The sequence below is a fragment of the Bacillus sp. ISL-46 genome, assembly GCF_018613205.1.
In genome coordinates this window covers 57,672-173,014 of sequence record NZ_JAGGQR010000027.1, presented here as the reverse complement: position 1 = coordinate 173,014, position 115,343 = coordinate 57,672, and the positions used below count along the sequence as shown (strand labels likewise).

Below are 115,343 nucleotides of genomic sequence, written 5' to 3'. Positions count from 1 at the left end.
CGTGTACGGGGTCATGCGGTTGAGGGCGATATTGGTGCGGATAAAGCAACTATTCAATTAATGACACCGCTTTTAGGCAAACATTATTACCCGCATGGTGTAGAATATGGTGAAGGCGAAAGCTTCCCAACTTCACTTGTGAATCAATGTAAAAAGATCCTCGATGAAGTAAAAGCAGAAGTAAGTAAGTTTGCATTATAATCGAAAAAAGACGCATGGTTCTCATGCGTCTTTTTATTATTAGGAAGCAATTTGTTTACAGTCCAAGAATCGCTTTTAGCATAGATGTTGTCTCGCCGCCTCGATAAAATACATAAAGCAATAGGTATACGGCAACACCTGTGATCGCCGTAAAAAACCAAATGAAACTAGTTATCGGGCCGAGCTTTCGATGGATAGAAAGTTTGTTTTTGTATCCTGTCAGGATAGAGACAATGCCGAATACAGCTCCAGTCGTCGCAAGTGTAATATGGAATATTAAAAATATTGTATAATAAATTTTAATATTATCTGGCCCTCCAAATGAAGTATTTCCAATAAAGAGGGTTCTAGAAGCATAGATAATAAAAAAGATTACAGCAAAAATAGCAGCCAAAAACATTGTCTTTTTGTGGGCCTCAATATGTCTTTGCTTAATTTGCCACCATCCAATTGCAACAGTTATAGCACTTAAAACAATAAATGAGGTACTAATAGTAGGTAATATCGGTAAGGAATTCATTTAGACGTCCTCTCTTTTCTTTTATTCTATAATAATAGTAGTTCAACGACTTTTCAAATGATACCCAAGTGATTAAGGCTTATCAGTAAAAAAATCTCCCAGGAGTATGGGAGATTATTTAATGAGCAACGGATTTAATGGTTGCTTCATTTCCTGTTCGGAGTCTGATTGATCTTTACGGTACCATTCGAAGAAAACATGACCAAGAATGACACCATATATAATTTCTTGAATAATTTTCATCAAAACTCCACCAAGCTGCTGATCATGTAGTAATGACATCGAACTAAAAAGTTGTGGACCACTCAAATTTAAACTATCGAAGTTCGCTGATCCCACACATAGGCTCATCACTTGTCCCCAAACATGGGGATCAGAATAGGTTGCATACATTGGTGTATCTGCAAAAATGATTAAGGCACAAGCTGGTGTTAACAGAATCCCATCCGCAAAAATATAACCAACCTTCTTAAGTCCATTTAATGTCTGATGTTCAGGCATCATATTAAGCAATGGCCACCACATAAAGATTGCGACAGCAAACAATAAGATTGAATAGCCAGCATGCAGCCAAGCATTTTGCATGATGTGATCAAAAATGATAGGTACATGATAAAAAGAAAAAAAGCCGTTAAATGCAATTAATGCTATAAGTGGCTTTGTGAAAACCTTAAAAAGCGAATCAATAACGGAAACACTGAAAATTTTTCTCCAAAACCAGTCAGGTACGGCCATGATAAATAGTGGTGGTACAATTAACACTAAAGCAGCCATTTGAATCATATGGACCCAAAACATAAGGTGTGCTAATAAATCAACAGGAGATCCTTTAATGGCATAAAGTAGGATCATTGATAATAAAAACAAAGCTCCTTGTGTTTTCGTTAATGGCTCACCATCTGGAAAAAAGCTTCTGTATTTTGTTGTAAGGACAAAATACCCTACAGTTATGACTATCAAGATTAGTAAAAAATACGGGCTCCAAAGTGCTTTAAAACCGAATATATCTAATGTAAGCACCCAAATCACCTCATTATGATTTAAAAGTATTATTGACTATATTATACCCTTGGCCAAAACGATACGCAAAGAAAATGGAAACAACCCTTGAATAGGTCTAAAAAAGAAAATCGGCCATTAGCCGATTTTCTTTTTTGAACATATTACCACCAAATAATAGTTGAAAACGTAAGAATAGTTATTGCTCCAACCATCACACCAGAGTATAAAAAGAGCGATGGTGCTTCATGTCCTTTATGGCTCATATGCATGAAATAATATAGTTGGAAAATAACTTGAACGACAGCTAAAAGGATAATAAATGGAACTGTAAACCACGCACTAAATCCTTTAATTGCAACAGCCGCAAAAGCAATGAGAGTTAAGAAAATCATCAATGCAAAAGAAACCACTTGATATCTCATCTCTTCTGCATTTTTCTTGCGACGATATTCAATGTCAACTCTTGGGTTACCTGAATTTAATTGTTGATTAGCCATCAGTTTATCCCACCATTCCCATTAAATATACTACTGTAAAGATAAATACCCAAACAACATCGATAAAATGCCAGTATAAACTAAATACATAGAATTTTGGAGCGTTGTAAAGGTCTAAGCCTCGTTTGGAATTTCTAAACATTAATGTTAAACACCATAGTAAACCAAATGCAACGTGTCCTCCATGAAAACCAACTAGTGAGTAGAAGGCAGATCCGAAAGCACTGCTTGTAAATGTATGCCCTTCATGGACATAATGGGTAAACTCATAAACCTCCAGCCCTAAGAAAGCTGCACCTAATAGAGCTGTAAGACCAAGCCAAACCATCATTTTTTTGAAGGCAAAGTTCTTCATATGATACATTGCGTACACACTTGTTAATGAACTCGTTAACAGAAGCATAGTCGCGACAAATGTTAACGGTAATTCAAATAAATCCTTTGCTAAATGATGACTTGAATCAGGAACTTTATCCTTCAATGCAAGGTAAGTGGCAAAGAGAGAGGCAAAAAGAACTGTCTCTCCCCCTAAGAAGAACCAAAAACCTAAGAATTTATTTTTGGATTCAAGGGTTGATTTTTCCGGCGCAGCAGGCCATGTTTCATAGGTAAATTTTTCATCAGCGTGCATTATGCCTTAACCCCCTTATCATCCTCATCAATTAAGTCTTCTTTGTGAATATGAAATCCATGATCGTCTTTCACCGAACGTAAGAACATGGAGCCAAAAGTTACTAATAATCCGATGATCATTACTGGTAATGCCCAAGCCTTATCATTTACATGGTACATTGCACCAAATGCCGCAATGAATAATCCTAGAGCCATCATAAACGGTAAAAACGACGAATTGGGCATATGAATATCACCAAGTGGCTCTGCCGGAGTCATTCCTTTTTTACCATCCATTTTTTCTAACCAGTAAGCATCTAAACCACGTACAAGTGGAAGCTGCTTAAAGTTATAAAACGGTGGTGGAGAAGGGATTGCCCATTCAAGTGTTCTTCCGTCTCCCCATGGATCATTACCAACTTTGACATTTTTCACAGAAGTGATAATGATGTTAAATAACATTACGATAACACCTAATCCCATAAACGCAGCACCTATAGAACTAACCATGTTAGCAGTGTCAAATCCTTGACCAGGAAGGTATGTGAAAACGCGTCGCGGCATTCCCCATAAACCTAAGAAATGTTGGATAAAGAATGTTAAATGGAACCCGATAAAGAACAACCAGAAAGTAATTTTTCCAAGTGTTTCATTTAACATGGTACCAAACATTTTTGGCCAATATAGATGTGTACCTGCAAAAACTGCAAATACCACACCACCCACAATTACATAATGGAAGTGTGCAACAACAAAATAAGTATCATGATATTGATAGTCGGCTGCTGCGGAGGCAAGCATTACCCCTGTTACTCCACCAGCAAGAAATGATGGAATAAACGCCATTGCCCAATGCATAGGAGTGGTAAATTTTACACTTCCTCCCCACATTGTTAAAAGCCAGTTAAAAATTTTAATTCCGGTCGGTACACCAATAGCCATTGTAGCAACTGCGAAAATGGCATTAGCTACTGGACCTAAACCTGTAGTAAACATATGGTGAGCCCATACCATGAAGCCTAAGAAACCGATTAATACAGTTGCAAATACCATGGAAGAGTATCCAAATAATCGCTTTCTTGAGAAAATCGGAAAAATCTCTGAGAAAATCCCGAAAGCTGGAAGTATTAAAATATATACTTCTGGATGACCGAAAATCCAGAAAAGGTGTTCCCAAATAATCGTATTACCACCCATAGTGGCATCAAAGAAATTCGCACCAAACAAGCGGTCAAACATCATTAAAACTAAACCAACTGTTAATGGAGGAAATGCAAACAAAATAAGTGCTGAGGTAACAAATGTAGTCCAAGTAAACAAAGGCATTCTCATATATGTCATACCTGGAGCACGCATGTTAATGATGGTAACAAGGAAGTTAATACCACCAATTAATGTTCCTATACCTGATATCTGTAAACCTAAGATATAAAAGTCTACGCCATGGCCTTGGGAATGAAGTGCAAGTGATGCGTAAGATGTCCATCCCGCATCAGGAGCCCCACCTAAGAACCATGATAGGTTTAGGAATATTCCTCCAAAAAAGAATAACCAAAATCCAAGCGCATTAACAAATGGAAACGCTACGTCGCGTGCCCCAATTTGTAATGGCATTACCGCATTCATAAATGCAAATACAAGTGGCATTGCTGCAAGGAAAATCATCGTTGTTCCGTGCATTGTTATAATTTCATTAAATAATCCAGCACTCACAAAATCATTATTCGGCACTGCAAGTTGGATGCGGATAAATACTGCTTCAAGTCCGCCCACTAAGAAGAAAAATCCACCTGCAATGAGATATAGGATGGCAATTTTTTTATGGTCAACAGTAGTTAAAAAATCCCATAAAGTTGCGCCAAATCCCTTTTTTTGAGCATAGGTACTCACAATTTTACCTCCCTTTCAACCAATTCCCCATTTATTCCTGGGCCTTTAACCCCATTAAATAGTCTGCTAAAGCATCGAGCTGTTTTTCAGACATTTCCGGGTATTTTCCTGTCATCATGTTACCTGGTTTGTATGTTTCTGGATTACGAATCCAATTTTTCAACTCTTCTTTATTATGATCCAAAACACCGGCTACACGAGATCGTTCACCAAAGTTTGATAAGTTTGGTGCTAGACGTGCTGTTTCAGGCATTTTGTTTGATGGTGTTACAGCATGACAGCCAATACAGCTTTTATTAAATAGTTCTTGTCCTTGTGCCGCTGAAGCTGTTTGGGCTTTTTGTGGTTCTTTAACATTCTGCATCGATGTTACCCAAGCGTCAAATTTGTCCCGGCTAATAGCTTTTACTTTAAAATCCATTAGAGCATGGGATGGACCACAAAGTTCTGCACATTTTCCATAGAAAAGATTTCCTGCTTCGTTTGCTTTTTTATCGTCAAACTCTAACCAGAATTTATTAATATTCTCAGTATTAGTATCTAACTTTCCACCTACTGCTGGAATCCAGAATGAGTGTTTCACATCAGATGACTTCAAGTTAAAATATACCTTTTCATTTGTAGGAACAACAAGTTCCTGGCTTGTAACAATCTTTTTGCCTGGATATTCAAAGTCCCACCAATATAAGTGTGACCGAACATTAATTACAAGTGCCTTTGTATTTTTCTTATCCATTGGAGATACATCAGCAAGTTTAAAGGTTGCGGCCACAGTCGGAACGGCAAGAATTAATAGTAAAAGAATCGGCACAACAGTCCAAATAATTTCTAATTTGTGACTTCCTTCTACTTGTTTTGGGATTCTGTCATCCCTTCTTCTAAAACGGACCAAGATCAAAACGAAAATGATCGCAACAATAATAATAACCCCAACCATGATTAAAGTACTTAACTTCATTAAATCATATTGCGTTTTCGCAACTTCACCGGCAGGCTTTAACGTGGAAAGGAACGGTTCGCCACATCCGGAGAGTACAAGCGCTAAAATCGCAAATAACGATATTAAACGCCACTTTGCAAGCCTTTTCATAGCTTAATCAAACCCCTCTTTCACTAATAAATTCTTAAAAACATTTGGTGGATCAAAGAAGTATGTAGTAAGACTGTTTCCTTCACTTTCATCCAGAAACAATCATTTGCAAAACTAAATTAATGTAACTATAACCATTGCTACAAAAATAATAGTTAAATATTGCAAAGAGTAAACAAACATTAGTTTTGCCCACTTTATGTCATCTTTGATTCTATATCCATAAATCCCTAATGCAAGCCACCCGATATTTAGTACGATAGCAAGTATTAGAAATGGGATTCCTAATTTGGTAAGAAAAAATGGGATTGGCTGAAGTGCAGCAACCCAAAGGATTATGTGAATTTTTGTAGTTTTAAAACCCTTCACTACAGGTAACATTGGGATCCCAGCTGCTTTATATTCTTTAACCCGTCTCATCGCAAGCGCATAAAAATGCGGAGGCTGCCAAACAAACATTAGCACAAACAATGACCACGCCATGATACCGAGATTAGCATCTACTGCTGCCCATCCGATTAGTGGTGGTACTGCTCCTGATATGCTCCCAATAATAGTGTTGGACACCAATTGCCGCTTTGACCACAATGTGTACAGGAAAACATAGCTAAAAACTCCAAGCAGTCCAATTACTGTTGCAGTCATCGTAGTAAAGAATAAAGACAGTGTTCCCAGTCCAATAAGTAAAATACCTAATACGAGAACTTTTATTGGAACTACTTTCCCTGTTACAGTAGGTCTTTCTTTTGTTCTTTCCATTAAATGGTCAATGTCACGATCAACATAATTATTGATTGCACATGAGCCTGCAATGATCAGTGACGATCCTGCAACTGTAAAAAACACGATATCTAAATTGTTTAGAAAGCTTTGTCCTGAAAAGTGTAGTGCAAGCCATAACCCCGTAAAGGTAGTAATAAGGTTGGAATTTACAATTCCAATTTTGATAAGAGCCATAAAGTCTTTCCATGCAGAGGTTTTTATATTGGCTTGCAAGCTCGCAGCGCCATTATCAATAGCAGCTTCTCCGAAGGCCTTAGAGTTCGACATTTGGTTTCTCCTCCTAAACCTAAATAACAAATATTCATCATTTAAGTAAGTGATAATTGATACTTAATTTATATATGCCCTCATTTGTAAAAAAAAGGAACGTTTTCAGAAAAATTCTATTAATTATTTTCGACATAATAAAAAATCAGCTTTAAAAGATAGTGCTAATTAAAACACTTTCTCTGTATATTAAATCACACTTTTAGTTATTTTTGTGAACTTTTTTTGAATAATTTTAGACTAAATTGTGACAAAGTTCATTTTATCGTTACTATCTTAGATTTTTATGGATTTATAGTTCCATTTATGCAAATTATCCCCTGAACTTATAAAAAATCCTAGTGTCTGCATGAAGAGTTTAAAGTTAATTCCTCTTACACCTAAAAATGAATAATTCTAATTAAACTACCACTAATATATTTCTAACAGACCATTAGCTAAGTTTCTACGGTTTTCACTATAATAATAGTGAAAACTTTTTATTATTCCGCATCTGTTTTTATTGATTTAAGTTATCTTAAAATCTATACTTAATTTCTGTTCTTTTTCGACTTTATTCGTTATGATTAATAGGGAATTTAATAATCGAATTACTTTCCAATCTATTATACTGTCAGGTTTATCCAATGACAAATTATTGAACTTTTTAAGAGGTGAATTTTTTGCGAAGATCTTTGAAATGGTTGGCTGTTGCTACTACCATCGGAATGATATTTATCTTAATTGGCGGAGCACTAGTCACAAAGACTGATTCTGGAATGGGATGCGGGAGATCATGGCCGCTTTGTAACGGTAAATTTCTTCCGTTGGAAATTACTCCAGAATTAGTTATTGAGCTTGCCCACAGACTTGTCTCTGGAGTAGTTGGAATGATGGTTCTAATTCTTTCTGTTTGGTCATGGAAGGCGATAGGACATATTAGAGAAACGAAATTTCTTTCCTTCCTTTCCTTTTTCTTTTTACTTTTACAAGCATTAATCGGGGCTGCTGCAGTAAAATGGGGACAATCTGGTTTTGTACTCGCATTACATTTTGGTATTTCACTTGTATCCTTTTCTGCTGTGTTATTGTTAACACTTCTAATATTTGAAATTGATAAGAGATTTGATGCAGAAAAACTATATATCGATAAGAGAATGGGGTTTCATATTGTCGGTGTTTCCATTTATAGTTATCTTGTCATCTACACTGGCGCACTCGTACGTCACACTAAATCAAGTTTGGTTTGTCGAGACTGGCCGCTATGTTTAAATGACGCTCCTTCCTTGCCTTCCAATATGTACGAATGGGTGCAAATGGGACACAGAGCCGCTGCTGGATTAATCTTTATCTGGATTACTTACATTCTTTATTTGACTGTTCGCCATTACAAAAACCAAAAAGTTCTTTATTGGGGCTGGATTATTTCATTCATCCTTGTTTCATTACAAGTGATTGCAGGAGCTTTGATTATTTTTAGCAGCTTAAATCTGTATATCGCCCTGCTGCACGCCTTCTTTATTACTTGTTTGTTTGGCGTCCTAAGTTATTTCCTTTTGTTATATTCTAGATCTAAAAAAAATAATCTATAAAAAAGCTGCCAGGGATACCCACTCCCTGGCAGCTTTTTTTATTACGCTTTTGTTAATTCAATTAAAAGGTCACCGGTTAATATTGCCTCACCACTTGTGACATAGATATCCTTTATAACGCCTGAAAAAGGTGCTTGAACTGTAGTTTCCATTTTCATCGCTTCGGTAATCATTAAATGATCGCCACGTTCAACCTTTTCCCCTTTTTCAACGACAACTTTGACCACAGTTCCCGGCATCGAGGCAGCAAGGTGATTTTCGTTTTTTGGGTCTGCCTTCAGCCTAGATACCACCGTAGATTTTATGTTCTCATCTTTAATGAAGACTTCACGCGGTTGACCATTTAACTCAAAATAAACGACCCTCGTGCCATCAGCTTGAGGATGACCCATAGAGACAAGTTTAACAATTAATGTTTTTCCCGTTTCTATTTCTACCTCTATTTCTTCACCCAATCGCATTCCATAAAGGAACGTAGGAGTGTCTAGTACTGAAATATTTCCATACTGTTCATCCATTTTAATGTACTCCATAAATACCTTTGGATATAAAGCATACGAAATGATCTCAAAAGACGTTACCTGTCTGCCAAGTTCTTTATACAATTTTTCCTTCAATTTTTCAAAATCAACCGGTTCAAGCAACTCACCTGGACGAACTTCGAGTGGTTTTTTACCTTTTAATATAATTTTTTGAAGTTCCGCTGGAAAACCTCCATATGGCCTGCCAAGAAATCCTTCAAATAATTCAACGACAGAATCAGGGAAATCTAACATATGCCCCTTTAAAAGGACATCTTCCTCACTTAAATCATTTTGAACCATAAATAGAGCCATATCACCTACAACCTTTGATGAAGGCGTCACTTTTACAATATCACCGAACATAATATTAACTCGTGAATACATTTCTTTAACTTCATCCCAACGCTCACCGAGGCTTACTGCTCTTGCCTGTTGTTGGAGATTGCTATATTGCCCACCTGGCATTTCATGTTGATATACTTCAGTGTGAGGGGAAATCATTCCGCTTTCAAAATCCTGATAATACTTACGGACATCCTCCCAATAATACGACAATTTTTCTAGTGCTTGGATATTTACTTTTGGTTTCCGTGGATTCCCTTCAAGTGCATAAAATAACGAATTAGCGCTAGGCTGAGAAGTTAGGGCTGCCATTGTACCCAATGCTGTATCAACAATATCCACTCCACCATCAATTGCACGTGCATAGGTATAGAGACCATTTCCACTTGTGTCATGCGTATGGAGATGTATAGGAATATCAACGGTTTCCTTTAACTCAGAAACCAGTCTGTACGCTGCTTCAGGTTTCAATAAGCCTGCCATATCCTTAATTCCCAGGATGTGGGCGCCTTGTTGTTCCAGCTCTTTGGCCAAGCTTTTATAATAGTGAAGATTGTATTTCGACCTTGTCTCATCTAAAATGTCCCCTGTATAACATATCGAAGCTTCGGCAATTTTACCGCTTTGACGCACCGCATCAATTGCAACTTCCATACCTTTTACCCAGTTTAAGCTATCAAAAATTCGAAAAACATCAATTCCAGCTGAAGCAGATTGGTCAACAAATTCGCGAATCAAATTATCAGGATAATTTTTATATCCCACAGCATTGGCCCCACGTATTAACATTTGGAACAGTACATTTGGAATTTTCCTGCGTAGAGTTACCAATCTGTCCCATGGATCTTCTTTTAAGAACCTGTAGGCAACATCAAAAGTTGCTCCGCCCCACATTTCAAAAGAGAATAAATCAGGTAAAAGTTTTGCAGAGGGCTCAGCTATATGAAGAATATCAGTCGTCCGCATACGGGTTGCTAATAGTGACTGATGAGCATCCCGAAATGTTGTATCCGTTAATAAGACCTGCTTTTGATTCTTCACCCATTCCACAAGTCCATTGGCACCATACTTGTCAAGAATTTGCTTCGTCCCCTCTTGATACGGTAAATCATAGGGTAAATTAGGAATTCTTGGCTTCGGAAATACTGGTCTCTTCTTCTTTTCAATACCTGGAAACCCGTTAACAGTGACCGTGCCGATGTATGACAGCATTTTAGTTCCGCGGTCCTTTCGGAATGGGAAAATGAACAGTTCCGGTGTTGTATCAATGAATGAAGTATCATATTCGCCATTCCTAAACTTCTCATGCTTCACAACATTCTCTAAGAACGGGATATTTGTTTTGATCCCTCTAATCCTGAATTCCTGTAAATTTCGAACCATTTTTGATGCAGCTTGTTCAAAGGTTAACGCCCATGTAGAAAGCTTTACTAATAAAGAGTCATAATACGGTGTAATAACAGCTCCTTGAAAGCCATTTCCGGCATCAAGACGCACCCCAAAGCCGCCCCCTGAGCGATAGGCCATGATTTTACCGGTATCAGGCATAAAATTATTAAGGGGGTCTTCTGTTGTTACCCTTGACTGTATTGCAAATCCATTCATTTGAATTTTTTCTTGAGGTGGTATACCGATAATTGGACCATGTAATTCGTGCCCTTCTGATACCAAAATTTGCGTCTGCACGATGTCGACTCCTGTTATCATCTCTGTTACAGTATGTTCCACTTGTACACGTGGATTTACTTCTATAAAATAAAAGTCATTTCCTGAAACCAGAAACTCTACCGTACCTGCATTTAGGTAATCAACATTTTTCATCAATTTTACGGCCGCCGCACAAATCCTTTCTCGCAACTCATCAGAAATAGAAACACTTGGAGCAACCTCCACTACCTTTTGATGGCGTCTTTGAACAGAACAATCGCGGTCAAAAAGATGAACAATATTCCCATGCCGATCACCAATGATTTGCACTTCGATATGTTTAGGACTTTCAATTAATTTTTCAAGATAAACTTCATCATTCCCAAAAGCGGCTTTCGCTTCCGACTTTGCTCGTTCAAATGATTCACGGATTTCCTCTATGCGTTTAACAATTCTCATCCCGCGCCCGCCTCCGCCAAGAGAGGCCTTTATGATTATGGGTAACTTGTGTACTTCCACAAAGTCTTCAACATCACTGACCTCTGTTACGGGACCAGGACTACCAGGAATCACTGGTATTCCAGCTAGCTCTGCTTGATGCCTTGCTTTTACCTTATCTCCAAACATATCAAGTTGTGTAATGGACGGACCGATAAAAATAATCCCTTCTTCTTCACATCGCTTGGCAAAATGAATATTTTCTGACATAAACCCATAACCTGGATGAATGGCATTTGCACCGCTTTTTTTGGCTATAGCAATGATGCCATCAATGTCTAAATAGGCATCAATTGGTTTTTTTCCTTCCCCAACCAAATAAGCCTCATCCGCCTTATAACGATGATAGGACCCAGAATCCTCTTTCGAATAAATTGCAACTGTTCGAATATTCAGTTCAGTACACGCGCGAAAAACCCTTATCGCTATTTCTCCCCTATTGGCAACCAACACTTTATTTATCTGTCTTGTCATTTAAAGCACCTCATATTCTATGTATTTTTAAAAACGCGAAGAAGCAAATATTGTCCTTCGCGTTTTGATTAAATATAGAAAACCTTGCCATCTTTTGATTGATTCCTATTAGTGACTTGATCCTGTTTATTTTTATATTTTTTTTCATATTTCGAGAACATAGAAACATTTACAAGTATTCCTGTCGCTCCCGCAAGCATCAAGAGTGATGATCCTCCGTAACTAATAAATGGCAGCGGTACACCAGTCAGTGGAATTAGCCCAGAAACTCCTGCTAGATTGATAAAGGACTGAATCCCAATCATACTCGAAATACCAATAGCAAGCAGACTACCAAAGGGGTCCTTACATTGTAAGCCAATATAAATTCCCCTTAATACAATATAAAAAAGGAGAATCATAACGAATCCTACACCCCAAATCCCTAATTCTTCCGCAATTACGGCCATAATGAAATCCGTATGTGATTCCGGCAGATAACCAAGCTTTTGAATACTTTTCCCGAGACCCAACCCATTTACTCCACCAGAACCGATGGCGATATAGGAGTTTGCCAAGTGAAAACCTTCATTATTTACATATTTATCAGTAAAAGGATTATCTAATACAGCAAAACGACTTAGTTGTTCGTCAGAAAAAAACTTCCCCCAGGAAACTAAAATAAGCGGCAGAAGGACAATAAGCGCCAAAATAAGTAATTTACCGATACTTTTAAAATTCATCCCAGAGCATAAAACAATCATACATGCTATGGCTATGATAATAGAAGCTGTACCGAAGTCAGGTTGAAAAATGATAAGTGCACATATGATAAAAAGATATACTAGAGGCGGGAGAACACCTTTGTTAAATTGATTGATATAGGCTTGCTTTTTCGCATAAACGGCTGCTAAATAAATGATGGCTGCAAGCTTGACAAACTCCGATGGTTGAAATAAGAAAGTGCCAATGGAGTACCAGCTTTGCGCATTATTTTTTTCTACCCCAAATACAAATAATCCTAATAGAGATAAAATAGATGATAGCACAATCAATACCAGAACTTTTTTGAACATCATGATCTTATATGGAATAATTGCTGCGATAAGGAAGATCACAGTAAAAATCATCAGCCATACTTTTTGTTTTTGGTAAAAATAATCAGGTGGATAACCATACCTTTGAACTGCGGAAGCCATGCTTGAGCTATAGATCATAACAAGTCCAAATATACACAAAAGGATGGTGGCAATAATTAATGAATAATCATATGATTTCAATATTTTTTTCAGCATTTAAAAAGTCCTCATTTTCAATATTGATTTTTATCACCCTATTATAATAGAAAATAAACAATTTTACTTGAGGAAAAGTTAATTTGTTACAACAATTTAATAAAGAATATTCTGAAATAAGGAAAGTGATGAGCCCGTTTTTGTTTTCTTGAAATAATAAAAAACCCAAACAATTAACATGGATTGTTTGAGTTCTTTGCTACTATTTCCTTAACGATGAATCGTGAAGCGCTGATAATTCTCTTTCTAATGTATCTAGAATTGCCTTACCATCTTTACTATCTATTAAGCCTAACCGAACAGCAAAATCTATTTCTCTTGATAAACCAAACATTTGTGTATCCAATACCTCTTCATAAAGAGGGCATTGAGGCATCGTGAGATTGTCCATTTGCACTTTGATTAGCTTTAATATTTTTTCAGCGTCAGCCTGTAGTAAGGCATATGCTTTATCCTGGTGATTCACGATCATTTCAGACGCCAACATTGATCCCCCCATTTCAGAGCGATAATTCAACTTATCTATAAATTTTACCGTTTACAAAGGAAAATTGCAAGAACTATGAAGTGGATTGCACAAAGGAGTTTGTTTAAAACGGCAGCTATTCAGACAGGGTGTATCTTCTTACGGAACCTGCTTTTACTATTATGACATTTTGCCCAAAAAAAGTTATACTAATTATGCAAGGATTTAGGGGGAATGCAAAATGGAAAATATCATTATCATATCTGGAAAAGTGAAATATTCGATCACGCTTGATCCAGGTGTGTGGATTTTCGACGACCGACGAGTTGATTTAACGACCTTTTTTTCAACAAAATTAGAGAGTACCAATTCATTAGATGAATATACTAAAGCTGTTTCTAAGCATTGGGACCGTGAAATTATGGAGGGTGCAATTTATCCTCCTACATTGAAATCTGAAAAGAAATTCGAGAAGGAAAAGGTGTTAACTGGTACCTTTGGTATTCCATTGAAGCCTTTTTTATTAAATTCGGAGCCTGCTCGTGATGCTCACACTTTTGTAATTCAGAGCACAGAGGGGGACTATGAGTACCCTCTTGAAACAGCCTATGATTTTATATTGGGTTTCTCCGATAAAGGTAAACCACTTACGTTAGATGGTCCCGTTCATGTCTATTTAGGTGATGGTTCAAATCAACAAAGTCCAATTAAAAATATAAAGAGTTTTATCATAAAATAAGACGGGTGCCTTGGGCGCCCGTTTTACTTTTAAGGATTATTTACAGCAAATCTGCTGCCAAAAGTGCCAATCCTGACCTTTCCCCTTTCATTAATTTAACATGTCCGGAAATGACTTGATCCTTGAACTTTTCTACAACATACGTTAAACCGTTGTTATAGGCATCAAGATATGGATGATCTATCTGTTCTGGGTCACCCATTAAAACAATTTTACTGCCTTCTCCGACACGGGTAAGGATGGTCTTTACTTCATGCTTCGTTAAGTTTTGTGCTTCATCAATAATGATAAACTGCTTTGGCAAACTTCTGCCTCGAATATACGTTAATGCCTCTACCTCAATCGAACCCATACCTGCTAAAATCGCATCAAGTTCACCAGGCTTTTTAGTATTGAAAAGATATTCTAGATTATCAAAAATTGGCTGCATCCATGGTCTTAATTTCTCTTGTTTTTCTCCCGGTAAAAACCCTAAATCTTTTCCCACAGGTACAATTGGTCTAGCCACTAATAGTTTTTTATATTCCCTGAAATCTTCCGTTTGCATTAATCCCGCAGCAAGTGCTAGCAGAGTTTTTCCTGTACCAGCTTTCCCCGTTAATGTGACTAAATGAATATCCTTACGAAGTAATAATTCGATTGCCATAGTCTGCTGCACATTCCTTGAGTGAATCCCCCAAACATGGTCTTGATTCAGTGCTAATTTCTTTACCTTCGTACTCGTTTTGTCGACCATCCCAATGGCTGATGCTGAACTGCCAAGGGCGTCCTTCATAACGAGAAATTGATTTGGATAAAATGGGTGGTTTGCCAGTTCAGAGAGATTTAACTCCCCTTTCTCATAAAAGCGTCCTAATAATTCAATTGGTAGCAATACTTCAAAGAAACCAGTGTATATATGATCTATGTCTACAACACGGTCACTTAAAAAATCTTCGGCATCTAAACCAATGGCATCCGCTTTTACCCTGACGAGAGTATCCTTACTTACTAGAATAACCGGCTTCCCATTTTCCTTGGTTTGTTCCTCTAAGTATAAATTCTTTGCCACTGCAAGAATGCGATTATCATTTGTTTTTTCAATAAAAATATCCTGTAATTCATGAAAGCTACGATGATTTAATTCAATTCTAATTGTCCCCCCGCTCTCAAGCGGGATTTTTTCATGAAGCTTTCCTAATGCCCTAAGTCCATCAATCAACCTTGATACATGCCTTGCATTTCTCCCGACTTCATCCATGTACCTTTTCTTTGAGTCCACTTCTTCAAGAACCACTGCAGGAATAACAACTTCATTATCTTCAAAGGAGAAGAGGGAATACGGGTCTTGTAATAAGACATTTGTATCTAACACGTATATTTTGCTCAAAGCAACGCCTCCTGCTTTACTTGTTGTTAGATTTGTTAAATTGCAGAACAACCCTTTTGCTAGATTGGACTTTGGTAAAATATATGTTTATTGGAATAAAGATAGAAGGAGTTCCGCACAATAAATGTTAGTGAGACCATTCAATAATTCGTATGAGAGGCTTAATTTCAAATTTTTTATAAGCAATGCGGAGGTGGGTAATAAATGAAGAAAACCTTAATTATTACTGCGTTATGTCTGATCCTAGCCGGCTGCAGTACAAAAAGGGAACTAACAAACAATGAGAACGCATCATATGTTAAGGTAAAAAACAGCTACATTGAAAGTGTTGACCGAAAAACGGGGCAGGAAATCTCCAAACGTTTAGTTAAGCTGGCGACAAGTATCCCAAATGTTAACGATGCAACTGCAGTGGTATTAGGAAGATATGCGATGGTCGGAATTGATGTAAACGCGAAAATTGATCGTTCCCAAGTTGGATCCATAAAATATTCTGTAGCCGAAAGCTTAAAAAAGGATCCGTACGGAGCAAAAGCAGTTGTTGTTGCTGACGCTGATACAACACAGCGTTTAAAAGAAATACAAACAGATATTAATAAGGGCAGACCAATACAGGGTATTATGGAGGAGCTAGCAGATGTAGCCGGTCGATTAATGCCTGAGATACCAGGAGACTTAATTACTCCAAGCCCTAAAAATGCCACCGAAAAACCTGATAAAAAGCTTCCTGAAAAGGATAAAAAGAAACTAGAAAAGGAACAAGAAGACCAATCTAATCACTATAAATAAAAATGAGAAAAGCTTAGGGATTCCTAAGCTTTTCTCATTGCTTCCATAACTTGATTGTCTAACTTTTGGGCAGCGTTTTTATCATATGTTTTATCATATTGAACTTCAGAGACAATTTTAGATCCATAAAACATAACATCCCTTACTGCTGTTATTGCTACTTGTATCAAAGCCAGCTTTAATGGTACATCTTTAAGTCTCTCTTCTATTATTTGGGCTGTCCCATGAATTGCGTATGTAGATTCATTAGCAATTATATTAATAACGACTTGATTGTTATTAATTAAATTCTCAAGAATTCTGGAACGATTATCCACCGCAAAATAAATGGTACTTTCATCTTTTGCTAATACCCAAGAAATAGAACTAATATTTGGCCCCCCTGATTCATGATCTACGGTTGCCACTGTCACGAACCGTTCCTTTTGCAGTTCATCATATAAAGGCTTGATTAGCTTTGGTTCCACTTGGTTTGCCATTAAAACATCCCCTTTACTTATTCCTTCACCCTGTTAAAAAACAGATATTCTCATATTACTACTATCCCATGCTTTCATCAAATTAAACCAATTGATTACATTCAAACTTTCTGCCATGATATACTAGAGGAAACAGTCGGTTATTAGAAATAGTTAAAGAGGTGTCTTAATGAGAGTTAAATGCGTAATTTGCGATAAAATTGAAGCGATTGAAGATGAATCGTTTGAGGCCAAGCGTCTACGTAATCGTCCCATCCATACATATATGTGTAAACAATGTAAGACAAGAATAACTGAAAAAACAAATGCCAGATTTGAAACAGGCAATTTCCGATTATATCGTGCGAAATCTGAAGAAGATGATTGGTAAAACGAAAAGCGGTAGCGTCCCTAGGCGCTGGAGCTGGACAAGAAAAAACCATCATGCTCATTCCAAAGTGGAATGAACATGATGGTTTTTTTATTCTTCTTCTTCGATTGGGTAATTCTCGTACTTTTCTGGCTCTTGATTGATTTGGTCTAGCATAACCTCAATTAATTCCTGAGGATAACGAGTTTTTTTAGTTTCTTCTCCTTGCTGATAGGAAACATAATACATGACATCATCTTTTGTTACCTCAATGTTTGAGAGGTGAAGATCAGCTATCATTTCTTCAAAAAGGTTTAGTGTATCTCGTGCTGCTGTGTCATCAGGCCTTGCGTCGCATACAACCTTAATAGTAAGCCAATTATATAGTGTATCCTGTACGGATTTCATTTAATTAAACCCCCGTTACTTCGCTTCAGCCTGATGCTTTTTAGTTTGATGTAAGCGTATTTTATAGATGATCAATAACACCGCCGCACCTGCAAGTCCTTCTGCAATTGGTAAGGCATAAGAAAAAATAAGCATTACAAAGCATCCAATTAAAAGGCAAATATAGATCACGATGTTTTTCAAAAGAGGCAGTTTTTTTGCAAAGCCTAACTTATATACAATTGCCGCTAAAATTACAATATATAAATACTGTAACCACACAGCAGTTTTTACATCTGTTAGTTCAATGAAAAATCTAAGACTAGGAGAGAATCCTTCCATCTTCTTGCACTCCTTTTACTTAACTCTGTTCAGCAAATTTTTTCTTTTTAGCTGCTCTTTCACGTTCGTTTTTATCAAGAATTTTTTTACGAAGACGAATCGATTCTGGAGTAACCTCACAATATTCGTCATCATTTAAATATTCTAATGACTCTTCTAATGTCATAATACGCGGTTTTTTAATTACAGATGTTTGATCTTTGTTAGCTGAACGAACATTTGTCGCCTGTTTCATTTTTGTAATATTTACGGTGATATCATTTTCACGAGTGTTTTCGCCAACGATCATCCCCTCGTAAATTTCCGTACCTGGCTCAACGAAAATGGTTCCGCGGTCTTCAATTTGCATGATACCATAAGTCGAAGCTTTTCCTGATTCCATTGACACTAGAACACCTTGGTGTCTTCCGCCGACTTGACCTGGTAACATTGGCTGATAGCTGTCAAAGGTATGATTAATAATTCCATAACCGCGAGTCATTGTTAAGAACTCGGTTGTGTAACCAATTAAACCACGTGCAGGTACATTAAAGATTAAGCGTACTTGACCTGAACCATTGTTAATCATGTCAATCATTTCGCCTTTACGGGCACCAATGGATTCCATTACTGAACCAGTATGTTCTTCTGGGACATCTATTTGAACTCTTTCAACAGGCTCACAGCGTACACCGTCAATAACTTTGACAATAACTTCCGGTTTTGAAACTTGAAGTTCATAACCTTCACGGCGCATGTTTTCAATAAGAATTGATAAATGAAGCTCACCACGTCCAGAAACGATCCAAGCATCAGGTGAATCCGTGTTATCAACACGTAAACTTACGTCAGTTTGCAATTGAGAACGAAGTCTTTCTTCAATCTTTCTTGAAGTTAAATACTTCCCTTCTCTACCGGCAAATGGGCTGTTGTTTACGACGAAAGTCATTTGTAATGTTGGCTCATCGATTCTTAAAATCGGCAGTGCTTCCTGATGTTCAACAGGACAAACTGTCTCACCCACATTTATATCTTCCATTCCTGAAACAGCAATTAAGTCGCCGGCTTTGGCTTCTTCTATTTCTTGGCGTTTTAATCCAAAGAAACCGAAAATCTTGGTGACGCGGAATTGCTTAACTGAACCGTCTAACTTCATCAGTGCTACTTGTTGACCTACGTTCATCGTACCGCGGAAAACACGACCGATTCCAATTCTGCCAACATAATCATTATAATCAAGAAGGGCAACTTGGAATTGCAACGGCTCTTCATGATTATCAACAGGGGCAGGGATATATTCAACAATCGCATCATATAAGGATTGCATATTTTCATCTTGCTTTTCAGGGTTTGTACTAGCTGTACCATTAATCGCCGAAGCATAGATAACTGGGAATTCAAGTTGATCTTCAGTTGCTTCAAGTTCGATAAACAAATCGATCACTTCATCAATTACCTCTGCAGGTCGTGCAAAGTCACGGTCAATTTTATTGACAACAACAATTGGAGTTAACTTCTGCTCTAATGCCTTTTTAAGAACAAAGCGAGTTTGTGGCATACAGCCTTCATAGGCATCAACTACTAACAATACACCATCAACCATTTTCATAATCCGTTCAACTTCTCCGCCAAAATCAGCGTGTCCCGGAGTATCCAATATATTAATTCGTTTATCTTTGTATTGAATAGCTGTGTTTTTCGCCAAAATGGTAATTCCGCGTTCTCTTTCTAAATCATTGGAATCCATTGCACGTTCTTCTACATGTTCATTAGTACGAAATGTACCTGACTGTTTTAACAATTGGTCAACCAATGTTGTTTTACCGTGGTCAACGTGGGCAATAATTGCAATATTACGAATATCATCTCTTAATTTCAAACAATTCCACTCCTACCTATATTTTAAAAATAAAACTATTTATAGTTTCTCATTTATAACTAAAACATTATACCACAAATAAAGTGGAAACCCCTAACCATTTTATTGTAGAATAAAAATATACTTAAAACAGTGGGCCTTTAACTAGCTGTATTTCAATGATAAAGGGGTATAAAATAATGAAAAACGTGAAGTGGCCTTTACTTGTGTATGCCATTCTTGCAGCCGCAAGTATAATGGGGATTGGAATCGCAATAGGCGAAAAAAGCTTAATAGGAGCAATCGGTTGTTTCGTTGCAATTATTGTAATAATGGGAATGGGCTTTAAAACAAAAAGAAAAATGCGCGAGAATGGTGAGTTATAAAAAGAAGCCTCGATTGGCTTCTTTTTTACCATTTTCCCTCTTTTAAGTAATCCTTTAAGATTGATTGGTGTAGGCCTGGTTTAGCTGAAAGCAAAGAATCCTGCGAAAGGAAATTCAGCTTATCTCCCCTTAAATTTGTCACTATACCACCCAGTTCTTCAATTATTACTGCCCCAGCAGCAATATCCCATGGTGATAAACGCATGGAAATATAGGCATCCACTCTTCCTGTTGCAACAAAAACCATTTCGAGCGCAGCAGAACCATAAGACCTTGTTCCTCTCGCTGCTTTAACAAGAGGAATCATTAAATTGTGATCGATCCGATGATTTTCCATCACCCATGTGGCATTGAGTGCGATGATGGATTCCTTAACGGTTGTTTCCTTTAGTACATCTAGAGGCTTTTCATTTAAATAGGCCCCATTTCCTCTTTTAGCATGATACAATTCGTCATGTACGACATCATATATGAGTCCGATCTTTCCAACACCATTTTCATACACGCCAAGGGAAATAGCAAAATTTCTTTGTTGATGGACGAAATTCATCGTCCCATCGATTGGATCAATCATCCAAACAATTCCCTCAAGATTATCAAGTGAATCACCAAATCCCTCTTCGCCCATTATTTTATGATCTGGATACACTTCTCTAATTTTACTAATAAAAAATTGTTCAATTTCTTTATCGATATTTGTTACAAGATCATTAGCGTTCGTTTTTGTTTCAATATTTAATGTTTCATTAAAAGATAACCTGATTTTAACCCCTGCCTCATTTACCCATTCCTTTGCATGAGCATAAATTTGATCCCAGTTCATAATTCTCCTCCAAATATCTTATTTCTTCATAAGTTTTCATGTATGTAGTATGATGCCGGACAAATTAGATGATGTACCTTTAGCTTAATCAAATTGATGTAACACAGCAACTTTTTGGCGTATTATAAGTTCCAATTATAGTAAAGTGCAATAATAAACGAACCCCCCTCTTTTTTGCTGGAGTTCGTTTTAGATAAGTTCAGGATATATTCTATTTCGATTCATTCTTATTTATTTCTCCTTGGATAAAAAAACCGTCTTATTTATCAAAGGGCTTTTAATCGTAATAATTCTTGGCGGATTTTTTCTAATTTTTGTTTGCAATCCTTCATTTTTTTCTCGTTCTTTTCCTCAATCGCTTCGAATAATGTTGCTAATTCATAATCCATTTCCAATCGCAAAACTGCAGTTCTTTCCTTTTCGCCTGCTTTTTTAAGTGAGGTATTCATAAGTTGTTTCACGTTTCTCCTCCCCTTCCTAAATTTAACTATTTTTTCAGATTATTTTTTTACTGTATAATATGAGTCAGGGAGATATGTTGCAACAAATATGTGCTTTAACCTAGAAAGCATCTCACTACTCGTCTGGTAAGTGGTATGCTACAATTAAGTACAATTGTTTTGTTGGAGGTTTAGTTTATGAGCTTTAAGGGATTTACAAATGAGGATTTTGATGTTTTTTTAATAGATGGTTTAGAGGCTAGAATGGCAGCTCTTAAAGAAACAATTCGTCCAAAATTAGAAGATTTGGGAGAATACTTTGCCCCTTCAATATCTGTATTAACAGATGATGAAATGTTTGTTCATGTCGCCAAACATGCAAGGCGCACTATTAATCCACCAAAGGATACTTGGGTCGCATTTTCAAATAGTCCTCGAGGTTATAAAATGCTTCCGCATTTTCAAATTGGCTTGTGGAATACCCATTTATTTATATGGTTTGCCGTTATTTATGAAGCACCCCAAAAAGATAAGATTGCTGCAAGGTTCTCAAAAAAAATCACTAAAATTTTCAAAGATACACCAAAAGATTTTGTTTGGTCTATTGATCATACAAAACCAGAAACAATTGAACACCGTCAACTAACAAAGGATGATCTTCATTCGCTGTTTGATCGGCTGCAAAACGTAAAGAAAGCAGAATTGTTATGCGGCTATACAATCAACAGGGAACAAGTCGTCCAATTAGGTTCAGATGGGCTAATTCAACAAATTGAGGACGTTTTTAATAAAGTAGCCACACTCTATAAAATCTCTCTTAATAAAAAGTAATAAGAAGAAGCTCCCAGACCAAATAGTTCGGGAGCTTCTTCTTATTTCATTTTAATTTTATCCCCAGATGAAGCCTCTTTTGCTTTTTTTATGGTCCGATAGGACGAATAACCACTCATTTCTTCAAATTCGCCACAAATAGTTTTTTCTTCCGCCTTGCTTGGGACAATTTCTTTAAATCGACGATACGCCTTCATTACCGCATCACGTTCAATTCCGTTTTCATACGCCTTCTCAATGGTTTCAAAAAATGCAATTACATCAACAATTTCATCTGTGCTCCAATGATAATCAATGGGATATTGGTATTCCATTCTTTCACCTACTAACTATTTTAACTAAAATGAATCATACATTTAATTTCCCCACTTTGCACGAATTTGTTCAGCATCTTTCATCATTCGATCGAATAACTCATGAACCGAAGGGACATCTTTAATTAATCCCATCACTTGTCCTGCCCATGCAAAGCCTTCATCAGGGACACCATCATAAATGTAGCGTTGGTTAGCCATTCCACTAATGAAATCTTTTAACTGATCATAACCTTCATTGTTTTTTTCTAACTCAAGAATTTTTTCTGTCCAGCTGTTAGCAAGTGCCCTGGCGGGAGTTCCTAGAGTTCTCTTGATGACAACCGTTCCAGATTCATTTCCTTCCACTAAAGTCTTCTTATATATCTCGTTTGCATGAACACATTCCTTAGTCGCAATAAATCTCGTACCCATTTCAATCCCTTCAGCACCTAAGCTAAGGGCTGCCATGAGCCCTCTGCCATCTCCTATTCCACCTGATGCAATAACAGGTATAGAAACGGCATCTACCACTTGAGGAACTAAAACAAGCGTGCCGACATCATCTCGTCCTAGGTGGCCTCCCCCTTCTTGACCGACGACCATTACTGCATCTGCACCGAGTTCTTCTGCTTTGACAGCCTGTCTTCTTGCCGCTACAAGGACAAGCGTTTTAATCTCTGTGCCTTTTAATTGTTCAAATATGGGGGCAGGATTCCCTCCTGTCATTGAAACAACCGGTACCTTTTCATCAATAGCCACTTGGAGGAAATCAGCAAATGGCCTCCCATGCTGTCCAATCGCAAAATTAACCCCAAAGGGATTTTTCGTCAATTGCTTCACCTTTCGTATTTCTGCTCTAAGCTGTTCAGGTTCACCTAAAGACATAGCTGTGATTTGACCAAGACCTCCGGCATTAGATACCGCTGCGGCCAATTCAGAATAGGCTAAATAAGCTAGACCCCCTTGAACAATAGGAAATCGTATATTTAATAATTCAGTAACACGTGTTTTCCATTCCAATTTAACCCCTCCAAAAACTTTCTATTTGTTATTTCGCCTCTTTAGGGTAATTTTCCTTTCTAATTGGGAAACTATCGTAAACCTAATAAGTAAAAACATTTATTTCTTTGCATTGAAAGGTATTAGTGCTATAATTCCTTTGTTTTTATGTTTTTGAATGACATAATTAGAGTATTTTTTATAAAGAGGTGTGGTTAAAAATTGTCTCAAAATCAAACACCGCTATTTAGCGGTTTATTAGCACATGCGAAAAAGAACCCAATTCAATTTCATATTCCTGGTCATAAAAAAGGAGCTGGGATTGACCCTGAGTTTCGAAACTTTATCGGTGATAACGCCCTGTCTATTGACCTAATTAATATTGGTCCACTAGATGACCTTCATCAGCCAAAAGGAATCATTAAGCAGGCTCAGGATTTAGCAGCCGAAGCCTTCGGAGCTGATCGAACATTTTTTTCAGTACAAGGGACAAGCGGAGCAATCATTGCCATGATTATGGCTGTTTGTGGTCCAGATGATAAAATTATCGTTCCAAGAAATGTTCATAAGTCAATTATGTCTGCTATTGTCTTTTCTGGTGCCATCCCTGTATTTATCCAGCCTGAGATTGATAAGGAATTAGGAATTTCTCACGGAATAACACCCGATGCAGTAGGAAGGGCTCTAGAGCAACATCCAGACGCCAAAGCTGTTTTAGTAATCAACCCAACATATTTTGGCATCTCCGGAGATTTAAAAAAGATTGTTGAAATTTCTCATTCCTATCATATTCCTGTTCTTGTTGACGAAGCCCATGGTGTTCATATTCATTTCCATGATGACCTTCCACTTTCAGCTATGCAAGCCGGTGCAGATATGGCGGCTACTAGTGTCCACAAACTAGGTGGATCGATGACCCAAAGCTCGATTCTAAATGTGAAAGAAGGACTTGTTTCCGCAAAACATGTTCAGTCAATTCTAAGCATGCTTACTACTACCTCCACTTCGTATTTATTACTTGCATCACTTGATGTCGCTCGGAAGCAATTGGCTACGAAAGGAAGGGATTTGATCGATAAAACCATCAATTTAGCGCAATCCATGCGGAAAAGAATTAATGAGATTGAAAATCTGCATTGTATCGGTGAGGAAATTCTAGGGTCAGAAGCTACCTTTGATTATGATCCAACCAAGCTTATCATTTCAGTTAAAGAACTAGGATTAACTGGATACGATGTTGAAAAATGGTTAAGAGAAAAACACAATATTGAAGTGGAACTTTCTGATCTTTATAACATTCTTTGTATCATCACGCTTGGAGACACAGAAGTGGAAGCCGACTTGTTAATTAATGCCTTAAAAGATTTGGCAGACGAGTGTGAACATCGCACCGAAAGAATTGAACCTGTTGAAGTTCTTCTTCCTGAAATTCCTGTACTTGCCTTAACACCAAGAGATGCGTTTTATTCTGAAACAGAAGTTATTCCTTTTGAAGAATCTGAAGGAAGAATTATTGCAGAATTTATTATGGTATACCCACCCGGTATCCCAATTTTTATTCCTGGTGAGATTATTACTAAGGAAAACCTCCATTACATTCGAAAAAACCTTGAGGCAGGTTTACCTGTACAAGGTCCAGAAGATGATGAAATTAAGTCAATTCTTGTCATTAAAGAGTACAAGGCAATAAAATAAAACAACAAAAATACAGGATTCCGATATCGGAATCCTGTTTTAATTTATGTTTAGTTATTATAAATCTTCCTCTGTATGATGATCCTCGCAACAATTGCCTTTAGAATAAAGCACCGTTACTTTTTCATCTTCAAAATGATCAATAGTAGAGTTACAAGTTTGACATACTAAAGTACCCATTTGTACAACCCCCTTTTCATTATTGAATAATCACAAAACGAAGTATTTATATATCATTAATGTAATAATAATATATCACATTAGAAATATCAAGCCTAAATTGTATGTCACATTTAAAAATTTAGCTCATTTATACTTAGCTGTTGATTCCGCTCCAGGCGCTTCGCTTTCCGCTCCAATCAACATAGCTACAAAATTAAGAATGACCTTTATCACAGCCAAAAAATAATAAAAAAAAAAGACCCTATAGGGCCTTCTCTTGATAAATTATTCGTACTGAGTCTCAAACGGGATAGTTGGTAGTGTTTCGCTGAAAAACTCAGCTAAATCTGCTGCTTGCTGTTGATCAGGGATACGGAATACGGTTTGAAGGTAATCAATATCTTCGATGTCTTTTGGGTCGAGGAGAGTGGAACGGCCAGTCTGCATGCAGACAACTAGAGGTTTGCCGAAAAACATGTTGGTGTAAATTATGCCGAAATCATAACGGGTATGTTCCGTTGTAAATCCAATAAACCTTACCTTCACATTTTCATGTTCATCATAGAGCTTATCAAATAATTCCATGAGGCTCCTCCTTTTTTCTAAGAATGTTTTAGAATATTATTATAATTCATTTTTCCTAAAGAAACAAGGAAACTTCTACTTTTATTTAAAGCTATAGTTGTCATAAGATTTTATTAAATGCTAGAATAGAGAGGCATATATAATGGACTAATAGGGGGGAATGATGATGGCTGTTAATGCATATATTAAGCTAGTGCCTTCATCTACTAAACAAACAGTAACAATTGAAGAAGTTAAAGAATTATTTCATGAGTATAAAAATAACACTACAAAAACTGGTAATCAAATAGGTTGGCAATATGGAGAGTCAGCTTTTCCCTATGTAATTAAAGAAACATCAGAAGCGGACGGAAAATGGTTCTATTTACACTCTAACGATGACCGCTACTATGCCATTTTATTAGGTGTAGACCAGGAAACTATTCGAAATGAAGAAGGACAAGAACTAGAACAAACATACATACAAGTGACATTACCCGAACAATCTACGTATGGAGATAAGGGAAAAGCGAATGAATTTTGTAAATACCTTGCGAAAAAGCTGCAAGGGGAACTCCACCTTTTTAATGAGAGAATCATGTATTATTATCCTCGTAAATAAAAAAAGCTCCTTTTGGGGCTTTTTTTAGTGAATAAATAATTCCATGGTATAGTGAATCGAAGTATATATAACAAGGCTTAAAGTAGTGATAAAAAGCGTTTTACGCACTGATTTTGTGACCTGGTTTCCTATTAAAAATGCTAAATAAAAGAACACAAAAAACATAATGACTTTATAAATTAGCTGGTCATGCTTTGATAACCATTCAATAAATGTATATCCGCTCCAAATGATAAATTGCAGTATCACAACAATATAGACCCTCATATTTATCACCACTCTTAATACATTCACTTCTTCTTAGAATGCTCGTTCTTAAGTATATGTTCTAAAAGCGAGAGATATATTTTGTTTTTAAGTTGACAGGGATTTTTTTCTTTTATCTTTGTATAAATACAATTCGGTAAAAATAGTAAAAGTCCTTTCCGTTAGTTAACGAAAAGGACTATATATTTATGAATTATTTCATAATGTGGATTGGGCTTCCTAAGGCAACTTCCGCCGCTTCCATTGTGATTTCTCCAAGTGTTGGATGAGCATGAATAGTCATGGCAAGATCTTCAGCAGACATTCCAGCTTCAATCGCAAGTCCCAATTCTGCAATCATATCTGATGCATTTGTTCCGGCAATCTGCGCCCCGATGACAAGTCCATCCTCTTTACGAGTAATTAATTTCATGAATCCATCACCACTGTCGAGTGATAATGCACGACCATTAGCTGCAAATGGGAATTTGGCCGCATTTACAACAATTCCTTCTTCTTTTGCTTGGTCTTCTGTATATCCAACTGAAGCTAATTCAGGATCAGAGAAGACAACAGCAGGAATACCTAAGTAATCAATTTCAGACGTGTGACCAGCAATTGCCTCAGCGGCAATTTTAGCTTCATATGAAGCTTTATGTGCCAATTGAGGGCCAGCAACAACATCACCAATAGCATAAATATTGCTAAGATTTGTGCGACATTGTTTATCGATTTCAATTAGTCCACGCTCAGTTAATTTAACACCAACTTGTTCTAAGCCCATTTCATCTGTGTTAGGACGTCGTCCGACCATTACAAAAACGTAATCAGCTTCGATTTTCTTTTCCTCGCCTTTTGTTTCGAACGTTACTACCACACCATTTTCAGTTTCTTCAACGCCCTTGGCAAACGCCTTTGTAAAGAACTCTGCACCTTTTTTCTTCATGCTTCGTTTTACGAGAGCAGCCATTTGCTTATCAAAAACACCAAGACCTAATATTTCTTCTGCACCTTCTAAAATGGTAACCTGACTGCCAAAGTTTGCGTATGCACCGCCAAGCTCAATCCCGATTACTCCGCCGCCAATAACGACGATTTTTTCAGGGATTTCATTTAAGTTAAGTGCCCCAGTAGAATTCAAAACACGTTTTGAATATTTAAAGGCAGGCAACTCAATCGGACGGGATCCAGTAGCAATAATAGCATTTTTAAAGGTATAAGTTTGCGCTGAATTTTCATCCATTACACGCAGCGTATTGGCATCGACAAAATATGCTTCACCACGGACAATGTTTACTTTGTTTCCTTTTAATAATCCCTCAACGCCGCCAGTTAATTTATTTACAATTCCTGATTTAAACTCTTGAACTTTTGTGAAATCCACTTTTACATTTTCAGCAGTAATCCCGAAGGTTTCAGAATGCATCGCTGTTTCATAGCGGTGACCAGCTGAAATTAATGCTTTAGAAGGGATACATCCTACATTTAAACAAACGCCGCCAACATATTCTTTTTCAACAATTGTCACTTTTTGTCCCAACTGCGCTGCACGAATAGCTGCAACATATCCCCCTGGGCCTGCTCCGATGACTATAGTATCTGTTTCAATTGGGAAATCTCCAACGACCATTTTATTACGCCTCCATTAACAATAGTTCTGGATCGTTCAATAAACGTTTAATATGATTTAATGCATTTTGTGCTGTTGCACCGTCAATCATGCGGTGGTCAAAACTTAATGAAAGTGCTAAAACCGGTGCAGCAACAATTTCACCGTTTCTAACGATTGGTTTTTCTGCAATCCGGCCAACGCCCAAAATTGCTACTTCAGGATGGTTAATAACTGGTGTAAACCATTGCCCGCCAGCTGAACCGATGTTTGAAATTGTACAAGATGCGCCCTTCATTTCGTTAGGTGCAAGTTTGCCGTCACGGGCTTTTACAGCTAATTCATTAATTTCATTTGAAATTGAGAATACTGACTTACGGTCTGCATCTTTTACTACTGGAACTAGCAATCCTTTTTCTGTGTCTGCTGCAATTCCAATATTATAATAATGTTTATGAATGATTTCACTAGTAGCATCATCAAGTGAAGTATTTAAAGCTGGGAATTCGCGTAATGCACTTGTTAATGCTTTAACGATGTATGGTAAGAAGGTAAGCTTAATTCCTTTAGCGGCTGCCACTTCTTTAAATTTCTTCCGGTGTGTAACAAGTTTAGTTACATCGATTTCATCCATTAATGTAACGTGAGGAGCAGTGTGTTTGGAATTAACCATTGCTTTAGCAATTGCCTTCCTGATCCCACTCATTTTTTCGCGAGTTTCTGGATATTCACCTTGTGGAATAGCCACGGCTGTTGATTGCGGTGCCTCCACTTTAGCTGTTTCAACTTCTACAGCTACATTTGTCGCAGCTTGTGGTGCAGGTGCTGCTTCACCGCTTACAAAGGCGTCGATATCACCTTTCAAGACCCGGCCATTATTTCCGGTACCAGGTATTAACTTAATATTAATCCCTTTTTCACGCGCATATTTACGAACAGATGGCATAGCAACAATCCGGCGATTTGGATCTACTTCTACTTGCGGTGCCGTAGCAACTGCTGCTGGTTGAGGTGCTGCATCTTGTTTAACCTCAGGTGCTGGAGTTGTTACTGCTGCTTTTTCTTCTTGTTTCGGTTCATCAGCATGTTCATCGCCTTTAAATTGAAGGTTCTCGTACCCTGGGGCATCAAAGGTGACTAAAACCTGTCCAACAGTTGCGACAGTTCCTTCTCCTACTAATACTTCAAGAACTGTCCCTTCAACTGGGGACGGAATTTCTACCACTGCTTTATCATTTTGAATCTCGCAAAGTACATCATCTTCTTGAATTTTGTCGCCTGGCTTTACAAACCATTTAACAATTTCGCCTTCATGAATACCTTCACCGATGTCAGGCATTTTAAATTGAAATGACACTAGGATTCATCCTCCTAAATTACATGTATTTTTGAGCATCGAAATTATAGTAATTAGAGCGGTCAATTACGTAATTAATTAAAAATTTAAAACTTTTTTAGCTGTTTCCATTACATCTTTATAATTAGGCAGCCATGCAGCTTCCGCTTGCGGGAATGCAAAAATGGTATCAGGTGCAGCCACGCGCAATACAGGGGCTTCTAAGCTTAAAATTGCCCGGTCGTTAATTTCAGCAACAACGTTTGCAGCAATTCCTGCTTGTTTTTGAGCTTCTTGAACAACGATCGCACGACCTGTTTTTTCAACAGAAGCAATAATCGTTTCAATATCGATAGGACTTACTGTTCTTAAGTCAATAACTTCAGCAGAATGACCTTCTTTTTCTAGTTCCTCTGCGGCTTTTAATGACTCGTGAACCATTGCTCCATAAGTAACGATTGTTATATCTGTTCCTTCACGTTTTACTTCGGCTTTTCCTAGTGGAATTGTATATTCCCCTTCTGGAACTTCTTGACGGAACGAACGGTATAACTTCATATGCTCAAGGAAGATAACTGGGTCATTATCACGGATTGATGAAATGAGAAGTCCTTTAGCATCATATGGAGTTGATGGAATAACAACCTTTAGGCCCGGCTGTTGTGCCATCAGTCCTTCTAAACTGTCTGCGTGCATATCAGGTGTATGTACGCCGCCTCCAAATGGCGAACGAAATGTTACTGGAGCATTAAATTTGCCTCCGGTACGATAACGAAGACGAGCTGCCTGACCAGAAATTGAATCCATTACCTCATAAACGAAACCAAAGAATTGAATTTCTGGAACAGGACGAAAGCCTTGTAAACTAAGACCAATCGCTAATCCACCGATTCCGGATTCAGCAAGTGGTGTGTCAAAAACACGATCTTCGCCAAATTCATTTTGCAACCCTTCAGTTGCACGGAAAACACCACCGTTTACACCAACGTCTTCACCGAAAACCAATACATTCGGATCATTGCTTAATTCCACACGCAATGCATCTGTAATTGCTTGAATCATCGTCATTTGAGCCATGGCTTACTTCGACTCCTTTTCTTTATATATTTCATATTGCTCTTTTAAGTTTTGCGGCATTTCTTCATACATAATTGACATTAAATCAGTAACCTTTTGTTTAGGCGCTGCATCAGCTTTTTTAATTGCTTCTTTAATGTCTTCTTTCGCTTGTTCAATTACTTCATTTTCTTTTTCTTCTGTCCATAGACCTTTGTTTTCAAGGAATTTACGGAAACGTACTAATGGATCTTTCTTTTCCCATTCATTGTCAAGGTCTGCTGTACGATAACGTGTTGGATCATCACCAGCCATGGTATGAGGGCCATATCTGTAAGTTAATGTTTCAATGAATGTTGGACCTTCACCGTTAATTGCACGCTCACGTGCATCACGAGTAGCAGCATATACTGCTAAAGGATCCATACCGTCAACTTGAATACCAGGAATACCTGCAGCAACAGCTTTTTGAGCCAGAGTTTTGGCAGCCGTTTGCTTGTCAACAGGAGTTGAGATTGCAAAACGGTTATTTTGAGCAATAAAGATGGCTGGAGCTTTATACGCTCCTGCAAAATTCATTCCTTCATAGAAATCCCCTTGAGATGTACCACCGTCACCTGTATACGTAATTGCAACTGCTTTTACCCCACGCTTCTTCATACCGAGTGCTACACCAGCAGTCTGAACATACTGTGCACCGATAATGATTTGCGGGATAGCAATATTAACGCCATCAGGAATTTGTCCACCTTCAAAATGACCTCTGGACCATAAGAAGGCTTGGTATAAAGGTAAGCCATGCCAGATAATTTGTGGAACATCACGATATCCAGGTAAGATAAAATCTTCTTTTTCTAATGCAAACTGTGAAGCTAATTGAGATGCCTCTTGTCCTGCAGTTGGAGCGTAGAATCCTAATCTTCCTTGGCGATTTAAAGAGATAGAGCGCTGGTCAAGAATTCGTGTATAAACCATCCGGCGCATTAATTCCTGAAGCTGTTCATCTGTTAGGTCTGGCATCGCAGCCTCGTTTACGACTTCACCAACTTCATTAAGGATTTGAAGTGTTTGAAATTGTTCTTCTACAACTTCTAGTGTTTTCTTCGCATCAAGCTTGGCGTTCTGTGTTTTAGAAACCATTTAGGTCACCTCTTCCTTTCTATTCAAAACTTAATTTTTTTAAATATTATCCACTAAGTTAGAATACCCAAAAACTTAAGAATAAAAGACAGATGGACAATGTCATCCATTTTTCTTTATCATTTGGATAAACTCTTGATATTACACTCGATTTTGGTAAGCATAGTACATGAAACATACTTTCAAATAGTTTTTCACGTAATCGAAAAGTTAAAACAAAATACCTTTCCCCTTACCATCATCTTATTCTGTACCACTATTTTATGTAACATCATTGATACAATTAATTAACACTTTTTAAGTTTACATCATTAGTTTTTGCACGTCAAATACTAATTTTCAATATTTTTCACCACGTTCATGTTGCTAAATAATATAAACATTTTTTCTTCTGTATTACTTTATTTCTACATCTGTTATATACAATTCCTCATTTAATTAATTGTTATAATATACAAAAAATCGGCCTATTCAGCCGATTATTTTGATGAAATAATATTTAATTACTTGATTTAAGCCCTGCCTGCTTATAAAATGACATTTTTTTTTCATTGTACTGTTCTGTTAACATATTAAATTTTTCATTGGCATTATAAACTCTTTTATACGTTTCATTTAACTTATTTACCTGTGCTTCAAGGTCTTCAAGTGGAAGATTTTTATTTTTAAACATTTCATACAATTCTTTATCATTTTTCAGTGCTTCATTATACTCTAGGTATAACGCTTCATGAGCTTTATATCTTTCCATCATTATCTCATATAGTTCATTAGCTAATTTCGTTAAATCGCGATCTTCTAATTTATCCTTAATATCCCTGGCCTTTATGAATTCTTTCTGGGATTCTTTAATGCTGTTCGTTTCTTTCTCCATCAGCGCTTTTCTATCATCAGCTAATAATATTGCTTCATCTGAAAGTTTTACGATTTGAGCATATTCTTTCATGCCAAATTTGATAATCTGGTCATAAATTTCTTTTTCTTTTTTTTCAAGTGTAACAAGGGGATTCTGTTGTTCCTCAAATTCTTTTTCGGCTGAAACGACTTTTTCTAACACATCATACATTTTTTCGACTGGAGACTTTTCTTTCGAACACCCAGCAAAAATAACAATCAAAACGGATAAACATAAAATCAAACAATACTTTTCTTTTAATGACACATTATAAACCTCCTGCCTATTCCAATTCCTACTATATCGACACCTGGTTTGTTTGACAATACAATATCCCATAAAAAAGGTTGTAAAACAGTTACTTGAATCAAATATTAACTTTTTATCAATTGTCTGATAGACTATTTATTATTAATAATTTTAGTTAAAGCACAGGAGTGAGTGGAATCATGATTACGATGGAAGATATCATTCGAGATGGTCATCCTTCCCTTAGAAAAGTGGCTGCAGAAGTATCCATGCCGCCATCAGAAGAGGATAAACAAATATTATTTAGCTTATTAGAATATGTAATTAATAGCCAAAATCCTGAAAAGTCGGTACAATTTGGTTTACGCCCTGGAATAGGTTTGGCTGCCCCGCAAATAAATGTTCTAAAACGGATGATAGCCGTGCATCTTACTGATGACACAGGTACTCTTTATAGTTATGCATTATTTAATCCCAAAATTATCAGCCATTCTGTTGAGAAGTCCTATTTACAAGCAGGTGAAGGGTGTCTTTCCGTTGATAAGTCCATTCCCGGGTACGTCCCAAGACATGCAAGAATTACTGTAAAGGGAACGAATCTTAACGGTGAAGAAGTGAAACTACGGTTAAAGGGGCTTGCATCTATTTGCTTTCAACACGAAATCGATCATTTAAATGGTGTTATGTTTTATGATTATATCAATCATGAAGACCCATTAAAACCAATCCAAGGAGCCATAGCCATCGAAAGGTAATCAAACAGGAGCTGCATTGATTTTGGGCTACAGATATATAAAGAACCGGCCCTTCCTCGGGTCGGTTCTCAATTTATATTAACTGTAGTTCTTTTAACCCATTCCAGATACCATCTTCGGAAACATCGCTTGTAATAAGATCTGCAAGTTCTTTGGCTTCAGGGACACCATTCCCCATGGCAACGCCTGTTCCAACCGCCTTCAACATTTCTAAATCATTTAAACCATCTCCGAATGCATAAACATCCTTCAACTCAAACCCCAAACGTTTGATCATTTGTTTTATTCCTTCTGCTTTTGAACCACCCTTTGGTAAAACATCGACAGAATATGGATGCCATCTGATAAAATCAAATTGGGGATAGTCAGAGAAATATAAACATTCATCTTTATTTTCACAAAAAAGGAGGCTTTGATACATTTTTCGATTGACATAAAAAGAGTCATCTTCCTCTGGATGAGGGAAATTTAGGCTCCCCATGCTTTTTTCAACAAATGGATGATGCTTAACACTTGCCTTCATTGTTTTTTCGTTCATAAACACTAATGGATGATTGTTTGACTTAGTATGGTTAAATAATTTATTTAGCTCATTTTCATTCAAAGGGTTCTCATATATAACTTCATTCTCAAAAACTACAAATTGACCGTTAAAGCTCACATAGGAGTCAATTCCAAGTACATTCCGCAGGCCTTCAAACATAAACGGAGCTCTGCCAGTGGCAATTGCGACAAATACATCATTCTTCTTAAGTAAATTGATGGCTTTTATCGTGCTTTCGGGTAGGTTTTTTTCATGATCGAGCAATGTGCCGTCTATGTCAAAAAATACAATTTTCTTCATTTAATATGTACTCCTTTTTGTCGAATCCTCTAAACTGTGAAAATATCCCCCCACAGTTCTTTATTCTTTAAAACACTAAACTTTATATTAAAAAAAGTCAATTTATAATTTGTCAATGTAATTCCATGTTTAACCATGATTGAATCAGCAATTTCATCATATAATATAGTAAAAATACTCTTATTTTAAAAAAACTTCAATAATCTGCCATCGCTTACTTTACATTGGACAAGGATTGTATAAAATAAGAGGTAAGGAGATGATCCACTATGTTAAAGAAGCTAAGGAAGAAGCTTTTAAAACAGTGGAAAGAATTACTGCGAAAGAAATCCATTGCCTAAATTTTTTTAGGGCCCTTCAAACTTGCGAAGGGCTCCTTCGTTATTGTAAATTGTAAAAACAACGATTCTTTTTTACATACTTTTCATATAAGTCTAATGGTTTCCAAAGAAAATAAATGAAAAAGATGAAAATGTTTTATATAATAGAAAAAGTTATGATTCAGTTAGGAGCGAAATTGTAATGATATTTAAAGTATATTATCAGGAAAACATCAAAGAAGTACCAGTCAGAGAGAATACAAAAACCCTATTTATTGAAGGAGAATCGGTAAGAGATGTCCGCTCAAAAATAGCCGACCGTGGGTTTAATGTTGAATTTGTTCAAGAAGTTAAGGGAGCTCATTTAAAATATGAACTTCAAAATGAAGACTATAAAGTATTGGAGAAATGATAATTTATGAAATTTGTTAAGAATGATCAAACTGCGGTTTTTGCCCTGGGTGGTTTAGGCGAAATTGGCAAAAACACGTATGCGGTTCAGTTTCAGGATGAAATAATATTAATTGATGCCGGAATCAAATTTCCTGAGGATGAGCTATTAGGTATTGATTACGTAATTCCTGATTATACCTATTTGGTTAAAAATCAAGATAAAATAAAAGGATTATTTGTTACACACGGACATGAAGATCACATTGGCGGTATTCCCTATTTATTACGCGAGATTAATATTCCAATTTATGGTGGGAAACTCGCTCTTGGATTAATTAAAAATAAACTAGAGGAACACGGCTTATTAAGAAATGCTAAGTTGATAGACATTAAAGAAGACGATATCATCAAATTCCGCAAAACATCGGTTACTTTTTTCCGCACCACCCACAGTATTCCTGATTCTTATGGGATTGTAGTTAAAACTCCGCCTGGTCAAATTGTCCATACTGGAGATTTTAAATTTGATTTTACCCCTGTAGGTGAACCTGCCAATCTAACCAAAATGGCTGAAATAGGTAAAGAAGGCGTTTTATGTTTACTATCAGATAGTACAAATAGTGAAATACCTGAATTCACCATGTCAGAACGTCGGGTAGGCGACAGCATCAATGATATTTTCCGTAAAGTGGACGGTCGTATCATTTTTGCTACCTTTGCATCTAATATCCATAGATTGCAGCAAGTGGTAGAAGCAGCAGTAGTATACGGAAGAAAAGTAGCGGTTTTTGGCCGAAGCATGGAAGCAGCTATCAATATCGGACTTGAATTAGGGTATATTAATGCACCTAAAGAGACTTTTATTGAAGCGAATCAAATAAACCGTCTTCCCGCTGATAAAGTTACGATCCTTTGTACCGGAAGTCAGGGCGAAGCAATGGCTGCTCTTTCAAGAATTGCTAATGGCACACACAGACAAATTCAAATCATTCCTGGTGACACTGTGGTATTTTCATCCTCACCTATTCCAGGGAACACAATTAGTGTGAGTCGAACGATTAATATGCTCTATAGAGCTGGCGCGGAAGTTATTCACGGTAAACTAAGTAATATTCATACTTCTGGTCATGGTGGACAGGAAGAACAAAAACTAATGCTGCGTTTAATTCGACCAAAGTTCTTTATGCCAATCCACGGTGAATATCGAATGCAACGAATGCACGCTAAGATCGCGGTTGATTGCGGAGTACAAGAAGAAAATTGTTTTATTATGGACAATGGTGAAGTGTTAGCTCTTTCTGAGGATACTGCTCAGGTTGCTGGAAAGATTCCATCTGGTTCTGTTTATATCGACGGCAGTGGTGTAGGCGATATTGGAAATATTGTCTTACGTGACCGTAGAATTCTTTCTGAGGAAGGATTAGTTGTTGTGGTCGTAAGTATTAATATGAAGGAATTTAAAATTGCTTCAGGACCTGACCTCATTTCTCGAGGATTTGTTTATATGAGAGAATCCGGTGATTTAATTAACGATGCTCAAAATCTAATCACCAAGCACTTAAATAGAGTGATGGAAAGAAAGACAAGCCAATGGTCTGAAATTAAAAATGAAATTACAGATACATTAGCGCCTTTCCTATACGAAAAAACAAAGCGCAGACCAATGATTTTACCAATCATTATGGAAGTGTAAGAATAAGAAAAGCGGAAGCGCCTCGAGCGCTTCCGCTTTATTTATTCTAGTACTTTTTTTTCAAATCGATTGATGTCTTGGTCGGTTCCAATCACGATTAAAACATCGTTTACGTGAAACGTTTCTTTGGCCTGTGGAGAAACAATAATTTCTTCTCCTCTTTTTATGGCGACAATATTCAAACCATATTTCTTGCGAATATCCAAATCCATAATCGTATGACCACTAAGTTTTCCATTTGCAACAATTTCAACGATACTGTGTTCATCTGATAGTTCAAGATAGTCGACCACATTACTCGAAGCCATATTGTTAGCAATCCGTTTTCCCATGTCTCTTTCTGGGTGAACAACACTGTCTGCACCAATTTTCCTCAAAACTTTTTCATGGTAATCGTTTTGAGCCTTAGCTGTAATACGCACTACACCTAATTCCTTAAGAATAAGAGTTGTAAGTATACTTGATTGAATATCATCGCCAATAGCTACAATCACATGATCGAAGTTACGAATCCCAAGGCTTTTCAAAACAGCTTCGTCTGTTGTATCCCCTACAACCGCATGAGAAGCAATCATTGCATATTCATTTACTCGTTCTTCATTTTTATCGATAGCAAGAACTTCCATCCCCTCATCGGTAAGAGTTCGGCAAATACTTCCACCGAATCGACCAAGCCCAATGACTGCGAAACTTTTCTTCATATATAACTCCCCCGGTTAAATCATTATCTTATTATGTTTCATTTTAGCATCATTCGTCAGATTTATATAGAGAGGGCTATCCCTTCTTATTCCTGCCCCTGTCTGGACTTCCTCTTTTTAAGATAGTAAAGGAGAAAAAATACTATAATAAATAAAATGGCTAGAACTGGCAGGTTACCAACGATAAAAACAACCAAGCCTGATAAACCAACTAATAACATATTGATGCTTTTCATGAATTGTTTTTTGGTTTTCTCCCAAGTATTTAATTTATCTTTATTAATTGTAGGTACAACTACGCTTTTTTCGTAAAGGGTTATGTTAACCGTCGAAAGGGAGGTTTGGTTTTCTAAAAACTTCATCTTTCCTTCAATGATCTCAATTTCCTCTTGTACAGATGCTAAATCAGCAGAAATTTTCAATAAATCTTCTGTTTTTACTGCACTTTTCATGAAAGTGAGTAATCGTTCTTCCACCACCTTTTTTGATTTTAATCTGGACTCAAGATCAACATATTCCTCGGTTACATCCTGCCCTGTTATGCTTCTTTGCAAAACCTCTGCTGCTTGGCTCTCAGCGTCATGTAAAAAGGTCTGAAAGTGCTTTTGTGGTATTCTGATTTTAATGCTGCCGCTTACCAGCTCGTTGCCCTCTTTTGATACATTAGACTCTGCTATATAACCTCCATATTTTATTACTTTTTCTTCAAGGATACGGACTGTCTGATCAAATTTCTTTACTCGCAGTTGTAGATCCGCTTGATAAATGACCATTTGGTTTGGAATTTTTATATTTACAGCTGTGGAACTTTTTTCAGCCTTTTCTGTTTCACCCGAGTAAAAGTCTGCTTCCTCCCCACCGCCAGATTCGGCTGAATCCATAGCAACCTCATTACTTTCACTCATTTTTGCACTTTTATCTTCGCTATTGGAACTGCACCCTGTTATCCAAAATAATAAGATAATGAAAAAGATAGGAAACCAACGTTTTAGCTTTATCAACTTCTGACACCCCTTTTTCCTCTAATGGTTAAGTCCTGTATATATAAATACCGACGATTAAAAGGATGCTAGGTTACAGGTAAAGAAAAAAAAATAAAAATGCTGCCCGTTGAATATAACGGACAGCACTTAGATCGTTTTTTATTCTGTTTTTTCCAACTCATCCAACACTCGGTTTACACGCTTCTCGAGCATTTTCATGCCGCTTCCGCCTGCTTGGAAATGGCGGAGCTTACCTTCTTTGTCAAATACATAATAAGCTGGTACATATTGATTTTCAAGGGCTTCTGTCAACTTGTGATCACTGTCGACAAAAATCGGTTGATTGATTCCATGCTCAGATGCCACTCGTTTAATTTCATCTAGGTTAAGGTCGTTTTCAGAACGCGGCATATGAACAGCAACCACATTTAACTTGTCCTTAAAATCATCACGGAATTGATTTACCTGCGGCATCGCTTCCTTACAAAGATGGCAGCTAATCGACCAAAAATGAAGCAATGTTGGTTTTTCTCCGATTAGGTCTGCTCTTGTCACTTCACCGTTTAACCATTCAGTTGCCCCAGTTAGCTCTGGCATTGGTTCACGTAATTTCATCGATAATCCCCCTATTAAAAAGACCTAACACTTTAAAAGGTTAGGTCTATCTGTTTTGTTCAAATTATACGTTCAATGTAGCTTGTCCAGGCTTCCAGTTTGCTGGGCAAAGACCGCCAGTTTGTAATGCTTGAAGAACACGTAAAGTTTCATCCACGTCTCGGCCGATGTTGTTGTGATTTACAACAGAATACTTTAATTCACCCTCTGGATCGATAATGAATAAACCACGAAGTGCGATACCTTCTTCTTCAATTAATACTCCATAATCACGAGCTACCACGTGGTTAGTATCTGCAGCAAGAGGATAGTTTAAATCGCCAAGACCATTTTCTTTACGATCTGTTTTAATCCAAGCAAGATGAGTGTGGATTGTGTCAGTAGAAGCACCAACGATAACTGCATCTAAATCATCAAACTCTTCATAACGATCGGACATCGCTGTTATTTCAGTTGGACAAACAAATGTAAAGTCCATTGGATAAAAGAACAATACTGTCCATTTATCGTTTTTCATGTTTTCTTCCAAACTTACTTTTTTAAATTCTTTGTTTGGCATTACAGCATCCATTTCAAAGCGTGGTGCTTGTTTACCTACCATACGTTCTGGCATTCAAATCCCTCCAAATAATTAATAAATGAGTATTTATAGCAATTCTCATTTGCTATCCTTTTCACAATTCTAATTATAGGCCACATCTTATTTTGAGTCAATATTAAATTATAATTAATTTAATTAAATACTTATTATCAATTATAACCTTATTTCCCCTCCATAAGTTTTCCCTAATTGTGTAAGAATAAACGACGATATGTAACAATTTCCCTTTTAATTCTCTATAATTTTATCATGATTGCTAATCAGAACAAAATAAAACGCCTTCTTATTTAAGATTTAATCGATTCCCTAGATTAGTTATATAGCTTGTCATTACTTTTACAGCTACTTCAATCGCACCCTCTTGTGGATTTAATTTTGAATGGTGTAAACCATAGGACGAATCGACTCCAAGCCAAAACATTAGCCCTGGAATCTCTTTAAGCATGTATCCAAAGTCTTCTCCTGTCATCGCTTCCTTGCACTCGATTACTTCAACATTTGTTTCGTTTTGAAGATATTTCATAAAATCTCTTGTAATAGATTCAGTATTATAGACTTGATGATACATCGAACCATAATCGATGACTGCTTCACATTCAAAACCTGCCTCGATTCCCTTCACAAGCGCCTCAATTCGATGTTTAACCTTTTTCATCGATTCAGCAGAAAGCGTCCGGATCGTTCCCTCAAGCCTTGCATTTTCAGCAATAATATTTTGAACAGTACCGCTAGTGATTTTTCCAATCGTTATAACCGCACTATCTAAGGGGTCGACATTCCTTGAAACAATCGTTTGCAGCTGATTTACCAATGTACATGCTGCGACAACCATATCATTCGTTTCATGGGGTCTAGCGGCATGCCCCCCCTTACCCTTTAGATCAATAAACAGTTCAGAAGTATTAGCAAATAGTAACCCTTCCTTAACCGCGATAGTTCCAACTGGATACTCTGGTGCAATATGTAAGGCAAAAATCAGGTCAGGCTTCCATTCCAGCATCTCATCTGATTTTAACATCGGTTCCGCTCCGCCAGGTCCTTCCTCTGCAGGCTGAAAAACAAACATAAGGTCGTCTGCAATTGGGTTATTCGTAAAATAAGTTAGTACCCCAAGAGCGATGCTCATGTGGAAATCATGCCCACATGCGTGCATCTTGTTATCGTGGGTCGATGAGAAAGGTAATCCTGTTTCTTCGCTAATTGGAAGTCCATCGATGTCTGTTCTATAACCAATCGTTTTTTGGGGATTTAAGCCATGAACCTTTACAAACAACCCTGTCTTCCATATTTTTATCGTGATACGATCTTGTGGTAAAGACTCAAGGTAAGACAATAAATAGGCTTGTGTCTCAAACTCTTGAAATCCTAGTTCTGGAATTTGATGAAGGTCACGGCGGATTTTAATCAATGGATTCATTTATTAACTCTCCTTTTAAAAAAGAAGCGTGGATATGCTCCACGCTTTTCTACTTATACTTAGAGAACTATCTAGCTCCAGCGCCCGGCGGCTAGAGTACTTCGCGCAAAGGAAGCGGGCTTTTAAAGTTGACGAAGTTCTTGCATTATTTCAGTTTTTGACTTCGTTTTTTCATCAATATCTTTAATTTTCCTTGCCGGCATCCCTGCTACAACTGTATAAGGAGCAACATCTTGAGTGACAACTGCACCTGCAGCTACTACTGAACCTGTTCCAACTGTTACCCCTTCAAGAACAACGGCATTCGCTCCAATAAGAACATCATCCTCAATAATAACAGGCTTCGCAGATGGGGGTTCAATAACACCGGCCAAGACAGTTCCCGCCCCAATATGACAATTCTTCCCGACAGTAGCTCTTCCACCTAGAACAACACCCATATCAATCATCGATTTTTCACCAATAACGGCACCGATATTGATAACGGCTCCCATCATAATAACGGCATTATCACCGATTTCCACTTGGTCACGAATAGTAACACCTGGCTCAATTCGGGCATTAATATGCTTATTATCTAACAAAGGGATTGCAGAATTACGACGGTCATTTTCAACCACTTGATCTTCAATTTTTTCTTTATGTGCTTCTAACACTTCATTAATTTCAGACCATTCACCAAAAATGACACCCGTATTTCCATTAATAAAAGTTTTTGTATTGTTTCCAAAATCAATTCCTGCTAATTCACCTTTTAAATAAACCTTTACAGGTGTAGATTTTTTACTATTTTGGATAAAAGAAATAATTTCATTTGCATCCATCATCTTCATTATTTTACCCCCTATGTATTCGTACTAAAAAATACTTTAACAAACAAAAGAAACGAAAACAAGAAAAACTACCCTAATCTCCTGAAGATTCAGCGATATGTTCCTTAATTAATTCTACAAAGGCTGAAACTTGCTTTAATTGAAAGGCCGATTCATAGCCCAGTAGCCATGTATCACGTTTAAGAGGTTCATTATTCTCATTTAAAAGCGGTATTTTGAAAATTTCCTTTTCTGCTTTAGTTAATGTTATGGCTGGCAGGATGGCGTAGCCAATGCCATTGAAAGCCATCTGCTTGCATGTCTCAATTTGATCAACCACAACGGTCCTCTTGGGTGAAGTCTTAAAATTGCGCATCCACCAATCTTGAATTTCTTGGAAATAATTAGAATCACTTTTAAATTGAATGAAGGGGCGGTCCGTATTTAAAACTTGTTCCGGACTGGTAATTTCCCTGTCTACTAAATAAAGAGGATCGTTAAATAGATGAACCTTAATTCCTTTCCAATCGGGTGTACCACGGATAATCCCAATATGAACTTGATCGTCATATAAGCATTTTAAAATTTCGCTGCTCCATCCAGTTACTAATGAAATTTTGGCTTGAGGATATCTATCAATAAATTTCTTTAAAACCTGTGGAAGCCAGTTTTGGCCTACAATCGAAGCAACAGCAATCTTCAAAGTACCTGATACACCTGATTGAAGGGAATGAATGGTTTCACGCACCTTTTCTTGCTTAGTTAGTACTTCATTTGCAAATTGGATGACATGCTCACCTGAGGGGGTTAGAGCTAGACCTTTTTGCGAGCGAATAAATAATTTCGTTCCCCAATCTTTTTCGATTGTTTGCAATCGTTGCGAAAGCGCTGGCTGTGAAACAAACAGCCGTTCCGATGCCTTCCGCATATTCATCTCCTGGGCTAACACGGATAATAATTGAAATTCTGATAATGAGGACAAGATTGTTCCCCTCCTTAAAAAAGCTCTGTGAAGTTACACAGAGCTATCGTTCTTTTTCGGTATAAAAAATATTAACAGTAAACTTATGATTGCCAAGGCGAAGACAACATAATAAACAGAGTGAAGAGAAATGGTTAACCCATTCTGCAAGAAACTCCGGACTGATTCAGAGAGATTTTCTCGCTCAGCAGATTTTAAGAGTAGATTGACATCATCTACTGATAAGGAATGATCATTCTCGCTTAAATATTGACTCAACCTGTTATTAAGGATTCCCCCCAGTAATGCTGCACCAATTGTATTTCCAAGATTTCTCATAAACATATTAGATGCAGTTGCGATGCCTCTCTGTTCCCAACCAACCGTACTTTGAATCGAGACAATAAAGGCAGTGGATGTTAAGCCCATCCCTAATCCAACGAAAAAAGAACCCACTGCTGCCCATAAAGGCCCTGAGGAGGCTGACATAGTCAAGAAGGCAATGCTGCCAATGATTAACGAGACACCACCGATAATAGATGTTTTTCGATAACCCATCGTTATCAACAACCGTCCCGCAAGTGTGGATGCAATTGGCCACCCGATTGACATAGCTGTCAACGTAAAACCCGCAACAATGGGTGTTTGTTCCATAACACCTTGCACAAATGTAGGTAAAAAGCTCGAAATTCCAATTAACATGATTCCCGTAGAAAGCGAGGTAGTGTTGGCTATAAGAATAGAGCGTTCCTTCCAAATTGAAAATGGCATTACTGGCTCTCTAGCACGGGCTTCCTGAAATACAAACCCAAGTAATGTTACAGCGCTGAAAGCAAAAAAGCTTAGCGACTGCCAAGATCCCCATGCAAAGCGGCTCCCACCTTCTACAAGGATAAACATTAACGAAGAAATTGTCATCGTTAACAAAATAGCACCAAGATAATCTATTTCATGTTTTTTCCTTTGGACATTTTCATGTAAGAACAGCCATAGGCCTACTAAGGACAGAATCCCAAGCGGAATGTTTATCCAGAATACATAATGCCAACTTACATATTGGACAAGTAAGCCTCCAACAGCAGGTCCAGCAATCGCCGAAACACCCCATACACTAGCTAGGTATCCCTGAATTTTAGCCCGTTCTTCTGAAGTATAGATATCGCCAATTATTGTTGTCGCAATCGGTGTGACAGCACCTGCTCCAAACCCTTGAATCAAACGAAAAATAATCAACATTTTCATTGATGTGGCGAATCCACAAAGAATGGATCCTAATAAAAAAATTAATATTCCAATCGTAAGAATTGGTTTTCGACCAAATAAGTCAGATAATTTACCATAAATAAGAACGGTTACAGAATTCATTAACAAGTACGCAGAAAATACCCAACTATATAGTGTAAACCCGCCTAAATCAGCGACAATTGCGGGCATTGCGGTTGAAACAATCGTTGCTTCAATCGCCCCCATAAACATCGCTAACATTACGGCGGCTAGAACTAGTGGCTTTTTCGTTTGCCTGCTGTTGGACTTTCCTTTGGATATCTTCTCAGTAGAAGTACTCATATGCACACCTCAAACTTAAAAAAAATCAAGCCCCCTGCTTGGGGGGGCCTAAATACATCATTTTTCACTTTTTTTTATTATTTTATTTAATTGATTTAATAACGTACTTCTTGGCAAGATTCCTTCAAAGTATCCATCTTCAGTTTCAACACAAAGAAATGGTTGGTTAACAAGTAATTCAAGACATTTTTTTAAGGATGCAGTAATTTTAACTCGTGGAATAGAGCCTTTCATAACCTCTTCCACTCGTTTTTTCTCAAGTTGTTCAAATTCAATTCTTTCTAGTCCAAGAATAGAATCCATAATAATCGGGGTGCTAATTAACCCATGAAGCTTGTAATGAGGGTCTAAGACCGGTATAGCCGTATACCCGCTTTTTGTTAAAACTAATAAGGCATGTTCGAGATTATTACCTATTTGGACATGCGCTACCCGTTCGGAAGGGATCATTAATTCTTTTATTGTTAATTTTAAAAATTCACCGTTGGGAAGACTGATCATAGCCGAAAACTCCTCAAAAATTTGTTTTTCCACAGTTACATTCTACCATAGTATTCGGGAGTCTGTGCTAATTTTGGTAATGTATAATTAGAAACCTAAATACAACCTCCGCAGTCGTTGACATAAAGAAAACTCGCCGACTAGCGAGCCGTTAGGCGAAGACAGAGGCGTAGTTGCACTTATGCGAAATAAGAAAAATAAAGGAACCCTAAAGGTTCCTTATTGAATCAAATCAAAAATTTCAATTGTAATCATATCAACATTATCAAATTGATATCTTTTTGGTTTTTCCTTTTCATTATATACTTCTAATTCAAATGTCTCCGTTTTCGGATGAAATGTTACTTGACACTTTCTATCACCGTTTACCTCGAAATAGCGTTGTGCTGGCTCACCACTATTAGCTTGTTCCTGAAGATTTTTTAATCTTGTTAATATACCTTGAAGCTGTGACATATGCTCCGTCTCCTTTCAAACCCAAACAAACATCTACAATTATGTTTCTCATTTGGCATTTTTCTATCCGATTGGATTACTTTCATAATTTTCCAACCGCATAATTAATATGCCAATATTAAAAGAATAAAATAACGTTGTCCATTTGTCCAAGTAAAAATAAAAAAATAAGGAATTTTTTAATACACTTCCCTAAAAAGAAGCTAAAAGATAGCAAATTCAGTGCATTTTAAAGTAATTGGTCATGTTGGAATAAATATTGATAGGATATATCGATAAACAAATAATCTTCCCCATTCATTGGGAATGAAAAAGTACGAATCGTTTCCCCAGTATCAATATCACAATATAAATCAGATAAGATTCCTTTTCGTTCATTTCTCATTTTGATAATATTTTCTAAAAAGTAAGGACGCCAGCTCCAATTTTTTTGAATGTACTCGGATTGAGTGATCCAACCCTCTTTTTCTTTAAAGATATTGGCAGATTTCTGGAAGCCATCCTCATCACAAACATACATTCTAAAGGCAATCTGATCCAATTCTTTTATTAGTACTTGAAAAAGGTTTTGATAAGTTGCATTTCTGTTCTTAATCACAATTTCTTGGACTTTGGCTTGAAAAAATTCTGCAGTTGTATAAACTGCTTCTAATTTCTTTTTTTCATATGAAATAAAGTCATGAAACTTCTCTTTTAAGCGATCCTTTAGGAAATCACGTTGAATGAACTCTGCTGCTGGCGGGTGTAAATAATAACCTTGATAATAACGACCGCCATTTTTCCATGCAAACTGCAGTTGGTAGCTCATCTCAATATTTTCAAACAAGAGTGTGGCACCTATTTTCCGCGCCAAAAGAGACAATGTAAACAAGACATCGTGATAATTTATACCAGTTGACGTCGATTTTAAGGCTTGTAGGTTAATTTTCAGTATATCTGGTTCAAGTTGTCCTATTCGTTCAAAATAGTTACTTTCACTGTCAATTCTTGCTATCGCTATTTTAATCCCATATGTTCGATAATATTGCAATAAGTGATCAAATTGGTCTAAATCCCCAGTATAATTTCGATCTGAAATTTCTAGAACAATTCGATTTAACATCAAGCCCTTTTTTTCAAACGCGAGGAGCTCTTGTAAAAAAGGTTCACCATGGCCATACATTAATAAATCAGCATTCCTATTCAGAAAAATACTTACATCCTCATCAAGCTTTAACGCTTTTTCAAGTGCCATTTTGACTAATAACAAGTCCACTTCAAACTTATATTCATCAGGAATTTGATCATCCTGAAAAAAGGCCCCTAAACTGATGATTTTCCCTTCTGATTCATATCTCCCCAATACCTCATAGGCAATTACACGTTGTTCATCGGCACTAATAATCGGTTGAAAATAGGGAAATACATTTTCAAGATCCGATAGTATTTCCAATGCATCCATCCAAGTACCTCCAAAATTTTTTTCTCATTATACCATACGCAAAACGACGGATTCTCGTTCTTTTCCAAAAGGATACCATTATAGTCGCTTATAAACAATCATATCCTATACCTACGCTGTTCTATAAGGAGGATAAGTTTTGAAAAAACTTTGCTTATTAGCCTCGATCCTTCCCATGTTGGGATGCAGCCACTTTAATGCTGATACACATTCCAGCACAGAAAGCAAACAGCCTCTTTCCACGATATCCGTGAAAGAGAATACTAAATCCACATCATCTGTCGATTTTGAAAATAACCGATATACAATAAAAGAACTTAATCAACAAGTGATTTATGGAAAAAATGAAGCCAATAAGAGTGATTCGGTTAGTACTACTCCCAAAAAGAATTCTGCTATGCTAAATGTGGTATTAATTAAGCAAAACCCTGAACTTAGATACGGCTGTGAAGTCACAAGCCTAGCAATGGTGCTAAATTTTGCAGGCGTTAAAACAAGTAAAATGGATCTATACCGGTCGATCCGGAAGGATGTAGACCCGCTCATTAGATCTCCAAAGGGAGATATAGTTCATTGGGGAAACCCAGCAGATGGTTTTGTTGGGGATATGACAGGCAGAAGAGCAGGGTATGCAGTATTTGACCAACCGATGATTGCCCTAATCAACCAAAAGCTCCCTGGAAGAGCCATTAATTTAACAAACATGCCATTTGACAGGGTCTTAGAGCATGTTTCTGCAGGGTATCCAGTGGTTGTATGGACAACCGGGGATTACCGTCTTCCAGACCGTTGGGAGGGCTGGTATCACGGGAAACAATACATTAAAACCCCGCTTGATCTACATGCTGTCGTTTTAGTTGGTTATGACACGAAATATGTCTATTTAAACGATCCACTTTCTGGAAAAAAACAAGTAAGAGTAGGTAAACAACAATTTATTTCTTCTTGGAAAGCATTAAAAAGCCGTGCCGTAAGCTATAAGTAGGAAAAGCAGCCACATTGTTGGCTGCTTTTTATGCATGTTTTAATTTTTTTTGAATAAGAACATACCAAGGACCTTTTCACTTGCATTATCGAAAGTTTTTAAAGAAAATACAAAGGGACCCTTCTTTTTATAGAAGGTGAATAAAAGATAGGTTGGTTGAAAAAATGGCTAAAAATCAGACGAGGAGAACCTTTCTAAAACGAACATTGGGTTCATTTCTTACCGTTCTCGGATTAAGTTCGGGAGGCTATCTTTATGCCAATCGAATTGAACCCTCATTACTCGATATTCAAGAACTCCAAATCAAACATCCACTAATCCCTAACAGCTTTGATGGAATAAAAATGATTCAATTTAGTGATACACACCTTGGTTTTCAATATAATCTTCATCAATTTAATCAATTAGTTAAAAAAATTAATAGTCTTAAGCCAGACATTATTTTATTTACTGGAGATTTAATGGACGAGCCAAACCAATATACAGAAATTAATAAACTGATGCCTATTTTGAAGAAATTACAGGCTCCGCTTGGAAAATACTGCATTTTTGGTAATCATGATCATGGCGGCTATGGCTCTGATATTTACCGGAATATTATGGAAACAACTGATTTTTCCGTACTTATGAATGATTCAGCACCAATTAAATTAAGTGATGGAAGCATAATCTATCTGCTTGGGATTGATGATGCGATGCTAGGGAATCCTAATTTACCTTTGACTTTAAAAAATGTGCCAAAAAATTCGTTTAAAATATTATTATCCCATGCACCCGACCTTGCAGAAACAGCTTCATTGTATCCAGTCCAATGGCAGCTAAGTGGTCATAGCCATGGAGGACAGATTAAAATCCCATTTTTGGGGGCTCTTGTGACTCCTCCTTTTGGCCAAATATACCCAGAGGGTCTTTATTCAATCGGCGAGCATAATCCCCTCTCACTATATGTAAATAGAGGAATTGGAACAACACGTCTCCCCTTTCGCTTTATGTCAAAACCTGAATTAACTGTCTTTACTCTAAAATCAGAAAAGTAGAAAACGAAAAAACCTTATCAGTTAAGATAAGGTTTTTTTATACAGCCTAGCATTCTATTCCATCGGTGCTTTCACAAAAAGAGCTTTTCTAACTCATCGACCGGTATCGGTTTTGAATAATAAAAGCCTAGAATCTTATGACAGTTGGGATTTGCTAGTAATTCAACTTGCTTTTCATTTTCTACACCTTCTGCAAAGTAATTTATAGAAATTAAAGATTATTTCACGAAAGTTTCTTTTAATTCTTTTTATAGTGTAGGATTAGGTTAACAGTCTAAACTCTCTTTTATTCGTAAGATTAGAAGAATTTTTATCATTTTCTTATCATAGTAGCCAAAAAGATGCACTGAATTATTCCTATTTCTTAAAAAAAGGGGTATAATATAGATGTTTTATATAACTGAAAGGAGAACATATTTTGAATTATGATCAGAAAGGCCCCCTAATAAATTTAAATCTAACCATCGAAAACCTCGCTCAAGCTATCTTTATTGTGAATCGCCATGCAAAAACGGCTACAAATCCCAAATTATTGTACAGATTGAAACAAGAAACGTTAAAAAAATTAATTGAAGAAGGCAAAGCAAAAAAAGTTGGTCTTCATTTTTCTGGAAATCCGCGTAATAGTCAGCAGCAGTCTGATGTCCTTGTTGAATGTGGAAGATACACATTTCATATTCCTCCAACTAAATCAGATTTTCTTGAACTACCTCATTTTGGAAAGTTAGATGAACGGGTGCGAAATCCAAAGGCAACACTCTCACTTAATTCAGCAAAAGCATTACTTCAACTATATACTGGCATCTCAGAACTCGATCAACCCCCAAGTAATCATAAAAAGAGCAAAACTTACCAAAAACCTATTTTTAAAAAATTAGGCGAAAGGTACTCTTAAAAATCAAAAAAGCCATCGTTGGCTTTTTTGATTTGTCTTATTTTTGCTCATGCTTCGTGATGATTTTGTGAACAACCTCACTAATATATAGACGGTCAATAAATGCGGATTTACAATATAGTTATAAGTTAAATAATCTTTAGTTGAATATACTTTTAAAAGAGGTGCTTGACCAATGAAAGGAACAGCGATTCTTTTTCAGGAACAAAATGTTACATTTATTGAAGATGTTGATCATTCTATTTATGAAGAAATTAAAGAGCAATGTGGCTGCGAGCATTGTACTTGTATGCTGGAAAGTAAAATAGTTAATTTTGGTTCTGTGTCACCCGTTTTTTGGCACGAGGACGAAGTTGACTGGGACTATGGTTATTAAAACACTTTAATTTAAATGAAACTCCCTTTCCCCAAAAAGCGGTCTGATAAAAACTCAGATCGTTTTTTATTTCACATAGTGGTAACTTTAGATAAAAATAGTCTATAATCATTATATTCATAACAGATGAAACCCTGTCGGAAGGATGGACAATATTGGAGCATTTAATTAATCAACGAGTAAAAGATATAGAAATCTCGGGAATTAGAAAGTTTTTTAATATGGTTGCGCATGTTGATGACCTGATTTCATTTACAATTGGACAACCTGATTTCCCGACCCCAGAACATGTAAAAAATGCAGCTATTGCAGCAATTGAACAAAACTTTACTTCCTATACCCATAATGCAGGGACGATTGAATTAAGGGAAGCAGCGTGCAATTTTGTAGAAAAAAAATATGGCTTGCATTATAAGCCTGAATCAGAAGTGATTGTTACTGCAGGGGCAAGTGAGGCAATTGATATTGCTTTTCGGTCTATTTTAATAGAGGATTCTGAAGTCATATTACCAGGTCCAATTTATCCTGGCTATGAACCAATTATTCGAATGATGGGGGCAACTCCAGTGCATGTCGATATTCGGCGAAACCAGTTTCGCTTTACTTTAGAAATGATCAAACCATTTATTACTGAGAAAACTCGCTGTATTGTACTCCCGTACCCTTCGAACCCGACTGGAGTCAGTCTCTCAGAGTCAGAGCTAAGAGAAATAGCAGAATATCTTAAGAATAAAGATATCTTTATCCTTGCAGATGAAATATACAGCGAACTTACCTTTGATCAGCCACATCAATCGATTGCTTCCTTTCTAAAAGAACAAACCATCGTAATAAATGGGTTATCCAAATCCCACTCAATGACAGGATGGAGAATTGGCTTTTTATTTGCACCTGAAGGTATCACCAAACATATTTTAAAAGTCCATCAATATAACATTTCTTGTGCCACTTCGATTGCGCAAAAAGCAGCTTTTGCGGCCGTTACAACAGGTATTGATGATGCGCTTGTGATGAAAAAGGAATATTTAAAAAGAAGGGATTATGTTTTCAAGCGATTATCTGCTATGGGACTTGATGCCGTCAAACCGGACGGAGCGTTTTATTTCTTTGTGAAAATTCCTGATACCATCGCATTAAGCAGCTTTGACTTTGCCCTTAAGCTTGTTCAAGAAACAAAAGTGGCCGTCGTTCCAGGCAGTGCTTTTTCTGAATATGGAGAAGGCTATTTCCGGTTATCGTTTGCTTGTTCTATGGAATTATTAGAACTTGGCCTAAATCGGCTGGAACAATATTTACGAAATTGGAAATAAACGAATTTTACCCTCACATTTAATGTGAGGGTATTAATTTTAAAAATTATTGGCCTTTATATTTCCCATTGTTTTTAGGAGCCTTTTCTTTTTTAGCCTTTTCTTTATGTGCTTGATTTGCTGCAGCTGAGCCGAATTCATTGGCAAATTCTTCGTTCGCTACTGCAGAATCAAACCCCTTTTTGTTTTTTTGTTTCGCGTCGTTCTTTTTTGTCCGTTTAGCCATTAACAATTCCTCCTAATTCAAGGTTTCTCTTATAGTTTCAAGAAGATTGGAGGAATTTATTCAACTATTAGTTCCTTCCAATATTTATAAAGCGCATGTGTGCCGCTATTTTCTTCTCCCATTTCGGCTAATTGGTCGTATAAAGATTTAGCTAATGAGAGACCTGGTACTTCCATTCCCATTCGATCAGCTTCATCTATCGCTATTTTCATATCCTTTATAAAATGCTTTATGTAAAAACCAGGTTCAAAATTTCCGGCTAACATTCTTGGTGCAAGATTGCTTAGAGACCAGCTTCCAGCAGCTCCCGTTGTAATACTTTTCAGGACATTTTCTGGATCCAGCCCAGCTTTTTCAGCATATATAATTGCTTCACAAACACCTATCATGTTTGAAGCAATTGCAATTTGATTGCACATTTTTGTATGCTGGCCAGCACCTGGTTTGCCTTGGTGGACCACGTTAGTTCCAAGCAACTCCAATATAGGACGAACCTCTTCAAACGCTTCACTTTCACCACCAGCCATGATGGAGAGCTTAGCTTCCTTTGCACCTACATCTCCACCAGAAACAGGTGCATCAATCGCCTGAATTCCTTTCCTTTTAGCCTGTTCATAAATTTTAATGGCAAGTGACGGAGAAGAGGTTGTCATATCGATAAGATAGCTTCCAGATGTTCCATTTTGAATTAAGCCATTTTCGCCGAAATATATTTCCTCCACATCGGTTGGATAACCGACCATTGTGAAAGTTACTGATGCTTTTTCAGCTACCTCTTTCGGCGTTGCGGCCCAGTATGCGCCATTATCCAATAGGTCTTGTGCCTTTTCCCTTGTCCTTGAATATACAACTGCAGAGTAGCCCGCCTTTAATAAATGTCCTGCCATACTTTTTCCCATTACACCTGTGCCAATAAATCCAATTACCGTATTTTCTGGAGTAAGCAACATAATCTTCCCTCTCTTTGGAATTTTCCTTATATATTTTAGCATTAAAATTTTGATTGATAAAAAATTATGCATAAAAAAACCGGAACGTCCCAGTCGCTCCGGTCTTCGTGCTCCATCTCCAAAGTTATGCACAAATATATTTTGTCCTTTCAACCGAGAACATAATCACTTTTTATAACTCTGAAGAAAAATTTGTTAAATAGGCACGACCGAATACTTCTTGATTATTAAATACTTCAATCGAAACAGCATTATCCTTTTCAATCATGTTTTTAAGGTCAAGAATATGTAAATCTTCTCTTAGGGGCAACGGATCCATAAAAATATATTTCTCACCTTTTCCTTTTACTTCTAAATATTCACCGTTCAACACTTGATCTTCTCCGTATACTATTTCTCGTTTACCGATTGCGGCAGCTAATTTGTCATCGTGAATAGTAACTTTCACTTTATATAATTGTTGCCCTGTTAATATTTCATTGTTAATTCGAAAACGGAATTGAAGTTCATTATTTTTTGTTAACAAGGCGTCGGCATAGCGGTTTACAATTAATTCATTGGAAAAAAGCAAACTACAGCCGCTTAGCAGAGAAGAACTGCATACTATTAAGATCAATACAGTAATGAATCGAATATTTTTCAGCATCTATAACACTCCCTTAATATTTTTACCATAGCCAAAATACATCGGTAATAAACGTAAAGAAAGGTTAATATAGGAAAAAATAATTGGGTTATTATATCGCTTTGATCATCCCTCCATCTACTAAAAATGAACTGCCTGTCATATAGGAATTAGCATCAGATAATAGGAAAGCTGCAACATTTGCAAATTCCTCTGGTGTTCCGTATCTCTTTAATGGAATTCCTTCCTTTACTTGCAATGCGATAGTTTCCCGATCGACTCCAAGTTTATCTGCATTTACTTGATCTAAATGATTGACGCGGTCAGTTGCAATCCGGCCAGGAGCAATGGTATTAATAAGAATATTATATTGAGCCAGTTCTGAAGCAAGAGTTTTTGCTAGTCCAACTATTCCCGTCCGAAAGGTATTCGAGAGTATTAAGCCTGGAATTGGTTCTTTAATCGAAGTAGAGGCGATGTTCAAAATTTTCCCGCCCTGCTCTTTTAAATAGGGCAAAGAAGCCCGGATCATTCGAACATATGATAATAAATTCAATTCAAAGGACTTCTGCCATTCCTCATCTGTTAACTCCTCAAACGCCCCGGCAGGAGGGCCTCCAGCATTATTAACTAGTATATCAATTCTTTGAAACGATTCTGCTGTTACTTTTACCAGCTGATTAATGTCATTTACATTAGTTATATCAGTTTTTTGGTAGGCTACTTTTCCCATACCAAGAGATTCAAGCTGACTTGCTTTTTGTTTCAGCTTTTCCTCTTCTCGGCCAGAAATCATAACATTTGCCCCCTCTCTTACTAATCGTTCAGCTATTGCAAACCCTAAGCCCTGGCTGGAAGCAACCACCAAAGCTGTTTTACCAGTTAAATTCAACTCCATTGTTTACAATTCCTCCTTCATAAATATATTCTTAGTATACAGGATAAATTGAGGAAATACTTGCCAAAAAATCATACAAAAAGAGACAGATTTAATCTGCCTCTGTACCTATAATAAGTTTTTAGAATGTATGTGCAAAATCCCTTGCACGTGCAATCGCATTTTCTTTTATTTCTTCAGCCTTGTCAGGCATTGCATTATGGCCTTCCACAAACAACCCCTCTAGGGATGGAACTCCAAAGAAACTCATCATCACACTGATATATCGGTGTCCCATTTCCATCTGTGCTGCAGGCCCCTCTGTGTAAAATCCACCCCGGGCTTGAATATGCAATGCTTTTTTATCCGTTAAAAGACCTATTGGGCCCTGTTCCGTATATTTAAATGTCTTGCCCGCAACTGATACAGAATCAAGATATGCCTTCATAATTGGCGGAAATGAGAAATTCCATAAAGGCGTGACAAACACATATTTATCCGCACTAACAAACTGCTCACTTAACTCGTTAAGCCGGCCAACCTTTTGCTTTTCTTCCGCTGTTAATTCATCAAAGCTTTGACCAGAACGAAGTTTTCCCCAGCCGCTAAACACATCTGCATCAATGTGAGGTATATGTTCTTTATACAAATCTAGATGAATTACCTCATCGCTGGAATTGATTTGTTTATAGCTATCAATAAATTCCTTACCTACCGCCATACTATAGGACTGTGTTTCATTGTGAGGATGTGCCGTGATATACAAAACACGTACCATTTAAGTTCCACCTTTCTTTTGAATAAAGACAATAATATTATTAGTTAAAATAAGAGAAAATAATCAAAAAGGATTTGCCCGAAGACAAATCCTTTTCATGCATCATTTATTCATTTGTATCAAGAGAGTAAAGGTTGTGACCAATGTTAATTCTCATTTCATCAGTCAACTGGAATGCTTCATTAACCATTGCCTCATTGGTTGCTTGACCTAGTAGTGAACTTCCATCAAAATGTACAGGTTTTTGTTCCATAATTCCATTCACCTCCACCATTTCAAATTTACCATGCCCAATAAAATACTTGCCTATTCCTGTCCATATATCACCCTAAAGTACCAGTTGAAAAATAGGTACTATGTATCACTTATTATTATACTCAGAAATCCATAATAAAAAAGACAATACTGTGGAAAATCAAAAAATAAATGAACGACAGAAAAAGACCGGCTAATCATCAGCCGGTCTTTTTTGAGTATTGTGCTTACTTTGTAGCACCATTTACTGCTTCAATAACCTGAGCAGTTGTTTGCATATTTAAAACTTGTTGAGCAAGCTTCTCCATATCAGATTTTTTCAAATTCCTGATTTGTGAGCGAGCTTTTAAAATTGAAGTTGCACTCATTGAAAATTCATCAAGCCCAAGACCTAAAAGAACTGGAATGGCCGTTTCATCTCCTGCCATTTCCCCACACATACCTGTCCATTTTCCTTCTGCATGTGCTGCATCAATAACCATTTTTACTAATCGTAAAATGGATGGGCTATAGGGCTGATATAGGTATGAAACACGTTGGTTCATGCGGTCTGCAGCCATCGTATATTGAATCAAATCATTAGTTCCAATACTAAAGAAGTCTACTTCTTTTGCAAATTGATCAGCTAAGATAGCAGTTGAAGGAATTTCGACCATTATTCCAAGTTCAATTTCATCGGAAACCTTTTGACCTTCAGCAAGAAGCTTTTGCTTTTCATCTTCAAGAATCGTTTTTGCCGCACGGAATTCATCCAGAGTTGCAATCATCGGGAACATGATTTTTAAATTCCCATAGTTACTTGCCCGTAACAAGGCTCTAAGCTGGGTGCGGAATATATCCTGCTCTTCTAAGCATAATCGAATTGCCCTGAAACCTAAGAATGGATTCATTTCCTTTGGTAAGTCCAAATATGGCAGTTCTTTATCCCCGCCAATATCCAAGGTACGAACTACAACAGGTTTTCCTTTTAATCCTTCTAAAACGGCTTTATAGGACTCAAACTGTTCTTCCTCAGTTGGAAGCTGGTCTCTTCCCATATATAGGAACTCGGTCCTGTAAAGACCAACACCTTCCCCGCCATTTTCAATTACTCCCTTTAAATCCTTGGGAGTACCAATATTGGCGACCAATTCTACATGATGATCATCATTGGTTACCGTTGGTTCGTTAACAAGCTTGGCCCATTCAGCTTTTTGTACTTCATACTCATCATGAACTTTACGGTATTGTTCAACAAGTTCTGGAGTAGGATTTATATGTACTTCACCTTTTAAACCGTCAACAATAACTAGATCCCCATTATTGATTTCCTCAGTAGCCGTTTTTGTTCCAACTACTGCTGGAATTTCCATAGAGCGAGCCATAATTGCTGAATGTGAGGTACGTCCACCAATATTTGTTGTAAATCCTAAGACATATTGTCTGTTTAATTGTGCTGTATCTGAAGGTGTTAAGTCCTCTGCAACAATGATAACTTCCTCAGCAATCATGCTTGGATTAACCAGTTGAACACTTAATAAATGGGCTAATACACGCTTTGTTACATCACGAATATCTGCTGCACGTTCTTTCATATATTCATTATCCATTTGTTCGAACATCATAATGAACATATCTGCCGTTTCCTTTAAAGCAGATTCAGCATTCACTTTATCAGACTGAATTTTTTCTTCAATAGGTGTATTTAATTCAGGATCACTTAGGACAAGTAAATGTGCTTCAAAAATAGCTGCTTTATCCGCACCCAAGTCAACTTTGGCACGGTCACGAATTGCTTCGAGTTCTGCTTTAGATTTTTCCATTGCCTGTCGAAAACGGTCAACCTCTGCAGCAGCATCGTCAATTGTTTTTTGTTCAAAAGATAAATCTGGTTCTACAAGACGGTAAGCTTTCGCAATTGCGATACCGTTTGATGCTGCGATCCCATGTAAAAAAGTCATTATTCAGCCAATCCTTCTTTTTTCAATGTCTCTTCGAGGCTATTTAAAGCATCGTTTGCATCGTTTCCTTCTGCTGAAATCGTAATATCTGCACCTTGGCCAACACCTAGAGACATAACACCCATAATTGATTTTAAATTAACTTTTTTACCTTTATATTCTAAATGAATCTCAGAATCAAATCGGCTAGCCGTTTGTACTAATAAAGTTGCTGGTCTTGCATGTATCCCTGTTTCTGCGATTACCTTAAATTGCTTTTCTGACATGATCATCAAACTCCTTTAATGTATATAAAAATATAAACTTGCTTCATTAAAAATAAACATTTCTCATCATTTAGTCAACTAAATCATTAATTAGCTAAAGAGTTAAATTCAAATCTTTTCGTCTTATTTTTTCCAAAAGGAAAACAAATATGTAATGAATTTACACTCTCATGATAATGTTTTTTGTTTATTCAATTGATAGAATAGCACTTTCCTCTTTATCAAACAACTGCAAAATTAATTTTATATCATTTGTCACAATTCTGTCAAAAACATTCATAAACTATCATATTTCCCCAAAGAAAAACAATAAAATCTGTCACTTTCGACAGCTTTTGATTATTTCAACATTTCTAATGGAGAGTTCCTGGTAATAATAGCGATTAGCTTCTTGGTTCTTTTAGATATTGATACAAAACATCGCCTCCCCTCTGACCAATTCCGCGGAAATGCTTAAAATCTTTTCTTTTTACAAGTACCTGACGAAATTCCATGAAATCATCATTTGTTACAAAATACTCTGAAAGTTCACCAGTCATTAGTCGATCTAAGATTTCAGTGATCATTTCTTCCTTCATTCTGTTGCACCACCTTTACCTGTTTATATTAACGTATATGACTTTTATTAAGCCAGTTTTCGAAACTTACGATAACTTTTGAAAGCGTTTCCGATTCTTTTATGGCCTTTTTTCTCATATAATTAAAATGTTTATAAAGAATTAACATAATTGTCAAATAAAAGCCTTTACGAAATGAATAAAGTAGTGCAAACTGTTATTTAACTGGATTTTATTATAGTTTTTTGAGGTAAAGGAGAGAGACTAAAATGAGAAAAGCAGAAGTAGGAAATATCATAGAATTCCGCGGTGGCCTAAAGGGGATTGTTGAAAAGGTAAATGAAAATTCTGTCATAGTCGACCTAACATTTATGGACAATTATCGTGATTTAGAATTGGATCAACGAACAGTTGTTAATCACAAAAACTATAAGGTTGTAAAAGAAAGCGCTTATTAATTAATAGAATTATAGAAAAGGCAGTCTAACCATGGCTGCCTTTTTTTTTAAACCGTTATTCGCCTTTTCCAGCTTCCTTTGATAACTGCTTTAAACTTTTGACTTTCCCATGAGGATTTTGATCTTGTTTCCTAACTGTCCATTCTCGTTCTTGTTCACTCTTTGATTTGCTCATCCCTTTCACTCCCTTCTTTATTATTTTTTTCTTTTCTTGATGTTCTAACCAATATAAATGGGAAAGGGGTGATGTAATGATTTCCATTTGAAAAACTAATTTGATAAAATAAATTTTATTGTTTCGAAAAGGAGATCGCGATAATGAAAAAATTCTTCCAAGACCCTCGCATACTTATTGGTTTTATTATTGCTCACGTTCTTTTATTTTTTTCATTTCATGATAGAGCGATCTTTTGGTATATATTTTCAGGATCAGTTCTGGTACTCATCGCATACTCAACCTTTCAAGAGGAGGTGGATGATGAAGTATCATTTATTCAATTTATCCTACTAGGATCAATATCAGGTTTCTTATTATATTTTGTTTTTCGGGCTGGTATATGGGGAATGGAGATACTTCAGCTGCCAATTGATACAAGCATTAAAAATCTCTATAATTGGTATGCCCCATCCTTATTTTGGCATTACCTTGCACTTGTTTTAGTTGCGGCACCTGGCGAAGAACTTTTCTGGCGTGGATTTATCCAAAAAAGACTCTCGAAATACTTAAATCCGGTTGTAAGTATTTTGTCTGCATCAATTCTGTACGCTTCCGTCCATATTTATTCGGGCTCATTTTTATTAGTTCTCGCTGCCTTTATTTCTGGTTTTGTGTGGGGATATCTTTATTTTTTAAAAAAGAGTATGCCTTTGGTTATTGTTTCTCATATCATTTTTGACCTTTTGATTTTTATTATTTTGCCTTTTAATTAGAAAAGCAGCGTGTCTGGTGGACACCTGCTTTTCTATTTTCTTATACATGGTGTAAATGGTTTCATCCATAGTAAAATAAAAAAAATCATGCAGATGTAACCAAACAATGGATACAAATAGGATAGCAACGTACCGTAATTCACAAGACTAATCAGGTAGGAAACAATAAAAATAAGCGTAACCGACACAATTGTCGGAATGGGCAAATATTGCTTCAATTGTCGGTCCAGTCCAAAGACATTTCCAATTACAGAAGTAAAAATCTCTCCATAAATAACGAGTACAAAAATCCAATAAAAAAAAGGGGCTAAGTTTTTCATAACAATTGCCATTGGAATATTATACTGTTCCAAATTAGGAAGCATGATTAAAGTGAAATGACCAGCAATCAATATCACTGTTAAAGCAGCACCCCCAAGAATCCCTCCCCATTTGATCGTCCAATCATCCTTTACTTCTGTTGCAATCGGTACTAAAACGGCTTGTGCTAGCCCCAGATTCAATGCCACATATGAAAATGGTGCAATCACACTTTTCCAGCCATCGTCGGAATGAGGAATAAATAATAATTGATTGAGGAAGTTGGGCATTTGAATGGAATAGAACATTAAAATTATGCTGAATGTGATCATTACCGGAACAACAAACGTGTTGACAGCAAAAAGACCTTTTGTTCCAACTAGCATGACTAAAAAGGATAAAAAAATTGTCAGGAAAACACCGACTGCTTTGGGCAGATTTAACTGTTCCTCAAAAATAGCCCCAGCCCCTGAAAGCATCACAGCACTAACACCAAGAAGCATAAATAGCATAAAGACGTTAATGACACGACCAGGCCATTTGCCAAACAAGTACTCATTAAACTCTTGATAAGATTTTGCATCTATAAGTGCAGCCATTCTCATTAATTTTGAACCCAATGAAATAAAGAGATATCCGCTCATCAATATACTTATTAAGCCAAAGAAACCAAACCGCGAAAAAAATTCAACGATTTCTTTTCCCGTGGCGAATCCAGCGCCTACTACAGTGCCTACATAGACCGCCGCAATCTGAAATGCTTGAGTCCAATCCCTTTTCACATCATCTCCTCCTTATCATCAATATATGATGATAAGGACAAACAAAGACGAGCTTTTTTCCTGAAATAGCAAGCATTACCAAAAACAAATTTCTTGAAAGTCAAAAAAGGTCAGAGTATACTATCGTCATAAGGTCAAATATAGTCAAAGTCAAAGTGAAAATATGAATCTTTACAAGGAGGTAATTTGCTTATGCTTTGTCAACAATGTAATGAGAACCATGCAAACATTCAATTAAATATGATTATTAACGGACAACGTAAGGAAATCAAACTCTGTCACGAATGCTATACAAAAGAAAAGCAAACTTTAGGTGCAAGTTTTGGTCCAAAGATGAATTCTTATCCAAGCTTCCCATTTGAAAATCTGTTCATGAATAACGCTTCTCATGATAAGGATGATAGCATTCAACCTACACAACAAACAGGAAGAAAAACCGGAAAAGGTGGCTTTATTGACCAATTTGGACGTAATTTAACCCAAATGGCAAAAGCGGGGTTGATAGATCCTGTCATCGGCCGCGATGAAGAAGTAAAGCGTGTCATTGAAATACTAAACAGACGAAATAAGAATAATCCGGTATTAATTGGTGAACCAGGGGTCGGGAAGACTGCAATTGCTGAAGGTCTTGCCCAGAAAATTGCTGAAGGAGATGTCCCAGGTAAGTTACGGGGTAAAGAGGTATATTTGCTTGACGTCGCTTCCCTTGTTGCCAATACAGGAATCCGTGGCCAATTTGAGGAAAGAATGAAGCAAGTCATTTCCGAATTACAGGAGCGGAAAAATATTATCCTTTTCATCGATGAGATTCATCTGCTAGTAGGTGCTGGCTCTGCTGAAGGCTCTATGGATGCCGGCAACATTTTAAAGCCTGCCCTTGCTCGTGGAGAACTTCAGGTGGTTGGTGCAACCACATTAAAAGAATATCGCCAAATCGAAAAAGATTCTGCTCTGGAACGGCGCTTCCAACCAGTTCATGTACTTGAACCGACTGCAGAAGCTGCGATTGATATATTAAAAGGGATACAAAAGAAGTATGAGGATTATCATGAAGTCGTCTATTCTGATGAAGCAATCCTTGCCTGTGTTCAATTGTCTCAGCGCTATATTCAAGACCGCTTTTTACCTGACAAAGCCATCGATTTGCTTGATGAAGCTGGTTCGAAATTAAACCTAGTTTCGGATTATAAGAGCAATGAACAAATTGAAATACGTCTAAAAGAGATTGCTGCTGAGAAGGAAGAAGCACTTAAAAATGAGCAGTATGAAAAGGCAGCATCCCTTCGCGATGAAGAAACAAACCTTGAAAAGTCTTTACATTTAATATCAAGCTCTGAAAGACCCATCGTTGATGTAGGGCTTATACAAGAAATCATCGAACAAAAAACAGGGATACCTGTTGGAAAGCTGCAACAAGATGAGCAGCTAAAAATGAAGGCATTAGAAGAAAATCTTAACCAAAAGGTTATTGGCCAGGAAAAGGCTGTAAATAAAGTTTCTAAAGCGATTAGACGTAGTCGGGCCGGTTTAAAATCAAAGCATCGCCCAATTGGTTCCTTTTTATTTGTTGGACCAACCGGCGTGGGAAAAACAGAGTTAACCAAAACGCTTGCTGAGGAATTATTTGGTTCTAAGGATTCGATGATCCGTCTAGATATGAGCGAATACATGGAAAAACACAGCGTCTCCAAATTAATCGGCTCACCTCCTGGCTATGTAGGTCATGAAGAGGCCGGACAGCTAACCGAAAAAGTGAGGAGAAATCCATATAGCATTATTTTATTAGATGAAATTGAAAAAGCACATCCAGATGTCCAGCATCTGTTCCTGCAAATTCTTGAAGATGGCCGACTCACAGACAGTCAAGGAAGAATTGTCAGCTTTAAGGATACTGTTATCATTATGACAAGCAATGCTGGTGTGGGCCACAAGACAGTTCATGTTGGATTTGGTACAACAGAGGCGATCGAAGAAGCAAGTATACTTGACTCGTTAGGCGGCTTCTTTAAGCCAGAATTCTTGAATCGTTTCGATAGTATCATTGAATTCAATTCACTCGGTAAAGAGCATATTCTCTATATTGTCGATTTAATGATTAGTGAATTACAAGAAACACTTACTGAGCAAAAGATTGAATTAACCATTACAACAGAAGCAAAAGAAAAACTAGCTATGCTTGGGTACCACCCCGCATTTGGGGCACGCCCGCTCCGCCGCGTAATCCAAGAAGAACTTGAAGATAAAATTGCTGATTTTATCTTAGAGGAACCAGATACTAAAAAATTATCTGCCGTTGTTGAAGAAAATCAGCTCAAAGTAGTTTCTAAAGTAACTTCTCTTAAATAGGTCAAAAGCGAAGCCGTTTCTTGAACGGCTTCGCTTTTTTCATTTAACTATAGATTTTTATCATCCACAGATTTTAACCAATCATCAATTACACCCACAACTGACTCTACACAACCAACTTCAAAAGGAGAGATTAGATTTGCTGCCTCGACTAACTTTGTGAATGACATACTCCCGCCTAGCTTACAAAGCTTCACATAATCTGCCCAAGCTTCATCTTGATTCTCTCTTGAACGCTTCCAGAATTGGAAAGCACAAATTTGGGCGAGCGTATAATCAATATAGTAAAATGGCGAATTATAGATATGCCCTTGGCGCTGCCAGAAGCCGCCATTCTCTAGGTATTCATTTCCGTCATAATCTTTATGCGGCAAATATTTTTTCTCAATTTCACGCCACTGGAGCTTACGCTCTTTTGGAGTAGCTTCTGGGTTTTCATAGACCCAATGTTGAAATTCATCAACCGAAACCCCATATGGCAAGAATAATAGGGCATCACTTAAATGTGAAAACTTGTATTTATCGGTGTCTTCCTTAAAGAACAAGTCCATCCATGGCCATGTGAAAAATTCCATACTCATCGAATGAATTTCACATGCTTCATAGGTTGGCCATGCGTATTCGGGAATCTCAAAATGACGGCTTGAATACACTTGGAAAGCATGACCTGCCTCATGTGTCAGGACATCAATATCCCCGGACGTTCCGTTGAAATTAGAAAAAATGAAAGGTGCTTTATAATTCTCTATAAACGTACAGTAGCCTCCGCCGGCCTTACCCTTCTTGGCAACAAGATCCATCAAATGATTATCTTGCATATAGCGAAAAAATGCCCCCGTATCTTCTGAAAGATCTTCATACATTTTTTGTCCATTTTCTATGATCCATTCCGGAGTACCTTTTGGAGTGGCATTACCAGATTGAAAATTAAAGCTTTCATCATAGTACTTTAATTTATCCAGTCCGATTCTTTCTTGTTGACGTACTTTTAATTTTGTCGCAATCGGAACAATGAAATCCTGTACTTGACTACGGAAATTGGCGACCATCTCAGCATTATAATCTGTTCTCATCATTCTGTAATAACCAAGTTCAACAAAGTTATTAAATCCAAGTGACTCAGCAATTTCTGTCCTTACTTTCACCAGATCATCATAAATTCGATCAAACTCTGCTTCATGTTCAACCATAAAACCAAATTTCGCTTCATTGGCTCGTTTTCTCATTTTTCTGTCAGTCGACTGCGCGAATGGTTCTAATTGTGCTAATGTTCTCTCTTCCCCTTCGAATTCTATCTTTGCCGAAGCCATTAGCTTCGTATATTCCGTTGATAGGCGATTTTCCTTCTGAAGTAAGGGCACAATTTCAGGTTTAAATGTTTTAAGTTGTCCTTCAGCCAGGGCAAATAGCTGCTTTCCCCATTTCTCTTCTAATTCAGGACGGAACTTAGAATTTACAAGCACTTGATAATACTTAGTTACTAACCCTTCAACTTCAGGCTGGATTTCATCCATAAAATCTTGTTCATCCTTATAAAACTCATCATTTGTATCAATAGAATGACGAATATAACAAAGGTTGAACATCGTACCTAGATCATTTCTTAGCTTATTAATCTCATTCATGACCCTGCTTTGCTTTTCAACTGATTCTGCATTTTTTAGGCTCTCAAGTGCCAAATGAAATTTTTCTGTTACCTCATCTAAATCCGGACGTATGTATGTATAGTTCTCAAACCCCATTGAACCATCCCCTTTTTATACTTTGCTAATATTCCAATCTATTTTATTATATACTATCCACTAACATTCCTAACTACAAAAAAAATACGACCCAATGGCCGTATTAGAACTTACCAGCAGGCAACCCTAGTTTTTTCAACAGGTCAATTGCTTCTAGTTTTTCAGTTTCAGTCAGTGATGACATGAGTTTATCAATTTGCTCAGCATGTTCAGGAAAAATATCCTGAATAAACATTTTCCCATCTTCAGTTATTTGTGCATGAGTGACTCGTCGGTCCTTCGGACAGGCAATTCTTCTTAACATCCCTTTTTGTTCAAGTTTGTCGACCACGTAAGTAATGCTTCCGCTTGCAAGTAATATTTTCCCGCCTATTTGCTGCATTGGCTGGTCACCTTTATGGTAAAGGAGCTCCAAAACTGCAAATTCAGTTGGATTTAAACCACTGGCCTGGATCACTTTATTTACATGCTCGTTAATTGCTTTATACGCTCTTGAAAGGACTATAAAAAGCTTTAATGAATTAGCAGTTGAATTATTTTCCATAAAAAACTCATCCTTTTAGGTTTATAAATTAGACTTACTTTGAGGTATCAATATGAATAAAATATCTTGATTTCAAGATTATTATAAAAAAATTTTTAAGAAATGTCAATTCACCCTAAAAAAATCAGGAATATTTCGTATCCAAGTGAAATAGATGCATGATAGGAATTTTTTTATTAAATGGCTTTGTTAAAGGTCATTGTTGATTTAAAGCATACGTTGATTGGAGCGGAAGGCGCGAAGACTCCTGCGGGAGGACGGGGCAGGGGAGACCCCGCAGGTGCTTAGCGCCGGGGAGGCTCCCAGGACCGCCCGCGGAAAGCGAAGCGCTTGGAGCGGAAATCAACGGCCAAGTTTGACAGAGCCTATAAAATAAATAAAAAATAAAATATTTCTTATTTTTATGGTTCGGTAGTAAGATATGGTTATAAAAAAATTTAGTATTTTAATAAAGAAGGGATTATTATGAGTTCACAAGCTGTTTTACCTGCAAAGGCTCCAAAGTCTTCTGAATCAACCATGTATAAAATTCTTTTTATTATTGGATTGTGCCATTTATTGAATGATGCAATTCAAGCTGTGGTGCCAGCCATGTTCCCTATTTTAGAAAAATCAATGGGGCTAAGTTTTACCCAGCTTGGAATCATTGCTTTTTCCCTAAATATGGTCTCATCTGTTTTGCAGCCAATGGTCGGCTACATAACTGACAAGAAACCAATGCCTTTCGCACTGCCGATCGGACTGACTTTCACGTTAGTCGGTATTCTTGGATTAGGGTTCGCTTCAAACTTTGGACTAATTGTCTTGTCAGTCCTTTTCATCGGTCTGGGTTCAGCAGTATTTCACCCGGAAGGTTCCCGGGTTGCGTATATGGCTGCAGGAAATCGACGCGGACTGGCACAGTCGATTTATCAGGTCGGTGGAAACACGGGTCAAGCATTGGCTCCACTGATAACTGCACTAATATTGGTTCCACTGGGGCAGATTGGTGCATCCTGGTTTACGATTGTGGCAGCACTAGCTGTGATTTTATTAATTTATATTGCAAATTGGTATAATCACAGGTTGATAGCTTCCCCAAATATACTAAAGAAAAAGAGATCTAGCTCATCTAACAATGTAGCAATAACTAAAGAGGTAAAAAATACCTTAGCATTGATTTTATTATTAATTTTTGCAAGGACTTGGTATTCTTCTGGAATTACCAACTTTTATACCTTTTATGCGATAAAAGAATATGCCCTTACGATTAAGCAATCACAATTATTCCTGTTCGCTTTTTTAGTTTCCGGTGCCGTCGGTACTTTTTTTGGAGGTCCTCTTTCAGATCGGTTTGGAAAAAAAACAATCATTTCCTTTTCAATGTTAGCAACGATTCCTTTTTCAATTTTAATTCCACAGGTACCACCAACGTTGGCATTTATTTTCTTAATACTTACTGGGTTTATTTTAATGACTAGTTTTTCTGTAACGGTAGTATATGCACAGGAATTAGTCCCGGGTAAAATTGGGACGATGTCTGGATTAACAGTAGGACTTGCGTTTGGAATGGGTGCAATTGGTTCTGTAGGACTCGGTTATATAGCAGACTGGATTGGATTACAGTCGATGATTACATGGCTCGGTGTACTTCCGATTTTAGGCTTAATTGCGTTTCTCCTTCCAACTGACCAAAAGGTTAAAGAATGGAATCAAAAGTAAAATAGGATGGGCCAGAGGCCCATCCTTTATTTTATGTCTTGGATTTTACGGTATAATTCTTCCTTCTCCTCTTCTGTAAGCATTCTTTCAGCCATTGGGAACAAAACATTTTCCTCTTTGGAGAAATGCTCTGTTAAGATAAAGTAGGCATTTTGAATTAGTTCAGCTGTTTTTTTCGTTTCTTCCGTAGATACAAGACCACTTTCTGCTTTTCCAAGAAATTCTCCAATATTTGCTTTTGCCTGATCATGTTCATATTCCATAACAGCTATTGGTCCAGATGTCGTCCCGATATATACACCCATCATAGGAAAAAGAACGCCTTCTTCTCTTTCTGAATGAGGGTCCAATGCTGCTTTAAATTCTTTTACTTTTGTAATTAATGCAGCAAATAGGTTATGAATTTTTGACAGTTTCATGAAAACTCGTTAATTTTTTTAAAAATTTTAACATTTATCACACAAAAAAAGTTTAAATGTTTCATATAATAGAGATAGAACATAAAAGGGAGGGAAAAAAATATGAAAACCCCAAATTATCACGACTTTTATCAAAAGGCATTAATACCCATTGGTGTAAATGACCTAGTTTCCTTACAGGAATCCGCAGCATACTACCCTAACTCACCTTCGACACATTGGCTTATTGCCGTAGAAGGGGTACAACTCCCACAGTCAAAAATATACTATCATTGGAAAGTAAGTATATATCCTGCCGATAGTGAAGGTGATTTCAATTGGAAAAAACCATATTATTGCTCACCGAGTATGGAGTTAATGGATCATGCGAACTCATTTGCATCTTCGCTTGTCACAGCCAGCAAAAACGATAAACTTTCCTCAGCTACCATACTAGAGAAAATAAGCTAACCCCCTAAAAACTTACCTTCTGCTTCACCTTCTTTTTACGTTCACTTGTGAAATAACCCACATATAGTATTATTAAAATATCTACATAAATTAAGGAGCTGTTTGCATAAAACGCAAACAGCTCCTTTTTTATTTCCAATTTACGCTAAACGGAATACAATCCCGTGTCCGCCTTTTGGATATTCCCATTTAATGTTCTGGTATGGGCAGCCGATCCGGCAGCTTCCACATTCATGGCATCCTTCGTAGCCAACCTGCATCCGTGTTCCTTCCCACTTATAAACCTCCGCTGGGCAAAATACTGTACAAATTTTATCGGGACATTTTGTCATGCATACGTCATGATCCATCACGGTCAAATGAGACTTTGTATCACACTTAAAACGGAGCAGATACTGTTTTTCCTCGATATTCTTCGTTGACATTATTTCACCGCCTTCCAAGCACGATAGATATCTTGCAATACTCTAATTGTTCCTCTTTCCGCAGTTACACTCTTCATTATTTGTTTTTGTTTTTCACGCTTAGGAGTCCCATCAACTGTAAAGAATTTGCTCATCGCTTTATTCATCATTGGAACATATTCATTAAAGTATTGTGGGTATTTCTCAAACGTATGTGCAGCATCCTTGTACTTCTCTAAATCCTTCATTATGAAACTACTATTAAGCGCGTCACGGTAGCTATTTAAGCTTGATTCACTGAAGTCCCCACTTTTATGTGCCTGAACTACGGCTTCAGCAGCCATCTTTCCTGATGACATCGCCATGTTCGAACCTTCACGATGAATGGCATTTACTAGCTGTGCTGCATCACCGACGACAATAACTCCATTACCAGCTACTTTCGGTACCGAACGATAACCACCTTCAGGAATAAGATGAGCAAGATACTCAGCAGATTCCCCACCCGCAAGCATTGGCTTGACCATGGGGTGAGTTTTTAAGTAGTCTAGAAGCTCATATGGCTTGATTTTCGCTTTTATCATGCTCGATAGTGTTGTACCAACTCCGATATTCAAGCTCTCTTTATTCGTGTAAACAAAAGCGGTTCCAAGATTACCCTTTGTTGAATCACCAAAGATTTCAATTGTACAACCCTGGTTATCTTCCAAATTAAAACGGTCATTTATTTTTTCTTTTGGTAAATTAACAACTTCCATTACTGTTAAGGCTACTTCATCTGGACGAAATTCTTTATGAAAGCCTAACTGTTTTGAAAGAAGAGAGTTAACACCGTCGGCAAGCACCACGACATCCGCATATACCTCTCCATTCGGACGATCGGTACGAACCCCGACAACCTTGCCATTTTCAACGATACATTCAGTTACTACCGTTTCATTAATAAGTAATGCCCCAGCGTCTACTGCCTTTTTAGCAAACCATTGGTCAAACTGAGCCCGAAGGACTGTAAAGTTATTATATGGTTCCATACCCCATTCAAGACCTTTATAGCCGAATTGAACGACAGATTCCTTATCCATCATCCAAAAGCGCTGTTCAATGACAGGTCTCTCAAGTGGTGCTTCTTTCCAAAATTCAGGAACTAATTCTTCCATTTGTTTGCGGTACAATACTCCGCCCATTACGTTTTTTGCTCCTGGGTATTCTCCACGTTCAATAAGCAAAACGTTTAGTCCATTTTTGGCACACGTGAGGGCACATGCACTTCCTGCTGGACCTGCCCCAACGACAATCACATCAAATTTTTCATGCATAGCTTATTTCACCACCTTTTTCAGTTCTAAGCTGCTTAAATTCCTCGATAAGTTTTGGGAGAATTTCCATAGCATCTCCTACGATTCCATATGTGGCAACATCAAAAATTGGTGCATTTGGATCTTTGTTTATAGCGATAATTAAATCAGAATTTTTCATGCCGACAACGTGCTGAATTGCACCAGAAAGTGCAATAGCAAAATAAATTTTTGGTGTAACTGTTTCACCAGTTTGGCCAATTTGAAGATGGTGTGGCATCCAGCCTGCTTCAACCACATCACGAGTACCTCCAACAGTCGCTCCAATCGTTTCCGCAAATTCATAAAGGAGCTGGAAGTTTTGCACATCTCCCATTCCTTTTACTCCACAGACGATTACATGTGCATCAGCTAGATTGACCTTTTTTGTTACGTCATTCACAATTTGTAACACTTTTGTACGCATGTCTTCTTCTTGCAGTGATATTTTTTCTTCAATAATCTTACCTGTTCTTCCTGATACCGGTTCTTGTGCCTTCATTACCTTTGGTCTGACGGTTGCCATTTGCGGGCGATGTTTTTTACATAGGATTGTCGCCATGATATTACCGCCAAAGGCAGGTCTGCTTGCTTCTAGTAATCTATTATCAACATCCACATCAAGCATTGTAGTATCCGCAGTTAATCCTGTGTTTAAATCTGTTGCTACGGCACTAGCTAAATCTTTACCGTTTGGTGTTGCGCCATAAAGGATAATTTCTGGCTTATATTTTTCAGCGAGGAGCATTACGCCCTTCATATATGATTCAGTACGGTAATTCTTCAATACAGGGTGGTCGACCAAGTATACGATATCTGCACCATAAGAAATAATTTTATTTGCTAAAGGTTTTACTTCATTGCCTAGTAAAAAGCCCGCTAAAGGAACTTGTAATTTATCCGCTAGTTTCCTTCCAGCACCAAGTAATTCTAGAGAAACGCCTTCTACTTTACCATCGTTTTGTTCGATGAATACCCAGACTCCCCGATAATCGTCTAGATTCATGTATATTCCCTCCCATGACAAAAGATAATCGTTATTATTTAGATGATTGGATTGTTAACAGGTCCTTTTTCTCCATCAACAACGCCATTAGCTGGTTAACCTGTTCATCACTAGTACCCTCTAGTCTTTTCCCGCCTTCTGGACGTGGTGGCGTAAACATTTTTCCAACAATGGTTGGTGAACCTTTTAGTCCAAGTTGTGACCGTTCTACATTTTCAAAGTCACTTACTGCCCAAATAATTGGTTCGTACCTTGCCGCTTTAATCATGTTCGGCATTGGCGAATAGTCGATCTCATTAATTTCTTTTTCAACCGTCAATAAACATGGAAGATTGGATTGAATCAATTCATAGCCATTGGTTAATTTCCGTTTAATAAGAACGGTGTTTTCTTTCTGATTGACTTCAGGCACTTCAATTACATTAGTTATTGGCGGGATATCCATTCTTCTTGCAATACCAGGTCCAACTTGTCCTGTATCACCATCAATCGCGTGCTTCCCACAAATAATCATGTCAACTGGGTGTTCCTTATTGATTTTTTCTAAAGCTTTCGAAAGCGCATAACTAGTTGCCAGTGTATCTGCCCCTGCAAAGGCACGGTCAGAAATTAAATATCCTTTATCAGCACCTATTTCCACACTTTTCTTGATAATATCAGTCGCTTGCGGTGGTCCCATTGATAAGACGGAAATGGTACCTCCTGTTTTTTCCCTAATTTTTACGGCCTCCTGAACTGCATGGGCATCGTAAGGGTTCAAGATGGCTGGTGCACTGCGACGGTCGAGTGTGTTGGTTTTAGGATTAATTTTAATAATTTTTGTATCTGGTACTTGTTTGACACATACGACAATATGCATGTAGGACTTTCCCTCCTCCATATGATCTGAGATTATTGAAAGCGTTTGCTTCCTATGGTTTAAAAATGCTTTTATTTACGATATATGAATCGCAACACAAGCATAGTACCAAACAGTGATAGTTTTCTTTTTTTCTTTCTCGATTTAACCTAAAACTAGTGATCATTTAATATTCTTAAAAATCTTATGCAGTAGCTAAGTAGTAGTTTGTAAAAGTTGAAGTTATTACAGTTTGTGGTAAGATATGTAGTTAATCGTGATGTGAATATTAGATAAAGTAGTACTAATATAACTATATGAAATATTAAGATATAAACAATGATAAAAATCACAGCTACTGTCTAATATTGTAGATATTTGATTTGGATTAATTGGACAAGAAAGGAGATGTGTGATGACTGAAGTTATTTTTGGAAGTGTTCTTTCGGCGTTATCTACGGGGGCAGGGGCACTAATTATACTATTTATTCCTCATTCCATTACACATCGTTGGAAGGATGTTTTATTAGCATTTAGTGCAGGAATTATGATGGCAGCTGCTACGATTGGGTTGATCCCTGAGGCATTAAGAACAGGAGGCTTTGGTTCACTTTTTGTAGGAGTTTGTTTAGGAGTATGGGTGCTGACTCTTTTGGAAAAAAATATCCCTCATATTGACTTACAGCATAACAAAAAGGGAATTCAATTTGATGAGAAGGCGTTGTTAATTATATCTGCAATTACCCTTCATAATATTCCTGAGGGATTGTCAGTTGGCGTAAGCTATGCATCCGAACAGGGGGAAACTGGAAATTTAATTGCTTTAGCAATTGGGTTTCAAAATGCGCCGGAAGGCCTACTTGTCGCATTATTTTTAATCAATCAGCGAATTAGTAAACTGAAGGCCTTCATTATTGCAACCTTAACTGGAGCCATTGAAATCATTACTTCCTTTTTAGGGTATTTTTTAACCTCATTTGTTCAAGGGCTAGTCCCCTATGGTCTATCATTTGCTGCTGGTGCCATGTTATTTATTATTTATAAAGAATTAATTCCTGAAAGCCATGGCGACGGAAACGAGCGGGTATCCACCTATGCGTTTATCTTGGGGTTGCTTGTCATGGTGTACATTATTGATATTTTTTCATAAGTAATTATTTTACTAATCGGTTGAACAAAAAAAAATATCACTCTCTTACATAATTATCATTAGACTAAAACCTTCGGCCAAATCATGATCATTTGTTTAAAGGCAAATTTAATTTCTTCATTTGGCCTGGAGATTTGGTCCATTACTTTTTGATACTCATTTATTAATTCATCTAGCTCCTGGCTATATTTTATTGTCATCTCATTGGTAAATCCCTGTGTATTGGCGCTATTTATCATTAATTCCCTTTTAGCCTTTATCTCTTCAATCATTTCATTATGGGTATTACTATACTCGCACACAATTATCCCCCTACCTCTTACTCTATTACTGTAAACAACGAAAAATTAGACTACTTGATGAATTATGACAAGAATTTTTATAAAAGTAAACACAATCGCAAAAGTAGACAAAACATTCTATTTCTTTCGTTTTTCGACAAATTCCTCAAATAAATTCTTGTTTTTACGACAAAATTCATCTAGTTTGCAAGCGCTTTATTCTATTTCACCATACTTATATACATAATAAAAAAACTGGCTTGCAATAATCTGCAGCCAGTTTTAGTATCTGTTATTGATTTACTTCTTCTTTTTCGTAAATAGGTACCCATCCCTCGGTGGTAACAAAAATCCTTACAGCAACCACTTTCCGATCTTCTTCAAGGGTAAAATAGTGCCTTGTATTTTCAGGTACAGAAATCAAGTCTCCTGGATTGAGATGTACTTCAAAGAACTCACCATCTTTACCTTGGATAACAAAGACACCGTGGCCGCTGACTATGAAACGAACTTCATCATCTGTATGATGATGCTCATTTTTAAAGTTTGTCAGTAATACATCCAAATTTGGAGTATTTTCTGATAAAGAAATGACATCTTTCGCTTTGTAGCCACGTCTAGCAGAAATATCTGCGATTTCGCCTTCAAATGCAGCTAGAATTTCTGCCTTTTCTTCATCGCTTAAAAGATACTTTTCTACTAGTTCAGCGGGAAGCTTACTAATATCCCAATTTTCATAAATAACTTCCTGCGACTCCAGAAAGCTTGCAACCTCTTCTTGTTCATGAATTTGCTCTTCTCTGGTTTGAAAAGTAATATATGCCATTCTTCATCATCCTCTCATTTTTAATATTTTTTACACTAGTTTAAACAATTGATATGGTTTATGCTCTAGTAAGCGTAATTGGTAGCGGAATAAAAACTCTGACGCTTCAAGGATTTTTTTAGCCTCAAAGGCATTTCTCCCCCATACCGTTATTCCATGGTTGCGAATCAAGATAGCTCCAGTATCTCCTGAAACATGTTCAGAAAACTTATTGGCAAGTGTCGGGATATGGGCATCATTCCGAATGATTGGTATTGTTAAGACTGCGTCCTCTTCCCACTTATCAAAAGCCTTGATCAACTCTTGGCCTTTAAATGTGACCTCACCATTATCACCATAAACTTCTGAGATCACATTATTATCAATCGTATGCACATGGAGACTGCAGCCAGCATTGGTTCGACGGTAAATTTCGACATGAAGAAGTGTCTCTGCTGAGGGCTTTAAATGTGTTTCTTCAACTGCACGGCCAAATTCATCAACGAGTAAAAAATCTTCATCTGTTCGCTTCCGTTTATCCTTTCCACTTGCTGTTACTAAAAATTGAAGCGGATGATTACTTACTTTAATCGCCAGGTTACCGCTAGTACCCATAAACCAATCACGCTCAGCTAACTCATCCTTTACATCGGCTAATTCGTTCCATCTTTCATTTAGCATGTTAGTTCATCCACCTCAATTCTTTTGTTAATCTCCTCGATACAATCGAAAAAGGAAGTAAATCCTTGATGATTGATTCCCCATTCCACACATTTTTCCTGAAGTAAATCTCTTGCTAACACAAAGTCCGCATGTTTTGCTGCCTCGAGATCGGTTACCGAATCTCCAATAACAATTTTGAAACGGTTTTCCTGAGTGTTTAATTTACGAATAATACTTGGTTTACAACATCCGCAATCATTGTTACATAATGAATCACATTCATTCGGCCATAGAATTTTTATTCTCTCGTCTGTAAAATCCGATTCATTGCAATAAACTCCATCAAATGGACCATATTTCTCCAAGATTGGATAAACAAAGAAGTCAATACCGCCACTAACAATGTAAAATGGAATACCTTTTGCACGCGCAAATTCAACAAACTCTCCAAATCCTGGGCGAATCTTTGCATTTTCAATCGCAAACTCAGTCAGTTCATCCTTTAACCTACTTGGTAATAAGGAGAATAGTTTCCCAACTCCCTCATTGATCGAAATCTCACGTGAGAGGATTTGATCTTTGATCCGTTCCCACCCTTGAGGAGCAAACTTTTCCATCATGCTAATGATGTTATCACTTTCAGTTACCGTTCCGTCAAAATCACAAAAAATCACTGGTTTTGTCATACGGTCACCTCTGCATTACCCCATAGTTTTAGTGCCGTATGGAGCTCAGGATGCTGTTTTGCACCTTCGGCTAATAATTTTCCTTTAAGATTGGTATCAATCGCTTGACGGAACGCAAGGCCCCCTCCGCGTGCACCCTCTGGATGGCCATGGACCCCTCCGCCTGCATTAATGACAGAATCATTACCGAAGTCACGAATTAATAAAGGAACCAAGCCTGGATGAATTCCCGCTGATGGAACTGGGAATGACTTTTTAAAGGCATCTTCTACGGTTAACTCACTTGCAATCGACAGTGCTTTCGTCTTCTCTAACGCCACGGTTCCATATGGGGATGGGAACAACGATAAATCAGCACCAGCATAACGAAGCAACTTTCCAAGCAATAATGAATGGGATAATCCATAAACTGGAGATGATGTAAAAGCACCACTAACTGCAGGATGTGCCATAAGCGGTAAGGCAATTTCATCGTCTTCTCTTAATTCCTGCAGGACGTCTATGCCATAGGAAAACACATTAAACAGTAAGAGGTCCGCTCCAAGCTCTGCAGCCTTCCTTGCTTTTTCCTTCAGCTGCGATGTTCTACCCGTTAGGTTAACTGCATACAAAGTTCGATGTCCTGTTTGGTCAAATACTTCTTGCAATGCCTTTTTTCCTTCGACAATTCTTTTTTCAAATGGTGTCAGCTCATTTTCAAAAAGGATTTCATCATCCTTCACAAAATCTACACCACCAAGGGCTTGTTGCTTTAATTGCTCAACTAAAAATGCGAGATCTTTACCGAGCACTCCTTTAAAGATACTCATTAAAAGCGGTCTATTATAAACGTTTAATTTCTTCCGAAGACCTTCAATTCCAAACCTTGGGCCAGGGAACTGACTCTTTAATCCATCATCAAACTGCAAATCTAGTAATTTTATTTTTCCATCTAATGAAAGCTTACCGAAAACGGTTGTTAAAATAGCAGGCAGGTCATTAGAAAAATTAATCGCTGGATAGGCTATGCGGATTAAAGATTGGTCACCTTTTTCTGCAGGTATCGTTTCAACTGATACCACACTGCCTTTATGCTTGCGTAATTGGCTTTGCTCTAGTTCAGGCAAGTTCGTCCATGAACCTACAGTTAATCCAAGTGCAATCTCTTCAGCCTTTTTGGTTGGTTTTTTTTCATCATGCAGTAAATATGTAGCAATTATTTTAGACATTCAAAAACACGTCCTTTCAAAAAACATAAAAACCTCTTCAACAAAGAAGAGGTTAGCCGCAAACTAACATCTTCTCATCTATCAGCTTGTTGCTGCAAGAATTAGCACCGTGCCTAAAACTGGTTTAAGTCGGTTGCCGGGCTTCATCGGGCTTTTCCCTCCGCCTGCTCTTGATAAGAAAACGATTCGTATTTTATAAAGTTTTTAATGTTGTTTAACTTTAATTTGCATTATCTCAAGAAAAATATAAAATGTCAATCGATTTAACAGAATATTTCCAAACGACTAATTCTTTCAACAGCTTCGGCTAATCGTTGTTCTGATGTTAATAACCCAACACGGACATATCCTTCTCCAAATTCTCCAAAGCCAATTCCCGGTGCAACCATGATATGTGCTTGTTCGAGTAAAATGTTAGCAAATTCCTCAGATGTTTTGCCCTCAGGAACTTTGAGCCACGCGAAAAAGGAACCCTTTGGCGCGGTGACCTTCCATCCCAATGAACGAAGCCCATCAATCAATACATTACGTCTTCGCTCATAAAGATCGTTTAGTTCCCGTACACAATCCTGAGGGCCCATTAAAGCCTCAGCCGCTGCCTCTTGTACAGCTCCAAATAAACTAACATAAAGATGGTCCTGTAAAAGTTCAATGCTTGAAATCACACTCTCATTCCCAACAGCAAAACCAACACGCCAGCCTGCCATATTAAAGGTTTTTGATAAAGTATATATCTCTATCCCAACCTCTTTAGCCCCTTCAACCTGCATAAAACTTATTGGTTTTTCACCATCGAAACCAATAGCACCATAGGCAAAATCATGAACAACACAAATATCATGATCTCTAGCTAGCTTAATAGTCTCATTAAATAATTCATGAGTAGCTGTAGCTCCTGTTGGATTATTAGGATAATTGAGGAACATTAACTTTGCTTTTGATAAAACAGACTTATCCAGTTCGCAATAATCCGGTAGAAAGTTATTTTCCTCTCGTAACGGCATCGTAACCATTTCAGCTTTTGCAAGAGCAACCCCAGACCAATAATCCGGGTAACCGGGGTCAGGTACAAGGATGGTATCCCCCGGATTTAATATGCATTGAGGAATTTCGACAAGTCCTGCTTTACCCCCAAACAAAATCGCCACTTCTTTATCCGGATCAATGGTCACTCCATATTCTCTTAAATAAAAATCAGCGGCAGCCTGTTTTAAATAACGATGTCCCTGAAAAGGAGAATATTTATGATTTAATGGATTCGCTGCTGCATCTTGAAGTTTTTTAACAATATGAGAAGGCGTTGGCTGATCAGGGTTGCCTTGCCCTAAATTAATCACATCAAACCCTTGTGAAATATATTCCCCTACTTTTTTAACAAGTGAAGCAAAAAATTGCTTCGGAAGACTAGTTAATAATTCTGATGGAGGAAATTGCTTCATTGTTCTCACCTGCTTAATTTTTTATAAGAATCATTGTGAAATTCTAGTCACAAATGATATAACTTTTATAACGGCTTGTAAAGAAAAAATTCCGAAATTTCAAACGAGGTGAAGATTCGTGAAATTAAAAATTTCATGTCTGCAAATGGATATCGTCTTCGGTGATCCCAATAAAAACTACCAAACTGCCGAAAGACTCATTGAAAATGCACTGACTGAACAACCCGATATCATTGTCCTTCCGGAACTATGGACAACGGGATATGACTTGACGCGCCTGAATGAAATTGCAGACCCAAAAGCAGTACAAACGATTGAATTTCTCAGAAAAGCAGCACAACAAAATCAGGTTCATTTCGTTGGCGGCTCAGTTGCGAACCGTGAAGAAACAGGAGTAAAAAATACTCTCCTCATCATCAATAAAGATGGCACGCTTGTACACCGGTATAGTAAACTACATCTTTTTAAACTCATGAATGAGCATGTTTTCTTAGAGCCTGGCGCCGAGAAGGGACTTTTTCAACTTGATAATCACCATTTTGCTGGGGCTATCTGTTATGATATCCGGTTTCCAGAGTGGATACGCGCTCACACATCCGAAGGTGCAGAAGCACTGTTTGTTGTGGCCGAATGGCCTGCACCTAGATTGTCCCACTGGAGGGCCCTTTTAATTGCAAGAGCAATTGAAAATCAATGTTATGTAATTGCCTGTAACCGTTCTGGAAATGACCCGAATAACCATTTTGCTGGTCACTCGATGATTATTGACCCGTGGGGTGAGGTTATTGCTGAGGCTGGAATGAAGGAAGAAATCCTATCGGCTGAAATTGAGATGGACATAGTCAAGGAGGTCCGTAAGCAAATTCCTATTTTCACGGATAGAAAACCAGAATTCTATAAATAATAATTTTCAAAAAATATTGACACTTTCTCTTTGTTACTGATATGATTTTTACCAGTTAAATAGATTTTCTCTTATCATGAGCTGGCTGAGGGATTTGGCCCTTTGAAGCCCAGCAACCGACCGGAAACCCATTGAAATGGGGCGCTTTTTGCGCCGGGGATCCCCCTTTAAGGCACGGTGCTAATTCCAACAGAAGGATTATCTTTCTGAGAGATAAGAGGTGCGACAGACAATATTGTCTATCAGCCTCTTTCAGATGAGAAAGAGGCTTTTTTAGTGCCTGCGTGCATAATTAAGCCTCCCAAAAACGAGGAGGAACCATAATGAGTCTACTAAAACAAAAAACATACCAGCCTTTAACAAACGAGAGTGCAGTTGAACTGGCACTTGAGTTGAAAATTTTTGACCAGCATGCAAAACTTTCCTGCAAGGAGATTGGCGATGGGAATCTCAATCTAGTCTTTCATATTGTTGAAGAATTAGATGGAAAAAGTGTTATTATCAAACAAGCTCTCCCTTATGCAAAGGTAGTTGGCGAAAGCTGGCCATTAACTTTGAAAAGAGCAAAGATTGAAGCGGATGCCTTAAAAATTTTCGGACAGATTGCTCCAGATTATGTGCCCCAAGTTTTTTTCACAGATGATGTCCTAGCTGTAACCGTAATGGAGGACCTTTCCCATCTGTCAATCGCAAGAACTGGCTTTATCAAAGGAGAAACCTATCCATTAATTTCAAAGCATCTAGGTGAATATCTTGCAAAAACATTATTTTACACTTCTGATTACGGATTAACCCCTTCCGTAAAAAAGGAATATGTACAACAGTTTATCAATCCCGAGCTTTGCAAAATAACTGAAGATTTAATCTTCACCGATCCTTTTATTGATGCAGAAACCAACGATTTCGAGGAAGGACTGCGTCCTGTCGTCGAAGAGCTTTGGCAGGATGATGAACTAAAGTTTCATGTAAATATTTTGAAGAAATGCTTTTTAACAGAGGCTGAAGTTCTCCTCCATGGTGATCTTCATACCGGAAGTGTTTTTGCCGATAATTATGAAACAAAAGTAATCGATCCCGAATTTTCTTTCTACGGACCAGCTGGATTTGATATCGGCCAAGTAATTGCAAATCTTCTCTTCCAGGTAATAGCAAATGTTGAAGAACGTGATCTATTCCTCAATCATATTGAAACGGTATGGAGTGTATTTGAGGATCAATTTACACTATTATGGAATACGGAGAATAAAGACGATTACGCTAAATCCTCTACCTTTCTAAACTATAATTTAACTAAGTTTTTTGAGGACTCGATCGGCTTTGCCGGCTGCGAATTAATCAGAAGGACAATTGGTCTTGCTCATGTTGCTGATTTAGATGGGATCGAGGATGCTCAAACTAGATTCACTGCAAAACAGAAAACACTAGGTCTTGGGAAAGTCCTAATCAAACAACGAAAAGAAATCAAAAATCTTACTGCTTTCATAGCAACTGTAAAAGAAACACTTTAATATAGAAAAAGCAATCCAACTCGGATTGCTTTTCTAGTCAAGTTAAAATATATTGGCTTTTCAACAGGTCAATTAGCAGGCACAAATATTTAATGAAAAATAGGTAGGTTAGACTCAGACAAAATAAAAAATTGCCGAGAAAAAATACCCTTTCTCGACAATCTGACACTTCCCAAAGGATGTGTTTTTTTGATTTGCTTTTTTTTACAGCATAGGATTTTTATTCTTTGCTTTGAGTCTTTGCCATCTTTTCTCAACTTCTGCTTCAAATTCTTCTAGCATTGGCTTGTTTTCATCTTTAAGTAGGTGTTTTGTTTTCCCCATATATTTTAACCAATCAGAAAGTGGAATTCGTTTGTTCTTCTCTTCTGGATTGTAAGTTATGGTTGTAACACCTTGTTCTACTTCATATAGCGGGAAGAAGCAAGAATCTACAGCAGCTTCGATAATTTTTGCACCAAAACGGTCATCAGATTTCCAGTTTAGTGGGCATGTGATGAGAAGTTTTCCATATACTGTTCCAACATTTTGTGCGTACCATTGTGCTTTTGCACCTTTTTTAACTAAGTCCTGTGGAAAGGCTTCCGAACCGGTAAACACATAAGGAATATTAGTAGCAGCCATAATTTGCGGAGTATCCTTATGGTGGAAGGCTTTTCCTCGCTGTGCTTTTCCAACTCCAGATGTACTTGTCATATGACCCAGTGGTGTTGAATAAGACATTTGTGAGCCTGTATTCATGTAGCCCTCATTATCATATTCAAGCATAATCAGTTTATGTCCGCGAAGAGCAATACCAATCGCTGAACCCATACCAATATCCATACCACCATCACCAGTAATCATAACAAATGTGGCGTCATCCGATACTTCAATTTCGCCGCGACGTTTTAATTCCATGAATGCTTCAACAGTACCTGAAAGCGTTGCGGCACCGTTTTGGAACAAATTGTGCATCATCGTTTGCTTATGGGAGGTGCTAGGATAAGATGTTGTTGTTACATAAGCGCATCCCGTTTGGAATAGAGTAACAATGTCTCCCTCAATCCCTTTAAAGAATAACTCGAGTCCAGCAAAAATTCCGCACCCTGGACATGCCCCGTGACCGGAGGCAATCCGTTTCGGTTTACCAGTTAAAGCACGTAACGGCGGGATTTTCACCTTTAATTTATTGGTTTCTTCATCCATTTTCACATCAATTAACCCTGTTTTAAAAACATCCCCGTGCTGTGGCAAAATAACAGGCTTAAGGATTTTTTCAGGATTACCTGGAATATGACCATAGTAATCAAATGGCTTTTCAGCATAGCCTTTTTCCTTTGCATCAAGTGCCATTTCAAAGAAAGCCTGTGCATCAGTTGCATAGAAATCCTTACCGCCGAGACCAAATACGCGGCTTAACACGATCGTCTTGTTGTCTTTGTCATCTTGAAGTGCAGATTTCACTTCATGTGTAAGGTTAGGACCATTTGCTCCGTAAGAATCCGCACGTTCCCCAACTAATAATGATTTTACATTCTTTAGGGCTTCACGAATTTCCTTTGCAGGGAATGGACGGATAATATTCGGGCTAATTACACCTGCTTTAATTCCTTTTGCACGAAGTTGATCCACTACATCTTTAGCAGATTCTGCCGCAGAGTTTAATAGGAATAATGCTACATCAGCATCTTCCATTTTATATAAATCTAGAACTGGATATTCTCTTCCAGAAAGCTTAGCATATTCCGCAGCCACTTCCTTAAATACCTCACCAGCATTGTACATTGCTTCTGATTGTTGGTAGTGATTGTTAATGAAATCATCACCACTCATATGAGCACCAATCGTTACTGGCTTCCTCAAGTCTCTAACAAAGTTGTAATCGGTTGGACATTCACCTACAAATTGCTGTACAACACTACGGTCCTTAAAGAATTCCACTCGACGCTTTTGGTGGGATGTAAAGAAGCCATCATAAGCAACAATAACTGGTAAGCGAACCTTTGAATGTTCGGCAATTTTAAGCGCCATAATATTCATATCATATACAGCTTGCGGTGTTTTTGCTGTTAAGATTACCCAGCCTGTATTTAATGCATAATAGAGATCCGAGTGATCGCCACGAATATCGAGCGGACCACTGACGGCACGAGTAACTAGATTCATAACCATTGGAAAACGAGTCCCTGATTGGACAGGCATTTGTTCAAGCATATATAAGAATCCATTTGCACTGGTTGCATTGATAACACGTGCACCAGTTGCCGCAGCACCGTAGCAAATACCTGCTGAACCGTGCTCACCATCGGCAGGAATCAGTTTAATATCATGCTCCCCGCGCGTTTTCATTTGATCTAAAAATTGAGCAACCTCTGTTGAAGGTGTAATTGGGAAATATCCCATAATATGATAATTGATTTGTGCTGCCGCCATAGCAGCCATTTCATTTCCAGATTCAAAAGTAGAAATTTGTTCTGCTACACCTTTTGTTGTTAATTTATCTTCTAAAATAGCCATTATTGGATTCCTCCTGCAATATAAGGAAAGTTTTGCTTTACGCGGTTATTATCTGCATACCCAAGCATTTCACGAAGATCACCGAGTGCGTCGGTTGGGCATGCTTCCACGCATTTCAGGCAGCCTTTACAGTATTGGTAATCAATACCTTGAAGGAACATTTGTTTTCTTCCACGCTTATCTTCTCCTTCTTCCCAAACGAAGCAAAAGTCAGGACAAACGTTGTCACATGCAGCACAGTGAATACATTTGTCTTGTTGGAACTCCGGAAGGAATCCTTGGCGTGAACCACTTAAATCTTTTAAAATACTATTTGCTTGAGAAACCATGACACCACCGATTTCCTGAGTCAAGTATCCAAGCTGTGGAAGTGGGCGTGTGAAGGCTTTTCCTTCAGCCCCTTCTGGCACTTCATATGTTTTAAATTGAACCTCATTATAACCGCGGTCAAAAGTGCGGATATTTGGTTCAACAAGATGCGGGTATTTCTTCGTAAACGTTTTCCGAATCACGTCTCTCATGGATTCAGGATCTAGAAAATCACAAATACGATATAATGCTCCTAGCATTGCCGTATTTACTTTAGTTTTTTCCTCTACGGCTATCTGTAGGGCATCAACAATCGCTAGTGTACCATAATCTAATTGTAAATCCGTTTTAACTTCATCAAAATCCCTTGCTGTATTTACTAAGACTATACTATCAGCATTCAAACCGCTAACAACATCAACCGTTCTATATAAGGCTTCATGGAAAACACCAACAATATGTGGTTGTTCAATTGGACTATGATCTCTAATTTCTACATCTGGTTCACAAAAGCGAATGAAACTCTTTACTGGAGACCCTTTTTTCTCAGAGCCGTAGGATGAAAAATTGGATCCTTTCAAGCCAAGACTTAAAACACCAGCCTCCGCTAACATTTTTCCAGCAAGGTTAGCTCCCAGCCCCCCAATTGATTCAAGACGGATTTCAAAAAATCCTAATTCATTTTTTTTCGGTAAAATAGACATAATGTCCCTCCCTAACTTCGTTCAATAAAATAACACGAAATAGACATAAAAATTTAACTTCCCAAAAACTATTGTAAGACAACTATTTTTATTAAGCTGTGATAAAAGTCAAACATAACGATAATTATTTTGAAACACATAAAATTTTTATTGAATAAGGGTTACCATATATGACTTTAAAGAGCTTTCATAATTATATAACAGGTGAATTTATGTTGTATAACAGATTATAAAAAAAATGATCTGCATCCATTTCAGGATACAGACCATTTCATTTGTTTAAAGATCGTTAATAACAATATAGGAAGCTTTTACTGGCCCATGGACACCAACTACTAGATTCAATTCAATATCCGCAGAGTTACTTGGTCCGGTAATAAAATTGATGCATGAAGCAACATGCCCCGTTTTCTTGTGAATCTCCCTCATCTTTTGAGCAGCTTGCGTAATCCGTGGAACTAAAGTGCTTTTCGGTACAAGTGCAATATAGGTTGCTGGTAAAAAGCTAACTGTTCTTCCTTTATTCTCATCGCTAAACAAAACCACCGTGCCGGATTCTGCAAGTGTTATTTCACTTATGGTAATCCCGACATTAGCCTTTTCCGCTTTCGCGATATTTTCTTTCCCTTTGGTGTGATTCCATTCAAATACTTCCATTTTCCGGCTAGGCCATTCTTGCTTAAATAGCGGATCCAGCCCCCACTGAGAAAAGCGCTCATCTTTCCAGGTTACAATTGGGCCGCCACCATAGCCTGAAACCACTTTGTTAAGCGTAGTTGCTAAATCTTTGCTGTCAGTTACATAGAGGTTTGTATGGATTTTCTTACATTGTTCTGTTAATACCTCTAACAAATCGTCCTGAGTAGCATCCTTTAACACCTCATATTGGGGCTGGAATTTCCAAGTCGGCCTTTCAACCGCAGAGGAAATTCGTGGGCGTTCAAGGCGGCCGGCAATTTGATTTAAAAATTTATCCCGATTTTGAATCGTCCCTACCATGATTATTTGCCTCCTTTTTCACGGTTTTTAAACCAATCTCTGAATCGCTCTTTATTTGGTGCCGGAAATTCACGAATATCTGTCCAAGCCTTTAATGGACCTGGCCCTTTTGATATTTTCTCTCCAACCGTAAACGGGTTCATTGCAGCTGGTGCCATTTTCGAACCAAGCTTGTATAAGAGTGGTGATGCTGCCCCTAAACCAAAAGCCTTCATCGCCAGTTTCTCGGAAATAGGTGCTTTTCCTTCTTTTTCGACAATGATTTCACGGTGTTTGTGGAGAAGGTTATGTAACGGTATTTTTACCGGACATACCTCAGTGCAAGCACCACATAGAGTTGATGCGTAAGGCAATTCTTTGAATTCGTCATATCCACCTAATAAAGGAGACAGGACCGCACCTATTGGGCCAGAATAGATCGAGCCGTAGGAGTGTCCGCCCACATGACGATACACTGGGCATACATTAATACAAGCAGCACAACGGATACATTGCAATACCGACTGGAATTCCCCGCCAAGAATGTTGGATCTGCCATTATCGACAATGACAAGGTGGAATTCCTCCGGACCATCCGTATCCAACGCTTCTTTTGGTCCTGTTAACACGGTAATATAACTGGTTAATTTTTGCCCTACGGCGCTTCTCGTTAATAAACTAACAAGAACTTCCATCTCTTCAAAGGTAGGGACAAGTCTTTCCATACCCATGACGGTAATTTGTGTTTTTGGTAACGCGGTAACTAAATCAGCATTTCCTTCATTCGTCACCAAACTAAAAGACCCGGTCTCTGCCACTGCAAAGTTACATCCGGTTATACCAATATCGGCTGATAGGTATTCCTTCCTAAGCATTTCACGTGCATGCCAGGCTAATTCTTCTGGTTTTGAAGTCTTCTTATAACCAAGCTTTTCAGTAAACACGTCACGAATTTGTTCTTTATTTTTATGCAGGGCGGGCACGACAATATGAGATGGCGGATCATGATCATCAACTTGAAGAATGTATTCGCCTAGATCCGTTTCAATTACCTCACAGCCTTCTTGTTCCAGCATTGCATTTAAGCTGATTTCCTCTGTTACCATTGATTTGGATTTAACAATTTTCTTTGCTTCTTTTTTCTTAACTATTTCACGAATATAATCATTAGCTTCTTCCTTGGTCTGAGCAAAAAATACATGCCCACCCCGCTTAGCTACATTTTCACTTAATTGCTCTAAGTAATAATCTAAGTGCTCTAACACATGTTGACGAATTTCTTCCCCATGTGAGCGCCACTCTTCCCAGTTTCCTAATTCTTCTGTTGCAACACGCCTTTTTACGCCCATACCGTCCTGTGCTCCTGCAACGGCACCCCGCATGAAGTCATCATGGATCCCTTTATCAACACGTTCTTTAAATTGATCCGTGCTAATCTTCATTGACATACGACCATTCCTCCACTCAAGTAAATTTATTAAGCAAGTAAATAACTATCCACGGCTATTTAATACCTCAGCAATATGCAGTACTTTGATTGGCTTTCCTACTCGATCTATCCGTCCACCGATATTCATTAAGCATGCTGCATCAGCGCCGATAAGGTATTCAGCACCGGTTTCTTCAACATGGCGAACTTTTTCATCGACCATTTGCTCTGAGATTTGTGCCATTTTAACCGAAAAAGTTCCGCCGAAACCACAGCATTGTTCCTTTCCAGGCAATTCAGTAAACTTAAGGCCTTTTACATTGCTTAATAGAATCATAGGAGCTTTTTTAACTCCTAACAATCTCGTCATGTGACAAGAGGTATGGTATGTTACACTTCCTTCAAAACGGGCACCAACATCTTCAATTTTCATGACATCTACAATAAATTGTGTAAGTTCAAATGACTTTTTCGCCAATTTTTTTGCTTTTGGTTCCCAAACAGGGTCGCCCTTAAATATGTGTGGATATTCGTGGAACATTGTGATGCAGGAACCGGATGGAGATACAATGTACTCGGCATCTATAAAAGTATCAATCATACGCTTCATTGCTTCTTTTGATTCTTTAACATAACCACTGTTATACGATGGCTGTCCACAGCATACTTGGGATTCAGGAAAATCTATTTCACATCCAAGCCTTTCCAGCAATTCTACTGTTGCTTTCCCTACATTACTTTGAAACATATCTACAATACAAGTCGCAAAAAGTGTAACCTTCATGTTTGTCTTCCTCTCCTAAATATCTGATTTTCTTCAAATCATACAGGTGAACTGGTCATCAGATGACTTGAATGAAAAATATATATTAATTAATATCTACCTTACTACAATACAAAAAAACACGCTGTAAAGAAAGTGCATTCAAAAAAAAAATTATTATTTAAAGGCTATTTTGATTTTGGCACTATGTTGATTTCCGCTCCAATCAACATAGTGCCAAAATCAACAATTAACTTTAACAGAGCTATTAAAAAAACATGCGTTCCTAATAAATTGGAGCCACATGTTTTTAATAATACTTTCGCCAAAATACTACCTAGATAAATTGGTGGATTGAAAATATTTTTGTAGTAGAGCCTCAACATTTTCTAAGTGAATAAGCATAAACTTGCTAGCTTTATCTACATCTTGCTCTTTTATTGCTTCATAAATAGCAATATGTTCATTATAAAGACGTTCTACCGTTGTTTGCTTAGAAAAAAGCCATACTCTCCTAGTTTCCTTCATTGTTTCTTCCATTAATCCAGAAACATGATTCATTAAGCTAAGCAGCAGTGGGTTCTGTGCTGCATCTGCCAAAGCAAGATGAAATTGTAAATCAGCTTTTTCACCGAGTTCCTCATCCCCATTTGCATGTTTCATTTCTTCCAATGCTCTCTCCATAGTTATGAGCTGCTGATTGGTTCTCTTTTTAGCAGCTGCAGCTGCTGTACCTATTTCAATTATCTTACGAACCTCTAATAATTGAGCTATATCCTCTTTATTCATTAACATAGCTGTTGATAGTGGAAAGGTTATTTGATCTGTTTCAAACTCATTTACAAATGTACCTTCTCCTTGCTTCATTTCAATGAGGCCCATCGCTCTTAATGAGGTTAATGCTTCGCGAATGGCAGACCTCCCCACTTGAAAATTTTCCGCCAGCTGTTGTACTGAATCAAGTTTTTCACCAGGTTTTACTTGACCCGTTCGAATCATTTCATAAATAGCTTCTGCTACTTCTTCATATATCTTCTTTGGTTTAATCTTTTTATAATTCACCCATCCAGCCCCTAACAACCATTTCGTAATTTGGACGCATCTTTATTATACAGACTTTAAAAAAATCTGCATCTAACTTCTACTCTATCCTAAAAAATATGATTCCTTAATTTGAACAATACACGAAAGCTCATGCTCAGCCTGCAAGGGCCTTTTGATTGTTTGCTTCCTATTCTTTTGGTCTAAAATAAGTTATAATAATATATTGTTTTCATTTATGTAAAGGAGTTTTTTTATGAATGTTATTTGTTCTACCTTGAATGCTAAGTATATACATACTAACTTAGCGATTCGATATTTAAAGGCTTATGCAGCACCAGAATTCAATATACAGATCAAAGAATATACAATAAAGGACCCGGTCTTAAATATCGTAACAGATCTTTATCAACTGAATCCTGAAGTCATTGGATTTAGCTGTTATATATGGAACATCGAGGAAACCATTAAGGTTGTAAATTTGATAAAAAAAGTGGATCCATCGATAATTATTGTTCTAGGAGGCCCGGAAGTAACTTATGATACCCGCGAATGGATGGAGAAGATACCTGAGGTTGACTTTATTGTTATGGGTGAAGGAGAACAAACCTTTAAACAGCTTCTAGCTGAAATCCAAAAAAACCGTAATTATAAATTAGTACCTGGTGTCGCCTTCCGTGATGATCAGCAAGTTGTCATTACTCCCCAAATGAATAAGCTAGACCTTAAGGAATTACCGTCACCCTATCGCTTCCCTGAAGATATCGCTCATTTAGGCAAAAGAGTCACCTATATTGAAACTAGTCGCGGTTGTCCATTTAGCTGCCAATTTTGTTTGTCGTCTATTGAAGTTGGTGTCCGATATTTTGATCGTGAAAAAATTAAAGACGATATACGATATTTAATGACTCATGGTGCAAAAACCATCAAATTTGTGGATCGAACCTTTAATATTAGCAGGAGCTATGCTATGGAAATGTTCCAGTTCTTAATTGATGAACATCTCCCCGGTACCGTTTTTCAGTTTGAAATCACTGCAGATATTATGCGGCCTGAAGTAATTGAATTTCTCAACCAAGAAGCACCTAAAGGACTTTTCCGCTTTGAAATCGGAGTCCAATCAACTAATGACTTTACAAATGAACTTGTGATGCGCAAACAAAATTATTCAAAACTTTGTAGAACCGTCACAATGGTGAAGGAAGGTAAAAAAATTGATCAGCATCTTGATTTAATTGCTGGTTTACCAGAAGAAGATTACGCTTCTTTTCGAAAAACGTTTAATGATGTTTTTGAGTTACGTCCGGAAGAACTACAGTTAGGTTTTTTAAAAATGCTTCGAGGAACTGGAGTCCGACTACGTGCTGCTGAACAAAAATATGTTTATATGGATCATTCTCCATATGAAATATTAAGTAATAACGTACTCTCATTTAATGATATCGTTAGAATCAAGCAAGTTGAGGATGTTTTGGAAAAGTATTGGAATGATCACCGGATGGATGAAACAGTTGAATTCTTAATAACAAATGTTTTTCCATCCCCTTTTGATTTCTTCCAACAATTTGGTTCCTACTGGGAAAAACAAGGCTGGTCCAGAATTGGTCATCAGCTTGAGGATTTATTTCGCAGACTTCATGCGTTTTTGGGCCATCAAAAGGTTAATGACCTAGATGTGATAATAGGCCTGATGAAATATGATTATCTAAAGAACCATAAATATAAACCGAGAAAACCTTGGTGGGAAGCTAGCTTTGATAAGGAAAAGAGAACACAAATTTACAAACAAATTTCTGAACACCCTTCGATGTTAGGACCATCGTTTATTGATCTAGGCCTTGATGAAAAGGACTTATATAAACATACCATGTTGGAAGAAATATCCTTCGATTTAGCATTGTATCAAACAACTGGTAAGATTAATAAACAGCCTTCCTGTGTATTAGCTTATTTTGACCCTATGAAGGGCCGTACACTAATATTTTCATTTCTTGAGAACTAACTAAAGCCGGCATTGCCGGCTTATTTCTTTTTATTGTTTTTCTTCTCTTTTTGTGAAACCTGGAGAATATCATATAATTTTGTGCCGTTAACATCGCCAAATTCAATGCTGAATTCTTCAGTCGGAATACGTGGTGGAGTTTTACGGCGGCTTTTCATTAGCTTCTTCCCTTTTTTCCTAATTTTGAATTTCGATTTTGAAACCTTATAGCATTGTTATTATCGGTAAATTCCGCAGAAAATTCACTTTCCTGAACATTTTTATGTGGTGTTTTTGTATATTTTTCTACTGCATCAAATTCTGCTTTGCGTTTAGCCATGGAATAATCCTCCCTTAAAAATTAATCTTACTACCATAGTTTTGAACAAATATAGAGTTATCATTCCTTTCCTTATTTTTCATAAATAAAATCCCATGACTCGAAGAAAATAAGAAAAAACAGGAGTGATGTAAAAATGAAAAATGCGAAAAATACAGGGTCTGCAGATCAGGTAAGCATGAATGAAACAATGCCACATCAAATTAATGCCCCAAGCTTTGAAGGTACTGGAATAAAGATGGAGCCTCCTTTTGTAAATAGACATGGTGTGACTATTGGTGATAGTATATACGCCTCTTCTAATTCACCATTAGAAACCTGGACAAAGGATACAGACCCAGCTATCATGGCTGGAGATGAATGGGTTCACCCTACAAATGATATCGGCTGGAACACAGCTGAAAATCGTGAATTATTAGAAAGTAAAAAGAAACCACAAGCTTATCCTTTTATGCATCCCACAAAAGATGTTAGTAAAGGAAGCGATTAACATTAAAGAGTCGGGACCTTCCATTAGGGCATAGGCAGAATTTAATTTCCAATACCGAAAAACATTACCACTTATAAATCACAAAAATAAATTAATAATATTTATACAGAGGTGAAATTATCTCTGTACCAAAAGAAGGAGTTGTATAAAATGGCCAATAGCAGGAACAAGTTGTTAGTGCCTGGGATTGAACAATATCTAGATCAGGTAAAATACGAAATTGCCCAAGAATTCGGTGTTAATTTAGGGTCAGATACAGTTTCAAGAGCAAACGGGTCTGTAGGTGGCGAAATTACAAAACGCCTTGTACAACAAGCTCAAGCACAACTTTCTGGACAATTTACACAAAAATAATTCAATAATATGGAAAAAAGTCCGGAATGTATATCCGGACTTTATTTATTCGTTTGATGGTAATTATATTTTCGTTGATGTTCCTGGCTAATTTTTCCCATTATGTTTTTCGTCATGTTTTTCACTATTTTTATCTTTATATTTTGGAGTATATTTTACTTGATGTTGTCCAATGTTTTTGCCATCAACTTTTTGATTGTCGTTCTCTTTATGTTTTTCGTTGACTTTTGATTTTTTATTCTGGGATGATTTTTCCCTTTGATTATTTTGTTTATTTTGCTGTGGTTGTTTCTGTTTTAGTTGATCCGCTTCGATCCTTTTTAGTTGGTCAGGTGCGATAAATTTTCCATTTAACCCTTTTTTTTCAATTTGCTTTTTATTTCCACCATTCTCTTTGTTTTGAATAGCCTTAATTTCTGTTTGTTTTTTGACCTGGCCAGGGGGAATTTTGTTAGCAGGACTTAAGGGTACAGCTTTCCTATCAATTTTTCCGCCCTTATCTTTTGTCTTCACATTTTGATTAATAGAATCCTGAATTTTGTTTTCCTTGTATTTTCCAGTTGTGATACCAAGCTTATGAGCTTTTTTCCATTCGTTTTCCGTAGCTTTTAAAACTGTAATTTCTAACTTTTGTTTGTTCACTGTCGCCTTGATCTCATCAATATTCTCTTGAAGCTTTTTATCAATCTTACCTTCAGATTCTTTTGTCCGAACCGTAGAAATAATAATGTTTTCCTTAGTATTCAAGTAGCCTTCTTTTTTCATTTCAGCCAAAATAGTTTGTGCTACTTTAGAAACATCCTCTTTTTTCCATTTATTCAATTGGGAAATAATCTTTTTCCCTTCTTTGTTATAACCAGTTATCTCTACAACCTGCATTTTTTTATTTATACTTAACTCAATACTTGGATTTACATCGATGGACATATAGGCATATGCCTTATTATTTTGATACATGGGAAAAAACGAACCAAGGAAGATAAATAATGCTGCCGTTAGCACCCAAACTGGTTTTAATTTAAAAACATTTTTTAATGTATTAAAATGATTCGTAGTATTACCACTTTCAATCGGAAAAAAGTGTATTTCTTCACCAATTGCATATGGCTGATTTTGTCTCTTGGCATGCAAAAATTCACCTTCAGGGGTTAAAAGCGTTAGGAATGCATCATCTATTTCCATTACAACTCCCTTTTTCATGTTTCAAGCACCCCCTTTATATAATCTTTCATAAAGATATAATCACCCGCTAAAATAAGTGCAATGGCAATAATATATTTCCTGTTTCGTTCAATCGTCTTTCTGCTGACATCTACCATTTTTTCTAATTGCTTAATTGGAAGACGCTTGTTCGTAAATAACAATTCTTTTAACTCCTGATCTTCTACTAACATTTTAGCTATTAAAATTGCATTTTTTCGGGCGTCGAAGTGCTTAGGTGAATTCTCAACTAAGTCACTGAAACTTAAATCAAAGGTAGTTAATAATTTTTGAAAGTGAAGGATTTCATCTTTCCTTAATTGATCATCATTCTTTTTATTGTAGTCATCAAGTGAGAGTTCGTTAACAATGATTGTTCCTGCTGATTCTTCGTCTTTGGTATCATTGGTTAAATCAAAACTTAGGTGTTGATTTTTTGACTGTTTACGGATATAGTCAATAACTCTTCTTTTGATTATGACTTCGGAAAAACTCAATAAAGAACTTCCGCGCTCAGTTGAGTATTTCTCAATCGCTTCGTTAAATGCGATGAGACCAATGCTAAATTCATCATCGGTTTCATAGATATATCGTCTACATACTGAAGACACTGTTTTTGCAATAAATGGCTTATAAGCACTGATAATTTCGTCAAGTAGGTATTGCTCACCTTGTTGAATTAAGAGAACGGTTTCTTCCAAAGTTCTTTTTTTCTTTTTGGCCATAAACAATAAACTTAGCATTTGCTCACCTCTATTCGACCAATTATAACATACGACTGTTATATTTGACTTTATGGGGTTAAGCATTTAGAAAAAGATAGCCCAAAGAATGCCTATCATTTCCTGTTTATTGTTTAGACGATTATTGCCTTTTTCTTTTTACTACATAGTTACGTTTCTTCTGAATCCGTTTGTGGGGGTTATAATAAAAAAATTTTTCCCAATAAAAAACTTCAAACCAGATATATCCTGATTTGAAGCTTTTTATTCGATCATTTTTTTCGAAGCTTAAATGACATTAAAAATTTAAACGAAAAACCAATCAGCAGCCCAGGAATTAAAAACAACATCGGTAAAAATACAGGGCCTGGGTGAACTTTTAGAATCGTGACTTTAGGTGACAGCATTAAACCCACAGTGACGAAGTAAGCACCGAAGACAAATGGTAAAAATGTGTATTTTTCCTCTTCAGGCATGGCAGAACGATAACCATCCCACATGGAAAACATATAAACACATGGATAAAACATAAGCCATTGATAGTTAAGAACCGCCCCTGCTTTGTCAATTTCTCCTAAGAAGCTGTACATAATCGCCGTATTAAAGCGACTATTGGCATTTATCATTACTTCTAATGCAACGAACAATATTCCTTTGATATATTGACCCATTAACAATTGACTAAAACCAGGAAAAGCAATATTCCATAAAACAGCTTCGAGTTTGCTCATCTTTTTCATTGTACAATCCCGCTTCTCATGGCATATTTTTGTAAGCTAAAGAACACCTCAACTTAGCTTATCCAGACTATGTCAAAAAATAACATAAATTCAATATTTTTTCCAAACCTTAATTCTTTTTTAGAATGCGCAAGTAGTATTGGGCAAATCTAACCCAATCTCAGCAACTAGTCTGAATTTTCTGTTTTATTAATCCGTAGAAAAGGGCAGGTATCAAACCCGCCACTTTTCTTAAGTCTCCTGATCCATTGGATTATAGAGTTTAACTGTTGGATTTTTCTCTTGGAACCAACGGAGAGCAAAGTCATTTTCAAACAAAAATACATAATGGTCATATCTGTCTTTAACTAGAAGAGAACGGGAACTCGATAAATTTTCATCGACGGTTTCACCTTCAACCCAACGAGCTATTTTCGACCCCATCCGTTCCATCAATACTTCTGCATTATACTCATTTCTCATTCGATGCTCAAAAACCTCAAACTGCAATTGACCAACTGCACCTAATAAATAGTCATCCGTTTTAATTGTTTTATAAAGCTGAATTGCTCCTTCTTGGACGAGCTGCTGAATTCCTTTATAAAATGATTTTTGCTTCATCACGTTTTTGGCAGAAACCCTGACATACAGTTCTGGTGTAAACTGAGGCAGTCTTTCATATTGAAAGTCATCCTTCCCAGAAGTCAGTGTGTCGCCAATTTGGTAAGTGCCTGTATCGTATAAGCCTATAATATCTCCACTAACTGCCTCATCTACCGTATTTCGTTCTTCCGCCATAAACGATGTCGATTGAGAAAGCTTTATTTGTTTATTCAAACGCGGAATATTCACTGTCATTCCTCGCTCAAATTTCCCAGAACACACTCGTACGAAAGCAATCCTGTCTCGGTGTGCAGGATTCATATTTGCTTGAATTTTAAAGACAAAACCTGAAAATTGGTTCCCTAATGGATCAATTTCCCCAATGGATGAATTACGCGCCTTTGGGGGCGGAGCAAACTCTAGGTAAGACTCAAGAAATGTTTGGACACCAAAGGCAGTTAGTGCACTACCAAAGAAAACAGGTGTCAGGTTACCAGCTGCTACTTTTTCCGCTGAAAATTCATTTCCAGCCTCATTAAGCAACATGATTTCATCAAGTGTTTGATCATAAAGTCCCGACGTTTTTAGCGGGTGGTCCCCGGCTATTTCCCCGTCTTCATTTAATGGAATAAATCGTTCTTCCTCATCGACACGGAACTGTTCAACCCTATTGTTAAATCGATCATAAATTCCAAGGAACTCTTTCCCCATCCCAATCGGCCAGTTCATCGGATATGATTCAATGCCGAGAACCTCTTCTAATTCAGCCAAAAGTTCAAGTGGCGGCTTGCCTTGGCGATCAAGTTTATTCATAAATGTAAAAATTGGAATACCACGCATCCGGCATACTTTAAAAAGCTTGAGTGTTTGTGCCTCAATCCCTTTTGCAGCATCCACGATCATCACAGCACTATCTACAGCCATCAAAGTACGGTACGTATCTTCACTGAAATCCTGGTGTCCAGGAGTATCCAAAATATTGACACGGAATCCATCATAGTCAAATTGCATTACACTGGAGGTTACCGATATTCCCCGCTGCTTTTCAATTTCCATCCAATCACTTGTAGCAAACTTTCCCGTTTTTTTCGCTTTTACAGTGCCCGCATCACGAATGGCACCGCCGAATAATAATAATTTTTCAGTTAGCGTGGTTTTACCGGCATCAGGGTGGGAAATAATCGCAAATGTCCGGCGTGACAATACATCTTCTTTAAAATTGTTACCCATTTCGTTTTCCTCTCTTTTGACAATAAAAATTTTTGTCCATAACCTCAATCTTATCTCTGAAACGCTAACTTTGCAATATTTCAATATGGATCAGCAACGATTATTTCTTTAATCCCGTGTTCAGAAAGAATATAATGGAGGTACGCGGAAATCATTGTATTAAGGACCGTTCATACATAACCACAACGGAGGTAACGGGAAATGAATATTATAAAAATTGATCAGCAGACCATAAATTTATTGCATAAAGCCTTTGATATTGTTTTAAAGGAGAACAACATTTCTTATAAAAAAATTGGAATTGCTGAAGAAGGCGAACAGCTATTATTTTTGTATGAAGGAAAAGACGAAAAAGTTCATGTTTTTAAATGGAGTAAAGCATCGAGTATAGGTGCAAGTATTGGTGTGATTGCTCAGAGTGTATTGATGCCAATTATTCCACATCTACGTCTATTATCCTAATCTTTATAAAAGACACCATACCTATTCAAAAAAGTGCAGGTGTCTTTTCATTACGACACAAGAGTTTCCCAACGATTCCCACATCCATTTTTCTGGAAATCCCTTTATAATAGAGTAGTATTCTGTTGAAGGAGATGAAGGCATTGAATCAAAGTATACGAAAAGTTTCAAAGTTTATTCCGCTAATTGCAGCGTTTATATTAGTTATTGCAGGAACGATCTGGGTCGTCCAGACCACAAATAATGAAGTCGCTATTCCCTTCTCTTCTGTTGAGAAAACCATTCAAGATCAACAAGGAAAAGTAGTTAAACTAATTGAAAAACCTGATGGGAGCCTTTATATTCAAACAAGGGAAGGCGAATTTATTTCCCATGTTCCTCCCAATAGTCAAATGTTAGACAAACTGGTTGGAAAATATAATATTGAATACTCTTATTCCACTAGCAGTAAATATGGAAAGTGGATTTTAGGTGGTGTTATTCTTCTTCTGGCTGGAGCAGCATTCGCTCTTCAAAAAACAAAGGGCAGCCTTGGACTAAATAATTCAATGAAAAATAGTGTCGCCAATTCTCGCGCGCTTCCTTCTATTAGCTTAAAAGATGTAGGTGGTCTCGGAGACGAAATGAAGGAAGAAATATTACAAACACTTACTACCCTTAAAGAACCGGAACGAGCAACAAAATTAGGAATTAAACCACCGAAAGGCATACTGTTGTACGGACCGCCTGGAACTGGTAAAACCTTACTTGCACAAGCAATTGCTCGTGAACTAAATGCTTCATTTTTTACAGCCAGTGGATCAGCTTTTAATGAAATGTTCATTGGTGTAGGGGCCAGTCGGGTCCGTTCCTTGTTTAAAACGGCTAGAAAGCAAAGTCCTGCTGTTATTTTCATCGATGAAGTAGATGCTCTAGCTGCTAAAAGAAAGGCACATGGTGGCGAGGAAGCAGAAAAAACATTGACTGAATTACTTGTACAGCTTGATGGCGGACATTCAAATGATGGAATTCTATTTATTGCTGCAACCAATAGAAAAGACTTGCTTGATGAAGCCTTTCTGCGACCAGGAAGAATCGACTTCTCTTTTCATGTACCGCTGCCCGATACAAAAGGCAGAAGAGAAATCATTGGTATTCATGCTAAAGGTAAGTCTTTTGCTAAAGATGTATTTTCAAAATTAGATGAATTAGCAGAAAGTACCTCTGGTTTTTCAGGCGCAGAGCTTCAGTCCCTTTTTGAAACGGCAAGTAGGAGAGCCGTTCGAAACGGGCAGGATATGATTAAGAAGCATGATCTTGACTATGCCTTGGATAGAACCATCTTAGGGAGTACTTCCCGTTCATTGCAAGACCTTGAAACAAAGCGGAGGGTTGCCATCCATGAAGCAGGTCATGCCATTGTGGCATCGCTAACGAAGCCAGGTTCTGTTAGAAAAGCAACCATTATCCCTCGCGGTGAGGCGTTGGGTTATGTTGCACCCATTCCAAAGGAACTACACTTGTCGACAACCAGTGACTTACTAGAGCGTGTGGCAATGGTATTAGCCGGCGGAGTAGCCGAAAGAATGCATTTGGGTGAACACAGTATCGGTGTAGGTGGAGACGTGCAGCAGGCAAAACAAATCATTGAACAAATGGTGGATACCGGAATGCTTCAAGAAGGGTTCCAGTTGACCTTCAATAAACAAGATAAAGAAGAAAAAATGCAGGAACTATTTGGAAAAGCATTAGAAAAAGCAGAAAATCTTATTAATAGTCATCATAATCAATATCAGCAATTGGTCGAGGCTTTATTAAAGAAAGAAACCCTTGAAGGCTCTGAAATCGAAGATATTGTATGGGGAACGCAGACTAATTTAAATGAAAACATTGTTTAATATAGTAGTAGAAAACCAGGTGCTCATGCGCCTGGTTTTTGTTTTTATTGGTGATTTATTATCTCATGGTTTTTTTAATTTGGTGGAACACTAAGGATGGTCTTTAAAAAAAGGAAGTGGAAAGGTTGTTAAGTAAAAAGAAGATTTTTGAAAAAGAGCAGCAAAAATATAATGTCAAAGCTAAAGATTTCCTCGGCGATCAGCAAAAAACACAAGGCTTACTAAACAAAGCAATAAAAATGGCAAATGAGAAAAAACAAAACTTAGGAGACGTTTGGGAAAAATTGCAATTATTTTTTGATCTGGTTAAATCTTATTCGAAAGGTGAATATAAAAATGTCTCTCCCAGTACAATTCTTACCGTTGTCGGAACCCTGCTTTATTTTGTTTCACCACTTGATTTAGTACCAGATTTCATCATCGGGCTTGGCATATTGGATGACGCCGCCTTGATTGGCTTTACCGTAAAAAAAATTTCCAGCGAATTAGATGCATTTAGTAAATGGAAACGAGCCAATATATTTGCACAAGAAAACCCGCTTGATTAACCAAGCGGGTTCACCTATTTATATTCTTATCTAAAACAAGCTGCACCTACAATAATCAAGAGGATAAATAATACTACGATTAAAGCGAATCCACCACCGTAACCGCAGCCACCACCATATCCATAACCACAATGTCCACCATATCCACCATATCCAAACATTTCATGACCTCCTTTTTATATTAATAGAAAACTTAGTAGCACCATGAAGCCCCAATAATGATTAACAAAATAAATAAAACGACTAGTAGGGCAAATCCGCCGCCGTAGCCACCAGCTGCACCAGACATTTACATTACCTCCTTTTCTGATTTCCATATATCCTATTCACATAGATAAAAATGTGCGATAGACACATATCCAAATTACCCAGTTTTGAAAAAAAAGAAGAAGCCCATTATTAGCAACAACAGCAAGTATCAAAATAGAAAAGTATGACCTAGGTGAATTCACTTTTATAAAAATCTCTTCATTTAGTTGACAATTGCCACTGTTTTTCATAACATGTTCACAAATAAATGTAGATTGGAGTCCCAAACTTGAGGAATGCCGCAACCCTTTTGTTTCTGGTTTTCATGGTATCTTTTCGATTGATGACACGGTTAAGCTTGAAGGATAAACAACACTCTCCCTTGAAAATTGGCCATAGAGGTGCAGCTGGATACTGCCCTGAGAATACATTTGCATCTTTTAAGAAAGCCGTAGACTTAGGTGTAGATTACCTTGAAATCGATGTCCAAATGACAAAAGACGGTGAATTGGTCGTGATTCATGATTCAACCGTTAACAGGACAACGAATGGGAAAGGGAAGGTAAAGGACCTCTCCTTGAAAGAAATTCAAAACCTTGATGCAGGAAGTTGGTTCCATAGTAAATTTGCTGGTGAGAAGATCCCTTCCCTCTCTGAGTTTTTCGATGAGTTTGCAGGGAAAATTGGTATTTTACTTGAATTAAAAAAACCCTCACTTTATCCGCAAATGGTGGAAAAGACTGCCGAAGAACTAATCAAAAGAAATTTAACATCAGGAGAAAATCATATAATTATTCAATCATTTGATCGTGGTTCACTTAAACGTTTTCATGAACTGCTTCCTTCCATCCCGATTGGAGTTTTAGTAAAGAATTCGGGTGTAAATATTATTTCAAATAAAGATTTAAGGTCTTTTGCAAGTTATGTTTCTTATGTAAATCCTAAAATAACCATGGTTAATAAAAGGCTTATTAAAAGAATTCATCAACATGGATTAAAAACGATTATATGGACAGCGAAAAAAAAGTATGAGGTAAATACTTTAAAAAATCTACATGTCGAAGGTATTATTACTGACTTTCCAGATTTGTGTTAAGAAAATCGATTAGGGTCTGGGGCTATATTTTATTTCCTGATTAGACCCTAATCTGCTCTTTTTATTAACATTTCGGTTCAACAATGGGCAGTTCCCGATTAACTAATCTGGGGGATAAAGGTTGAATACTGCAAAAACAAGATAGATCAACTAAAATACAGTTTTTCGTTTTTATTAATGAAAATACTTCGTCACAAAGGTCTACTGGAAAACCATCTATATCTACAGGCAAAAGCAGCGATAGCTTTGCACAGCAATGCCTTGAATCAAGACTTTCTAATCTGAATACTTGAGTAGTAAAAAATAGACCACTCTTCGTTTTCCCCAATACCTCAAATGGACATTTACTATTAGAAAGGACAAAGGGAATGGTATCAAACCCAATTTTATCGCATACAAATCGAAAACCTTCAAAGGATAATCTTTGTTGTTCATCAAGCAACTGTTCCATTTCATTACATAAACAATGCTCCTCGCACCGTCCTTTTTCCATGTCTTTCCCTCCTTCCGTCCCGTTGAACAATCCCTTATTTTAAAATATTCTATTCAGCAATTGTGGTATAGGCAACTTTCTTACGGAAAACAGGTAAATGACTAATTATTTCTAGATAGGTTCTTAACCGTTTATGTTTATTTGGGTAAATATAAGCAAAAAACTGGCTGCAAAGTTTGAAACAAAAAAAAGCAGCTTACATTTTGTAAGCTGGCTAAAATTTAAAAGAAAATAATATAAAGAATTAATGCCAAAACAATGCGATAAATTGCAAACGGCAAAAGTTTAATTTTGTTAATCAGCTTTAAGAAAAAGCGGATGGAGAATAACGCAAAAATAAAGGCACTAATAAATCCTGCAATAAAGAATGGCAAGGCATCAATCGTCATATATTCCCAGTTTTTTAATAGGGAGAGTAAACTTGCACCTGCCATAATTGGCACAGCCATGATAAAGGTAAAATCCGCTGCAGCACGGTGACTCATTCCCAGTAATACGCCACCTGAGATAGTTGATCCGGAACGAGAAAATCCAGGCCATAAGGATAAACATTGAAATAAACCAACAGTCAAAGCTTGTCCATAGGAAATCTGATCAACTGTTTGTGTTTTCGGATGTTTTGGACCAATAAAATCTGCAAGAATCATTAATATAGCACCAATAACTAAACCAATTAAAACCGTTGCGGTTGAAAATAAGTGGTCATCAATATAGTCATTAAAGAGAACGCCTAAAACACCTGCAGGAATTAAACCGACAATAACTTGTGTTAATTTAAGACGGCCTTGCTCGTTAACAACTTTCTTATTGAAGCGGCCTAGACCTAATAAATCGATGAAGCGGTCCTTAAAGGTGACGACAACCGCAAGAATCGAACCAAGTTGAATAACAATTTTAAACGTGTTGGCTCCATGCTGTGTCAAAAACTTTTCAGATTGCAACCACATATCATCAACGATAATCATGTGACCTGTGGAGGAAACTGGTGCAAATTCTGTTAAACCTTCTACTAATCCAAGGATAATGGCTTTAATAATCAAAAGTAATTCCATATTGTGATTTTCTCCTAACCTATTGCGACAGTATCGTAAGTCATGATGATTTACAACCTATTTATTCTACTCATTAACTAACTACTTTGCAATATCTTTTTTTACTTTTACACCTCGTTATTAATAACGACGTAATTCATGTAATAGTTTCATTTATTTACTTTTCGCCACAAACAAAAATGTGGTCCGCTAAATTACATCGCCACACCCGACAATTTCCTCTACAACATTTAATTATTAGCAAACAATAAAAAGGAGCGATGCATCGCTTCTTTTTATTGTTTGTCGTTGATGATTCTCATGACACGTCCATTAAATTTCTTTTTATAGTAACCACTCGTTAAATCTGCAATCGCAATCCCCGTCGAGCTTTGTGAACCAATGAATTTACCTCCACCAAGATAAATCCCCACATGTCCGTCGATTTTATAAGTATCAAAGAATACAAGGTCCCCAGGTCGTACTTCACTCATTGATACTCTGGTTCCAGTATTTTTCAAAATATCGGTATGGGCACCAACTTTAATCCCTGCCTGTCTGAACGCCCATGCAACAAATCCAGAACAATCAAATCTTCCATTGGCTACATCATAAGAATTTCTTCCCCCGCCAAAAACATAAACAGAGTTCCCTATGTACTTATCACCTGAGTGGATGACAATATTAAGAGCTTCATTTGTGGTAGTTGGTATCGAAACATTAATATTAACAGGTTCGGTATTCTCATCCTTAGAGGTATCACTTTTTATTTGTGCTTCCTTTGATGCAAGCGTACCATCTTGCATATGTAAATCTACCATTACAGTAAGTTTTTCTTGCTCTTTTAGTTTTAGTTCTTGTTTAAGTGCATCATTTTGCACTTTTTGTTCTATTATCTGTGCTTGCATTCCAACAAGCTCCGTTTTCATGTTTTGCAAATCGTTTAGCTTTTTTACTACGGAGGATTGTTTCATTTGAACTTCTTTTTGGTCCTCTATATGATTCGTTACAAGATCTTGGTCCGCTTCTACCAGGGTTGAAACAGCGCCAAGTCGACCCACGAAGTCACTAAAGTTAGAAGCTCCAAGGATGACGTCAATATAACTAACCTTGCCACCACTTGCTTGTAGGGATAGAGCACGTTTTTTTATTATTTCATTCCGTTTATCGATTCTCTCTTGTATATCCATAACTTCTTGCTGAAGAACTTTCACTTTGGACTGTGTTGCTTTTACTTTTTCTTCTGTTTGAACTATCATTTTATTATTATCTTTAATTGCCTCATCAACTCTTTTAATTTGTTCCGATAATTTTGTTAATTCATCTTGTACTTGAGAAATTTCCTGATTTGCTTTTGTTATATCTGTCTGAAGACCAGAACGCTGCTCTTCTATACTTTTAATTGTAGGATTATCTGCCTTTGCGTTTACTACTGGCAACGAGAAAACACTCCCAAGTCCCATAACAATTGTGGTACATAGTGCAAATAACTTCTTTTTCAATTTACACCCCTGCCTTCTTAATTCCAATAAAGCAACCCTGTATCATCCTATTTTGTCTTAATTAGAAGTATAACTTCTAAATTTGTCAACTAGGTAATAATAATATTACATTAACATTTCATCGGTAACTTTTGGAAAGGATTTAACAAAGTGTTCATTTTTAGCTTAACTCTAAAGTGCCAACAAAAATAAAAGAACCACGATCTCTTGTTTCTTAAAGAAAAGAGATTGTGGTTCTAATATATAATAAAATTTACCTATGTGGATCCTCAAAGTTTATAATTCTCCTTAGAAGGTAAAAATAATTATTGCGGTTTAATGAATTCTTTAAAACTGGATTTGCTTCTGTCAACAAGATTCAAATGAGAATCTCTTGCAAATTTAACATATTCCTTCCTTACTTGGAGCCAGGCATTTCGGCGTTCACGTCCATAAGCTACACTAGATTCTGCACTTTTTTCAATATTATCTTCCATTTGTTCAACAACATGAAAGATAGACTGAATTGGTGTAAGAGCGAGGTTCTCTAATTGTCCTGAAACCTCTACAAATTGTTTCTTAAGCTCTTCAGTTTCGGGTATTGGTAACACCTCGTCCTTGACATCTTCTTTACCGAATGGTAATTGATGCATCAGTTCTGAGACCATTTCCTTGTTAGTATTTTTCGACTGTTGATACAAATTTGAAACGGATTTCCTAAATTGCTTATTAAATTTGATGACTTCCTTTAATGCATTAATATATGCATCCTCGCCATTTTCCCGTAACTGTTCTGCACGTTCACGTGATAGCTCGAATTGATCCCAAAATGTGTTAACAAATGAACCTACGGCTACCGATTCCTCTGCTGCTTGATTAATTGTTTCTACTGCAGATAGAACGGTTTCATTCTTCTTCTGTGCCATCGTCTTTCCTCCTCTTTCTATTATTGACTTTCTCTATGGAATCCTTCTTATGAAATGAAGGCAAATAGAGCTCAAAGAAACTGGAATACATTTTGAAAAATTGATCCAATAACGATTGGTAGGATTCTAGTTGATTGGCATATCCCTTTAAGAATGTGATCCCGGCATTCGTTATGGAGTACCTTCTTTTAGCAGGACCACTCCCGGTAGTATCCCATTCTGATGATAGAAGCTCGTCCTTTTCAAGTTGTCTTAACAACCTGTATAAATTTCCCTGATCAAGTGTCTTAAACCCGAATGCCTCTAGCTTCTGGCTAAGTTCATATCCATGAAGAGAAACCTTGCTAAGAAGCAATAAAATAAATGGTAGCACAAAATTTTTCGAAGGATTAATTGTTTGATTGTCTTGATTCACCATATCTTTATCACCTCACCCAATATATATATATGTATTTTACACCTATTGGTAATATTTTGTCAACACAGTAAATAAATATGAATAAAAGTAGAATAACAACGTTTACATTTCTCTTATTTTGGTAATAAACTATTGAAAATAAGAAGGTGGTGTGAAATGGAAAAAGCATTAATTAGCAAGTTGGGGGTACCTTATTTACACTACTACTCCAGTTTCTCCCTCCTATTTTGTTTCAGTTTCAAGAGAGGTTTCAATTTCTTGTTTTTTCTTCTTTGATTTTGTCTCTTTTACTTGGTCTTTATCTATTTCGTTTTTGTCAGTCATCATTACTCGCATCCTTTCAAGAGATATTAATGAATCCCTAGTAAATTCACTTCTAGTTCAACGTTTATTTCCGATAATCCGGAAGTTTTATACTAAAAATTCGATTTCTTTTGGAACTTTATATGTTGCAAGATTGATTTTTGCAAACTCAATTAGACTTTCTGGTGATATTGAAGCACCCGCTTAATCACTTAATTTATTGTTTTAAAAAAGAGTTTTGTAAATGTCTGGTTTTTAAGTTTATATCCCACTTAATGCCTGATGGTATATCTCCGCAAGTTCGCTAATAAATGGTTGTTTTGGATTGGCAATTGTGTCTTGGTCGTCGAAGGCAAGTTCTGCGAGAGCTGTTACTTTGCTTTCAAATTCTGTTTTATTGACTCCGTTTGCTTCGATACTCATTGGAATTTCCAGGTCCTCAGCAAGCTTAATAATTGCCTGAATTAGGCTTTCAACACCTTCCTCCGTTGTACTTGCAGGTAGGCCAAGCATTTTGGCAATTTCAGCATAGCGCTCGTCTGCAATAAAACTTTCATATTTAGGGTAGGTCATGAATTTATTTGGTTTTACTGCATTGTAACGGATTACATGCGGCAAAAGAATCGCATTGGCACGTCCGTGTGGGATATTAAATTCTGCACCTAATACATGGGCAAGGCTATGATTTATCCCTAGGAAGGAATTGGCGAAAGCCATCCCTGCAATTGTCGATGCATTGTGCATTTTTTCGCGAGCTAGTTCATCACTGCCGTCCCTATAAGCAAGTGGCAAATACTTAAAGACAAGTTGAATTGCTTTCAATGCAAGTCCATCTGTATAGTCATTCGCCAATACTGAGACATAGGACTCAATTGCATGTGTCAGGACATCCATCCCTGTATCAGCAGTAACCTGCTTTGGAACGGTCATGACAAACTGCGGGTCGATAATTGCAACATCAGGTGTCAATTGGAAATCTGCAAGTGGGTATTTAATATTTGCATTATTATCTGATATGACAGAGAAAGCAGTGACCTCTGAACCCGTTCCAGAAGTAGTCGGAATCGCAACAAATTTTGCTTTTCCACGAAGAGCTGGGAATTTTACAACTCTCTTTCTTGGGTCAAAGAATTTTTGCGTTAAACTATGAAAATCAGTTTCTGGATGTTCGTAGAATAACCACATCGCTTTCGCAGCATCCATTACTGAACCACCACCAAGGGCAATAATACAATCCGGCTGAAATTTCCTCATTCTTTCCGCACCAGTCATAACTGTATCAATGTCCGGTTCTGGTTCAATTTCGGAGAATGTTTCAAATTGGATTTTACTTGGATTCTTTTTAAGATAATAAAGTACCTTGTCGACATAGCCATTTTTCACAGGGCTTCCGCTTGTGACAATAAATGCTTTTGAGATATCTGGGATTGAAGCAAGCGTTTGAATTGAATTTTTCTCAAAGAAAATCTGTGATGGCACTTTAAACCATTGGGTAAACGTTCTTCTTTTTGCAACCTTTTTAATATTTATCAGATTTTGTGCTCCAACATTTTGTGACACCGAGTTCCCCCCATAAGTTCCACATCCGATCGTTAATGACGGTAATGATGTGTTATAAATATCCCCAATTGCCCCATGGGTCGATGGTGTATTGACCATGATTCGGCCGGCTTTCATCCGTAGTGCGAACATATCTACTAAAGTTTGATCAGCTGTATGAATCGCAGCTGAGTGTCCAAGTCCACCGTATTCCAATGTTTCCTCAGCAATAAGCATGCCTTCTGCAAAACTATTAACCTTGTAACAGGCAAGAAGCGGGCTTAGTTTTTCACATGAAAGCGGATATTTCGGACCTACTCCCTTTAATTCAGCAATGAGGATCTTGGTATTTTTCGGGACATTTACTCCAGCCAATTTAGCAATCATCGAGGCGGGCAATCCAACGATTAAATGATTGATAGAATTGGTTTTTTCAAAAACTGCGACCTTTTCCACCATTAATCGCTCTTCTTCATTAAGAAAATAACAATTATTTGCTATCATTTCTTGCTTTACTTCTTCATAAATTTCTTGATCGATTATAAGAGCTTGTTCAGAAGCACAGATCATGCCATTATCAAATGTTTTTGATAAGATAATGTCGTTGACAGCGCGTTTGATGTTAGCGGTTTTTTCAATATAACAAGGGACATTTCCAGCGCCAACTCCAAGTGCAGGTTTGCCTGAACTGTAAGCCGCCTTTACTAAATTTGGTCCACCTGTTGCTAGGATGAGGGATATCTTCGGATGCTTCATTAAGACCTGAAAGGCTTCGTGTGAGGGAACTTCAATCCATTGAATACAATTTTCTGGAGCGCCCGCCTTTATAGCGGCCTCCTTAAGTAATTTTGCTGTCTCAGTACAGCATTTTTGCCCAAATAGCGGAAAAGCAAAAATAATTGGATTCCTTGTTTTAAGCGAAATCAATGATTTAAAAATAACTGTGGACGTCGGATTTGTAATCGGAATGACCGCCGCAATGACACCAACTGGCTCGGCAATCTCTACCATTCCTTCATTTTCGTTTTCGCTAATGACACCAACAGTTTTCATATCTCGAATATTGTTGTAAATAAACTCTGTGGCAAACATGTTTTTGAATACTTTATCTTCATAAACACCTCTTCTTGTTTCACTAACGGCAGACTTTGCTAGATTCTTATGATTTTGAAGTGCGATGAGAGCCATTTGTTTGACGATTTCGTCGATCATTTCTTGATTGAAACAACGGAATTCACCGAGCGCCTTCGCAGCGTTATTAGCTAATGTATCAATTATTGAAGTAATCATTTGTTTATCTAGTACTGCCCTTTCTTCAACTGCCAATTAATATCTCCTCCAAATTCATTTCATTTCGGAAATTCGACTGAATATAGGTTTGTTATAATTCAAATGCTATTAAGGTCACTCCCTTTTCTTTACTGGCTAAAATATATCACGGTCGATAAATCGAAAATTGTCGAATTGCGCGCGAAAATGAATGAATAACCATTCATTTTTAAAAAATTCACTAAGTGTTCAAAATTTACGCAACATGATATTTCATCACATTCGCTTATATTTGAAAAAAGCCATAAACTCTTCTTTCGAGAGAGTTTATGGCTTGTCCTTCAATATCAACCAGTATTTCGTAATCCTGCAGAGATCCCACTAATTGTCAGCAAAACTTCAATTAAAAGTTCTTCATTAGGATCTTCTTGATTTCTTAGTTCTTTTATTAATTCAACTTGTAAAAAGTTTAGCGGATCGACATATGGATTTCTTCTATATACCGATTCCTTTATATTTGGTGTATGATCTAACAATTCATTATCACCTGTAATTCTAAGGAGAACTTCTTTTGTTGTTTCGTATTCTTCAAGAATATTAGTAAAGATCCGTTCTGCAATGGTCTGGTCTTTCACAAGGGATAAGTATTCTCTGGCTGTCGTAATATCAGCTTTCATTAATGCCATTTGCAGGTTATCAATCGTTGATTGGAAGAACGGCCATTTTTCATACATTTGCTGAAGCATCTGCAAATTTTGTTCTCCATTAGCTGCAAATCCTGCCAAACCAGTACCTGCTGCGTACCATGCTGGAAGCAATTGACGGCTTTGAGTCCAAGCAAACACCCATGGAATTGCCCTTAAATCTTCAAAGCGGCCCTGATTTTTTCTGCTCATTGGCCTTGAGCCAATGTTTAAGTCTCCGAGCTCTCTTAGTGGTGTCGCTTCCGTGAAGTAGGTAAGGAAATCTGGATCTCCAAATACAAGTGATTGATATTTGGTCAAAGCCAAGCTTGAAATTTCTTCAATCGACTCAACCCATTTTGGATCACGTTGAAAACCTTGCTTCGCTTCTTTTGATATATGTGTTGCCGTTAAGAGCAGCGTGGAAGTAGCCTGTTCCAAACTCCGATAAGCAATATCCTCAAGTAAATAGCGTGAAGATAAAACCTCGCCTTGCTCCGTAATTTTAACACCGTCGCCAATTGTTTCTGCCGGTTGAGACAGGATACTTTTATTTAATGGACCGCCGCCACGGCCTAACGAACCACCACGTCCATGGAAGAACTTAAGTCCGATCTGGTATCTCTTTGCCATTTCATGAATTTCAATTTGAGCTTTATATAGTTTCCAGTTAGCTGTCAATGTACCACCATCTTTGCTTCCATCCGAGTAACCAAGCATTATTTCCTGCTGATCCCCCATAATTTGCAAATGATTTCGATAGACAGGCATTTCGAATAGTGTTTCCATAATTTTTGGCCCAGCGGTTAAATCGTCAATTGTTTCCAGCAATGGAGCCACATGTAAATGACTTTCTAAGGTCCCATCTGCGTGCAGTCGATAAATCCCAGCCTCTTTAGCAAGAACAAGTACCTCTAGTAAATCACTTGGGGATTTTGTCATGCTCACAAGATAAACGGAAATGGACCGCTTCCCGAATTCTTCGTGTGCCTTCTTGATCATTTGGAATACTTTAATCATTTCCTGTGTTTCCGCCGAATAATCTTCATTTAATAATAGAAGCGGGCGAGGATCCTTTAGGATATTTTGCAGGATTTTTAGTTTTTCTTCTTCCGCCAACTCTGCATAATTTTCAGAGATATTGACTTTGCGCAATATTTCGGTCATGGCTGCTTCATGTTCACCACTATGATTCCGAATATCTAGTGTCGCTAAATGAAAACCAAACAATTGAACTTGTCGAATCAGCTTTTGAATAGTCATTAATTCATGTGCTGCTGGATGATGCTGTTTCAAACTTTTTTTAATAATAAATAAGTCTTCTAGTAATTCATCGGAAGATTTATAGCCCAAGTCCGTTTTACCTACTTGTTTTACTCGTTCAATAATGATAGCAAATGCTCGACGGTACACTTCCGATTGAATTGGCCATTTTTTCTCATCGGTTAAATAGGTATCTTCTAGTTCAATTAACTTAAGAAGATCATTACTTACCTCCACTCTTGAAGTGGAATGACTGTATCGTTTCATTAAATCAACGAGAACATTTTTATATTTTTTTAAAACGAGTCTTCTTTGCCTATTTAGTGTCTCCCAAGTAACATCGTGTGTAACATTGGGATTCCCATCACGGTCTCCACCGATCCATGATCCAAAACGGAGAAAATTTGGAACTGCCCATTGTGTTTGAGTGTAATTCTTCTCTAAACAATCTGCCACTTCCTGATGGATTTCAGGAAGAACCTCGAAAAGGGTCTGATCAAAATAATATAGTCCGTTTCTCACTTCGTCTAAAACCGTAGGCTTAGTTTGCCGTAATTCATCCGTTTGCCAAAGAATTGAAACTTCATTAAACAAACTCTCTTCAAGCTTTTTTCTTTCTCTACTTGTTAATAACGGATGATCGAGACTTTTTAGGATAACAGCAATCCGCTGCTGAATTTCAAGAATTGAACGCTTAGTTGCCTCTGTTGGATGGGCTGTAATAACGAGTTCAAGTGACAAAGTATTAAGGATATCTTGAATGACATCTTCCTTAATATTGTTCTCTTTAAGCGAAAGAATAGCACTCTCTATTGAGGCGGGTTGGACAATAGTTTCATCCTCTAGTTGGTACTGCCTCCGTCTACGAATACGATGATTCTGTTCTGCGGCATTAATTAAATGGAAATACATGGAAAACGCTCGAATAACTTGTTTCCTTAAAGGTGCGCTTAGACTAGCAATTTCTTCCTTTAATGCATCATAGATAGCTTGATCAAAATTTTCTCTTAATGTCTTACACATTAAACGTATTTTTTCCACTTTATCCAGTAGTTCGGTACCACCGTGATTGAGCAGAATCTCACCAAGCATGTTAGCCAGTAATTTCACGTCTTGTCGCAACGGAAGACTGCTGTCATTCAATTTCAATTCTATAGTCATACTGCCACCTTCCCTTAATCGAAAATTCGGTAAATTTTTTATTTATTAATATAACATAATTTTTTGCATCATGTTAGAAAATAAGTGCTGTTTTTTAAAAATAAAGTTTATTCTGATTCAAAAAAACCTGCCAAATGCAGGTTTCTTCAAGTAAAAAAAAATATAAAAGTTCTTCATTTTAAGATTCTTTATCAAATACTAGCACATATGTTTTTCGATCATCTTCGTTTGTTACGATAATAGAAATAATCGTTTTCGAGTCGTCTTCTAGCTTAATTGTTTCCTTAGTACTGCCTTCAATCAAAATTTCTGAATTGCTGGATTTTGCAATCGGGTTAAGAGTTACCTCGTCCATATCACTTGACACGGTTACATGGTAGGTAAACTCATCACTCGTAAAGGTGCTATCCCAGGATCCTTCTGAAACTGACAGTGAGGAAAGTAACGCTTTACTTGTTTTTTCTACGGTCAAAGAACTCGCCTGTTGTGATGTAGGTTGGGTAGAATTGGGCAGATTATTTGGTTGCAATGTTGATTGGGAAAGACCCGGTTTATTATTCTGATTTGAATTGGCATTGGTATTGGTATTCGTATTGGTATTGGTATTGGTTTTAATCTCAGCAGCTGCTCTTGTAATGTGTAAGGTATAAATTCTTTTCTCACCATTTTCAGCTGTTACAGCTATAATAATATCCGACTCTCCGACGGGAAGTTCTACTACAGCGCCATCTTTTGTTACTAAAGTTTCATTCACCTTAATAGTTGATGTTGTTTCAACAGATGTAGGTTTAATGGTAATCACAGGAACGTCATTTGGAACAACTACCTTGTAGTCTGTACCAGTAGAAGAAAAGTTTGGTGATAACTGCCCTTTTGATAGGTTAATACTTTGCAAGAGATTATTATCATTTTCCTCCCTCATTATAGTCAGGGTATAGGTATTGGTTGAGTTACTGCCATTATCCACGGAAATAATAAATTTATTCTCACCTGTTTGAAGGGAATATGCACCGACAACTCCACTTATAACCGTCTGCCCATTTATTGTAATCGATGAATCTGGATTGCTGCTTTCTACTAATAACTTAATCGATTGAACCTCGTTTTTTACTGTGGCAGAATATTCCTTTGAATCTGCTGAAAACAGCTGGTCTAGCTTAATTCCTTCTATCTCTATTTTTGATAGTTTGCCTTCTTGTTGGTCCTCTTGGACTGGAGACGTATTTGTTTCAGCATATGCTGTTGGTATGTACGTTCCAACCCCCATCCATACCATTGAAATTACAAGCATTACATTTAGGGCTTTGCTTTGAATCGGTTCTTTCATAGTCAATCCTCCTGTCTACTATCTTTGGAGATAGTGGAATTTGGACTAACTTTATCATTCATAGCTTAAGTTTATCTTAAGTTTAATTTTTATCTGCGATGAAATTCTTCTAGCTTTGAAGAGATTACTGATGCTACTTCTTCATCCGATTTTTGGAGCGCTTTTTTAAATAGCGAATTTGCTAAGGAGCCCATCGGCCCTGATGCATTGATTTCAAGAAAGCCTGTCACTCGAGTTTTATTTCTATTTAATGCTTTTGCTTCAAAGTAGCCTTCACCCAAATACTTTTCGTTTGCCCTTTTTAATTCAAAACTTACCCTGGCAGGTTCATTCCACTCTTTAATATCAATCAATAAACTAACCTTCTTTTTCATAACGCCGAGGTCACTCTTAAATTCCCAGCAGATTTGACGTTCATTTATTTTTTCATGTTGAATATAACCTGGTACAAGCGGTGCCCAATTATTTTCGTCTCGAATAAAGTCCCAAATCACTTCAATCGGGATATCTAATTCTAGATGTTGTAAATCGCTTAGCATTTGTATCCCTCTTTCGTCGTCAAAGTAAAAGACCTTCAAAGTGCAGAAGGTCCTTTTAAAAAATATATGTGGAATTTTCTGTTTATAGAAGAGGCAAGTAGCAGTTCATTAGAAAAATCCTAATACTAAAGATGTTAGGATTTTTTAATTATTTTTTTAATGAGTATCCCATTAGGAATTCATGAATCCGTTCTGCCGCCAGTGAAAGGCGATCTGGAGGTTGTACCATGGCGATTCGGACATATCCTTCACCAAGATCTCCAAACGCATCCCCAGGAATCACTGCCACACCCGCTTGGTCAATTAATTCAAAGGCAAACTCACGGGAATTCCATCCTGCAGGAATTCTTGCCCACACAAACATGGTGGCAGGAGACTTAGTTACTTGCCAGCCGCTTTTTTCAAGCCCAGAAATCAACGCATCGCGACGAATTTCATATTCATTCACCTGTGTTTGAAGGAATGAAAAATCTGAAGTTAATGCCATCACAGCTGCCATTTGGATTGGATAAAAAACTCCATAATCAATATGGGATTTAAAGGAAGCCAAGATATCGATAGCTTGCTCATTGCCAACAACATAGCCTATCCGGCAACCCGCCATATTAAATGTCTTTGAAAGCGAATTGAATTCAATTCCAACCTCTTTTGCACCGGGAACCGACAAGAAACTTATTTGTGGATTCCCATCGAATATCAACTCAGAATAAGCAAAATCATGAACAACCAAAATATCATGAAGTTTAGCAAATTCAACTACCTTTTCAAAAAAAGCCTTATCCGCTAATGCTGTGACTGGATTCCCAGGATAACTGATAATCATCATTTTCGTTTTATGTAAAACTTCTAACGGGATTTCATCCAGCTCTGGTTGAAACTTGTTTTCTGCTAATAACGGCATTGGGTAGATAACACCACCCGCAATGTTTACGCTAGCCTCATAGATTGGATACCCTGGATCCGGCACCAGCACATAGTCACCTGGATTAATTAAGGCTGTAGCCAAATGGGCGAGACCATCCTGCGACCCCATCAACTGCAATACCTCACTACTGGGTTTAAGTTCAACAGCATATCTTTGCTTATAAAAAAAACCAACTGCCTCATTAAATTCAGGTATCCCTTTCAGTGTGTAGCCATACTTACTGGGGTCTTTAGCGTAGTCACTTAATGTTTCCACGACAAATGAAGGCGGTGGAAAATCTGGACTCCCTACACTTAAATCAATTACATCTTTACCATCTTTGATAGCCTCTTGTTTCCGATTAGCTATTTCTTGGAAAATACTTGCCGACATCCTTTTTACTTTTTCAGAAGCAACGAGATTCATAGATATCCCCTCAATCACAATTTTGTAAAATAATAATTTCAACTATTCAAATATATTTCAAATTATATCAGTCTAATGATTACAATTCTATATTTCTAATTAACAATTGATTATTATTGATTCATCCTTTAGAATCTTATGAAAGGTTTAAATATTCGAAAAACGATAAGTAAGTGGAGGTAACTGAAGATGAAATTCTTTCAGTATTTCTTATTTTTTGCAGGATTAACTTTTTTCGGCTTGGGAAATGCGATTGCCGTTAAGGTTAAATATGTTGGGTTACACCCATGGGAAGTACTAAATGTCGCCCTATATCAGCATTTTGGTTTAACTATTGGTACTTGGGGAGTGATTTGCGGGTTAATTCTGATCTTCATTTCCTTTTTTGTTGCACGGAGCTATATTAGCATAGGTACAATCCTAAATGCCCTATGTATTGGACCTATCATGGACTTTTTTCTCTGGTTGGATATTCTCCCAAAAGCAACTGGCACATGGTTGGATTACCTCATTCTCCTCAGTGGAATCATGATTACAGGGATTGGTGGCGGCATGTATGTAGCAGCAGGGATTGGCGCTGGTCCACGTGATGGCTTCATGCTTTCGATTTCTAATAAAACAAAGTTGTCAGTAAGTCAAGCACGCATCATAGTTGAAAGCATTGTATTAATGATCGGTTTATTATTAGGTGGTCCTGTATTTATTGCTACTTTCCTTTATACATTCATTCAAAGTCCTATTTTCCATCATTCTCTTAAGCTATTTAAGTCATTAGTAGAAACTGTCAAAAGGAAAAACAGCAAAACGCAAGAAGGTATTGTTATTTAAAATAACGGAAATTAAGCACCTGTTGGAAGTGGTGACTTAATTTCCGTTATTTCAGTTAAATAACTTCGACACTCTCAGGAGTAAACTCTTTATAATATTTTCGATGGGAATCGGTGATGAAGGCCGACAATTTCCCTTCATAAATTAATTCTAAGGGTGCCGACTCTTTTATATCATGGGGAGTTACAAGGGATAGAGGCTTTTGACTTTTAATATCAATCCCGGATTCTTCCAAAATGGCTGCAACAAAATGGGAACAAAAGAAGGCATTTTTACGGGTCATCTCCATATTCAGCATCACAGCAATTAACCCAATGAGATTGTACCTGTATTCTTCCTTATGGTCTTCCATATCCCTTAATTTACAGATCATTTTTTGAAATTGTTTTTCGGTAATCGTTATGCAATAAATAGCACAATCGGCATTCCTAAATAGACCACCACGGACGTTTTCTTCCACAAATCCTGCAAAGAAAGGATTTCTTGGATTTCTTCTCCCAAAACTATAAACCTTGTTGAATTGTTCATCAATCACAATTGAGGCATGATTAAGTGGTTTTTTTGTATAGAGCTTAATCATTTTCCCTAAAACTGTACCCGTGTCCGTTAGAAGAACATAAACTTTCCTGCTCATTTTTAAAACCCCCTATTCGATTGGGAGGAAAATATAGTAAATTCTAACCCTAATATTTTCTATAAGTTAATCATAATTAATTCAAATAAAAGGGAAAACAATCTGCAGATTTATTTTCTTCTAAGACCTAAGCCTTAGGAACAGTCTTTTTTTGCAAAAGGATGCAAATAAATATCCAAAATACTTCTAATA

At 37.2% G+C, this 115,343-nt stretch carries 119 protein-coding genes, 1 pseudogene and 2 riboswitches (1 of these 122 only partly in view); of the genes and pseudogenes, 33 read left to right on the top strand and 87 right to left on the bottom strand.

From position 1 onward, the window contains the following. Nucleotides 1–201, top strand: partial view of a YugN family protein gene (locus tag J7E67_RS15910; protein ID WP_214732325.1) — the 3' portion only. 159 nt of this gene lie to the left of the window's left edge; only the last 201 of its 360 coding nucleotides appear in the window; its start codon lies beyond the left edge, outside the window; its stop codon occupies nt 199–201. Between the two features lie 55 nt (nt 202–256). Here the strand turns inward: J7E67_RS15910 and J7E67_RS15905 are convergent, their stop codons facing one another. From J7E67_RS15905 to cyoE, 7 genes are all read right to left on the bottom strand, one after another. Then, entirely contained in the window at nt 257–721 is a 465-nt protein-coding gene (locus J7E67_RS15905) for a DUF420 domain-containing protein (protein WP_214715929.1), read from the bottom strand. A 114-nt stretch (nt 722–835) separates the two neighbouring features. Then, entirely contained in the window at nt 836–1,741 is a 906-nt protein-coding gene (ctaG, locus tag J7E67_RS15900) for a cytochrome c oxidase assembly factor CtaG (RefSeq protein WP_214715928.1), read from the bottom strand. 143 nt (nt 1,742–1,884) lie between these two features. After that, on the bottom strand, nt 1,885–2,220 hold the full coding sequence (gene ctaF / locus J7E67_RS15895; protein WP_214715927.1) for a cytochrome c oxidase subunit IVB: 336 nt from the start codon (nt 2,218–2,220) through the stop codon (nt 1,885–1,887). A gap of 4 nt (nt 2,221–2,224) precedes the next feature. Then, complete coding sequence (locus J7E67_RS15890; RefSeq protein ID WP_214715926.1) at nt 2,225–2,851, bottom strand: cytochrome (ubi)quinol oxidase subunit III; 627 nt, start codon at nt 2,849–2,851, stop codon at nt 2,225–2,227. Further along, a complete protein-coding gene (gene ctaD / locus J7E67_RS15885; RefSeq protein WP_374102984.1) occupies nt 2,851–4,722 on the bottom strand; it encodes a cytochrome c oxidase subunit I in 1,872 nt (623 codons plus the stop codon). Before ctaD ends, J7E67_RS15890 begins: the two co-directional genes overlap by 1 nt. 31 nt (nt 4,723–4,753) lie before the next feature. After that, nucleotides 4,754–5,812, bottom strand: a complete 1,059-nt coding sequence (gene coxB, locus J7E67_RS15880) for a cytochrome c oxidase subunit II (protein WP_214715925.1) — start codon at nt 5,810–5,812, stop codon at nt 4,754–4,756. Between the two features lie 114 nt (nt 5,813–5,926). Further along, nucleotides 5,927–6,862 carry a heme o synthase gene (gene cyoE / locus J7E67_RS15875; protein WP_251026798.1) on the bottom strand — a complete coding sequence of 312 codons (936 nt, stop codon included), beginning with the start codon at nt 6,860–6,862 and terminating at the stop codon, nt 5,927–5,929. 662 nt (nt 6,863–7,524) lie between these two features. On the opposite strand from cyoE, the gene J7E67_RS15870 reads away from it, so the two are divergent. Continuing rightward, complete coding sequence (locus tag J7E67_RS15870) at nt 7,525–8,433, top strand: COX15/CtaA family protein (protein WP_214732324.1); 909 nt, start codon at nt 7,525–7,527, stop codon at nt 8,431–8,433. A gap of 41 nt (nt 8,434–8,474) precedes the next feature. On the opposite strand, the gene pyc is transcribed toward J7E67_RS15870, so the two are convergent. From pyc to J7E67_RS15855, 3 genes are all read right to left on the bottom strand, one after another. Beyond that, complete coding sequence (gene pyc, locus J7E67_RS15865; protein ID WP_214732323.1) at nt 8,475–11,918, bottom strand: pyruvate carboxylase; 3,444 nt, start codon at nt 11,916–11,918, stop codon at nt 8,475–8,477. 68 nt (nt 11,919–11,986) lie between these two features. Next, a complete protein-coding gene (locus tag J7E67_RS15860) occupies nt 11,987–13,192 on the bottom strand; it encodes an FtsW/RodA/SpoVE family cell cycle protein (RefSeq protein WP_214715921.1) in 1,206 nt (401 codons plus the stop codon). 202 nt (nt 13,193–13,394) lie between these two features. Then, the gene (locus J7E67_RS15855) at nt 13,395–13,676 is read right to left on the bottom strand and encodes an Fpa/YlaN family protein (protein WP_214715920.1); all 282 of its coding nucleotides are present in this window, start codon (nt 13,674–13,676) and stop codon (nt 13,395–13,397) included. A 223-nt stretch (nt 13,677–13,899) separates the two neighbouring features. Here J7E67_RS15855 and J7E67_RS15850 point away from each other — a divergent pair, with 223 nt between their 5' ends. Then, complete coding sequence (locus tag J7E67_RS15850) at nt 13,900–14,397, top strand: peptidyl-prolyl cis-trans isomerase (RefSeq protein WP_214715919.1); 498 nt, start codon at nt 13,900–13,902, stop codon at nt 14,395–14,397. 40 nt (nt 14,398–14,437) lie between these two features. Here J7E67_RS15850 and J7E67_RS15845 read toward each other — a convergent pair whose 3' ends face one another. Then, nucleotides 14,438–15,766 carry a PhoH family protein gene (locus J7E67_RS15845; protein ID WP_214715918.1) on the bottom strand — a complete coding sequence of 443 codons (1,329 nt, stop codon included), beginning with the start codon at nt 15,764–15,766 and terminating at the stop codon, nt 14,438–14,440. A gap of 204 nt (nt 15,767–15,970) precedes the next feature. Here J7E67_RS15845 and J7E67_RS15840 point away from each other — a divergent pair, with 204 nt between their 5' ends. Further along, entirely contained in the window at nt 15,971–16,555 is a 585-nt protein-coding gene (locus tag J7E67_RS15840) for a YhcN/YlaJ family sporulation lipoprotein (protein WP_214715916.1), read from the top strand. Between the two features lie 23 nt (nt 16,556–16,578). Here J7E67_RS15840 and J7E67_RS15835 read toward each other — a convergent pair whose 3' ends face one another. Next, entirely contained in the window at nt 16,579–17,034 is a 456-nt protein-coding gene (locus J7E67_RS15835; protein ID WP_168242670.1) for a pyridoxamine 5'-phosphate oxidase family protein, read from the bottom strand. 169 nt (nt 17,035–17,203) lie between these two features. On the opposite strand from J7E67_RS15835, the gene J7E67_RS15830 reads away from it, so the two are divergent. Continuing rightward, nucleotides 17,204–17,404, top strand: a complete 201-nt coding sequence (locus J7E67_RS15830) for a YlaI family protein (protein WP_214715915.1) — start codon at nt 17,204–17,206, stop codon at nt 17,402–17,404. 90 nt (nt 17,405–17,494) lie between these two features. Here J7E67_RS15830 and J7E67_RS15825 read toward each other — a convergent pair whose 3' ends face one another. The 3 genes from J7E67_RS15825 to typA are packed head-to-tail and all read right to left on the bottom strand — an operon-like array spanning nt 17,495 to nt 19,970. Further along, nucleotides 17,495–17,791: a hypothetical protein gene (locus J7E67_RS15825; RefSeq protein ID WP_214715914.1), complete on the bottom strand. Its 297-nt coding sequence runs from the start codon at nt 17,789–17,791 to the stop codon at nt 17,495–17,497. A gap of 15 nt (nt 17,792–17,806) precedes the next feature. Beyond that, nucleotides 17,807–18,112 (bottom strand): YlaH-like family protein, encoded by a 306-nt coding sequence (locus J7E67_RS15820; protein ID WP_088086255.1) that lies wholly within the window; start codon nt 18,110–18,112, stop codon nt 17,807–17,809. Between the two features lie 19 nt (nt 18,113–18,131). Beyond that, entirely contained in the window at nt 18,132–19,970 is a 1,839-nt protein-coding gene (gene typA, locus J7E67_RS15815) for a translational GTPase TypA (RefSeq protein WP_214732322.1), read from the bottom strand. Between the two features lie 179 nt (nt 19,971–20,149). On the opposite strand from typA, the gene J7E67_RS15810 reads away from it, so the two are divergent. After that, nucleotides 20,150–20,335, top strand: a complete 186-nt coding sequence (locus J7E67_RS15810; RefSeq protein ID WP_214715912.1) for a YlaF family protein — start codon at nt 20,150–20,152, stop codon at nt 20,333–20,335. 25 nt (nt 20,336–20,360) lie between these two features. Here J7E67_RS15810 and J7E67_RS15805 read toward each other — a convergent pair whose 3' ends face one another. Continuing rightward, on the bottom strand, nt 20,361–21,161 hold the full coding sequence (locus J7E67_RS15805) for an inositol monophosphatase family protein (RefSeq protein WP_214715980.1): 801 nt from the start codon (nt 21,159–21,161) through the stop codon (nt 20,361–20,363). Between the two features lie 263 nt (nt 21,162–21,424). Continuing rightward, the gene (locus J7E67_RS15800) at nt 21,425–21,619 is read right to left on the bottom strand and encodes a hypothetical protein (protein WP_088086251.1); all 195 of its coding nucleotides are present in this window, start codon (nt 21,617–21,619) and stop codon (nt 21,425–21,427) included. 177 nt (nt 21,620–21,796) lie between these two features. On the opposite strand from J7E67_RS15800, the gene J7E67_RS15795 reads away from it, so the two are divergent. Continuing rightward, nucleotides 21,797–22,429: a YktB family protein gene (locus J7E67_RS15795; RefSeq protein ID WP_214732321.1), complete on the top strand. Its 633-nt coding sequence runs from the start codon at nt 21,797–21,799 to the stop codon at nt 22,427–22,429. A 41-nt stretch (nt 22,430–22,470) separates the two neighbouring features. Here the strand turns inward: J7E67_RS15795 and J7E67_RS15790 are convergent, their stop codons facing one another. Both J7E67_RS15790 and J7E67_RS15785 read right to left on the bottom strand, forming a co-directional pair. Further along, nucleotides 22,471–22,743, bottom strand: coding sequence for a UPF0223 family protein (locus J7E67_RS15790; RefSeq protein WP_098933074.1), 273 nt, complete (start codon nt 22,741–22,743; stop codon nt 22,471–22,473). A 42-nt stretch (nt 22,744–22,785) separates the two neighbouring features. Further along, nucleotides 22,786–23,745 carry an NAD(P)H-dependent flavin oxidoreductase gene (locus tag J7E67_RS15785; RefSeq protein WP_214715909.1) on the bottom strand — a complete coding sequence of 320 codons (960 nt, stop codon included), beginning with the start codon at nt 23,743–23,745 and terminating at the stop codon, nt 22,786–22,788. Between the two features lie 201 nt (nt 23,746–23,946). Between J7E67_RS15785 and J7E67_RS15780 the strand changes: the two genes are divergently transcribed. Then, nucleotides 23,947–25,419 (top strand): aminotransferase class I/II-fold pyridoxal phosphate-dependent enzyme, encoded by a 1,473-nt coding sequence (locus tag J7E67_RS15780; protein WP_214715907.1) that lies wholly within the window; start codon nt 23,947–23,949, stop codon nt 25,417–25,419. Between the two features lie 57 nt (nt 25,420–25,476). Here J7E67_RS15780 and J7E67_RS15775 read toward each other — a convergent pair whose 3' ends face one another. After that, the gene (locus J7E67_RS15775) at nt 25,477–25,599 is read right to left on the bottom strand and encodes a GapA-binding peptide SR1P (protein WP_026566313.1); all 123 of its coding nucleotides are present in this window, start codon (nt 25,597–25,599) and stop codon (nt 25,477–25,479) included. Between the two features lie 267 nt (nt 25,600–25,866). After that, the gene (locus J7E67_RS15770; RefSeq protein WP_214714642.1) at nt 25,867–26,166 is read right to left on the bottom strand and encodes a DUF3055 domain-containing protein; all 300 of its coding nucleotides are present in this window, start codon (nt 26,164–26,166) and stop codon (nt 25,867–25,869) included. Between the two features lie 166 nt (nt 26,167–26,332). On the opposite strand from J7E67_RS15770, the gene J7E67_RS15765 reads away from it, so the two are divergent. Further along, nucleotides 26,333–26,767, top strand: a complete 435-nt coding sequence (locus J7E67_RS15765; protein WP_214714643.1) for a DUF1885 family protein — start codon at nt 26,333–26,335, stop codon at nt 26,765–26,767. 460 nt (nt 26,768–27,227) lie between these two features. Here J7E67_RS15765 and lpdA read toward each other — a convergent pair whose 3' ends face one another. From lpdA to J7E67_RS15740, 5 genes are all read right to left on the bottom strand, one after another. Continuing rightward, complete coding sequence (gene lpdA / locus J7E67_RS15760; protein WP_214714646.1) at nt 27,228–28,643, bottom strand: dihydrolipoyl dehydrogenase; 1,416 nt, start codon at nt 28,641–28,643, stop codon at nt 27,228–27,230. A 4-nt stretch (nt 28,644–28,647) separates the two neighbouring features. Next, the gene (locus J7E67_RS15755) at nt 28,648–29,979 is read right to left on the bottom strand and encodes a dihydrolipoamide acetyltransferase family protein (protein WP_214732320.1); all 1,332 of its coding nucleotides are present in this window, start codon (nt 29,977–29,979) and stop codon (nt 28,648–28,650) included. Between the two features lie 78 nt (nt 29,980–30,057). Further along, entirely contained in the window at nt 30,058–31,035 is a 978-nt protein-coding gene (locus J7E67_RS15750; protein ID WP_214714650.1) for an alpha-ketoacid dehydrogenase subunit beta, read from the bottom strand. Nucleotides 31,036–31,038: 3 nt separating this feature from the next. Beyond that, nucleotides 31,039–32,154, bottom strand: coding sequence for a pyruvate dehydrogenase (acetyl-transferring) E1 component subunit alpha (gene pdhA, locus J7E67_RS15745; RefSeq protein WP_214714652.1), 1,116 nt, complete (start codon nt 32,152–32,154; stop codon nt 31,039–31,041). Nucleotides 32,155–32,653: 499 nt separating this feature from the next. Then, a complete protein-coding gene (locus J7E67_RS15740) occupies nt 32,654–33,316 on the bottom strand; it encodes a YkyA family protein (protein ID WP_308161417.1) in 663 nt (220 codons plus the stop codon). Between the two features lie 182 nt (nt 33,317–33,498). Here J7E67_RS15740 and def point away from each other — a divergent pair, with 182 nt between their 5' ends. Then, on the top strand, nt 33,499–34,053 hold the full coding sequence (gene def / locus J7E67_RS15735) for a peptide deformylase (protein WP_214714656.1): 555 nt from the start codon (nt 33,499–33,501) through the stop codon (nt 34,051–34,053). Nucleotides 34,054–34,126: 73 nt separating this feature from the next. Here the strand turns inward: def and J7E67_RS15730 are convergent, their stop codons facing one another. Then, on the bottom strand, nt 34,127–34,897 hold the full coding sequence (locus tag J7E67_RS15730; protein WP_214732318.1) for a Cof-type HAD-IIB family hydrolase: 771 nt from the start codon (nt 34,895–34,897) through the stop codon (nt 34,127–34,129). Between the two features lie 522 nt (nt 34,898–35,419). On the opposite strand from J7E67_RS15730, the gene J7E67_RS15725 reads away from it, so the two are divergent. Both J7E67_RS15725 and rnjA read left to right on the top strand, forming a co-directional pair. Further along, on the top strand, nt 35,420–35,629 hold the full coding sequence (locus J7E67_RS15725; RefSeq protein WP_088086236.1) for a DNA-dependent RNA polymerase subunit epsilon: 210 nt from the start codon (nt 35,420–35,422) through the stop codon (nt 35,627–35,629). A gap of 6 nt (nt 35,630–35,635) precedes the next feature. Beyond that, entirely contained in the window at nt 35,636–37,303 is a 1,668-nt protein-coding gene (gene rnjA / locus J7E67_RS15720) for a ribonuclease J1 (RefSeq protein ID WP_214732317.1), read from the top strand. A gap of 41 nt (nt 37,304–37,344) precedes the next feature. On the opposite strand, the gene J7E67_RS15715 is transcribed toward rnjA, so the two are convergent. The 11 genes from J7E67_RS15715 to J7E67_RS15665 form a co-directional block, all read right to left on the bottom strand. Beyond that, the gene (locus tag J7E67_RS15715; RefSeq protein WP_168242652.1) at nt 37,345–38,004 is read right to left on the bottom strand and encodes a potassium channel family protein; all 660 of its coding nucleotides are present in this window, start codon (nt 38,002–38,004) and stop codon (nt 37,345–37,347) included. An 86-nt stretch (nt 38,005–38,090) separates the two neighbouring features. Then, a complete protein-coding gene (locus J7E67_RS15710; protein WP_214714661.1) occupies nt 38,091–39,005 on the bottom strand; it encodes a DUF4349 domain-containing protein in 915 nt (304 codons plus the stop codon). Between the two features lie 141 nt (nt 39,006–39,146). Beyond that, nucleotides 39,147–39,602, bottom strand: coding sequence for a TlpA disulfide reductase family protein (locus J7E67_RS15705; protein WP_214714663.1), 456 nt, complete (start codon nt 39,600–39,602; stop codon nt 39,147–39,149). Between the two features lie 64 nt (nt 39,603–39,666). Continuing rightward, a complete protein-coding gene (locus J7E67_RS15700; protein WP_088086231.1) occupies nt 39,667–40,215 on the bottom strand; it encodes a peroxiredoxin in 549 nt (182 codons plus the stop codon). Nucleotides 40,216–40,486: 271 nt separating this feature from the next. Continuing rightward, nucleotides 40,487–41,620 (bottom strand): N-acetyldiaminopimelate deacetylase, encoded by a 1,134-nt coding sequence (locus J7E67_RS15695; protein ID WP_214714665.1) that lies wholly within the window; start codon nt 41,618–41,620, stop codon nt 40,487–40,489. Between the two features lie 122 nt (nt 41,621–41,742). Then, entirely contained in the window at nt 41,743–42,453 is a 711-nt protein-coding gene (gene dapD / locus J7E67_RS15690; RefSeq protein WP_168242647.1) for a 2,3,4,5-tetrahydropyridine-2,6-dicarboxylate N-acetyltransferase, read from the bottom strand. Between the two features lie 73 nt (nt 42,454–42,526). Next, nucleotides 42,527–43,414 carry a transcriptional regulator CcpC gene (locus J7E67_RS15685; protein ID WP_214732316.1) on the bottom strand — a complete coding sequence of 296 codons (888 nt, stop codon included), beginning with the start codon at nt 43,412–43,414 and terminating at the stop codon, nt 42,527–42,529. Between the two features lie 33 nt (nt 43,415–43,447). Beyond that, nucleotides 43,448–44,959 carry an MDR family MFS transporter gene (locus J7E67_RS15680; protein WP_214732315.1) on the bottom strand — a complete coding sequence of 504 codons (1,512 nt, stop codon included), beginning with the start codon at nt 44,957–44,959 and terminating at the stop codon, nt 43,448–43,450. A gap of 57 nt (nt 44,960–45,016) precedes the next feature. After that, nucleotides 45,017–45,460, bottom strand: coding sequence for a cyclic-di-AMP-binding protein CbpB (gene cbpB / locus J7E67_RS15675; protein WP_214714783.1), 444 nt, complete (start codon nt 45,458–45,460; stop codon nt 45,017–45,019). 219 nt (nt 45,461–45,679) lie between these two features. Then, nucleotides 45,680–45,916 (bottom strand): YkuJ family protein, encoded by a 237-nt coding sequence (locus J7E67_RS15670; protein ID WP_066252435.1) that lies wholly within the window; start codon nt 45,914–45,916, stop codon nt 45,680–45,682. Nucleotides 45,917–46,145: 229 nt separating this feature from the next. Next, nucleotides 46,146–47,357: an EAL domain-containing protein gene (locus tag J7E67_RS15665; protein WP_214732314.1), complete on the bottom strand. Its 1,212-nt coding sequence runs from the start codon at nt 47,355–47,357 to the stop codon at nt 46,146–46,148. A gap of 139 nt (nt 47,358–47,496) precedes the next feature. Between J7E67_RS15665 and J7E67_RS15660 the strand changes: the two genes are divergently transcribed. The 5 genes from J7E67_RS15660 to J7E67_RS15640 all read left to right on the top strand — a co-directional run bounded on the left by J7E67_RS15660 (nt 47,497) and on the right by J7E67_RS15640 (nt 51,960). Next, nucleotides 47,497–48,342 carry a C39 family peptidase gene (locus tag J7E67_RS15660; protein ID WP_251026796.1) on the top strand — a complete coding sequence of 282 codons (846 nt, stop codon included), beginning with the start codon at nt 47,497–47,499 and terminating at the stop codon, nt 48,340–48,342. Between the two features lie 164 nt (nt 48,343–48,506). After that, nucleotides 48,507–49,379, top strand: a complete 873-nt coding sequence (locus J7E67_RS15655; RefSeq protein ID WP_214714671.1) for a metallophosphoesterase — start codon at nt 48,507–48,509, stop codon at nt 49,377–49,379. A 418-nt stretch (nt 49,380–49,797) separates the two neighbouring features. Next, entirely contained in the window at nt 49,798–50,274 is a 477-nt protein-coding gene (locus tag J7E67_RS15650; RefSeq protein WP_214714673.1) for a YkyB family protein, read from the top strand. A 175-nt stretch (nt 50,275–50,449) separates the two neighbouring features. Beyond that, nucleotides 50,450–50,650 (top strand): hypothetical protein, encoded by a 201-nt coding sequence (locus J7E67_RS15645; protein WP_098933088.1) that lies wholly within the window; start codon nt 50,450–50,452, stop codon nt 50,648–50,650. A 155-nt stretch (nt 50,651–50,805) separates the two neighbouring features. Next, the gene (locus tag J7E67_RS15640) at nt 50,806–51,960 is read left to right on the top strand and encodes an aminotransferase A (protein WP_214732313.1); all 1,155 of its coding nucleotides are present in this window, start codon (nt 50,806–50,808) and stop codon (nt 51,958–51,960) included. 46 nt (nt 51,961–52,006) lie between these two features. Here J7E67_RS15640 and J7E67_RS15635 read toward each other — a convergent pair whose 3' ends face one another. The 9 genes from J7E67_RS15635 to J7E67_RS15595 form a co-directional block, all read right to left on the bottom strand. Continuing rightward, a complete protein-coding gene (locus J7E67_RS15635; protein ID WP_168242639.1) occupies nt 52,007–52,186 on the bottom strand; it encodes a hypothetical protein in 180 nt (59 codons plus the stop codon). 56 nt (nt 52,187–52,242) lie between these two features. Further along, on the bottom strand, nt 52,243–53,133 hold the full coding sequence (locus J7E67_RS15630) for an NAD(P)-dependent oxidoreductase (protein WP_214732351.1): 891 nt from the start codon (nt 53,131–53,133) through the stop codon (nt 52,243–52,245). A 175-nt stretch (nt 53,134–53,308) separates the two neighbouring features. Beyond that, entirely contained in the window at nt 53,309–53,782 is a 474-nt protein-coding gene (locus J7E67_RS15625) for a hypothetical protein (RefSeq protein ID WP_214714679.1), read from the bottom strand. 91 nt (nt 53,783–53,873) lie between these two features. Continuing rightward, nucleotides 53,874–54,659 (bottom strand): SDR family oxidoreductase, encoded by a 786-nt coding sequence (locus J7E67_RS15620; RefSeq protein WP_168242636.1) that lies wholly within the window; start codon nt 54,657–54,659, stop codon nt 53,874–53,876. Between the two features lie 121 nt (nt 54,660–54,780). Then, nucleotides 54,781–55,416 (bottom strand): FMN-dependent NADH-azoreductase, encoded by a 636-nt coding sequence (locus tag J7E67_RS15615; RefSeq protein WP_214732312.1) that lies wholly within the window; start codon nt 55,414–55,416, stop codon nt 54,781–54,783. A gap of 106 nt (nt 55,417–55,522) precedes the next feature. Continuing rightward, the gene (locus J7E67_RS15610) at nt 55,523–55,669 is read right to left on the bottom strand and encodes a hypothetical protein (protein WP_214732311.1); all 147 of its coding nucleotides are present in this window, start codon (nt 55,667–55,669) and stop codon (nt 55,523–55,525) included. A 229-nt stretch (nt 55,670–55,898) separates the two neighbouring features. Then, complete coding sequence (ptsP, locus tag J7E67_RS15605) at nt 55,899–57,611, bottom strand: phosphoenolpyruvate--protein phosphotransferase (protein WP_214714685.1); 1,713 nt, start codon at nt 57,609–57,611, stop codon at nt 55,899–55,901. Next, entirely contained in the window at nt 57,611–57,877 is a 267-nt protein-coding gene (locus J7E67_RS15600; protein WP_088086214.1) for a phosphocarrier protein HPr, read from the bottom strand. Before J7E67_RS15600 ends, ptsP begins: the two co-directional genes overlap by 1 nt. A 383-nt stretch (nt 57,878–58,260) precedes the next feature. Further along, nucleotides 58,261–58,455, bottom strand: coding sequence for a hypothetical protein (locus J7E67_RS15595; RefSeq protein WP_214714687.1), 195 nt, complete (start codon nt 58,453–58,455; stop codon nt 58,261–58,263). Nucleotides 58,456–58,703: 248 nt separating this feature from the next. Between J7E67_RS15595 and J7E67_RS15590 the strand changes: the two genes are divergently transcribed. Then, a complete protein-coding gene (locus J7E67_RS15590; RefSeq protein WP_066252404.1) occupies nt 58,704–58,892 on the top strand; it encodes a YkvS family protein in 189 nt (62 codons plus the stop codon). A 55-nt stretch (nt 58,893–58,947) separates the two neighbouring features. Here the strand turns inward: J7E67_RS15590 and J7E67_RS31325 are convergent, their stop codons facing one another. Continuing rightward, entirely contained in the window at nt 58,948–59,067 is a 120-nt protein-coding gene (locus J7E67_RS31325) for a DUF6254 family protein (protein ID WP_246869713.1), read from the bottom strand. Between the two features lie 143 nt (nt 59,068–59,210). Between J7E67_RS31325 and J7E67_RS15585 the strand changes: the two genes are divergently transcribed. Continuing rightward, nucleotides 59,211–59,822, top strand: coding sequence for a CPBP family intramembrane glutamic endopeptidase (locus J7E67_RS15585; RefSeq protein ID WP_214714689.1), 612 nt, complete (start codon nt 59,211–59,213; stop codon nt 59,820–59,822). A gap of 32 nt (nt 59,823–59,854) precedes the next feature. Here J7E67_RS15585 and J7E67_RS15580 read toward each other — a convergent pair whose 3' ends face one another. Continuing rightward, a complete protein-coding gene (locus J7E67_RS15580) occupies nt 59,855–60,904 on the bottom strand; it encodes a YkvI family membrane protein (RefSeq protein WP_214732310.1) in 1,050 nt (349 codons plus the stop codon). 192 nt (nt 60,905–61,096) lie between these two features. Between J7E67_RS15580 and J7E67_RS15575 the strand changes: the two genes are divergently transcribed. Continuing rightward, entirely contained in the window at nt 61,097–63,250 is a 2,154-nt protein-coding gene (locus J7E67_RS15575; RefSeq protein WP_214732309.1) for an ATP-dependent Clp protease ATP-binding subunit, read from the top strand. A 47-nt stretch (nt 63,251–63,297) separates the two neighbouring features. Here the strand turns inward: J7E67_RS15575 and J7E67_RS15570 are convergent, their stop codons facing one another. Further along, nucleotides 63,298–64,992 carry a M3 family oligoendopeptidase gene (locus J7E67_RS15570; protein ID WP_214714692.1) on the bottom strand — a complete coding sequence of 565 codons (1,695 nt, stop codon included), beginning with the start codon at nt 64,990–64,992 and terminating at the stop codon, nt 63,298–63,300. Nucleotides 64,993–65,095: 103 nt separating this feature from the next. Then, nucleotides 65,096–65,536: a MarR family winged helix-turn-helix transcriptional regulator gene (locus J7E67_RS15565; RefSeq protein WP_214732308.1), complete on the bottom strand. Its 441-nt coding sequence runs from the start codon at nt 65,534–65,536 to the stop codon at nt 65,096–65,098. Nucleotides 65,537–66,001: 465 nt separating this feature from the next. On the opposite strand from J7E67_RS15565, the gene J7E67_RS15560 reads away from it, so the two are divergent. After that, nucleotides 66,002–67,237, top strand: a complete 1,236-nt coding sequence (locus J7E67_RS15560; protein WP_214714694.1) for an MFS transporter — start codon at nt 66,002–66,004, stop codon at nt 67,235–67,237. Between the two features lie 26 nt (nt 67,238–67,263). Here the strand turns inward: J7E67_RS15560 and J7E67_RS15555 are convergent. Then, a pseudogene (locus tag J7E67_RS15555) lies at nt 67,264–67,593 on the bottom strand (hemerythrin domain-containing protein); the annotation flags it as partial. Nucleotides 67,594–67,758: 165 nt separating this feature from the next. Between J7E67_RS15555 and J7E67_RS15550 the strand changes: the two are divergent. After that, on the top strand, nt 67,759–68,106 hold the full coding sequence (locus tag J7E67_RS15550) for a hypothetical protein (RefSeq protein WP_214732307.1): 348 nt from the start codon (nt 67,759–67,761) through the stop codon (nt 68,104–68,106). Nucleotides 68,107–68,246: 140 nt separating this feature from the next. On the opposite strand, the gene J7E67_RS15545 is transcribed toward J7E67_RS15550, so the two are convergent. Genes J7E67_RS15545 through J7E67_RS15530 form a run of 4 tightly spaced genes read right to left on the bottom strand, consistent with a single transcriptional unit; the run spans nt 68,247 to nt 71,709 of the window. Further along, nucleotides 68,247–68,531, bottom strand: a complete 285-nt coding sequence (locus J7E67_RS15545) for a ferredoxin family protein (RefSeq protein ID WP_168242623.1) — start codon at nt 68,529–68,531, stop codon at nt 68,247–68,249. Beyond that, complete coding sequence (locus J7E67_RS15540) at nt 68,531–69,826, bottom strand: FAD-dependent oxidoreductase (protein WP_168242622.1); 1,296 nt, start codon at nt 69,824–69,826, stop codon at nt 68,531–68,533. Before J7E67_RS15540 ends, J7E67_RS15545 begins: the two co-directional genes overlap by 1 nt. Further along, nucleotides 69,819–70,850, bottom strand: coding sequence for an electron transfer flavoprotein subunit alpha/FixB family protein (locus J7E67_RS15535; protein ID WP_214732306.1), 1,032 nt, complete (start codon nt 70,848–70,850; stop codon nt 69,819–69,821). The genes J7E67_RS15540 and J7E67_RS15535 overlap by 8 nt, the downstream gene beginning before the upstream one ends. 34 nt (nt 70,851–70,884) lie before the next feature. Further along, on the bottom strand, nt 70,885–71,709 hold the full coding sequence (locus J7E67_RS15530; RefSeq protein WP_214714699.1) for an electron transfer flavoprotein subunit beta/FixA family protein: 825 nt from the start codon (nt 71,707–71,709) through the stop codon (nt 70,885–70,887). Between the two features lie 394 nt (nt 71,710–72,103). Between J7E67_RS15530 and J7E67_RS15525 the strand changes: the two genes are divergently transcribed. Then, a complete protein-coding gene (locus J7E67_RS15525) occupies nt 72,104–72,838 on the top strand; it encodes a ZIP family metal transporter (RefSeq protein WP_214714700.1) in 735 nt (244 codons plus the stop codon). Between the two features lie 59 nt (nt 72,839–72,897). On the opposite strand, the gene J7E67_RS15520 is transcribed toward J7E67_RS15525, so the two are convergent. From J7E67_RS15520 to J7E67_RS15495, 6 genes are all read right to left on the bottom strand, one after another. After that, nucleotides 72,898–73,140, bottom strand: a complete 243-nt coding sequence (locus J7E67_RS15520; RefSeq protein WP_214714701.1) for an aspartyl-phosphate phosphatase Spo0E family protein — start codon at nt 73,138–73,140, stop codon at nt 72,898–72,900. 271 nt (nt 73,141–73,411) lie between these two features. Then, nucleotides 73,412–73,945 carry a 1,2-dihydroxy-3-keto-5-methylthiopentene dioxygenase gene (locus J7E67_RS15515; protein WP_214714702.1) on the bottom strand — a complete coding sequence of 178 codons (534 nt, stop codon included), beginning with the start codon at nt 73,943–73,945 and terminating at the stop codon, nt 73,412–73,414. Nucleotides 73,946–73,975: 30 nt separating this feature from the next. After that, a complete protein-coding gene (locus J7E67_RS15510) occupies nt 73,976–74,605 on the bottom strand; it encodes a methylthioribulose 1-phosphate dehydratase (RefSeq protein WP_214714703.1) in 630 nt (209 codons plus the stop codon). Beyond that, nucleotides 74,599–75,273: a 2-hydroxy-3-keto-5-methylthiopentenyl-1-phosphate phosphatase gene (locus J7E67_RS15505; RefSeq protein WP_214732305.1), complete on the bottom strand. Its 675-nt coding sequence runs from the start codon at nt 75,271–75,273 to the stop codon at nt 74,599–74,601. Before J7E67_RS15505 ends, J7E67_RS15510 begins: the two co-directional genes overlap by 7 nt. After that, nucleotides 75,270–76,481, bottom strand: coding sequence for a 2,3-diketo-5-methylthiopentyl-1-phosphate enolase (gene mtnW / locus J7E67_RS15500; protein WP_214732304.1), 1,212 nt, complete (start codon nt 76,479–76,481; stop codon nt 75,270–75,272). Before mtnW ends, J7E67_RS15505 begins: the two co-directional genes overlap by 4 nt. Nucleotides 76,482–76,552: 71 nt before the next feature. Next, nucleotides 76,553–76,661: riboswitch (SAM riboswitch) on the bottom strand. 83 nt (nt 76,662–76,744) lie between these two features. Continuing rightward, nucleotides 76,745–77,920, bottom strand: a complete 1,176-nt coding sequence (locus tag J7E67_RS15495) for a pyridoxal phosphate-dependent aminotransferase (RefSeq protein ID WP_214714706.1) — start codon at nt 77,918–77,920, stop codon at nt 76,745–76,747. A 118-nt stretch (nt 77,921–78,038) separates the two neighbouring features. Between J7E67_RS15495 and J7E67_RS15490 the strand changes: the two genes are divergently transcribed. Both J7E67_RS15490 and mtnK read left to right on the top strand, forming a co-directional pair. Further along, on the top strand, nt 78,039–78,824 hold the full coding sequence (locus J7E67_RS15490; protein ID WP_214732303.1) for a carbon-nitrogen family hydrolase: 786 nt from the start codon (nt 78,039–78,041) through the stop codon (nt 78,822–78,824). A gap of 68 nt (nt 78,825–78,892) precedes the next feature. Beyond that, nucleotides 78,893–79,044, top strand: a riboswitch (SAM riboswitch). A 103-nt stretch (nt 79,045–79,147) separates the two neighbouring features. After that, nucleotides 79,148–80,332 (top strand): S-methyl-5-thioribose kinase, encoded by a 1,185-nt coding sequence (mtnK, locus tag J7E67_RS15485; RefSeq protein ID WP_214714710.1) that lies wholly within the window; start codon nt 79,148–79,150, stop codon nt 80,330–80,332. Nucleotides 80,333–80,536: 204 nt separating this feature from the next. On the opposite strand, the gene J7E67_RS15480 is transcribed toward mtnK, so the two are convergent. The 6 genes from J7E67_RS15480 to J7E67_RS15455 form a co-directional block, all read right to left on the bottom strand. Continuing rightward, nucleotides 80,537–82,831 (bottom strand): thiamine pyrophosphate-dependent enzyme, encoded by a 2,295-nt coding sequence (locus J7E67_RS15480; protein WP_214732302.1) that lies wholly within the window; start codon nt 82,829–82,831, stop codon nt 80,537–80,539. Next, a complete protein-coding gene (locus J7E67_RS15475; RefSeq protein ID WP_214732301.1) occupies nt 82,831–83,844 on the bottom strand; it encodes a 2-oxoacid:acceptor oxidoreductase family protein in 1,014 nt (337 codons plus the stop codon). The genes J7E67_RS15480 and J7E67_RS15475 overlap by 1 nt, the downstream gene beginning before the upstream one ends. 279 nt (nt 83,845–84,123) lie before the next feature. Further along, on the bottom strand, nt 84,124–84,843 hold the full coding sequence (locus J7E67_RS15470; protein ID WP_251026795.1) for a LutC/YkgG family protein: 720 nt from the start codon (nt 84,841–84,843) through the stop codon (nt 84,124–84,126). A gap of 2 nt (nt 84,844–84,845) precedes the next feature. Further along, nucleotides 84,846–86,270, bottom strand: coding sequence for a LutB/LldF family L-lactate oxidation iron-sulfur protein (locus J7E67_RS15465; protein ID WP_214732300.1), 1,425 nt, complete (start codon nt 86,268–86,270; stop codon nt 84,846–84,848). 45 nt (nt 86,271–86,315) lie between these two features. After that, the gene (locus tag J7E67_RS15460; RefSeq protein WP_214714718.1) at nt 86,316–87,035 is read right to left on the bottom strand and encodes a (Fe-S)-binding protein; all 720 of its coding nucleotides are present in this window, start codon (nt 87,033–87,035) and stop codon (nt 86,316–86,318) included. A 312-nt stretch (nt 87,036–87,347) separates the two neighbouring features. Continuing rightward, nucleotides 87,348–88,076, bottom strand: a complete 729-nt coding sequence (locus J7E67_RS15455) for a FadR/GntR family transcriptional regulator (RefSeq protein WP_214732299.1) — start codon at nt 88,074–88,076, stop codon at nt 87,348–87,350. A 235-nt stretch (nt 88,077–88,311) separates the two neighbouring features. Here J7E67_RS15455 and J7E67_RS15450 point away from each other — a divergent pair, with 235 nt between their 5' ends. After that, nucleotides 88,312–90,057 (top strand): B12-binding domain-containing radical SAM protein, encoded by a 1,746-nt coding sequence (locus J7E67_RS15450; RefSeq protein ID WP_214732298.1) that lies wholly within the window; start codon nt 88,312–88,314, stop codon nt 90,055–90,057. A gap of 20 nt (nt 90,058–90,077) precedes the next feature. Here the strand turns inward: J7E67_RS15450 and J7E67_RS15445 are convergent, their stop codons facing one another. Both J7E67_RS15445 and J7E67_RS15440 read right to left on the bottom strand, forming a co-directional pair. Then, nucleotides 90,078–90,215 (bottom strand): hypothetical protein, encoded by a 138-nt coding sequence (locus tag J7E67_RS15445; protein WP_168242602.1) that lies wholly within the window; start codon nt 90,213–90,215, stop codon nt 90,078–90,080. Further along, a complete protein-coding gene (locus tag J7E67_RS15440; RefSeq protein ID WP_166257651.1) occupies nt 90,215–90,376 on the bottom strand; it encodes a hypothetical protein in 162 nt (53 codons plus the stop codon). The genes J7E67_RS15445 and J7E67_RS15440 overlap by 1 nt, the downstream gene beginning before the upstream one ends. Nucleotides 90,377–90,512: 136 nt before the next feature. Here J7E67_RS15440 and J7E67_RS15435 point away from each other — a divergent pair, with 136 nt between their 5' ends. Further along, complete coding sequence (locus J7E67_RS15435) at nt 90,513–90,866, top strand: DUF3905 domain-containing protein (protein ID WP_214714725.1); 354 nt, start codon at nt 90,513–90,515, stop codon at nt 90,864–90,866. A 150-nt stretch (nt 90,867–91,016) separates the two neighbouring features. Then, nucleotides 91,017–91,220, top strand: coding sequence for an alpha/beta-type small acid-soluble spore protein (locus J7E67_RS15430; RefSeq protein ID WP_214714727.1), 204 nt, complete (start codon nt 91,017–91,019; stop codon nt 91,218–91,220). 87 nt (nt 91,221–91,307) lie between these two features. On the opposite strand, the gene J7E67_RS15425 is transcribed toward J7E67_RS15430, so the two are convergent. The 4 genes from J7E67_RS15425 to J7E67_RS15410 form a co-directional block, all read right to left on the bottom strand. Continuing rightward, nucleotides 91,308–92,420, bottom strand: a complete 1,113-nt coding sequence (locus tag J7E67_RS15425; RefSeq protein WP_214732297.1) for an anti-sigma factor domain-containing protein — start codon at nt 92,418–92,420, stop codon at nt 91,308–91,310. Further along, nucleotides 92,417–93,163 (bottom strand): RNA polymerase sigma factor SigI, encoded by a 747-nt coding sequence (gene sigI, locus J7E67_RS15420; RefSeq protein WP_214732296.1) that lies wholly within the window; start codon nt 93,161–93,163, stop codon nt 92,417–92,419. Before sigI ends, J7E67_RS15425 begins: the two co-directional genes overlap by 4 nt. A gap of 251 nt (nt 93,164–93,414) precedes the next feature. Continuing rightward, nucleotides 93,415–93,882: a hypothetical protein gene (locus J7E67_RS15415; RefSeq protein WP_214732295.1), complete on the bottom strand. Its 468-nt coding sequence runs from the start codon at nt 93,880–93,882 to the stop codon at nt 93,415–93,417. Nucleotides 93,883–94,113: 231 nt separating this feature from the next. Beyond that, nucleotides 94,114–95,694 carry a peptide chain release factor 3 gene (locus J7E67_RS15410; protein WP_098933115.1) on the bottom strand — a complete coding sequence of 527 codons (1,581 nt, stop codon included), beginning with the start codon at nt 95,692–95,694 and terminating at the stop codon, nt 94,114–94,116. A 201-nt stretch (nt 95,695–95,895) separates the two neighbouring features. Here J7E67_RS15410 and J7E67_RS15405 point away from each other — a divergent pair, with 201 nt between their 5' ends. The 3 genes from J7E67_RS15405 (at nt 95,896) to J7E67_RS15395 (ending at nt 98,581) form a co-directional block, all read left to right on the top strand. Beyond that, nucleotides 95,896–96,156: a hypothetical protein gene (locus J7E67_RS15405; RefSeq protein WP_098933116.1), complete on the top strand. Its 261-nt coding sequence runs from the start codon at nt 95,896–95,898 to the stop codon at nt 96,154–96,156. 143 nt (nt 96,157–96,299) lie between these two features. Then, nucleotides 96,300–98,033, top strand: a complete 1,734-nt coding sequence (locus J7E67_RS15400) for an AAA family ATPase (protein ID WP_251026794.1) — start codon at nt 96,300–96,302, stop codon at nt 98,031–98,033. 125 nt (nt 98,034–98,158) lie between these two features. After that, nucleotides 98,159–98,581, top strand: coding sequence for a YkvA family protein (locus tag J7E67_RS15395; protein WP_251026793.1), 423 nt, complete (start codon nt 98,159–98,161; stop codon nt 98,579–98,581). A 26-nt stretch (nt 98,582–98,607) separates the two neighbouring features. On the opposite strand, the gene J7E67_RS15390 is transcribed toward J7E67_RS15395, so the two are convergent. Together J7E67_RS15390 and J7E67_RS15385 are read right to left on the bottom strand one after the other, a co-directional pair. After that, nucleotides 98,608–98,742: a YjcZ family sporulation protein gene (locus tag J7E67_RS15390; protein WP_214732293.1), complete on the bottom strand. Its 135-nt coding sequence runs from the start codon at nt 98,740–98,742 to the stop codon at nt 98,608–98,610. Nucleotides 98,743–98,774: 32 nt separating this feature from the next. Beyond that, nucleotides 98,775–98,870: a YjcZ family sporulation protein gene (locus tag J7E67_RS15385; RefSeq protein ID WP_026566235.1), complete on the bottom strand. Its 96-nt coding sequence runs from the start codon at nt 98,868–98,870 to the stop codon at nt 98,775–98,777. A gap of 249 nt (nt 98,871–99,119) precedes the next feature. Between J7E67_RS15385 and J7E67_RS15380 the strand changes: the two genes are divergently transcribed. After that, nucleotides 99,120–99,926, top strand: a complete 807-nt coding sequence (locus tag J7E67_RS15380) for a glycerophosphodiester phosphodiesterase (RefSeq protein ID WP_214732292.1) — start codon at nt 99,120–99,122, stop codon at nt 99,924–99,926. A 64-nt stretch (nt 99,927–99,990) separates the two neighbouring features. On the opposite strand, the gene J7E67_RS15375 is transcribed toward J7E67_RS15380, so the two are convergent. The 10 genes from J7E67_RS15375 to J7E67_RS15330 all read right to left on the bottom strand — a co-directional run bounded on the left by J7E67_RS15375 (nt 99,991) and on the right by J7E67_RS15330 (nt 113,689). Next, entirely contained in the window at nt 99,991–100,419 is a 429-nt protein-coding gene (locus J7E67_RS15375) for a CotY/CotZ family spore coat protein (protein WP_214732291.1), read from the bottom strand. Between the two features lie 221 nt (nt 100,420–100,640). Then, entirely contained in the window at nt 100,641–101,471 is an 831-nt protein-coding gene (locus J7E67_RS15370) for an undecaprenyl-diphosphate phosphatase (protein ID WP_214732290.1), read from the bottom strand. A 275-nt stretch (nt 101,472–101,746) separates the two neighbouring features. Next, a complete protein-coding gene (locus J7E67_RS15365) occupies nt 101,747–102,952 on the bottom strand; it encodes a coiled-coil domain-containing protein (protein ID WP_251026792.1) in 1,206 nt (401 codons plus the stop codon). A 305-nt stretch (nt 102,953–103,257) separates the two neighbouring features. Beyond that, a complete protein-coding gene (locus tag J7E67_RS15360; RefSeq protein ID WP_214714745.1) occupies nt 103,258–103,857 on the bottom strand; it encodes a hypothetical protein in 600 nt (199 codons plus the stop codon). Beyond that, on the bottom strand, nt 103,838–104,275 hold the full coding sequence (locus tag J7E67_RS15355) for a helix-turn-helix transcriptional regulator (RefSeq protein WP_214714747.1): 438 nt from the start codon (nt 104,273–104,275) through the stop codon (nt 103,838–103,840). Before J7E67_RS15355 ends, J7E67_RS15360 begins: the two co-directional genes overlap by 20 nt. Before the next feature lie 564 nt (nt 104,276–104,839). Then, nucleotides 104,840–107,443: a bifunctional acetaldehyde-CoA/alcohol dehydrogenase gene (gene adhE, locus J7E67_RS15350; RefSeq protein WP_214732289.1), complete on the bottom strand. Its 2,604-nt coding sequence runs from the start codon at nt 107,441–107,443 to the stop codon at nt 104,840–104,842. Between the two features lie 290 nt (nt 107,444–107,733). Next, nucleotides 107,734–110,493, bottom strand: a complete 2,760-nt coding sequence (ppc, locus tag J7E67_RS15345) for a phosphoenolpyruvate carboxylase (protein WP_214732288.1) — start codon at nt 110,491–110,493, stop codon at nt 107,734–107,736. Nucleotides 110,494–110,671: 178 nt separating this feature from the next. Beyond that, nucleotides 110,672–111,820 (bottom strand): cadherin-like beta sandwich domain-containing protein, encoded by a 1,149-nt coding sequence (locus tag J7E67_RS15340; protein WP_214732287.1) that lies wholly within the window; start codon nt 111,818–111,820, stop codon nt 110,672–110,674. 89 nt (nt 111,821–111,909) lie between these two features. After that, nucleotides 111,910–112,359, bottom strand: coding sequence for an SRPBCC family protein (locus J7E67_RS15335; protein WP_214732286.1), 450 nt, complete (start codon nt 112,357–112,359; stop codon nt 111,910–111,912). A 148-nt stretch (nt 112,360–112,507) separates the two neighbouring features. Next, nucleotides 112,508–113,689: an LL-diaminopimelate aminotransferase gene (locus J7E67_RS15330; RefSeq protein WP_214714757.1), complete on the bottom strand. Its 1,182-nt coding sequence runs from the start codon at nt 113,687–113,689 to the stop codon at nt 112,508–112,510. A gap of 183 nt (nt 113,690–113,872) precedes the next feature. On the opposite strand from J7E67_RS15330, the gene J7E67_RS15325 reads away from it, so the two are divergent. After that, nucleotides 113,873–114,517 carry a YczE/YyaS/YitT family protein gene (locus tag J7E67_RS15325; protein ID WP_214732347.1) on the top strand — a complete coding sequence of 215 codons (645 nt, stop codon included), beginning with the start codon at nt 113,873–113,875 and terminating at the stop codon, nt 114,515–114,517. Nucleotides 114,518–114,572: 55 nt separating this feature from the next. Here J7E67_RS15325 and J7E67_RS15320 read toward each other — a convergent pair whose 3' ends face one another. Further along, on the bottom strand, nt 114,573–115,151 hold the full coding sequence (locus J7E67_RS15320; protein WP_214714759.1) for a hypothetical protein: 579 nt from the start codon (nt 115,149–115,151) through the stop codon (nt 114,573–114,575). Nucleotides 115,152–115,343 lie beyond the last annotated feature (192 nt).

Bases quoted from the DNA above. Each gene is read 5' to 3' on its own strand.
- J7E67_RS15680 (WP_214732315.1), bottom strand. From the start codon at position 44,959: ATGAGTACTTCTACTGAGAAGATATCCAAAGGAAAGTCCAACAGCAGG.
- J7E67_RS15530 (WP_214714699.1), bottom strand. From the start codon at position 71,709: ATGCATATTGTCGTATGTGTCAAACAAGTACCAGATACAAAAATTATT.
- J7E67_RS15390 (WP_214732293.1), bottom strand. From the start codon at position 98,742: ATGTTTGGATATGGTGGATATGGTGGACATTGTGGTTATGGATATGGT.
- J7E67_RS15670 (WP_066252435.1), bottom strand. From the start codon at position 45,916: ATGTCACAGCTTCAAGGTATATTAACAAGATTAAAAAATCTTCAGGAA.
- ctaF (WP_214715927.1), bottom strand. From the start codon at position 2,220: ATGGCTAATCAACAATTAAATTCAGGTAACCCAAGAGTTGACATTGAA.
- J7E67_RS15750 (WP_214714650.1), bottom strand. From the start codon at position 31,035: ATGGCTCAAATGACGATGATTCAAGCAATTACAGATGCATTGCGTGTG.
- J7E67_RS15600 (WP_088086214.1), bottom strand. From the start codon at position 57,877: ATGTCAGAAAAGCAATTTAAGGTAATCGCAGAAACAGGGATACATGCA.
- J7E67_RS15695 (WP_214714665.1), bottom strand. From the start codon at position 41,620: ATGAATCCATTGATTAAAATCCGCCGTGACCTTCATCAAATTCCAGAA.
- ppc (WP_214732288.1), bottom strand. From the start codon at position 110,493: ATGACTATAGAATTGAAATTGAATGACAGCAGTCTTCCGTTGCGACAA.
- J7E67_RS15475 (WP_214732301.1), bottom strand. From the start codon at position 83,844: ATGTCTATTTTACCGAAAAAAAATGAATTAGGATTTTTTGAAATCCGT.
- J7E67_RS15340 (WP_214732287.1), bottom strand. From the start codon at position 111,820: ATGAAAGAACCGATTCAAAGCAAAGCCCTAAATGTAATGCTTGTAATT.
- coxB (WP_214715925.1), bottom strand. From the start codon at position 5,812: ATGAAAAGGCTTGCAAAGTGGCGTTTAATATCGTTATTTGCGATTTTA.
- J7E67_RS15620 (WP_168242636.1), bottom strand. From the start codon at position 54,659: ATGGAGTTGAATTTAACTGGTAAAACAGCTTTGGTGGTTGCTTCCAGC.
- J7E67_RS15560 (WP_214714694.1), top strand. From the start codon at position 66,002: ATGAGTTCACAAGCTGTTTTACCTGCAAAGGCTCCAAAGTCTTCTGAA.
- J7E67_RS15360 (WP_214714745.1), bottom strand. From the start codon at position 103,857: ATGGCACAGAAGAAGAATGAAACCGTTCTATCTGCAGTAGAAACAATT.
- J7E67_RS15765 (WP_214714643.1), top strand. From the start codon at position 26,333: ATGGCTGTTAATGCATATATTAAGCTAGTGCCTTCATCTACTAAACAA.
- J7E67_RS15575 (WP_214732309.1), top strand. From the start codon at position 61,097: ATGCTTTGTCAACAATGTAATGAGAACCATGCAAACATTCAATTAAAT.
- J7E67_RS15460 (WP_214714718.1), bottom strand. From the start codon at position 87,035: ATGAAGGTTACACTTTTTGCGACTTGTATTGTAGATATGTTTCAAAGT.
- J7E67_RS15830 (WP_214715915.1), top strand. From the start codon at position 17,204: ATGAGAGTTAAATGCGTAATTTGCGATAAAATTGAAGCGATTGAAGAT.
- J7E67_RS15535 (WP_214732306.1), bottom strand. From the start codon at position 70,850: ATGAATCTAGACGATTATCGGGGAGTCTGGGTATTCATCGAACAAAAC.
- J7E67_RS15610 (WP_214732311.1), bottom strand. From the start codon at position 55,669: ATGGAACAAAAACCTGTACATTTTGATGGAAGTTCACTACTAGGTCAA.
- J7E67_RS15470 (WP_251026795.1), bottom strand. From the start codon at position 84,843: ATGGTAGGGACGATTCAAAATCGGGATAAATTTTTAAATCAAATTGCC.
- J7E67_RS15715 (WP_168242652.1), bottom strand. From the start codon at position 38,004: ATGAAGAAAAGTTTCGCAGTCATTGGGCTTGGTCGATTCGGTGGAAGT.
- J7E67_RS15550 (WP_214732307.1), top strand. From the start codon at position 67,759: ATGAAAACCCCAAATTATCACGACTTTTATCAAAAGGCATTAATACCC.
- J7E67_RS15730 (WP_214732318.1), bottom strand. From the start codon at position 34,897: ATGAAGAAAATTGTATTTTTTGACATAGACGGCACATTGCTCGATCAT.
- mtnW (WP_214732304.1), bottom strand. From the start codon at position 76,481: ATGTCTAAAATAATTGCTACATATTTACTGCATGATGAAAAAAAACCA.
- pdhA (WP_214714652.1), bottom strand. From the start codon at position 32,154: ATGGTTTCTAAAACACAGAACGCCAAGCTTGATGCGAAGAAAACACTA.
- J7E67_RS15615 (WP_214732312.1), bottom strand. From the start codon at position 55,416: ATGGTACGTGTTTTGTATATCACGGCACATCCTCACAATGAAACACAG.
- J7E67_RS15355 (WP_214714747.1), bottom strand. From the start codon at position 104,275: ATGGTGAATCAAGACAATCAAACAATTAATCCTTCGAAAAATTTTGTG.
- J7E67_RS15425 (WP_214732297.1), bottom strand. From the start codon at position 92,420: ATGAAAAAGGGAGTTGTAATGGAAATAGATGATGCATTCCTAACGCTT.
- J7E67_RS15700 (WP_088086231.1), bottom strand. From the start codon at position 40,215: ATGCCAGAACGTATGGTAGGTAAACAAGCACCACGCTTTGAAATGGAT.
- J7E67_RS15320 (WP_214714759.1), bottom strand. From the start codon at position 115,151: ATGAGCAGGAAAGTTTATGTTCTTCTAACGGACACGGGTACAGTTTTA.
- J7E67_RS15445 (WP_168242602.1), bottom strand. From the start codon at position 90,215: ATGAAAAGCCGCCGTAAAACTCCACCACGTATTCCGACTGAAGAATTC.
- def (WP_214714656.1), top strand. From the start codon at position 33,499: ATGATTACGATGGAAGATATCATTCGAGATGGTCATCCTTCCCTTAGA.
- cbpB (WP_214714783.1), bottom strand. From the start codon at position 45,460: ATGATCAGTCTTCCCAACGGTGAATTTTTAAAATTAACAATAAAAGAA.
- J7E67_RS15820 (WP_088086255.1), bottom strand. From the start codon at position 18,112: ATGGAAGGATTCTCTCCTAGTCTTAGATTTTTCATTGAACTAACAGAT.
- J7E67_RS15790 (WP_098933074.1), bottom strand. From the start codon at position 22,743: ATGGAATACCAATATCCCATTGATTATCATTGGAGCACAGATGAAATT.
- J7E67_RS15625 (WP_214714679.1), bottom strand. From the start codon at position 53,782: ATGCTGAAAAATATTCGATTCATTACTGTATTGATCTTAATAGTATGC.
- J7E67_RS15415 (WP_214732295.1), bottom strand. From the start codon at position 93,882: ATGAAAAAGATGAGCAAACTCGAAGCTGTTTTATGGAATATTGCTTTT.
- J7E67_RS15905 (WP_214715929.1), bottom strand. From the start codon at position 721: ATGAATTCCTTACCGATATTACCTACTATTAGTACCTCATTTATTGTT.
- J7E67_RS15795 (WP_214732321.1), top strand. From the start codon at position 21,797: ATGAGCTTTAAGGGATTTACAAATGAGGATTTTGATGTTTTTTTAATA.
- J7E67_RS15705 (WP_214714663.1), bottom strand. From the start codon at position 39,602: ATGAAATTACGTGAACCAATGCCAGAGCTAACTGGGGCAACTGAATGG.
- J7E67_RS15775 (WP_026566313.1), bottom strand. From the start codon at position 25,599: ATGGGTACTTTAGTATGTCAAACTTGTAACTCTACTATTGATCATTTT.
- J7E67_RS15430 (WP_214714727.1), top strand. From the start codon at position 91,017: ATGGCCAATAGCAGGAACAAGTTGTTAGTGCCTGGGATTGAACAATAT.
- J7E67_RS15825 (WP_214715914.1), bottom strand. From the start codon at position 17,791: ATGAAATCCGTACAGGATACACTATATAATTGGCTTACTATTAAGGTT.
- J7E67_RS15515 (WP_214714702.1), bottom strand. From the start codon at position 73,945: ATGGCATATATTACTTTTCAAACCAGAGAAGAGCAAATTCATGAACAA.
- J7E67_RS15545 (WP_168242623.1), bottom strand. From the start codon at position 68,531: ATGTCAACGAAGAATATCGAGGAAAAACAGTATCTGCTCCGTTTTAAG.
- lpdA (WP_214714646.1), bottom strand. From the start codon at position 28,643: ATGGTCGTTGGAGATTTCCCAATTGAAACAGATACTATAGTCATCGGA.
- J7E67_RS15525 (WP_214714700.1), top strand. From the start codon at position 72,104: ATGACTGAAGTTATTTTTGGAAGTGTTCTTTCGGCGTTATCTACGGGG.
- J7E67_RS15725 (WP_088086236.1), top strand. From the start codon at position 35,420: ATGATATTTAAAGTATATTATCAGGAAAACATCAAAGAAGTACCAGTC.
- rnjA (WP_214732317.1), top strand. From the start codon at position 35,636: ATGAAATTTGTTAAGAATGATCAAACTGCGGTTTTTGCCCTGGGTGGT.
- J7E67_RS15330 (WP_214714757.1), bottom strand. From the start codon at position 113,689: ATGAATCTCGTTGCTTCTGAAAAAGTAAAAAGGATGTCGGCAAGTATT.
- J7E67_RS15335 (WP_214732286.1), bottom strand. From the start codon at position 112,359: ATGCTAAGCGATTTACAACATCTAGAATTAGATATCCCGATTGAAGTG.
- J7E67_RS15835 (WP_168242670.1), bottom strand. From the start codon at position 17,034: ATGGCAAACCAAGTGGAACCAAAGCTAATCAAGCCTTTATATGATGAA.
- J7E67_RS15655 (WP_214714671.1), top strand. From the start codon at position 48,507: ATGGCTAAAAATCAGACGAGGAGAACCTTTCTAAAACGAACATTGGGT.
- J7E67_RS15595 (WP_214714687.1), bottom strand. From the start codon at position 58,455: ATGAAGGAAGAAATGATCACTGAAATCTTAGATCGACTAATGACTGGT.
- J7E67_RS15665 (WP_214732314.1), bottom strand. From the start codon at position 47,357: ATGGATGCATTGGAAATACTATCGGATCTTGAAAATGTATTTCCCTAT.
- J7E67_RS15435 (WP_214714725.1), top strand. From the start codon at position 90,513: ATGAAAAATGCGAAAAATACAGGGTCTGCAGATCAGGTAAGCATGAAT.
- J7E67_RS15480 (WP_214732302.1), bottom strand. From the start codon at position 82,831: ATGGCTATTTTAGAAGATAAATTAACAACAAAAGGTGTAGCAGAACAA.
- cyoE (WP_251026798.1), bottom strand. From the start codon at position 6,862: ATGTCGAACTCTAAGGCCTTCGGAGAAGCTGCTATTGATAATGGCGCT.
- J7E67_RS15850 (WP_214715919.1), top strand. From the start codon at position 13,900: ATGGAAAATATCATTATCATATCTGGAAAAGTGAAATATTCGATCACG.
- J7E67_RS15440 (WP_166257651.1), bottom strand. From the start codon at position 90,376: ATGGCTAAACGCAAAGCAGAATTTGATGCAGTAGAAAAATATACAAAA.
- J7E67_RS15570 (WP_214714692.1), bottom strand. From the start codon at position 64,992: ATGGGGTTTGAGAACTATACATACATACGTCCGGATTTAGATGAGGTA.
- ptsP (WP_214714685.1), bottom strand. From the start codon at position 57,611: ATGACTTTTTTACATGGGATCGCAGCATCAAACGGTATCGCAATTGCG.
- J7E67_RS15505 (WP_214732305.1), bottom strand. From the start codon at position 75,273: ATGACAAAACCAGTGATTTTTTGTGATTTTGACGGAACGGTAACTGAA.
- J7E67_RS15375 (WP_214732291.1), bottom strand. From the start codon at position 100,419: ATGGAAAAAGGACGGTGCGAGGAGCATTGTTTATGTAATGAAATGGAA.
- sigI (WP_214732296.1), bottom strand. From the start codon at position 93,163: ATGCTAAGTTTATTGTTTATGGCCAAAAAGAAAAAAAGAACTTTGGAA.
- J7E67_RS15890 (WP_214715926.1), bottom strand. From the start codon at position 2,851: ATGCACGCTGATGAAAAATTTACCTATGAAACATGGCCTGCTGCGCCG.
- J7E67_RS15770 (WP_214714642.1), bottom strand. From the start codon at position 26,166: ATGGAATTATTTGATAAGCTCTATGATGAACATGAAAATGTGAAGGTA.
- J7E67_RS15810 (WP_214715912.1), top strand. From the start codon at position 20,150: ATGAAAAACGTGAAGTGGCCTTTACTTGTGTATGCCATTCTTGCAGCC.
- dapD (WP_168242647.1), bottom strand. From the start codon at position 42,453: ATGAAGATGATGGATGCAAATGAAATTATTTCTTTTATCCAAAATAGT.
- mtnK (WP_214714710.1), top strand. From the start codon at position 79,148: ATGAGTCTACTAAAACAAAAAACATACCAGCCTTTAACAAACGAGAGT.
- J7E67_RS15635 (WP_168242639.1), bottom strand. From the start codon at position 52,186: ATGGCTAAACGGACAAAAAAGAACGACGCGAAACAAAAAAACAAAAAG.
- J7E67_RS15645 (WP_098933088.1), top strand. From the start codon at position 50,450: ATGAAAGGAACAGCGATTCTTTTTCAGGAACAAAATGTTACATTTATT.
- J7E67_RS15860 (WP_214715921.1), bottom strand. From the start codon at position 13,192: ATGCTGAAAAAAATATTGAAATCATATGATTATTCATTAATTATTGCC.
- J7E67_RS15410 (WP_098933115.1), bottom strand. From the start codon at position 95,694: ATGGGTAACAATTTTAAAGAAGATGTATTGTCACGCCGGACATTTGCG.
- J7E67_RS15495 (WP_214714706.1), bottom strand. From the start codon at position 77,920: ATGAAGCAATTTCCTCCATCAGAATTATTAACTAGTCTTCCGAAGCAA.
- J7E67_RS15465 (WP_214732300.1), bottom strand. From the start codon at position 86,270: ATGTCAATGAAGATTAGCACGGATCAATTTAAAGAACGTGTTGATAAA.
- J7E67_RS15585 (WP_214714689.1), top strand. From the start codon at position 59,211: ATGAAAAAATTCTTCCAAGACCCTCGCATACTTATTGGTTTTATTATT.
- J7E67_RS15510 (WP_214714703.1), bottom strand. From the start codon at position 74,605: ATGCTAAATGAAAGATGGAACGAATTAGCCGATGTAAAGGATGAGTTA.
- J7E67_RS15590 (WP_066252404.1), top strand. From the start codon at position 58,704: ATGAGAAAAGCAGAAGTAGGAAATATCATAGAATTCCGCGGTGGCCTA.
- J7E67_RS15450 (WP_214732298.1), top strand. From the start codon at position 88,312: ATGAATGTTATTTGTTCTACCTTGAATGCTAAGTATATACATACTAAC.
- J7E67_RS15405 (WP_098933116.1), top strand. From the start codon at position 95,896: ATGAATATTATAAAAATTGATCAGCAGACCATAAATTTATTGCATAAA.
- J7E67_RS15540 (WP_168242622.1), bottom strand. From the start codon at position 69,826: ATGCATGAAAAATTTGATGTGATTGTCGTTGGGGCAGGTCCAGCAGGA.
- J7E67_RS31325 (WP_246869713.1), bottom strand. From the start codon at position 59,067: ATGAGCAAATCAAAGAGTGAACAAGAACGAGAATGGACAGTTAGGAAA.
- pyc (WP_214732323.1), bottom strand. From the start codon at position 11,918: ATGACAAGACAGATAAATAAAGTGTTGGTTGCCAATAGGGGAGAAATA.
- J7E67_RS15385 (WP_026566235.1), bottom strand. From the start codon at position 98,870: ATGTCTGGTGCAGCTGGTGGCTACGGCGGCGGATTTGCCCTACTAGTC.
- J7E67_RS15370 (WP_214732290.1), bottom strand. From the start codon at position 101,471: ATGGAATTACTTTTGATTATTAAAGCCATTATCCTTGGATTAGTAGAA.
- J7E67_RS15840 (WP_214715916.1), top strand. From the start codon at position 15,971: ATGAAGAAAACCTTAATTATTACTGCGTTATGTCTGATCCTAGCCGGC.
- J7E67_RS15565 (WP_214732308.1), bottom strand. From the start codon at position 65,536: ATGGAAAATAATTCAACTGCTAATTCATTAAAGCTTTTTATAGTCCTT.